Annotated in this window: 81 protein-coding genes, 1 tRNA gene and 2 pseudogenes; 45 read left to right on the top strand and 39 right to left on the bottom strand. The window is 60.6% G+C overall.

Annotation, left to right across the window (positions count from 1 at the left end; all coding sequences use genetic code 11):
• Window positions 1-160 precede the first annotated feature (160 nt).
• The 3 genes from HX805_RS24220 to HX805_RS24210 are packed head-to-tail and all read right to left on the bottom strand — an operon-like array spanning window position 161 to window position 3,784.
• Window positions 161-1,258 (bottom strand): DUF1513 domain-containing protein, encoded by a 1,098-nt coding sequence (locus tag HX805_RS24220; RefSeq protein ID WP_087694475.1) that lies wholly within the window; start codon window positions 1,256-1,258, stop codon window positions 161-163.
• Between the two features lie 2 nt (window positions 1,259-1,260).
• Complete coding sequence (locus tag HX805_RS24215) at window positions 1,261-2,325, bottom strand: imelysin family protein (protein ID WP_102369806.1); 1,065 nt, start codon at window positions 2,323-2,325, stop codon at window positions 1,261-1,263.
• A gap of 31 nt (window positions 2,326-2,356) precedes the next feature.
• Window positions 2,357-3,784, bottom strand: a complete 1,428-nt coding sequence (locus tag HX805_RS24210; protein WP_008435515.1) for a di-heme oxidoredictase family protein — start codon at window positions 3,782-3,784, stop codon at window positions 2,357-2,359.
• A 139-nt stretch (window positions 3,785-3,923) separates the two neighbouring features.
• Between HX805_RS24210 and HX805_RS24205 the strand changes: the two genes are divergently transcribed.
• Window positions 3,924-4,487, top strand: a complete 564-nt coding sequence (locus HX805_RS24205; protein WP_003214103.1) for an NAD(P)H nitroreductase — start codon at window positions 3,924-3,926, stop codon at window positions 4,485-4,487.
• A gap of 149 nt (window positions 4,488-4,636) precedes the next feature.
• Here HX805_RS24205 and HX805_RS32675 read toward each other — a convergent pair whose 3' ends face one another.
• The 8 genes and pseudogenes from HX805_RS32675 to gap form a co-directional block, all read right to left on the bottom strand.
• Window positions 4,637-5,392 carry a methyl-accepting chemotaxis protein gene (locus HX805_RS32675; protein ID WP_371132077.1) on the bottom strand — a complete coding sequence of 252 codons (756 nt, stop codon included), beginning with the start codon at window positions 5,390-5,392 and terminating at the stop codon, window positions 4,637-4,639.
• 102 nt (window positions 5,393-5,494) lie between these two features.
• Window positions 5,495-6,634 (bottom strand): annotated as a pseudogene (locus HX805_RS32670) (HAMP domain-containing protein); the annotation flags it as partial.
• A 264-nt stretch (window positions 6,635-6,898) separates the two neighbouring features.
• A complete protein-coding gene (locus HX805_RS24195; RefSeq protein ID WP_003214107.1) occupies window positions 6,899-7,300 on the bottom strand; it encodes a YbaN family protein in 402 nt (133 codons plus the stop codon).
• Window positions 7,301-7,470: 170 nt separating this feature from the next.
• Window positions 7,471-8,079, bottom strand: a complete 609-nt coding sequence (locus tag HX805_RS24190) for a biliverdin-producing heme oxygenase (RefSeq protein ID WP_003214109.1) — start codon at window positions 8,077-8,079, stop codon at window positions 7,471-7,473.
• A 131-nt stretch (window positions 8,080-8,210) separates the two neighbouring features.
• On the bottom strand, window positions 8,211-10,790 hold the full coding sequence (locus tag HX805_RS24185) for a TonB-dependent receptor (protein ID WP_177009670.1): 2,580 nt from the start codon (window positions 10,788-10,790) through the stop codon (window positions 8,211-8,213).
• 117 nt (window positions 10,791-10,907) lie between these two features.
• Window positions 10,908-11,876 (bottom strand): FecR domain-containing protein, encoded by a 969-nt coding sequence (locus tag HX805_RS24180; protein ID WP_177117345.1) that lies wholly within the window; start codon window positions 11,874-11,876, stop codon window positions 10,908-10,910.
• 61 nt (window positions 11,877-11,937) lie between these two features.
• Window positions 11,938-12,456: an RNA polymerase sigma factor gene (locus HX805_RS24175; protein WP_003214115.1), complete on the bottom strand. Its 519-nt coding sequence runs from the start codon at window positions 12,454-12,456 to the stop codon at window positions 11,938-11,940.
• Between the two features lie 184 nt (window positions 12,457-12,640).
• Window positions 12,641-13,642, bottom strand: a complete 1,002-nt coding sequence (gap, locus tag HX805_RS24170; protein WP_003214117.1) for a type I glyceraldehyde-3-phosphate dehydrogenase — start codon at window positions 13,640-13,642, stop codon at window positions 12,641-12,643.
• Between the two features lie 221 nt (window positions 13,643-13,863).
• On the opposite strand from gap, the gene edd reads away from it, so the two are divergent.
• The 4 genes from edd to HX805_RS24150 all read left to right on the top strand — a co-directional run bounded on the left by edd (window position 13,864) and on the right by HX805_RS24150 (window position 18,988).
• Window positions 13,864-15,690 (top strand): phosphogluconate dehydratase, encoded by a 1,827-nt coding sequence (edd, locus tag HX805_RS24165; RefSeq protein ID WP_003214119.1) that lies wholly within the window; start codon window positions 13,864-13,866, stop codon window positions 15,688-15,690.
• Entirely contained in the window at window positions 15,687-16,643 is a 957-nt protein-coding gene (locus HX805_RS24160) for a glucokinase (RefSeq protein ID WP_003214122.1), read from the top strand. The genes edd and HX805_RS24160 overlap by 4 nt, the downstream gene beginning before the upstream one ends.
• Before the next feature lie 154 nt (window positions 16,644-16,797).
• The gene (locus HX805_RS24155; RefSeq protein ID WP_003214124.1) at window positions 16,798-17,529 is read left to right on the top strand and encodes a response regulator; all 732 of its coding nucleotides are present in this window, start codon (window positions 16,798-16,800) and stop codon (window positions 17,527-17,529) included.
• Window positions 17,519-18,988 (top strand): ATP-binding protein, encoded by a 1,470-nt coding sequence (locus tag HX805_RS24150; protein WP_087694634.1) that lies wholly within the window; start codon window positions 17,519-17,521, stop codon window positions 18,986-18,988. Before HX805_RS24155 ends, HX805_RS24150 begins: the two co-directional genes overlap by 11 nt.
• Before the next feature lie 152 nt (window positions 18,989-19,140).
• Here HX805_RS24150 and HX805_RS24145 read toward each other — a convergent pair whose 3' ends face one another.
• Entirely contained in the window at window positions 19,141-20,070 is a 930-nt protein-coding gene (locus HX805_RS24145) for an AraC family transcriptional regulator (protein WP_177117344.1), read from the bottom strand.
• A gap of 326 nt (window positions 20,071-20,396) precedes the next feature.
• Here HX805_RS24145 and HX805_RS24140 point away from each other — a divergent pair, with 326 nt between their 5' ends.
• Both HX805_RS24140 and HX805_RS24135 read left to right on the top strand, forming a co-directional pair.
• Window positions 20,397-20,738: an antibiotic biosynthesis monooxygenase family protein gene (locus HX805_RS24140; protein WP_003214130.1), complete on the top strand. Its 342-nt coding sequence runs from the start codon at window positions 20,397-20,399 to the stop codon at window positions 20,736-20,738.
• A gap of 43 nt (window positions 20,739-20,781) precedes the next feature.
• Window positions 20,782-21,030 (top strand): hypothetical protein, encoded by a 249-nt coding sequence (locus tag HX805_RS24135; RefSeq protein WP_177117343.1) that lies wholly within the window; start codon window positions 20,782-20,784, stop codon window positions 21,028-21,030.
• A 141-nt stretch (window positions 21,031-21,171) separates the two neighbouring features.
• Here HX805_RS24135 and HX805_RS24130 read toward each other — a convergent pair whose 3' ends face one another.
• Window positions 21,172-21,804 (bottom strand): flavin reductase family protein, encoded by a 633-nt coding sequence (locus tag HX805_RS24130; RefSeq protein WP_177067565.1) that lies wholly within the window; start codon window positions 21,802-21,804, stop codon window positions 21,172-21,174.
• 195 nt (window positions 21,805-21,999) lie between these two features.
• Here HX805_RS24130 and HX805_RS24125 point away from each other — a divergent pair, with 195 nt between their 5' ends.
• Window positions 22,000-22,755 (top strand): hypothetical protein, encoded by a 756-nt coding sequence (locus HX805_RS24125; protein WP_102605691.1) that lies wholly within the window; start codon window positions 22,000-22,002, stop codon window positions 22,753-22,755.
• Window positions 22,756-22,817: 62 nt separating this feature from the next.
• On the opposite strand, the gene HX805_RS24120 is transcribed toward HX805_RS24125, so the two are convergent.
• From HX805_RS24120 to HX805_RS24105, 4 genes are all read right to left on the bottom strand, one after another.
• Entirely contained in the window at window positions 22,818-24,137 is a 1,320-nt protein-coding gene (locus HX805_RS24120) for an MFS transporter (protein ID WP_008435500.1), read from the bottom strand.
• 289 nt (window positions 24,138-24,426) lie between these two features.
• Window positions 24,427-25,752, bottom strand: a complete 1,326-nt coding sequence (locus HX805_RS24115) for a sigma-54 dependent transcriptional regulator (RefSeq protein ID WP_008435499.1) — start codon at window positions 25,750-25,752, stop codon at window positions 24,427-24,429.
• The gene (locus HX805_RS24110; protein WP_008435493.1) at window positions 25,746-27,512 is read right to left on the bottom strand and encodes an ATP-binding protein; all 1,767 of its coding nucleotides are present in this window, start codon (window positions 27,510-27,512) and stop codon (window positions 25,746-25,748) included. The genes HX805_RS24115 and HX805_RS24110 overlap by 7 nt, the downstream gene beginning before the upstream one ends.
• Before the next feature lie 216 nt (window positions 27,513-27,728).
• Window positions 27,729-29,252, bottom strand: coding sequence for a fumarate hydratase (locus HX805_RS24105; protein WP_003214142.1), 1,524 nt, complete (start codon window positions 29,250-29,252; stop codon window positions 27,729-27,731).
• A 216-nt stretch (window positions 29,253-29,468) separates the two neighbouring features.
• Here HX805_RS24105 and HX805_RS24100 point away from each other — a divergent pair, with 216 nt between their 5' ends.
• Window positions 29,469-30,401 (top strand): iron-sulfur-binding ferredoxin reductase, encoded by a 933-nt coding sequence (locus HX805_RS24100; protein WP_102605688.1) that lies wholly within the window; start codon window positions 29,469-29,471, stop codon window positions 30,399-30,401.
• Window positions 30,402-30,431: 30 nt separating this feature from the next.
• Complete coding sequence (locus tag HX805_RS24095; protein ID WP_003214147.1) at window positions 30,432-31,181, top strand: enoyl-CoA hydratase-related protein; 750 nt, start codon at window positions 30,432-30,434, stop codon at window positions 31,179-31,181.
• A 198-nt stretch (window positions 31,182-31,379) separates the two neighbouring features.
• Here the strand turns inward: HX805_RS24095 and pyk are convergent, their stop codons facing one another.
• Window positions 31,380-32,831: a pyruvate kinase gene (gene pyk / locus HX805_RS24090; protein WP_003214149.1), complete on the bottom strand. Its 1,452-nt coding sequence runs from the start codon at window positions 32,829-32,831 to the stop codon at window positions 31,380-31,382.
• Between the two features lie 175 nt (window positions 32,832-33,006).
• Between pyk and HX805_RS24085 the strand changes: the two genes are divergently transcribed.
• Both HX805_RS24085 and HX805_RS24080 read left to right on the top strand, forming a co-directional pair.
• On the top strand, window positions 33,007-33,381 hold the full coding sequence (locus HX805_RS24085; RefSeq protein ID WP_003214151.1) for a tol-pal system YbgF family protein: 375 nt from the start codon (window positions 33,007-33,009) through the stop codon (window positions 33,379-33,381).
• Between the two features lie 226 nt (window positions 33,382-33,607).
• Window positions 33,608-33,967, top strand: a complete 360-nt coding sequence (locus HX805_RS24080) for a PilZ domain-containing protein (protein WP_008432342.1) — start codon at window positions 33,608-33,610, stop codon at window positions 33,965-33,967.
• Window positions 33,968-33,983: 16 nt separating this feature from the next.
• Here the strand turns inward: HX805_RS24080 and HX805_RS24075 are convergent, their stop codons facing one another.
• The 6 genes from HX805_RS24075 to HX805_RS24050 are packed head-to-tail and all read right to left on the bottom strand — an operon-like array spanning window position 33,984 to window position 40,639.
• Window positions 33,984-35,315: a DUF58 domain-containing protein gene (locus HX805_RS24075; protein WP_177045884.1), complete on the bottom strand. Its 1,332-nt coding sequence runs from the start codon at window positions 35,313-35,315 to the stop codon at window positions 33,984-33,986.
• A 7-nt stretch (window positions 35,316-35,322) separates the two neighbouring features.
• Window positions 35,323-36,303 carry a MoxR family ATPase gene (locus tag HX805_RS24070; RefSeq protein ID WP_008432346.1) on the bottom strand — a complete coding sequence of 327 codons (981 nt, stop codon included), beginning with the start codon at window positions 36,301-36,303 and terminating at the stop codon, window positions 35,323-35,325.
• Window positions 36,300-37,457, bottom strand: coding sequence for a DUF4350 domain-containing protein (locus tag HX805_RS24065; protein WP_177081663.1), 1,158 nt, complete (start codon window positions 37,455-37,457; stop codon window positions 36,300-36,302). The genes HX805_RS24070 and HX805_RS24065 overlap by 4 nt, the downstream gene beginning before the upstream one ends.
• Window positions 37,454-38,983, bottom strand: coding sequence for a DUF4129 domain-containing protein (locus tag HX805_RS24060; RefSeq protein WP_177081662.1), 1,530 nt, complete (start codon window positions 38,981-38,983; stop codon window positions 37,454-37,456). The genes HX805_RS24065 and HX805_RS24060 overlap by 4 nt, the downstream gene beginning before the upstream one ends.
• On the bottom strand, window positions 38,970-39,950 hold the full coding sequence (locus HX805_RS24055) for a stage II sporulation protein M (protein WP_003214164.1): 981 nt from the start codon (window positions 39,948-39,950) through the stop codon (window positions 38,970-38,972). Before HX805_RS24055 ends, HX805_RS24060 begins: the two co-directional genes overlap by 14 nt.
• Window positions 39,947-40,639, bottom strand: coding sequence for an RDD family protein (locus HX805_RS24050; protein WP_003214165.1), 693 nt, complete (start codon window positions 40,637-40,639; stop codon window positions 39,947-39,949). The genes HX805_RS24055 and HX805_RS24050 overlap by 4 nt, the downstream gene beginning before the upstream one ends.
• A 189-nt stretch (window positions 40,640-40,828) precedes the next feature.
• On the opposite strand from HX805_RS24050, the gene sbcB reads away from it, so the two are divergent.
• Complete coding sequence (gene sbcB / locus HX805_RS24045) at window positions 40,829-42,256, top strand: exodeoxyribonuclease I (RefSeq protein WP_003214166.1); 1,428 nt, start codon at window positions 40,829-40,831, stop codon at window positions 42,254-42,256.
• A 90-nt stretch (window positions 42,257-42,346) separates the two neighbouring features.
• On the opposite strand, the gene mvaT is transcribed toward sbcB, so the two are convergent.
• A complete protein-coding gene (gene mvaT, locus HX805_RS24040) occupies window positions 42,347-42,721 on the bottom strand; it encodes a histone-like nucleoid-structuring protein MvaT (RefSeq protein WP_003209760.1) in 375 nt (124 codons plus the stop codon).
• 349 nt (window positions 42,722-43,070) lie between these two features.
• On the opposite strand from mvaT, the gene purU reads away from it, so the two are divergent.
• Both purU and HX805_RS24030 read left to right on the top strand, forming a co-directional pair.
• Entirely contained in the window at window positions 43,071-43,919 is an 849-nt protein-coding gene (purU, locus tag HX805_RS24035) for a formyltetrahydrofolate deformylase (protein ID WP_003209762.1), read from the top strand.
• An 84-nt stretch (window positions 43,920-44,003) separates the two neighbouring features.
• Window positions 44,004-44,204, top strand: coding sequence for a hypothetical protein (locus HX805_RS24030; protein WP_102370299.1), 201 nt, complete (start codon window positions 44,004-44,006; stop codon window positions 44,202-44,204).
• A gap of 10 nt (window positions 44,205-44,214) precedes the next feature.
• Here HX805_RS24030 and HX805_RS32665 read toward each other — a convergent pair whose 3' ends face one another.
• Complete coding sequence (locus HX805_RS32665; RefSeq protein WP_371132408.1) at window positions 44,215-44,979, bottom strand: methyl-accepting chemotaxis protein; 765 nt, start codon at window positions 44,977-44,979, stop codon at window positions 44,215-44,217.
• Between the two features lie 93 nt (window positions 44,980-45,072).
• A pseudogene (locus HX805_RS32660) lies at window positions 45,073-46,104 on the bottom strand (cache domain-containing protein); the annotation flags it as partial.
• 196 nt (window positions 46,105-46,300) lie between these two features.
• Here HX805_RS32660 and HX805_RS24020 point away from each other — a divergent pair.
• Window positions 46,301-47,779 (top strand): helicase HerA-like domain-containing protein, encoded by a 1,479-nt coding sequence (locus tag HX805_RS24020; RefSeq protein ID WP_177021879.1) that lies wholly within the window; start codon window positions 46,301-46,303, stop codon window positions 47,777-47,779.
• Between the two features lie 121 nt (window positions 47,780-47,900).
• On the opposite strand, the gene HX805_RS24015 is transcribed toward HX805_RS24020, so the two are convergent.
• Complete coding sequence (locus tag HX805_RS24015; protein ID WP_008432358.1) at window positions 47,901-48,356, bottom strand: DUF721 domain-containing protein; 456 nt, start codon at window positions 48,354-48,356, stop codon at window positions 47,901-47,903.
• 305 nt (window positions 48,357-48,661) lie between these two features.
• Between HX805_RS24015 and secA the strand changes: the two genes are divergently transcribed.
• The 3 genes from secA (at window position 48,662) to HX805_RS24000 (ending at window position 53,723) form a co-directional block, all read left to right on the top strand.
• The gene (gene secA / locus HX805_RS24010) at window positions 48,662-51,397 is read left to right on the top strand and encodes a preprotein translocase subunit SecA (protein WP_003209775.1); all 2,736 of its coding nucleotides are present in this window, start codon (window positions 48,662-48,664) and stop codon (window positions 51,395-51,397) included.
• A gap of 122 nt (window positions 51,398-51,519) precedes the next feature.
• On the top strand, window positions 51,520-52,737 hold the full coding sequence (gene argJ / locus HX805_RS24005) for a bifunctional glutamate N-acetyltransferase/amino-acid acetyltransferase ArgJ (protein ID WP_003209777.1): 1,218 nt from the start codon (window positions 51,520-51,522) through the stop codon (window positions 52,735-52,737).
• A gap of 41 nt (window positions 52,738-52,778) precedes the next feature.
• On the top strand, window positions 52,779-53,723 hold the full coding sequence (locus HX805_RS24000; protein ID WP_003209779.1) for a Nudix family hydrolase: 945 nt from the start codon (window positions 52,779-52,781) through the stop codon (window positions 53,721-53,723).
• A gap of 148 nt (window positions 53,724-53,871) precedes the next feature.
• On the opposite strand, the gene HX805_RS23995 is transcribed toward HX805_RS24000, so the two are convergent.
• From HX805_RS23995 to HX805_RS23985, 3 genes are read right to left on the bottom strand one after another with little or no spacing between them, the layout of a single operon-like run.
• The gene (locus HX805_RS23995) at window positions 53,872-54,450 is read right to left on the bottom strand and encodes a cob(I)yrinic acid a,c-diamide adenosyltransferase (RefSeq protein WP_008432363.1); all 579 of its coding nucleotides are present in this window, start codon (window positions 54,448-54,450) and stop codon (window positions 53,872-53,874) included.
• 2 nt (window positions 54,451-54,452) lie between these two features.
• On the bottom strand, window positions 54,453-56,489 hold the full coding sequence (locus HX805_RS23990) for an ATP-binding protein (protein WP_003209782.1): 2,037 nt from the start codon (window positions 56,487-56,489) through the stop codon (window positions 54,453-54,455).
• Between the two features lie 46 nt (window positions 56,490-56,535).
• The gene (locus HX805_RS23985; protein ID WP_177067572.1) at window positions 56,536-57,453 is read right to left on the bottom strand and encodes a putative 2-dehydropantoate 2-reductase; all 918 of its coding nucleotides are present in this window, start codon (window positions 57,451-57,453) and stop codon (window positions 56,536-56,538) included.
• Window positions 57,454-57,579: 126 nt separating this feature from the next.
• Between HX805_RS23985 and HX805_RS23980 the strand changes: the two genes are divergently transcribed.
• Window positions 57,580-58,065, top strand: coding sequence for a YajQ family cyclic di-GMP-binding protein (locus HX805_RS23980; protein ID WP_017475669.1), 486 nt, complete (start codon window positions 57,580-57,582; stop codon window positions 58,063-58,065).
• Window positions 58,066-58,200: 135 nt separating this feature from the next.
• A complete protein-coding gene (locus HX805_RS23975) occupies window positions 58,201-59,043 on the top strand; it encodes a mechanosensitive ion channel family protein (RefSeq protein WP_177009703.1) in 843 nt (280 codons plus the stop codon).
• Between the two features lie 191 nt (window positions 59,044-59,234).
• Here HX805_RS23975 and HX805_RS23970 read toward each other — a convergent pair whose 3' ends face one another.
• Window positions 59,235-60,506, bottom strand: a complete 1,272-nt coding sequence (locus HX805_RS23970) for an OprD family porin (protein WP_003209790.1) — start codon at window positions 60,504-60,506, stop codon at window positions 59,235-59,237.
• A gap of 883 nt (window positions 60,507-61,389) precedes the next feature.
• Between HX805_RS23970 and HX805_RS23965 the strand changes: the two genes are divergently transcribed.
• Entirely contained in the window at window positions 61,390-61,815 is a 426-nt protein-coding gene (locus HX805_RS23965; protein ID WP_177081661.1) for an HIT domain-containing protein, read from the top strand.
• A gap of 3 nt (window positions 61,816-61,818) precedes the next feature.
• Complete coding sequence (locus tag HX805_RS23960) at window positions 61,819-62,025, top strand: SlyX family protein (RefSeq protein WP_003209796.1); 207 nt, start codon at window positions 61,819-61,821, stop codon at window positions 62,023-62,025.
• An 85-nt stretch (window positions 62,026-62,110) separates the two neighbouring features.
• Here HX805_RS23960 and HX805_RS32525 read toward each other — a convergent pair whose 3' ends face one another.
• Complete coding sequence (locus HX805_RS32525) at window positions 62,111-62,713, bottom strand: cold-shock protein (RefSeq protein ID WP_003209798.1); 603 nt, start codon at window positions 62,711-62,713, stop codon at window positions 62,111-62,113.
• A 428-nt stretch (window positions 62,714-63,141) separates the two neighbouring features.
• Between HX805_RS32525 and HX805_RS23950 the strand changes: the two genes are divergently transcribed.
• The 18 genes from HX805_RS23950 (at window position 63,142) to HX805_RS23865 (ending at window position 77,030) form a co-directional block, all read left to right on the top strand.
• Window positions 63,142-63,615, top strand: coding sequence for a Dps family protein (locus HX805_RS23950; RefSeq protein ID WP_003209800.1), 474 nt, complete (start codon window positions 63,142-63,144; stop codon window positions 63,613-63,615).
• Window positions 63,616-63,824: 209 nt separating this feature from the next.
• A complete protein-coding gene (locus HX805_RS23945; protein WP_043225921.1) occupies window positions 63,825-64,178 on the top strand; it encodes a ribbon-helix-helix domain-containing protein in 354 nt (117 codons plus the stop codon).
• Between the two features lie 218 nt (window positions 64,179-64,396).
• Entirely contained in the window at window positions 64,397-64,618 is a 222-nt protein-coding gene (locus HX805_RS23940; RefSeq protein WP_003209804.1) for an FmdB family zinc ribbon protein, read from the top strand.
• A 108-nt stretch (window positions 64,619-64,726) separates the two neighbouring features.
• A complete protein-coding gene (gene aspS / locus HX805_RS23935; RefSeq protein ID WP_003209808.1) occupies window positions 64,727-66,502 on the top strand; it encodes an aspartate--tRNA ligase in 1,776 nt (591 codons plus the stop codon).
• A 151-nt stretch (window positions 66,503-66,653) separates the two neighbouring features.
• On the top strand, window positions 66,654-67,400 hold the full coding sequence (locus HX805_RS23930; RefSeq protein ID WP_177081660.1) for a YebC/PmpR family DNA-binding transcriptional regulator: 747 nt from the start codon (window positions 66,654-66,656) through the stop codon (window positions 67,398-67,400).
• A gap of 155 nt (window positions 67,401-67,555) precedes the next feature.
• On the top strand, window positions 67,556-68,080 hold the full coding sequence (gene ruvC / locus HX805_RS23925) for a crossover junction endodeoxyribonuclease RuvC (RefSeq protein WP_003209812.1): 525 nt from the start codon (window positions 67,556-67,558) through the stop codon (window positions 68,078-68,080).
• Window positions 68,081-68,195: 115 nt separating this feature from the next.
• Window positions 68,196-68,807, top strand: coding sequence for a Holliday junction branch migration protein RuvA (gene ruvA / locus HX805_RS23920; protein ID WP_003209814.1), 612 nt, complete (start codon window positions 68,196-68,198; stop codon window positions 68,805-68,807).
• Window positions 68,808-69,866 carry a Holliday junction branch migration DNA helicase RuvB gene (gene ruvB / locus HX805_RS23915; protein ID WP_003209815.1) on the top strand — a complete coding sequence of 353 codons (1,059 nt, stop codon included), beginning with the start codon at window positions 68,808-68,810 and terminating at the stop codon, window positions 69,864-69,866.
• Between the two features lie 138 nt (window positions 69,867-70,004).
• Window positions 70,005-70,460 (top strand): tol-pal system-associated acyl-CoA thioesterase, encoded by a 456-nt coding sequence (ybgC, locus tag HX805_RS23910; protein ID WP_008432379.1) that lies wholly within the window; start codon window positions 70,005-70,007, stop codon window positions 70,458-70,460.
• 1 nt (window position 70,461) lies between these two features.
• Window positions 70,462-71,157, top strand: a complete 696-nt coding sequence (gene tolQ / locus HX805_RS23905; protein WP_003209819.1) for a protein TolQ — start codon at window positions 70,462-70,464, stop codon at window positions 71,155-71,157.
• A gap of 23 nt (window positions 71,158-71,180) precedes the next feature.
• Complete coding sequence (gene tolR, locus HX805_RS23900) at window positions 71,181-71,633, top strand: protein TolR (protein ID WP_161635741.1); 453 nt, start codon at window positions 71,181-71,183, stop codon at window positions 71,631-71,633.
• Window positions 71,633-72,706 (top strand): cell envelope integrity protein TolA, encoded by a 1,074-nt coding sequence (gene tolA, locus HX805_RS23895; RefSeq protein WP_003209823.1) that lies wholly within the window; start codon window positions 71,633-71,635, stop codon window positions 72,704-72,706. The genes tolR and tolA overlap by 1 nt, the downstream gene beginning before the upstream one ends.
• Window positions 72,707-72,723: 17 nt before the next feature.
• The gene (tolB, locus tag HX805_RS23890; protein WP_032868196.1) at window positions 72,724-74,004 is read left to right on the top strand and encodes a Tol-Pal system beta propeller repeat protein TolB; all 1,281 of its coding nucleotides are present in this window, start codon (window positions 72,724-72,726) and stop codon (window positions 74,002-74,004) included.
• A gap of 55 nt (window positions 74,005-74,059) precedes the next feature.
• Entirely contained in the window at window positions 74,060-74,560 is a 501-nt protein-coding gene (pal, locus tag HX805_RS23885; protein ID WP_003209827.1) for a peptidoglycan-associated lipoprotein Pal, read from the top strand.
• 6 nt (window positions 74,561-74,566) lie between these two features.
• Complete coding sequence (ybgF, locus tag HX805_RS23880) at window positions 74,567-75,400, top strand: tol-pal system protein YbgF (RefSeq protein ID WP_023659229.1); 834 nt, start codon at window positions 74,567-74,569, stop codon at window positions 75,398-75,400.
• Window positions 75,401-75,564: 164 nt separating this feature from the next.
• Window positions 75,565-76,212: a 7-carboxy-7-deazaguanine synthase QueE gene (queE, locus tag HX805_RS23875; protein WP_087692898.1), complete on the top strand. Its 648-nt coding sequence runs from the start codon at window positions 75,565-75,567 to the stop codon at window positions 76,210-76,212.
• A gap of 1 nt (window position 76,213) precedes the next feature.
• Window positions 76,214-76,891: a 7-cyano-7-deazaguanine synthase QueC gene (queC, locus tag HX805_RS23870; RefSeq protein ID WP_177081659.1), complete on the top strand. Its 678-nt coding sequence runs from the start codon at window positions 76,214-76,216 to the stop codon at window positions 76,889-76,891.
• A gap of 63 nt (window positions 76,892-76,954) precedes the next feature.
• A tRNA-Lys gene (locus tag HX805_RS23865) sits at window positions 76,955-77,030 on the top strand.
• A gap of 118 nt (window positions 77,031-77,148) precedes the next feature.
• On the opposite strand, the gene pstB is transcribed toward HX805_RS23865, so the two are convergent.
• The 5 genes from pstB to lldD all read right to left on the bottom strand — a co-directional run bounded on the left by pstB (window position 77,149) and on the right by lldD (window position 82,187).
• The gene (pstB, locus tag HX805_RS23860) at window positions 77,149-77,928 is read right to left on the bottom strand and encodes a phosphate ABC transporter ATP-binding protein PstB (RefSeq protein WP_003209835.1); all 780 of its coding nucleotides are present in this window, start codon (window positions 77,926-77,928) and stop codon (window positions 77,149-77,151) included.
• Window positions 77,928-78,800, bottom strand: a complete 873-nt coding sequence (gene pstA, locus HX805_RS23855) for a phosphate ABC transporter permease PstA (protein ID WP_003209837.1) — start codon at window positions 78,798-78,800, stop codon at window positions 77,928-77,930. Before pstA ends, pstB begins: the two co-directional genes overlap by 1 nt.
• Complete coding sequence (gene pstC / locus HX805_RS23850) at window positions 78,797-79,792, bottom strand: phosphate ABC transporter permease subunit PstC (RefSeq protein WP_177081673.1); 996 nt, start codon at window positions 79,790-79,792, stop codon at window positions 78,797-78,799. The genes pstA and pstC overlap by 4 nt, the downstream gene beginning before the upstream one ends.
• Before the next feature lie 66 nt (window positions 79,793-79,858).
• On the bottom strand, window positions 79,859-80,875 hold the full coding sequence (gene pstS, locus HX805_RS23845; protein ID WP_003209841.1) for a phosphate ABC transporter substrate-binding protein PstS: 1,017 nt from the start codon (window positions 80,873-80,875) through the stop codon (window positions 79,859-79,861).
• A gap of 169 nt (window positions 80,876-81,044) precedes the next feature.
• On the bottom strand, window positions 81,045-82,187 hold the full coding sequence (gene lldD / locus HX805_RS23840) for an FMN-dependent L-lactate dehydrogenase LldD (protein WP_003209842.1): 1,143 nt from the start codon (window positions 82,185-82,187) through the stop codon (window positions 81,045-81,047).
• A 107-nt stretch (window positions 82,188-82,294) separates the two neighbouring features.
• Here lldD and HX805_RS23835 point away from each other — a divergent pair, with 107 nt between their 5' ends.
• Window positions 82,295-83,200: a LysR family transcriptional regulator gene (locus HX805_RS23835; protein WP_003209844.1), complete on the top strand. Its 906-nt coding sequence runs from the start codon at window positions 82,295-82,297 to the stop codon at window positions 83,198-83,200.
• Here HX805_RS23835 and HX805_RS23830 read toward each other — a convergent pair.
• Window positions 83,197-85,155: a PAS domain-containing sensor histidine kinase gene (locus HX805_RS23830; protein ID WP_087692901.1), complete on the bottom strand. Its 1,959-nt coding sequence runs from the start codon at window positions 85,153-85,155 to the stop codon at window positions 83,197-83,199. The genes HX805_RS23835 and HX805_RS23830 overlap by 4 nt on opposite strands.
• A 359-nt stretch (window positions 85,156-85,514) precedes the next feature.
• Here HX805_RS23830 and HX805_RS23825 point away from each other — a divergent pair, with 359 nt between their 5' ends.
• From HX805_RS23825 to nadA, 3 genes are all read left to right on the top strand, one after another.
• Entirely contained in the window at window positions 85,515-86,801 is a 1,287-nt protein-coding gene (locus HX805_RS23825; protein ID WP_003209847.1) for an OmpP1/FadL family transporter, read from the top strand.
• A gap of 128 nt (window positions 86,802-86,929) precedes the next feature.
• On the top strand, window positions 86,930-88,501 hold the full coding sequence (locus tag HX805_RS23820; protein ID WP_218167419.1) for a lactate dehydrogenase: 1,572 nt from the start codon (window positions 86,930-86,932) through the stop codon (window positions 88,499-88,501).
• Between the two features lie 219 nt (window positions 88,502-88,720).
• A complete protein-coding gene (nadA, locus tag HX805_RS23815) occupies window positions 88,721-89,779 on the top strand; it encodes a quinolinate synthase NadA (RefSeq protein WP_003209852.1) in 1,059 nt (352 codons plus the stop codon).
• Window positions 89,780-89,916: the final 137 nt, after the last annotated feature.

The following is an 89,916-nucleotide window of genomic DNA, read 5'->3' as shown; positions in this document are numbered from 1 at the left end:
GCCGAGCCTAAGCGAGGCACCGAGTGGTGGGGCAGAGACCTTTTGGTTACTTTTGGCTGGGCGGGCATTCCGGGCGTTTGCGAAAAGTGACCCGCTGTAAGAGCGGAACCATAAGTGGCCGTTACCGCAGCAACGGATATGCCCCCAATCAGCCCCCCAATCAAACCAGATGCAGATGGTTATCCCAAAGCCCCGCCGGCAACTCCAGCGGCTTGCCCACCAACGGCACCTGCCGACAATCATAAAACCGGCAACGCCCCTGCCCGGAAGTCACCACAAACCCATCAGCCACCGCACCCACCCCGGCACAATCCGGCAACGGCCCGTCCAGCAGCAACTGCGCGCTGTCCATGTTCCAGATAAAGAATCGATTCCCCCGTGGCGCCGTCAACGCCACCAGCCGCAACTCGCTGTGCACCGCCACACTGGCCGTGTAGTGCCCCATGGCCTGCAATTGCTCATCCGCCACCGGAAACGCCACAAACGCCTGCCCCGGCCGCTTGATCGCCAGCAACTCCGAACGCTCATGGGAAGGCCCCATGAATTGCTGCCCAGCGAGGATCGTCCCGTCGCTGGCAATCCCCATATGCCGCACACTGTTCATCTGCTGGCCCAGGGTCTCCTTGCTCAACAGCGTCCCGTCGCGCTTCATCAGGACCAGGCTCGGCTCCATGGCATTCAGGTTCATCTCCACCCGGCTCTCAGCCTCAGTGCGAATCCCGCCGTTAGCCACCACCAGCGTCTCGCCATCAGGCATCCACGACACCTGGTGCGGCCCGATCCCATGGGTGGAAATCTCCCCGGTGTGCACCAGCCGCTCACCCTCGAACCGGTACACACCCAGCAAACCGCGACCCGGGTCAGACGTGTCGTTCTCTGTGGCATACAACCACTCGCCATCCTTGTGCACCACCGCATGCCCGTAAAAGTGGCGATTGGCCTTGGAGGTGATGGTTTGCAGCAGCGCCCCGTCCCGCAAGTCGATCAGGTAACTCTCGGTGCCCGGCCGGCGGGCGACAAACAGCGCAATCGGCAGCGTCGGGTGGTTGATGATGTCGTGGCAGCGCTGGCCGACCTCGGTGGCAAATACCTGCTTGCCGTCCAGGCGAAAGCCGACGGCGTAGTGCCTGCCATCACTGTCATCCCGCGCCGAGAGCAGCAGCGGGCTTTTGCCCTTCTGCTTGAACAGCGTCCAGCCGCCCAAAGTGATCGCACTGAGCAGCACGCTGCCGAGGGCCAAAGCCTGTCGCCTGAGCATCATCAGTCACCGTCGTTGGCGTTAAAGCCCAGTTGGATGCCCAGCGCCTTGGCCAGCTCGCCTTCGTGCAGGCGGTGGACGACGTTGAGGCTGTCGTAGATATCGTTGAGTTGCTGGCGCCCGGCATCGTCGGCCAGCATTTCATTCAGCGTACGCTGGTTGCTGGCGAAGAGTTTCAGGGAGGCGGCATACGCGGCGTCGATCTTGTCAGCCAGGGGCTTTTGATCGGCAGGCAACAGGCCGCGCAGGCCTTTGTTGTCGACGCCGACCCAGACGGTCTGGGCGGCAGCCAGGCTGGCTTCCAGGCTTTGCAGGGACGACTGGCTGCGCCACGCATCGGCCTGGAACGGTTGCGGGATGCCCTTGGTCTGGCGGCCCATCGGGGTGCCGAGTTTTTTCTTCAGGGTGTCCAGCGCAGTCACTTGAACCCGCAGCAGGTCGGCGATGGCTTCGTGGGAATCGGCGTAGCGCTGGTTAGGAAACTTGGTCATCTGCGCCAGCATGCCGTCGGTGCTGTTCCAGCTCGACAGGATCTCTTCGGCCAGCAGTTTCTGGCGCTCGCCGATGGCTACCAGCAACGGGCAGTAGCGGGCTTTTTGCGTCTCGTCCGCCAGATCGGTCTTGGCGTCGTAGAGGATGTATTCGTAGGCCGACAGGCCCTGCACCACGACGCTGGATTTGGCCAGGGTGGCGGCGTCGATCTGTGGTTGGGCGGTCACCAGTTGCTCGACTTGACGACCCACCAGGTTTTTCTTGTCCGGCCAGAACTGCACCTGCCACGAGCGGTTGCCCTCGGCCAGCGGGCCGATCAGCAGCGGTTGCAACTCGGCCCAGGCCTTTTGCGCGTGCAGGAAGTCGGCGCGGGCGGTCTCCAGGCTTTCCTTGCCCTGGCAGTAGGCCAGAGCGCTGACGGCCAGTTGGCGGTCGGCTTCAACCCAGCGGCTGTAGGTCGGCAGGATCACTTGCTTGGCGATGGCCGCCGAGGTCACCGCTTGCGGGTCCTGGGGCGAGCACGCACCGAGGGCGAGGGCGGCCAGGCTGGTGAACAACAACTTGGGACGGAACATGTCGAGCTCCCTTCTGTAATTAGGACAAAGCTTATAAAGAATTCAGAAATGCCAGCAACGCGGCGCGCTGCTCGGCATTGAACGACAACACATGCTGCTGCGCCGCCTGGGCTTCACCGCCGTGCCACAGCACGGCCTCCATCAGGTTGCGGGCGCGGCCGTCATGCAAGAACTGGGTGTGGCCACTGACGGCTTGCGTCAGGCCAATGCCCCACAACGGCGGCGTGCGCCAGTCGCGGCCACTGGCTTTGAATTCGCTGCGGTTGTCGGCGAGGCCGTCGCCCATGTCGTGCAGCAGCAAGTCGCTGTAGGGGCGAATCACCTGGTTAGCCAATTCAGGTTCGGCGGCGGTGGGCGCCGTGGTGAATTGCGGGGTGTGGCAGCCCTGGCAACCGGCCTGGTAGAACAGGTTTTTCCCGGCCAGCACTTGCGGTGCGTTGACGTCGCGGCGGGCGGGGACGGCCAGGTTGCGGGTGTAGAACAGCACCAGGCGCAGGATGTTGTCGCTGACCTCAGGCTCGCCATCCGGGCCATTGCCGTTGGGCGCCTGTTTGCAGGCCACTTGTGCATCGGTGCAGTCATCGAACGGTCTCAGGGAGGTGGTCAGGCCCATATCACCAGAGAACGCGTGAACATTTTGTTGATTGAGGTTCGGTTGCCCGGCTTTCCAGCCAAATCGACCGAGTACGGTCTTGTGTTGCGCGTCGTCCCAGACCCAATTCGCCCGCCCGACAATGGCTTCCTTGTCGGCGGTTTTCGGGTCGGTGTTGCGCAGGATGTCGGCGTCGGGGATCGCTTCGAGCAGCCCCAGGCCGATCATCGGCGGTGCAACTCGCGCCGAGAAGCGCGTGTCGGGGTGCATCGGCCCATAACCGAGCTGGGTGATTTGCAGGGCCGGCTTGCGCAATTCGACCACGGTGCCGTCCTTGAAGCGGACGTTGACCGGCGTGTAGTCGACCCGCACCTTGCCCTCCGGGGCGACGCCGGGCACGGCCATGTCCTGCAATTGCCCACCGTAGACCGGCTCGGGGACTACACCCAGTTGCTCGATGACCTTCGCATAGGGCGGTGCATCGGGAATCGACAGGCGTACCAGCATCGACACCGCGTTGGGCGCATCGGGCAATGGCGGATGCCCACGGCCATCCTTGATATGGCAGTTCTGGCAGGCATTGGTATTGAACAGCGGGCCCAGCCCGTCGCGGGCAGTGGTGGTGGACGGGGCAATCACCCAGGGGCTGCGAAAGAAACTGTTGCCGACGCTGAAGTCCAGGCGCCGGGTGGGCGACAGGTTGGCCGAGGGCAGGGAGAAGGCGTTCTGGTCGGTCTTCCTCACCGTGGTCGCGCCACCGGCACGCGCTTCACCAGGCTCGGCCTTGGTGAATCGCGGGGCGTCATCGCAGGCACTCAGGCTCAAGGCCATCAACAGTGCAGACAGGCGAAGGGGCGAACGGGACATCAGTCTTCCTGAACGTAGGCTGAAAATAAGGCCGCAAAGTCTAACAGGGCAGGGCGGATTGAATAAGAGCAATTATCGTTTGGTGGTATCCGATTCATTCCCGCTAGAATGACCGCACATTTTTCTCTGGAGGTGGCCAATGCAGGCTCTCGACGCTTTGCTCAACCGTGTTTCCGTGCCGCGACTGCTGGACCCGGCACCGACCCAGGAGCAGCGCGACCTGCTGTTCGCCGCTGCCATGCGCGCGCCCGACCACGGCCAACTGCGCCCTTGGCGCTTCCTGACGGTGGAGGGTGCGGCACGTGAGCGCATGGGCACCCTGCTGGCCGAAGCCGCCCGCCTGCAGGACGCCGACGCGCCCCAGGCCGCGATCGACAAGGCGCAGAACGGCCCGCTGCGGGCGCCGTTGGTGGTGGTGGTGATTGCCCGCCTGCAAGAACATTTCAAAGTGCCAAAATCCGAGCAGCTGCTGGCGGCGGCCTGTGCGGCTCACGGGATTCTGCTGGCGGCGTACGCCCAGGGGATCGGCGCGGTGTGGCGCACCGGTGAGTTGTCGTACTCGGCCCATGTCGCCAAAGGCCTCGGGCTGAAGGCGGATGAGGAAGTGATTGGCTTCCTCTACCTGGGCACCCCACAAAACCCGCCGCGTACGGCCCCGAAAGAAGACCTCGCGCCGTTTGTGGCGGCCTGGACGGGTCAATAAGGCACCGCGACTCTAAATGTGGACGGGCTTGTGTGGGAGCGGGCTTGCTCGCGAATGCGGTGTGTCAGTCAATACATGTACCGACTGATCCACCGCGTTCGCGAGCAAGCCCGCTCCCACATTGGGTGTTCACTGGTTTCAAGCTCGGGTCAAACCCGAAACTGATCCATCAGCTTCATCTGCTGGCTGGCCAGGGCGTTGAGCTGGCTGCTGATGGCCGCCGATTCGGTGGCCTGGCCGGTCAGGGTTTCTGTCACTGTGCGGATTGCCGAGACGTTGCGGTTGACCTCCTCGGCCACCGCACTTTGCTGCTCGGCAGCGCTGGCGATTTGCAGGTTCATGTCGCTGATCACCGTCACTGCATCGCTGATCTTGCCCAGAGCCTGCACCGCCTGATGGATCTGCCCGGCGTTGTTCTGCGCCTGGCTCTGGCTCGAATGCATGGTCGCCACCACTCCACGGGTGCCAGTCTGGATGCGTTCGATCACCAGGCGAATCTCCTCCACTGAATCCTGGGTGCGCTTGGCCAGGTTGCGCACCTCGTCGGCCACCACCGCAAAACCGCGCCCGCTTTCCCCGGCTCGCGCCGCTTCAATCGCAGCGTTCAGGGCCAGCAGGTTGGTCTGTTCGGCGATGCTGCGGATCACTTCCAGTACCGAACCGATCTGCTCGCTGTTCACCGCCAGGGCTTCGACTTCGGTCACGGCCTTGCTCACTTCTTCGGCCAGGGTGGTGATGTCGCGGGTGCTGCGTTCAATGATCTGCATGCCTTCGCGGGCTGACTGGTCGGCGCCGCGGGCCGCGCTGGCGGCGTTGGAGGCGCTGTTGGCCACGTCGTGGGCGGTGGCGCTCATTTCATTCGAGGCGGTGGCCACCTGGTCGATCTCACGGAACTGCACCTGCATGCCTTCGCTGGTCTGGCGCGCGATTGCCGAGGACTGGTCGGCGGTGCCACGGGCTTCGGTGATGCTTTGCTTGATCTGCGCGATGGTCGGCTGCAGCTTGTCGAGGAAGCGGTTGAACCAGTTCACCAGTTCCCCCAGTTCATCTTTTTTACCGTAGGCCAGGCGCTGGGTGAGGTCGCCGTCGCCGCTGGCGATTTCCTTGAGCATGGCGGCCACGCTGTTGATCGGCCGGGTCACGCCGGTGGCGGTCAGCCAGATCAGCAACAGGCCCAGCAGCCCGGCGGCTGCGCCTACCAGCAACGCCTTGACGGTGCCACTGGCCTGGGCCTTGTCGAGCACCGCCTGGAGTTTGAGCGAGTCTGCCAGCAGCACTTGTTTGGGCAGCTTGATTACCACGCCCCAGGATTTGGCGTCGGCAATCGGTTTGACCGGGTACACGGCGCGAATCATGCCGTCTTCCTCGCGGATCTTGCGGGTATCGCTGGCCAGCAGTTGCACGATCTCTTTGCCTTCGGCACCGAGGGTGTCCACCAGGTTTTTGCCGACTTTGGCCGGCTCGCCGCTGTAGCCGGCGATCAAGCCGTTACCGGACAGTATTTCGAGAATTCCGGCGCCGTTGAACAGTTCTTTTTGCGCCGCATCTGTCGCCGCTTGCAGGGCGTTGAGGGCGAGGTCCACACCGACCACGCCGATCACTTTGCCGTCGACCAGCAGGGGCAGGGAAATGGTGGTCATCAACACCGGCTTGCCGGCTACGGTGTCTTCATACGGGTCCAGCAGGCAGGTGTTTTTTGTGTCCCGCGGGCAGGTGTACCAGATGTTGTAGGGCGTGCCGCTGAGGTTGAGGGTGGTCTTGGTCAGGTCATCCTCGACCATCACGGTGTTCAGGCCTTCACCGCCGGCGCGGCTCCAGTAGCTGGAAAAGCGGCCTTTTTCGTTGGACACACGGGCGGCATCATTGACGAATTCACTGTCTTTGCCATCGAGGGCGTTGGGCTCGAACGACAGCCAGATGCCGAGCACCTTGGTGTTGCGGTCGAAGGCGGTTTTCAGGCTGTGGTTGAGTTCTTCACGCAGGGCCCCGGCATCCAACGAGCGCTTGCCGGCCAGAGTGCGCAGGTCCTTGATCTGGTCGGCGAGGGCCGTCACCACCAACAGGCTTTCACCGAAGGTTTTTTGCAGTTGCACCGCTTGCTCGGCGGCCTTGGCCTGCAGCAGGTTCTGCACACTGTCGGTGAGCATTCGCGAGCTTGAATCGCTGATGAGTTCGTCGTTCTGGTTGGTCTGGTACAGGTTCATGCCGACCACCAGGGCGATCACCCCCAGCAGGCACAGACCGGACAACAGCACGATTTTCAAGCGAATGGAGAGGGTGTCGAACATAGAAGTACCCGCGAATGGACTTATTAGTATGCAAGCTCACGCGAGTCCATTCGGCGCTATGCCCGGAACATCGGCTTGGGCCGGCAGTTCATGAGCGGGAGCCGATGAGCGGTAGTCAGGGTGTCAGGTGGGTTGCGGGAGACGTTCCGGTCGCGACCAGATCCACAGGTTGCCCATGCTCATTCCGGCGATGGCCAGGTAAATCGGCCAGCCGTGGTCGAGCATCACCAGCATCAGGCCGGCGCACAGCAGCATGCTCACGGTGGCGCTGACTTTGGCCCGGCGGGCGATGATCCTGCCATTGCGCCAATTGAACAGGATCGGCCCGAACAGCCGGTGGTTTTCCAGCCAGGCACTCAGGCGCGGCGAGCTTTTGGTGGCGGCCCAGGCGGCCAGCAGGATGAATTCGGTGGTGGGCAAGCCCGGTACCACAATCGCAATCAAGCCGATGCCCAGGCTGACGTAGGCCAGCAGGCCGAACAGGACGCGGGCGATTTTGGATGAGGATTGGGTTTTGCCGGTCATGGGTGCGGTTTGCATGGATGGATTTACGAAGGATTCAAAGTGAAACCGGATCAAAATGTGGGAGCGGGCTTGCTCGCGAATGCGGTGGTTCAGTCAATATATCTGGTGACTGAACCACGGCATTCGCGAGCAAGCCCGCTCCCACATTTGATTGCATTCCAATCAGGGAATCAGGCCAGTTCAGGGGCGCTAGCGTACGCCTGTTCCAGCAACACGGTGAAGCGCACGAACGCATCAATCGCGCCTTTCTCCACTTCGGCTTCTTCTTCAGCGGTGAATTCCAGTGCGTCGAGGGTGCGGGTGAAGCGCTTCCAGCCTTCAGCGCGACCACCTGCCGGCTCGCCCAGGTGACGGGCACCGAAGGTTTCGCTCAGGCCCAGGCCCACGGCGCGCTTGATCAGGAACGCGGCGCCCAGCTTGGAACCTTCGGACACGAACAGCCACCCCAGGGCTTCGGCCTTGCTCGGGTTTTTCACCGCGCCGGCCACCGGTGCCGGTACTTCGGTGTCCAGGTCGCCCAGGTCCAGCTTGGCCGCTTCGGCACGGCAGCGTTCGGCGAGGTCAGGGACGATCTTGATCAACTCGGCATCGTTGTACAGCGCCACCAGCTCCGACTGGAACAGGTATTGCGCGACCACGAAGCGGGCGAAGTTGGCCTGGGTTTCAAACGGTGCATGGGCCTTCACCAACGCATCGAGCTTGGTGTGCGGTTCGTTGGTGATCTGGTTCAGGCGCTGGGAGCGCAGGGCTGCACGTTCTGCGGTAGGGGAGGCGGTCATCGGGGAGTCCTTGAGAAGAGAAAGCGTCTGGTTGCCAGGCTGTTATGAACTAGACGAACCAGAAGACGCGTCACAGTAAAAAATCCTCACCCCGGCGCGGATTAAATTGCGTCGGGATGAGGCTCCATGGATCAGATGTCCCAGATCAGGTTGATCGCAAAGTTGCGGCCCGGCTGGGTCAGGCGGTCGAGGTTGGCCGGGCCGGTCACACCGGCTTCGCCGACGCTGTCGTAGCTGCGCACGTCATCCCAGTTCCAGTATTTCTTGTCCGTCAGGTTGTACAGGCCGCCGTTGATGGTCACGTCGTTGGTGACCTTGTAGAAGCCGGTCAGGTCGACGATGCCAAAACCCGGGGTCTTGAACGGGCCGTTGGCGCTGTTGCCGTCAGGGGCGAAGAAGGTGGTGCTGTCGACGCGGTCCTGTTTCTTGACCAGGGTCCAGCTGACCAGAGCACCGTAGTTCTGCTGGTCATAGCCCAGGCCGAACACGCCCTTGAGCGGGTTGACGCTGTTCAACGGTTCGCCGTTGTCGTCATTGCGCCCGTAGGTGTAGGCAATCGAGCCTTGGGTATACAGGCCCTGCGGTGCGCCGAATGCGTCGAGGCTCAAGCGGCCCTTGGCCTCCACGCCCTTGATGGTGGCGTGCTTGATGTTGTTGGCTTCGAACTGCTGGACGGTGCCACCGGCAACCGAGGCATCTTCGTCGATGAAATCACGGTACTTGTTGTAGTACACCGCCACATCAAACGAGCCCGAGTCGAAGTTGCCGCGAATCCCGGTTTCGACGCCCCGGCTGCTTTCCGGCTTGAGGTCCGGGTTGGGTTCGACGGTGTAGCCCTGCTGCAGGTTTTCAAAGCGGCCATACAAGGCCTTGGCCGACGGGGTGCGATAGCCTTCGGCGTATTGGCCGAACCAGGTGTATTGCTCGGTCAGGGCATAAGTGATGCCGAATTTTGGCGTTACACGGTGCCAGTTCTTTTCCGAATCGCTGTGGTCGTAGATGCGTGTCGGGTCAACGGTATTGAGGAATTCCTGGGTCAGCTTGGGTTTGAGCTGGATGTAGTCGTACCGTACGCTGGGCAGGAAGGTCCACTTGTCCCAGGCAATCTGGTCCTGGGCAAACAGCGCGTAGGAGTTGATGGTCGGGTCGGGGAAGTCGCTGGCTTTTTTCACGCTGTCGGCGGCCGACGGGCTTGGTGCACCGATGGCGGTGCAGCCTGCGCCGACCGCCAGGCAGGTCGCGGCGCCCTCACGGGAACCGGTGACTTTCTGCTGCTTGAGGGTGGTGCCGTAGGTCACGACATGGTCGGTTTCGCCGATGCTGAAAGCCTTGTCCAATTGCGCGTCGAATACCCACTGCTTCTCTTCGTACAGGGTCTCGCGGGTGCGCAATACCTTGCGCGATGGCTGGTAGATTTCTGCGGTGGTCTGGTCGGTCTTGGCGATCTGGTAGTTGAGGCTGGTCTTGATGTGATCGGCAATCGGCGAGTCGAGGGCGAACTTGTTTTCGATGCCGAAGCGTTCTCGGGTGATGGTGTCGTTGCCCGTGCGGCCGCGGTAGAAGTTGAAGCCCTGGCCACCGACAAACGGGCCACCCACTGCGTTTTTCAGGTTGGTGTCGCGATCGTCCTTGAACTTCTCGTAGGTCAGGCCCAGGCGGTTCTCTTCGCCGTAGTTCCAGCCCAGTTTGGCCAGCACGTTGGTGGTGCGCGCATCTTCCGGGTTGGCGCCGGTGCGCGCCAGGCCGGTGGCGTTATTGCCGTCGTAGGATTCCATCTCGTGACCGTTGCGCTGGCTCAGGTGCAGCAAGCCGTCGAAGTCCTGCACGCGACCGGCGACGGTGCCGGAGGTCAGCCAGCTCTCGTCGGCGGAGCTGTAGCCGGTCTTCAGGCGTGCGCCGTAGTCCTGGCCGGGCTTGATGATGTCGTTGGGGTCGAGGGTGAAATAGCTCACCGCGCCGCCGATGGCGCTGCTGCCGTACAAGGCCGAGGCCGGGCCGCGCAGGATTTCCACGCGCTTGACGATTTCCGGGTCGACGTAGTTGCGGCGGGTCTTGGCGTAGGGGCCGTTGAAGAAGTTGTCCGGCACCTCGACGCCGTCCACCTGGGTCAGGATGCGGTCGCCGTCGATCCCGCGAATGTTGTAGCCGGCATTGCCGGAGCGGGTGCCGGCACCGCCCACCGAAACACCTGGCTCATAACGCACCAGTTCGCGGATGGTGTTGACGTTCTGGCGGTCCAGTTCTTCGCGGTCGTGCACGGTCACGGTGCTGGGCACGCTGTCCACGGCCTGTTCCTGGCGGGTGGCACTGATGGTCATCTGTTGCAGGGTGATGGCACCGACGGCGACGCGTTTTTCCAGCACGATGTTGTTGTTGCCCAGTTTGCGATAGCCCAGGTTGGTCCCCACCAACAGCCGGTCCAGGGCTTTATCCGCCGGCAATGAGCCGCGCACGCCAGGGGACGACACACCCTGGCCCAGCTCGGCGGGCAGGCCGACTTGCCAGCCGGTCACCGCGGTGAAGGCGTTCAGCGCCGAGACCAGAGATTGCTGCTCGATGCTGAAGCTGTAGTTGCCCTGGCTGCGGCTGGCAGGCTCGGCGGCGGTGGCGGCCATGACGGGCGCACCGGCCAACAGGATTGCGGCCGTCAGTAGCGACAAGCCCTGGCGGCGAACGGGCGAAGAGGACCGGCGGTTGAAACGAGACGACATCGAGAGCGCTCCGGAAGGTACGAATCTTATAGTTGCGCACTGAATCAAATAGGAATCAGTTGCATTGGCTATAACGAGACGTATCGTCGCTGGCTATCGAGTAAAAATAATTCTCATTTAGTTCAGGATCACCAGCGCCGGGTATTCCGAGAGCTTGGCCGAGGTGATGTGGGCCAGGGAGCGCACCACGTCGAGCGGCTGGTCGAGCCGGTAATTGCCGGTGACGGCCACGCTGGCCAGCCTGTCGTTGTTGTTGACGATCCAGCCGGGGTAGTAGCGACGCAATTCGGCCAGCACTTCGCTCATCGGGCAGTTTTCGAAGATCAGCCGGCCGTCGACCCAGGCCAGGTCCTTGGTGGTGTCGAGCTTGGCCGGTTGGCCGAAGCCCTTGGGCCCGATGCGGATACTTTCACCGGCGCTCAGGCGCACCCGCGCGTCGTCAAACGTGTTGCTCAGGTCGACATCACCGCGCTGTACCTGAACCTGGGCTTCACCGTTCAAGTAGCGCACCGCGAAAGAGGTGTCGCGCACGCTGGCGCGCACCGGGCCGGCGTCGATTTCCAGGGGCAGGCCACGGCTGGGCAGCACTTCGAAAAATGCCTCGCCCTGATACAGGCGGGCGATGCGCTGGTGGTCCTTGATGGTGCTGGAGAAGGCTGAGTTGGTGTTGAGCAACACTTTCGAGCCATCGTCCAGCTGCAGGCGCTGGCGTTCGCCCACCACGGTCAGATGGTCGGCCTGCAGGCGCATAGGCAGGTTGCTGAAGCTGAACAGGCCCAGCAGCAACACGGCGGCAGTGGCCAGGGGCTTCCAGTGCGGTTTGATACGGCGCCAGGCGCTGGGTTTGCGTGGCGCATTCAGGGCGACGGCAGCGCTGTGAACGGGCGCTCCGCTCCAGGCAGTCTGGGCCTTGATGAAGGCTTCGGCGTTTAACGGGTCGTTGGCGAGCCAGGCTTTAAATTCCGCCTGCTGCCCGGGTTGCGGGCACTGCAACGCGATCAGCCAGTCGAGGGCTTGGTCCATGGCCGCGTCTTGCAACACCTCATGAGCCAGCTCATGGGGGTGCCGTTGATTCGGTTCCGTCACGGTGTTCCTCGGGTCTTCGCCACGTTTTAATCAATAGTCCTACAGACTGTGCCGCCAAAGCTTAAGGGCGATCCAGTCTTTCGGCCACACCTATGCAGATGGCCATGATCAGTTTCAGTTCCTTCTGCACGGTGCTCAGGGACACGTCGAGCTTGTCGGCGATCTCCTGATAGCTGCAACCGTGCAGGCGGCTGAGGATGAATATCTGCTGCTGGCGGGCGCTCAACTGGCCGAGGCTGACACTCAGGTGCTCGAGCAATTGCTCGGCCTGTGTCGCGTCTTCGGGGGTGCTGACGGGGGAGGCGACGCTTTGCAGGACGTCCAGCGGGACATCTTCCTGCAGGGTGCGGGCCTGAATCCTGCGGGCGCGCAGGTGATCCAGCGCCAGGTTGCGCGCCGTTTGGTAGACAAAGGGTTCGAGGTGGTCGATCGGCCGTTCGCTCAGGGCCCGGGTAACGCGCAGGTAGGTTTCCTGCAACAGGTCCTCGGCGGTGCTGTGGTTATTCACCATCCGCTGCAAGGTGCGCAGCAAAATCACCCGTTGGGTGAGGAAGACTTGGTTGAAACGAGATTGGCTCACAGTGATACCAGACCGATTTGCAGCGAATGATAATGCTTATCATCAACGCAAATGGCAAGTGGCACTTTGGATTACTGTAGGAGCGAGCTTGCTCGCGAAGGGCGTCAACGATATCGCTGGCATCCTGAATAAACGCGGTGGTTTTGCGTTTTTCGCGAGCAAGCTCGCTCCTACAGGCCGAGCATTACTCGGCGTTGCACAGCGCCAGGCAGTTATCCAGCATCCGGTTCGAGAAGCCCCACTCATTATCGTACCAGGCCAGCACTTTCAGCAGTTTGCCGCTGACCTTGGTGTGATTGGCGTCGAAGATCGACGAAAGCGGGTTATGGTTGAAGTCACTGGAAACCAGCGGCAGGGTGTTGTAGCCGAGGATTTTCGAGTGCTGGCTGGCTTCTTTCAGCAGCGCGTTGACCTGCTCGGCGCTGGCTTCTTTTTTCAGTTGCACGGTGAGGTCCACCAGCGACACGTTGATCACCGGTACACGCACGGCCATGCCGGTCAGCTTGCCTGCCAGTTCCGGCAGCACCAGGCCCACGGCTTCGGCAGCGCCGGTCTTGCTCGGGATCATGTTCTGGGTGGCCGAGCGCGCGCGGTACGGGTCGGTGTGGTAGACGTCGGTCAGGTTCTGGTCGTTGGTGTAGGCGTGGATGGTGGTCATCAGGCCGCTTTCGATGCCCAGCTCGCGGTGCAGCACCTGGGCCACGGGCGCCAGGCAGTTGGTGGTGCAGGAAGCGTTGGAGATGATCTGGTGGGATTGACGCAAAATGTCATGGTTTACCCCGTACACCACGGTGGCATCGGCGCCCTTGGCCGGGGCCGAGATGATTACCTTGCGCGCGCCGGCGGTAATATGGGCGGCGGCCTTGTCACGGTCGGTGAACAGACCGGTGCATTCGAACACCACGTCCACCTTGTGCGCAGCCCAAGGCAGGTCGGCCGGGTTGCGAATGGCACTCACGGCAATCCGGTCACCATTCACGGTCAGGCTTTCCTGATCATGAGCGACCTCTGCGTCGAAAGTACCGTGGACGGTGTCGTATTTAAGCAGGTGGGCATTGATCGAGCTGTCGCCGAGATCGTTGATGGCGACGATCTGCAAATCCTGACGGTAGCCTTGGGTATAAAGTGCGCGCAGGACATTACGGCCAATACGGCCAAAACCATTGATAGCGATACGTAGAGTCATTGGAAGGTGCCTGTCGTCGATTTGTTGTAAGAATTACAAGATTATTCGCATAAAAATAGAAAACAAGCCTTTTTAGTGGCAATATTTTGTTCAATCTACAACGAGTGACCTGAATCAACTGGTCCGATTGGTCAAGCAACACCCTGCCAACCTCTTCGCGGCGGGCTTTTGACCAGCATAGACACTCAGGTCGCCACATCCGTTAGCCTGGAGTTCTATACATGCATCCCCGCGTACTTGAGGTCACCGAACGGCTTATCGCCCGCAGCCGTGCAACCCGTGAGGCATACCTTGCGCTCATTCGCGGCGCTGCCAGCGACGGCCCGATGCGCGGCAAGCTGCAATGCGCCAACTTTGCCCACGGCGTGGCCGGGTGTGGCACCGAAGACAAAAACAGCCTGCGCATGATGAACGCCGCCAACGTGGCAATTGTTTCGTCATATAACGACATGCTGTCGGCCCACCAGCCATACGAACATTTCCCCGAGCAAATCAAAAAGGCCCTGCGTGAAGTCGGTTCTGTTGGCCAGTTCGCCGGCGGTACCCCCGCCATGTGCGACGGCGTGACCCAGGGCGAGCCAGGCATGGAGCTCAGCCTGCTGAGCCGCGAAGTGATTGCCATGTCCACGGCGGTAGCGCTGTCCCACAACATGTTCGACGCCGCGCTGATGCTGGGTATCTGCGACAAGATCGTCCCCGGCCTGATGATGGGCGCCCTGCGCTACGGCCACCTGCCGATGATCTTCGTACCAGGCGGCCCGATGCCGTCGGGGATCTCCAACAAACAGAAAGCCGACGTGCGCCAGCGCTACGCCGAAGGCAAGGCCACCCGCGAAGAGCTGCTGGAATCGGAGATGAAGTCCTACCACAGCCCGGGCACCTGCACCTTCTACGGCACCGCCAACACCAACCAGTTGCTGATGGAAGTCATGGGCCTGCACCTGCCGGGCGCCTCGTTCGTCAACCCGTACACGCCGCTGCGTGACGCCCTGACCCGCGAAGCCGCGCACCAGGTCACGCGCCTGACCAAGGCCAACGGCAGCTTCACGCCGATCGGCGAGATCGTCGACGAGAAATCCATCGTCAACTCCATCATCGCCCTCAACGCCACGGGTGGGTCCACCAACCACACCCTGCACATGCCGGCCATCGCCATGTCGGCGGGCATCATCCTGACTTGGGATGACATGGCCGACCTCTCCGAAGTGGTGCCGACCCTGTCCCACGTGTATCCAAACGGCAAGGCCGACATCAACCACTTCCAGGCGGCGGGAGGCATGTCGTTCCTGATCCGCGAACTGCTGGAAGCCGGCCTGCTGCACAACGACGTCAACACCGTGGCCGGTCATGGCCTGAGCCGCTACACCCAGGAACCGTTCCTGGTGGACGGCGAGCTGGTATGGCGTGAAGGCCCGATCGAAAGCCTCGACGAAACCATCCTGCGTCCCGTGGCCCGTGCGTTTTCTCCGGAAGGCGGCCTGCGGGTAATGGAAGGCAACCTCGGCCGGGGTGTGATGAAGGTCTCCGCCGTGGCCCTCGAACATCAAATCGTCGAAGCCCCGGCCGTGGTGTTCCAGGACCAGCAAGACCTGGCCGACGCGTTCAAGGCCGGTGAGTTGGAAAAAGACTTCGTTGCAGTGATGCGTTTCCAGGGCCCGCGCTCCAACGGCATGCCGGAATTGCACAAGATGACCCCGTTCCTCGGCGTGTTGCAGGATCGTGGCTTCAAAGTGGCGTTGGTAACAGACGGGCGCATGTCCGGCGCGTCGGGTAAGATTCCCGCCGCGATTCACGTCAACCCCGAAGCCCAGAGCGGCGGGCCACTGGCACGTGTGCGCGATGGCGATATCATTCGCGTGGATGGCGTCAAAGGCACCTTGGAGCTTAAGGTGGACGCCGAAGAATTTGCTGCGCGCGCGCCTGCCACGGGCCTTCTGGGCAATAACGTGGGGGCCGGTCGCGAGTTGTTTGCGTTCATGCGTTTGGCTGCAAGCTCCGCAGAGCAGGGCGCCAGCGCCTTTACCTCTGCCTTGGAGACACTTAAGTGAAGCTAGCGCTGGTCGGTGATATCGGTGGTACCAACGCCCGTTTTGCGTTGTGGCGGGATCAGGAGCTGCATTCGATCCGCGTCCATGCGACGGCGGATCATGCCAGCCCGGAAGAGGCGATCCAGGTCTATCTGAAGGAAGAAGGCCTGGCCATCGGCTCGATTGGCGCGGTGTGCCTGTCGGTCGCGGGGCCGGTGAGTGGAGATGAATTTAAATTCACCAACAATCACTGGCGCCTGAGCAAGACTGCGTTCTGCAAGACCTTGCAGGTGGACGAGCTGCTGCTGGTGAATGATTTCTCGGCCATGGCCCTGGGCATGACCCGCCTGAAGCCCGACGAATTCCGCGTGGTGTGCGAAGGCACGCCGGAGCCGTTGCGCCCTGCGGTGGTGATTGGCCCGGGCACTGGCCTGGGCGTGGGCACCTTGCTCGACCTCGGCCATGGCCGTTGGGCGGCATTGCCGGGGGAGGGCGGCCATGTCGACCTGCCCGTGAGCAGCCCGCGTGAAGCCCAGCTGTGGCAGCACATCTACAATGAGATCGGCCATGTCAGCGCTGAAACTGCCTTGAGCGGTGGCGGTTTGCCCAGGTTGTACCGGGCGATCTGCGCGGTGGACGGTCACGAGGCGGTTCTGGAAACTCCCGAAGCCATCACTGCCGCTGGCCTGGCGGGCGACCCTATTGCCCTGGAAGTGCTGGACCAGTTCAGTATCTGGCTGGGCCGCGTCGCCGGTAACAATGTGCTGACCACCGGCGGTCGTGGTGGCGTGTACATCGTGGGTGGGGTGATCCCGCGCTTTGCCGATTTCTTTATCAAGAGTGGTTTTGCCAGGAGTTTTGGCGACAAGGGCTGCATGAGCGACTACTTCAAAGGCATTCCGGTGTGGCTGGTGACGGCACCGTATTCAGGGTTGACAGGTGCTGGTGTGGCGCTTGAGCAGGCATTTGCGTAGGCAGTGATGGCCTCTTCGCGAGCAAGCCCGCTCCCACATTCAATCCCATTCCAACTGGATGAATGAGGTGGAATGTGGGAGCGGGCTTGCTCGCGGAGGCGGCCTCAAGGGCAACAAATGACTTAAGCTTGGCCATAACAACAAGGAGGACCCCGTGAGCGTAATCAGTAAATCCATTCTCCTGGTCGACGACGACCAGGAAATCCGCGAGTTGCTGCAAACCTACCTCAGCCGCGCCGGTTTCCAGGTGCGCGGCGTGCCGGATGGCGCGGGGTTCCGCCAGGCGATGAACGAAGCGCCGTGCGACCTGGTGATCCTTGATGTGATGCTGCCGGACGAAGACGGTTTCAGCCTTTGCCGCTGGATCCGCCAGCACCCACGCCAGGCCCAGGTGCCGATCATCATGCTCACCGCCAGTTCCGACGAAGCCGACCGCGTCATCGGCCTGGAGCTGGGTGCCGACGATTACATCGGCAAACCCTTCAGCCCCCGTGAGTTGCAGGCCCGTATCAAGGCCTTGTTGCGGCGCTGCCAGTTTGGCCAGGAGCGCAGCGGCGGCGAGGTGCTGGTGTTTGGCGAGTGGCGCCTGGACATGGTCAGCCACCGGCTGTTCCACGTCGACGGCGAGGAAGTGATTCTTTCCGGCGCCGATTTTGCCCTGCTCAAACTGTTCCTCGATCACCCCCAGCAAATCCTCGACCGCGACACCATCGGCAACGCCACCCGTGGCCGCGACCTGATGCCCCTGGACCGGATTGTCGACATGGCCGTCAGCCGTCTGCGCCAACGCCTGCGCGACACCGAAAAACCACCCCGGCTGATCCGCACCGTGCGCGGCAGTGGCTATCAATTGGCAGCCAGCGTGGTTGCCGGCAATGCCCACTGAGCGCCTGCGTGAACTGCGCCGGCGCATCCCGGTACCGCGTTCGCTGCTGGGGCGGATGTTACTGCTGACCCTGTTGGCGGTGCTGTTTGCCCAGGCGTTGTCCAGCGTGATCTGGGTCTCGCAATTGCGCGCTACCCAGCTTGAAGGCCTGGTAACCGCCGCCCGCAGCCTGGCGCATTCGATGACCGCCAGCGTCAGTTATTTCCGCTCGTTGCCGGTGGCCTTCCGGCCGTTGGTACTGGACCAGTTGCGCAGCATGGGCGGTACCCGGTTTGTGGTGACGCTCAACGATAAGCCCCTGGACATGGCGGTATTGCCGGAAACCCCGCGCAAGCATGCAGTGCTCGGTGCTGTCGAAGAAGTGTTGCGCCAGACCCTGGGCAGCGACGTGCATGTTTCGGTGGAGTTCGTCAGCGCCGAAGACCTGCGCATCTTCAATGCCGGTTTGAAACTCGACGAACTGCCGCGTTCCTGGGCGCATTACGCGCTGACCCTGGAACCGGTGAATCCGCCGGTGTTGGTCACCCAGATCCAGCTGGCCCAGGGCGAATGGCTCTACATTGCCTCCTTGCTGCCCGAACCCTATACCAGCCTCGAAGAACAAGGCCTGCCATACCAGCAGGTGTGGTTTATCGTGCTCACCAGCGGCTTCCTGCTGCTGTTTATCGGCCTGCTGGTGCACTGGCAAAGCCGTCCACTCAAGCGCCTGGCGAGGGCGGCGCGGGACATGTCCCTGGGCGCCGACGTGGAGCCGGTGGCCGAAGGCGGCGGCAGCGAAGTGGTGGAAGTAGGCCGCGCGTTCAATGCCATGCGCGAACGCATCAGCCGTTACCTGACCGAACGCAGCCAGCTGTTCAGCGCCATTTCCCACGACCTGCGCACACCCATCACACGCCTGCGGTTGCGGGTGGAATTGCTGGAAGACGAGAACCTGCAAACCAAGTTCGGCCGCGACCTGGATGAACTGGAGTTGCTGGTCAAAGGCGCGCTGCAGTGTGTGAAAGACACTGACATTCACGAAAACATCGAACCGGTGGACCTCAACCACGTACTCGACTGCCTGGTGGAGCCGTACCTGGCGCCCAACGGCAATGGGCGCGTGACCCAACATGGTCGGGCACTTACGACGTACCCGGGCAAGCCGCTGGCGCTCAAGCGCTGCATCGGCAACCTGATCGACAACGCCCTGAAGTACGGACAGAACGCCCATTTGCATATTGAAGACGATGGCGCGGAATTCATCCTTCACGTCGACGACGAAGGCCCGGGCGTGCCGGAACAGCGCCTGGAGCAGGTCTTCGAACCGCACTTCCGCCTGGCCGGGCAACAACAGGGTTACGGCCTGGGCCTGGGCATCGCCCGCAACATTGCCCACAGCCATGGCGGTGAAGTGAGTTTGCAGAATCTGCGGGAGGGCGGTTTGCGGGTGACCTTGCAACTGCCTCGTGGCCTGGATTGAACGCCACCAATACCGCAGCTGATTGAGTACTTGTGGCGAGGGAGCTTGCTCCCGTTGGGGCGCGAACTGGCCCCAAAAGATGGGACTGCTGCGCAGTCCAACGGGAGCAAGCTCCCTCGCCACATTATTAGTATCCGGTGTTATAACCGTGGTTAGACGCTCTGGCGCAGCCTGGCCAGATCCCGCAACGGCGGCGCACCAAACAGCCGGCTGTATTCGCGGCTGAACTGCGATGGGCTCTCATAGCCCACCCGATACCCCGCCGCCGAGGCTTCCAGGCCCTCGGCGATCATCAACCGCCGAGCCTCCTGCAAGCGCAACTGTTTTTGGTACTGCAACGGACTCATGGCGGTCATCGCCTTGAAGCGGTGGTGCAAGGTCGAGACGCTGAGGTTCACTTCCTTGGCCAGGTCATCAATGCGCAGGGGCTGTTCGTAGTTGCCGTTCAACCAGGTGATCGCCTGGCTCACCCGATGGCTCTGACTGTTGGCGACGGCAATTTCATACAGCCGATAACCCTGTGGACCACGCAACAGGCGATAGAGAATTTCCCGATTGATCAGCGGCGCGAGCATTGCGATGTCTTTCGGTGTGTCGAGCAATCGGGTCAGGCGCAGCACGGCGTCCAGTAGCTGGCTGTCCAGGCGGTCGACATACATCCCTCGGGAGGTCGGGCGCGGGGGCACGCCCATCGGCCCGGCTTCGGCAATCAGTGCGGTGATCTGTGCCGGGTCGATATTCACCCGAATCGACAGGTTGGGGTCTTCAGGCGTGGCATCAAGGATGCGCCCGGCCACCGGCATCGCTACCGAAAACACCAGGTAATTGAGCGGGTCGTAGGCGAAGACTTCATCCGCCAGGCGCACTTCCTTGCTGCCCTGGGCGAGGATGCACAGCGCGGGTTCAACCAGCACCGGCGTGAATTCACGCGGGGAGTTATGGCGGTTGAGATACAGCGACGTGATCGCCGTGCCGTAGGAACCATCCTCCCAGGTATGCCGGCGAACGATGCCGGCGAGTTCTGCGCGCTGCTTTTCCATATCGGCGTCGAGGGGTTTGGAGCGAAGTTCGGGCGACGACATGGGACATCCTCTGGTGCTTTGACGATGGGCACAGCTTAAGGGCGGCTTTGCAAAAAGCGGTATTTCGATTCTGCACAATCCTTGCCTGATCCTGCGAAAAATCGTGAATCAGGCAAGCCGGGGCCTGTCATGCCCCTGAAATACGGCAGTCATGCCGGGAATAAACTTCGCAGGCCGATTGCTATATCTACGTATCTCGCAGGATTGTGCAATAAGCCAGCAGGAATTGACTAACCGCATCCACACCCGCGCCCGTATCTTTGATCCTGTGGCAACACGCCCTCACAGTGCTTGCCGAGCATCACTTCTCAACGGGAGAGTCGAACATGTCCACCCCCATTCCCGCGAGCCATATGGCCTTTATCCGTGCCCGTACCGGGTACAGCACCGAACTGGGTGCACGCTTGAGCAGTTTGATCGAACCGGGCCGCCAGGCTCAGGGTTGCCTGCAATTCTCGTTGCAGCACTCCCTGGCCGACCCGGATGTGTGGTTGGTGTCGGGCTTCTGGAGCAGCGAGCAGGCGATGAGTGCCTACTTCAGCTCGCCGGCGCTGATGGTCTTCACCGAGTTGTTGAATGACATGGTGGTTCGCAGCATGGACTTCCAGACCTTTACCGACGCCTCGGCGGCCAATGCCTATGGCGAGTACCTGCAACTGGCGGGCTAGTGCTTTAGAATGGCCGCCTTTCCCATTGGCCAGGACCTGCAACATGGCACGTAAAGAGTTTGCCCACCACGAAGCCGTTTCCGCCTTGGTGCGTGAAGAAGAGGGTGGCTATAGCGCCGCCATCGCCGTCAAGGCGCTGGATGGCATGGGCGCACCGCGCTTTCACAAGATCCTCGATGGACAGACGTTCAAGACTGCCTCCGACGCCGACGATGCCGCAGCTCTGCAACTGGAGCGCTTGGTCGATGTAGATGAAGACGGTCAGCTCTCTTGGGCAACTTTCGCCAACTAAAAACACCGCTGATCCAAATCTGGGAGCGGGTTTGTGTGGGAGCGGGCTTGCTCGCGAATGCGGTGGATCAGTTGGCATATGCATTGACTGATACGCCCCCTTCGCGAGCAAGCCCGCTCCCACATTTTTATCGCATTCCAATCAGCGTTTCGCGGCGCCTGGGCGGTACATTTTGAACAGCGCTTCCGGCCCCAACTGAAAATAATCCGCCGGGCCACCTCCACGCAGGATCGGCTGGGCGGCAGCCGTGTCGTACACCCCGTCTTTCAGCAGCCATTTGGCGATATGCACCGCGACCACCTCACCAAGCACCAGCCAGCTCGGCACCAGCTCCTTGTCGGCGCGCTGCAGCTGAATGATCTGCGTCACCTTGCACTCGAACGACACCGGGCTTTCGGCCACGCGAGGCACGGCGATCACCTTTGAAGCCACCGGCGTCAGGCCCGACAATTCAAACTCGTTGACCTCGGGTGATACCGGCGCGCAACTCTGGTTCATCTGCTCGGCCAGCGGGCGGGTGGCCAGGTTCCACACGAACTCACCGGTCTGTTCGATGTTGTTCAGGCTGTCTTTGCGCCCGACACTGGAAAACCCAATGATCGGCGGAATGTAGTTGAACGCGTTAAAGAAACTGTAGGGCGCCAGGTTCAAGCGGCCCTGGCTGTCGTGGGACGAAATCCAGCCAATCGGGCGCGGGCCGACAATCGCATTGAACGGGTCATGGGGCAGGCCGTGGCCGTTGGCGGGTTCGTAGAAATGAATATCGTCGGACATGGCCGGGGTTCCTGCTGCGCGGTTCTGGGGAGGGCACCATAGTGCAATCCGGCGCGGCGGATTTCTATCATCCATATGGAATTTTCATACAGCCCCCACCTATTTTTCACAGCTCCCGGGTCAGTCTGCGCGCCAGGTCGACACCCCCTGTAAGTCGACCGATTGAACGACTGAGCCTTTGGAGCCTTCTGCACAATGAACAAACTTCCTCAGATCACCCTGGCGTTCTGGGTCATGAAAATCTGCGCCACGACCCTGGGCGAAACCGCCGGGGACTTGCTGTCGATGACCTTGAATGTCGGTTACGCCATCAGCTCGATGATCCTGATCAGCGTGTTCCTGGTCACTCTGGTGACGCAACTCTGGTCGAAAACCTACAACCCGGTGCTGTACTGGATCGTGATCCTGTCCACCAGCACCGCCGGCACCACCATGTCGGACTTTATGGACCGCACGCTGGGGCTGGGTTATGCCACGGGCTCGATGATTCTGGTGTCGATCCTGGTGGCGATCTTTGCCCTGTGGCGTATCAGCGGCGACTCGCTGAACGTGAACAAGGTGCAGACCTTTCGCGGTGAGCTGTTCTACTGGATGGCGATTCTGTTCTCCAACACCCTGGGCACGGCGCTGGGTGATTTCCTCGCGGATGATTCCGGGCTGGGGTTCGCTGGTGGCGCGTTGCTGATCGGGGCGAGTATCGCGGTGGTGGTGTTGCTTAAATACTTCACGCGGATTTCGTCGGTGCTGCTGTTCTGGGTGGCGTTTGTGTTGACCCGGCCGTTCGGCGCAACCCTGGGTGACTTCCTGACCAAACCCCATGAAAAGGGCGGGCTGGACTTTGGCACCATCGGCTCGTCGGCCGTGTTGGCGGCGGTGCTGGTGGTGATGATTGCCGGGGCGGCGTATGCCCAGCGTCGGTATGGACGCCAGGCGGCTGCCGAGCTGTCTTGAGGGCAATGAAAAAGGGCCGTGTCATTGACTGACATGGCCCTTTTTTTACGCTTGCCGAACCCTTAGTCCGTAGTAATCCGTGAATGTTTGCGGGTGTCCTTCATGGTCACATACACCAACAGCGACACCGCAATACACGCGGTGACGTACCAGTAGTAACCGGTTTCCATACCAATGCTCTTGAACCACAGCGCGATGTATTCAGCGGTGCCGCCGAAAATCGACACGGTCAGCGCATAGGGCAAGCCAACGCCCAGGGCGCGGATTTCGGTGGGGAACAATTCGGCCTTCACCACGGCGTTGATCGAGGTGTAGCCGCTGACGATGATCAGCGCCGCCATGATCAGGAAGAACGCGCCCCACCAGGTCTGGATGGTGTGCAGGGTGGTGAGGATCGGCACGGTGAACAGCGTGCCGAGGACGCCGAAGGCGATCAGGATCGGCCGGCGGCCAACCTTGTCCGACAGCCCGCCGATGATGGGTTGCAGGCACATGAACAGGAACAGCGTGGCCGCCGAAATGGTGGTGGAGTCGGAGATGCTCATGCCGACGGTGTTCACCAGGTATTTCTGCATGTAGGTGGTGTAGGTGTAGAACGCCAGGGTGCCGCCCATGGTCAGGCCGACTACGGTCATCAGTTCTTTGGGGTGGCGCATCAAGGTGCGCATTGCGCTTTCCTTGGCCTTTTCTTTCTTGGTGAACGACTCGGTTTCTTCCATGCCACGACGCAGGTACAGCGCCACTACCGCGCACAGCGCGCCGATGGCGAACGGGATACGCCAGCCCCAGTCGTACAGTTGTTCGGTGGTCAGCAATTGTTGCAGCACGATCAATACCGCCAGGGCGATGAGCTGGCCGGAGATCAGGGTCACGTACTGGAAGCTGGAGTAGAAGCCCCGACGTTCCTTGGTCGCCATTTCGCTGAGGTAAGTGGCGGAGGTGCCGTATTCACCGCCGACCGACAGGCCCTGCAGCAAACGGGCGAATACCAGCAGGATCGGCGCACCGATACCAATGGCTTCATAGCCCGGGCTCAGGGCAATCAGCAGCGAGCCGAAGCACATCAGGTAGACCGACGCCATCAAGGCCTTTTTACGCCCGACCTTGTCGGCGTACAGGCCCATCAGCCAGCCACCGATCGGGCGCATCAGGAAGCCCACGGCGAAGATCGCGGCGGTGTTCAGGAGTTGGGCGGTGGTGTCGCCTTTCGGGAAAAAGGTCTTGGCGAAATACAGGGAGAAAGCCGCGTAGACGTACCAGTCGTACCACTCGACCATGTTGCCGACCGATCCGCTGAAGATCGACTTGATACGGCTGGAGGTGGTGCGTCCTTTTGCCGGCGCAGTCGCCGACCCCAGAGGCAGGGAGTTGGAGTTATCCATTTAAGGATCCTTCATCTAATTGTTTTTGTGGAGCGCGCGGTAGCGCAGCCTGGCTGGGCTATAGCAGGAGCTGTGCCAAGCCGATGAAGGCCCGGTCTAGAAGGGTTTGGAGATTTTTTTGAGCGGAAAATCGCTGATGATTGAAGGGTGATGAGCGGAAATCCGCCGACGAAGATCGCTCCCACGCTCTGCGTGGGAGCGCATCCTGTGACGCTCCGCGTCACGATTTTAAGGGCGGACGCGGAGCGTCCAGAGCTGCATCCCCACGCGGAGCGTGGGAACGACCGGGTTAGAGGAACGTATCCCGCGCCAGGCCATGGCGCTGCATTTTTTCATTGAAGGTGCGCCGTGGCAGTTGCAACTCGGCCAGCACCGCCTTGATATCGCCTTTGTGCCGGGTCAGCGCGGCTTTCAGGCAATGGGCTTCAAATGCTTCCTGCTGCGCCGCCAACGATTGCCCGGCTTCGATGCCTTCCGGCTCCGGTTCACCCAGCCCCAGCACCTGGCGTTCCGCGGCATTGGCCAGCTCCCGCACATTCCCCGGCCAGTCATGGCTGAGCAGGCGCCCCAGCGCGGGTCCGCTCAGCGGCGCGAAGTTGCGGCCCAGGCGCTCGGCGGCGCTTTGTGCAAAGTGCTCGAACAGCAGGGGAATGTCTTCCCGGCGTTCCCGCAGCGGTGGCAGGCGCAGTTGTGCGACGGTCAGGCGATAGGCCAAGTCCTCGCGAAAACGCCCGGCGCGAGCTTCGTCCAGCAGGTCGGGTTTGGTGGCGGCGATGATCCGCAAGTCCACCTTGATGCTTTGATTGGAACCGAGCCGTTCGAGTTTTTGCTCCTGCAACACCCGCAGCAATTTCACCTGCTGGGCCAGCGGCATGCTTTCGATCTCATCGAGAAACAGCGTGCCGCCATTGGCGTATTCCAGCTTGCCGATGCGCTTGCCCTGGGCGCCGGTGAACGCGCCACTTTCATGGCCGAACAGCTCGGCTTCAAACAGCTGCTCGGGAATCGCCGCGCAGTTCAGCGCCACAAACGGCTTCTTCGCCCGGGGGCCGAAATCATGCAGGCAACGGGCGACCAGCTCCTTGCCGCTGCCGGTTTCGCCGCGAATCAACACATTGACCGGCAAGCCGGCCAGGTCCAGGACTTGCCGGCGCAGGTTCTGCAAACCCCGGGACACCCCCAGCAGGCTCGATTCCAGTTGGGCCCGGTGATCGGCCTGCTGATGCAAGCGGCGGTTTTCGAGCACCAGCCCGCGCTTGTCCAGCGCCCGGCGCAGGCTGCTGAGCAGGGCTTCGGGGCTGAAGGGTTTTTCGAGGAAGTCGTAGGCGCCGTCGCGCATGGCCTCGACGGCCATCGGCACATCGCCGTGGCCGGTGAGCAGAATCACCGGCAGGTCGGCGTCACGCCGCTGCACTTCAGCCAGCAACTCCAGGCCGCTGAGGCCGGGCATGCGCACGTCGCTCAGGATCACCCCGGGAAAGTCCCGGGGCAATTGCGCCAGGCATTCTTCGGCGCGGCCGAACAACTGCACCTCAAAGCCCGACAGGCTCAGCCATTGCTCGACGGCCGTGCGAATGCTGGCTTCGTCGTCGACCACAATCACCGCATTCAACATAGGTCTGGCGTCTCCAGTGCGATGGGCAAGGTCAGGGTAAAGATCGCCCCGTCACCTTGATTGCCGGCGCTCAGGCGCCCGCCAAGTTCGTGGACGATAGCGTACGACACGGCGAGCCCCAAGCCGAGCCCGTCGCCCACCGGCTTGGTGGTGAAGAACGGGTCGAACACGCTGTTGAGGTTTTCCTCGGCGATCCCGCCGCCGCTGTCGCTGACGGTCAGGTGCCATAGCTGCTGATCGGCGTGCAGACGGATCTCCAGGCGCTTGCGTGGCTTGTCGGCCATGGCGTCGAGGGCGTTGCGCAGCAGGTTGATCAGCACCTGTTCGAGGCGGATCGCGTCGCCGCGTACCCAGGCCGGGCGGGTCAGGTCCAGTACGGTGCCGATGGCTTCGTCCCGCAGGCGCGCATCGAGCAAGTGCAGGGACTGGTCCACCACCGTCGCCAGGTCGAGGCGTTCGCGCAGGCCGCTGGGGCTCTTGCGGGCGAAGGTCTTGAGGTGGCCGGTGAGCGCAGCCATGCGTGTGAGCATGTCGTCCAGCGGGGTCAGGGCCTGGTAGGCGTCGTCCACCCGGCCATGGTCCAGCAGCAGCCGCAGAGTCGCCAACTGCATGCGCTGGGCGGTCAAAGGCTGGTTGATTTCGTGAGCGAGGGCGGCAGACATCTGCCCCAGCGCTGCCAGTTTGGCGGATTGCACCAGGCCATCCTGGGCAGTACGCAGGGCGCGGGTGCGTTCTTCCACCAGTTGTTCAAGTTCTTCGCGGCTGCGCTGGCGCAAGCGGGCGAGGCGCCAGCGCTGGGTCAGGAACAGCACCAGGAACACCAGCGCCAGCCACGAGCCGGCGGCGGCGAGGCCGGCGTTGCGTTGGTCTTCAAAGGCAAACTGTGGCTTGCGCAACAGGTGCAAGGTCCAGCCTTCGGCCTTCAGCGGCAGGGACTCCCAAATGTAATTGGCCTTGCCATCGGGGCCGTCGACGCGCATCAGGTGGCTGTTTTCGTCAAAGCGTTGCAAGGCTTCAGTGTCCAGTGGCAGCAATTGTTTCTTGTCGTATTGGCGGGTGGCCTTGAGTTCGGCGTGGTCGCTGTCCGACAACGGACGCAGCGCGCGGTAGCGCCAGCCCGGCTGATTGGCGATAAACACAATGCCCCGGGCATCGCTGACCAGCAGCAAGTCATTGCCCTGGGCCCACTCGCGCTCCAGTTCCGGGAACTCCAGCTTGACCACCATGGCACCGAGGAACTGCTCGTTCTCGCCGACCACCGCGCTGGAGAGGAAATACCCCGGAATCCCGGTGGTCACGCCCACTGCATAAAAACGCCCGGTGCCCTGGCTCAAGGTTTGGCTGAAGTAGGGACGAAACGCGTAGTTGTGCCCCACATAACTGCTGGGCAGGTTCCAGTTGCTGGCGGCCACGGCGAGGCCGTTGCGGTCCATCAGTTCCAGGGTCGAGGACTGGGCGGCGCCGTTGATGCGCTCCAGCTTGCGGTTGAGCAAATCCTGGGTGGCGGTGTCCAGCGGGCCCTTCAGGGCGCTGATCATTTCCGAGTCCAGGGCCAGCACGGCGGGCAGGGCGCGGTAACGTTCGATCAGGGTGTGCAGGGAGTTGCCATAAAGCATGAGCTGCTGATTGGCGCGGGCGGCGTCATCCACCAGGGCCAGGCGTTCGGCGTGGCGGGTAGCCAGGGCGGCAGCCAGTACCGCGCCGGCGATGATCAGCAAGGAGTAGAAGGTCAAACGCAGCGGGCGGGGAATCGCAATCATACGAAGATGAACAGTGCAATTAGGGGCGAGCACCATAGCACGAGGCGCATGGCTGTTGTGGCGAGGGAGCTTGCTCCCGCTGGGGCGCGTAGCGGCCCCAAAAAAATGGGAGCGCTGCGCACTGGAGCGGAGCAAGCTCCCTCGCCACAGTGAGAGGTGCATGAAACAAAAAAAGGCGACCGTAGTGGTCGCCTTTTATCCTTGCAGGGGAAATGCTTACTGCACTTCAACCGCCAGGCTTTCACTGATCTTTTTCTGCCAGATGGCAGGACCGGTGATGTGTACCGACTCGCCCTTGCTATCAACGGCAACGGTGACCGGCATGTCTTTCACGTCGAACTCGTAGATCGCTTCCATGCCCAGCTCGGCGAACGCCACGACGCGGGATTTCTTGATGGCCTGGGCCACCAGGTAAGCCGCGCCGCCCACTGCCATCAGGTAAACCGCCTTGTGGTCCTTGATCGCTTCGATAGCGGTCGGGCCGCGCTCGGATTTGCCGATCATGCCCAACAGGCCGGTTTGCTCGAGGATCTGGCGGGTGAACTTGTCCATCCGCGTGGCGGTGGTCGGACCGGCAGGCCCCACCACTTCTTCGCGCACCGGATCAACCGGGCCGACGTAGTAGATGAAGCGACCCTTGAGGTCCACCGGCAGGGTTTCGCCCTTGTTCAGCATCTCGACCATGCGCTTGTGCGCGGCGTCGCGACCGGTGAGCATCTTGCCGTTGAGCAACACGGTTTCGCCCGGCTTCCAGCTCTGCACGTCTTCCGGGGTCAGGGTGTCGAGGTTGACGCGACGGGCCGACGGGCCGGCTTCCCAGACGATTTCCGGGTAGGCGTCCAGCGGTGGCGCTTCGAGCGATGCAGGGCCCGAACCGTCGAGCACGAAGTGCGCGTGACGGGTGGCGGCGCAGTTGGGGATCATGCACACCGGCAGCGAGGCCGCGTGGGTCGGGTAGTCCATGATTTTCACGTCGAGCACGGTGGTCAGGCCACCCAGGCCCTGGGCGCCGATGCCCAGTTGGTTGACCTTCTCGAACAGCTCCAGGCGCATCTCTTCGATACGGTTGGACGGGCCGCGCTTCTTCAGCTCGTGGATGTCGATGGATTCCATCAACACTTCCTTGGCCATTACCGCGGCTTTCTCGGCGGTGCCGCCGATGCCGATGCCAAGCATGCCCGGTGGGCACCAGCCGGCGCCCATGGTCGGAACGGTCTTGAGCACCCAGTCGACGATCGAGTCGGACGGGTTGAGCATGGCCATTTTCGACTTGTTCTCGGAACCACCGCCCTTGGCGGCCACGTCCACTTCCACGGTGTTACCCGGGACGATGGAGTAGTGGATCACGGCAGGGGTGTTGTCCTTGGTGTTTTTACGCGCACCGGCCGGGTCGGCGAGGATCGAAGCCCGCAGGACGTTTTCCGGCAGGTTGTAGGCCTGGCGCACGCCTTGGTTGATCATGTCGTCCAGGCTCATGGTGGCGCCATCCCAGCGCACGTCCATGCCTACACGTACAAATACGGTGACAATCCCGGTGTCCTGGCAGATCGGGCGGTGGCCGGTGGCACACATGCGCGAGTTGATCAGGATCTGAGCCATGGAGTCACGGGCCGCTGGCGATTCTTCGCGCAGGTAGGCCTCGTGCATCGCCTGGATGAAGTCAACGGGATGGTAGTAGGAAATGAATTGCAGGGCGTCGGCAACGCTCTGAATCAGGTCGTCTTGCTTGATCACGGTCATGAGTCGCGCTCCTCTATAAGGGAACATTCAATAAAGGTGGCGTCAGTGTTGCATCGGTCGGCTGAAGCCACCTTTCCAAGGCACGCCAAAGTGGTGCAGGCGCGACGCTAAAAAGGCGCGGCAGTATAACCCGCCACGGTGGCCGATACACCCGACTATGGTCAAACTCTGCGGGGCGTGATTCCCTGTAGACGCCTTTTTGATCCGAGACCCTTGATGCCTGAACTTCACGTCGGTGAACGCCACTGGTCGGTAGCCGCCGGCAGCAACCTGCTGGATGCCCTGAACCAGGCGGGCGTGGCCGTGCCTTATAGTTGCCGCGCCGGCAGCTGCCATGCCTGCCTGGTGCGTTGCCAGGGTGATATCCAGGACAACCAGCCGGATGCCCTGAGCCCGGCGCAGCGCCAGGATGGCTGGCGCCTGGCGTGCCAGTGCCAGGTCGCAGGTGACTTGCAGGTCGAAGCCTTCGACCCGCTGCGTGACGGGTTACCGGCGACGGTGCTGAGCGTCGATTGGTTGACCCCGAGTGTACTGCGCTTGCGGCTGCAACCCGAACGCGGCTTGCGCTACCGGGCGGGGCAGCATCTGGTGTTGTGGGCCGGCAGCGTTGCGCGGCCTTATTCATTGGCCAGCCTGCCCCAGGAAGATCCGTTTCTCGAATTTCACATTGATTGCCGCCTGCCCGGCGAATTCAGCGACGCCGCCCGCCAATTCAAGGCCGGTGACAGCCTGCGCCTGGGCGAATTGCGGGGCGGCGCCTTGCAGTACGACCCCGACTGGCAATCGCGGCCGCTCTGGCTGCTGGCCTCGGGCACCGGACTCGGCCCGCTATGGGGCGTGTTGCGCGAGGCCTTGCGCCAGGATCACCAGGGCGCCATCCGGGTCATTCACCTGGCCCATGACGCGGGCGGTCATTACCTCGCCGGGCCATTGGCCCAGCTGGCTGGTGCGCATCCGAACGTGACCGTTGAGCTATGGACAGCGGCTGAGGTGACGCAGGCGTTGGCGCAACTGCGGCTTGTTTCCCGGCAAACTCTGGCTTTACTCTGCGGGCACCCGGCCAGTGTCGAGGCCTTTTCCAAGCGCCTGTTCCTGGCCGGACTGCCGCGCAATCAACTGCTGGCCGATGTGTTCCTGCCCCGTGGTTGAGCGCTGAATTTCCCAGCCGCGAGATTTGTCATGACCGATGCCATCCTGCAGCAACGCGAACGCGGGTTGCTGATTTTGCAGCTCAATCGCCCGGACAAGAAAAATGCCCTGACCCGCGCCATGTACAGCCAATTGGCCGAGGCGCTGGAGCAGGCGGATGCCGATACCAGCGTGAATGCCGTGCTGATCCAGGGCAGCAGCGAGTGCTTCACCGCCGGTAACGATATTGGCGACTTCCTCGAACAACCGCCGGCGGATCTCGACAGCCCGGTCTTCAATTTCATGCGCAGCTTGCTCAACTGCCGCAAGCCGGTGATTGCGGCAGTGGCGGGCGTGGCGGTGGGAATTGGCACGACGCTGCTGCTGCATTGTGACCTGGTGTATGTCAGCCGGGATGCACGGTTGCGCATGCCGTTCGTCAACCTGGGGCTGTGTCCGGAGTTTGGGTCCAGCTTGATCCTCCCGCGCTTGCTGGGGCATGCCAAGGCGGCGGAGTTGCTGCTGCTGGGTGAAGGGTTTACCGGCGAACAGGCTGCCGCCTGGGGCATTGCCACCGAGGCATTGGGCAGCGGTGAATCGGCCCTGGCCAAGGCGCGGGAAATTGCTGGACGGTTTGAGACCCTGGCGCCGGGCGCGGTACAGGTCAGCAAGCATCTGATGAAAAGCGTTGATCGCGAGCAGTTGCGCAAGGTGATCGAGGAGGAGGGGGCGTTGTTTACCCAGAGGTTGAAGTCGCCGGAGGCGATTGCGGCGTTGTCGGGGTTTATCACTCGGAGATGAATGAGCGTTGACTGGTCGGCCTATTCGCGAGCAAGCCCGCTCCCACATTCGACCGTGTTTCTTGAGGATGTACGCGATCAAATGTGGGAGCGGGCTTGCTCGCGAATAGGCCAGTAAAGCCAACACACAAGCCAATTTGCAATGCAAAAAGCCCCGCCATTCACATGGCAGGGCTTTTGTTTTTCAGCGAGCGGTCACTCAGACCATTGGGTCGCCAACGTGCAGGATCTTCATGCCGTTGGTGCCGCCGATGGTGTGGTAGCTGTCACCCTTGGTCAGGATGACCCAGTCGCCTTTCTCCACGACGCCGCGCTTGAGCAACTCGTCGATCGCGGCCTGGCTGACTTGCTCAGGCGGCAGCGATGCCGGGTCGAACGGTACGGTGTAGACGCCGCGGAACATGGCCGCACGGGCCTGGGTTTCGCGGTGCGGGGAGAACGCGTAGATCGGGATCGAGGAACGGATGCGCGACATGATCAACGGCGTGTAGCCACTTTCGGTCAGGGCGATGATCGCTTTCACACCCGGGAAGTGGTTGGCGGTGTACATGGCCGCCAGGGCGATGCTCTGGTCGCAGCTTTCGAAGACCTTGCCGATACGGTGGCTGGAGGTCTTGCTGGTCGGGTGCTTTTCAGCGCCGACGCAGATGCGTGCCATGGCCTGCACGGCTTCCAGCGGGTACGGGCCAGCCGCACTTTCAGCCGAAAGCATCACGGCGTCGGTGTAGTCGAGCACGGCGTTGGCCACGTCGGACACTTCGGCACGGGTTGGCATCGGGTTCTGGATCATCGACTCCATCATCTGGGTCGCAACGATCACCGCCTTGTTGTGGCGACGTGCGTGCAGGATGATTTTCTTCTGGATACCGATCAGCTCGGCGTCACCAATTTCCACACCCAGGTCGCCACGGGCAACCATCACGGCGTCGGAAGCCTTGATCAGGCCGTCGAGGGTTTCATCGTCGGCTACGGCTTCGGCGCGTTCGATCTTTGCCACCAGCCAGGCAGTGCCGCCGGCTTCGTCGCGCAGTTTACGGGCGTATTCCATGTCGGCGGCGTCGCGCGGGAAGGATACCGCGAGGTAGTCCACTTCCATTTCGGCGGCGAGCTTGATGTCGGCCTTGTCTTTTTCAGTCAGGGCCGGGGCAGTCAGGCCACCGCCGCGACGGTTGATGCCTTTGTGGTCCGACAGCGGGCCGCCGATGATCACGGTGCAATTCAGTTCGGTCGGGGTGGCGGTGTCGACGCGCATTACCACACGGCCGTCGTCCAGCAGCAGTTCGTCGCCCACGCCGCAGTCTTTCACCAGGTCCGGGTAGTCGATACCCACGACTTGCTGGTTGCCTTCGGTCAGGGGATGGCTGGTGGAGAAGGTGAACTGGTCACCGATCTTCAGCTCGATCCGCTTGTTGGCGAATTTGGCGATACGGATTTTCGGGCCTTGCAGGTCACCCAGCAACGCCACGAAGCGGCCATGCTTGGCGGCCAGGTCACGCACCAGCTTGGCGCGAGCCTTGTGCTCGTCCGGGGTGCCGTGGGAGAAGTTCAGACGGGCAACGTCCAGGCCAGCCAGAATCAGCTGTTCGAGGACTTCCGGCGAGTTACTGGCCGGGCCAAGGGTGGCGACGATTTTGGTACGACGGACGGACATGCACGGACTCCTGAGTTCAAGCGCTGGGGAAGGCTACTATGCTCTTTGGTTGTAGTCATTGTTCGTTTGCACTACTTATCGATGATTCGCTTGTTTTCACTCTGCATGAACAGATGAACAACCTTGAAGATTTTCGATGAAGGGTCGATACACTGCACAAGACAGGAGAACCCCCATGCGAATCGTGATCATTGCTGCCCTGGCCGTCAGTGTTGTCGGCTGCACCCGTTGGTCGATGGACCATCATTTGAACAATGCGTACCGCGCCTACGGTGTGGGCGATTGCCAGCGGGTCACCCTTGAGTTGTCCCAGGTCGACCGTGAAAGCCGTTCCCGGCGCTACGTGCAACCGGAAGTCTCGATGTTGCGCGGGCAGTGCCTGGAGCGCGAGAAGCTGTTTGTCGATGCGGCGCAAACCTATCAGTTCATCATCAGCCAGTACCCGGCGAGCGAGTACGCATTCCGTGCCCGTGCCCGTTTGGATACCCTGCAGCAACTGGGGCATTACCCCGGCGCGAGCGTTGCCCAGCCGCGGCCGGCGTCGTTGTGATGATATTTGTCATGCCATAGCTGGCTCGTTGCCAGTCTTGGGCTAATCTTTGAATGTCAGTTTGTATAAGTTTCTATTCAAACGGATGGCGTTCCCGGATTTGGCAGCTGTAAAAGTGGCAACCCGTTTGCGGTTGTCGCACCGATATCCGGGGAGAGCGGGCCTTCAGGCTCGTTTCGAATCACTGGAGCGGCCACATATATGGCCATTGGATGGCGACCTCATCATGTTTACTCACCGACGGATCGAGCGGCATCAGTTACCTTGCTTCCTTCAAGTGTTCAACCGCCTGACGGACAAGCCAATCGGCTATCTGGGCAATGTTTCCGAGCAGGGCCTGATGTTGATCAGCCAGTTACCCATGATGGTCGATGTGGAGTTCGAGCTGCGCTTGAAGATCCCCGGGCCTGAGGGTGAGGTGCAGGCGGTAGACCTCACGGCCACCTGCCTGTGGTGTCATGAGGATATAAACCCCCAGCATTACGATTCCGGGTTCAGCATATCCCAGGCCCCTGCCGAATATGGGGAGGTGATCAGCGCGCTGCTGGATTACTTCAGCTTTGATCCGTTGCAGGCCTCTGCCTAGGTGCTGCATCCGGCGTTCATAGCGCGCCGGCTTTTTTCCAGCCCAGGTAGCGGGTCACCAGGGCGGCACCCAGGTCCGAAGGCAGTGTGTCCAGTACCGACAGCCCGTGGGCGTTCAAGCGGTCGTGGAGTTCGTCCCGGGTATTGAGATAGTTGATCGTGCCGCAATAGGCCAGGGCTTCGGGCAGGGTTTGCACGGGAGCCTGGCGTAACTGGTCAAGGACCTCCTCCCGCAGGCTTGCGACCATTACCCGGTGCTGGCGGCTGATGCGCTTTACGGCGCTGAGTAACTCTTCATCTTCCTCATCCCGCAAATTGGTCACTACGATCACCAGCGAGCGACGTTTCTGCCGGGCCAGCAGTTGGCTGGCGGCCGCCTGGTAATCGGCCGTACGCCGGGACGTGTCCAGGTCATACACCGCATTCAGCAACAGGTTGAGCTGGCCACTGCCCTTGACCGGCGCCAGGTAGCGCGGCTGGTCGCAGGCAAAGGTGCACAGCCCTACGGCATCGCCCTGGCGCAAGGCTACATAACTGAGCAGCAGGCAGGCGTTGAGCGCGTGGTCGAAGTGCGACAGTTCGGCGTCCTGGCTGCGCATACGGCGGCCACAATCGAGCATGAACATGATCTGCTGGTCGCGCTCGTCCTGGTACTCCCTGGCAATGGGCGTGCGTTGCCGGGCGGTGGCTTTCCAGTCGATCTGGCGCAGGCTGTCACCTTCGCGAAACTCACGCAGCTGGTGAAACTCCAGGCCCAGCCCACGCCGTTGCCGCTGGCGTACGCCCAGCTGGTTGAGCCAGTTGTCCACCGCCAGCAACTGCGCACCATACAGGCGTGCGAAGTCCGGGTAGACCCGGGTGGCGTCGCTGACGTCGATCAGGCGCCGGGCCGACCAGAGCCCCAGGGCGCTGGGCAGATGCACTTCACAGCGGGTAAAGCTGAAATGCCCGCGCCTTTGGGGCCTTAGCCGATAACCCAGTTCACTGTGCTCGCCGGGCCGCAGTTCGATGGATTGCGGCAGGTCCTCCACCGCCAGGCCGTCAGGCACATGATCGAATACCTGGACCGCCAACGGCTGGGGATAATCGTGCTCCAGGGTTACCCGCACTTCCCCCCAGCGCCCCAGTGCCAGGCTGCCGGGCATCTGCCGTCGCACGCGCGGGGACGGCCGGCGGCGCAGGCGGCTGGCATCCAGCAGGGCCAGCAGCAACAGGGCCAGCAGCAGGCCCCACGTCACTGAGTGCAGGGCGTCTGGCACCTTGACCTGTAGCGCCACCAGTGCGCCGAGCAGGATACTCAGGCCCAGCAGTACACCGAGCCAGGTCAACAGCAGGCGGGTTGGTCTCATGGGCGTCTCATTGGCGTGGCGCCGGGACCTGGTCCAGCAATTGCCGGAGCACCTGGTCGACTTCCAACCCGTCGATATCCAGCTCCGGGGCAATACGCACCCGATGGCGCAACACTGCCAGGGCGCAGCCCTTGATGTCGTCCGGGGTCACGAACTCGCCCCCGCGCAGCAAGGCCCGCGCCCGTGCACCGCGAACCAGGGCGATGGAGGCCCGGGGCCCGGCGCCGATGGTCAGGCCCGGCCAACTGCGCGTAGTGCGGGCCAGGCGCACGGCGTAGTCGAGCACCTGCTCATCCAGCGCCAACTCGCTGGCAATCTGTTGCAACAGCAGCACGTCTTCGGCTTGCAGCACCGTGCGCAGCGGCTGTACGTCGAGCATGTCGGCTCGGGACGAGCGGGTGACTTCGCGCACCATGTCCAGTTCCTGCTGTGCCTCGGGATAGTCCATGCGCACCTTGAGCATGAAACGGTCCAGTTCGGCTTCGGGCAACGGGTAAGTACCTTCCTGCTCGATGGGGTTCTGGGTGGCCAGTACCATGAACGGCTGGCCGATGGGCAGCGCCTCGCCTTCAAGGGTTACCTGGCGTTCCTGCATGGCTTCCAGCAACGCTGCCTGGGTTTTCGCCGGGGCACGGTTGATCTCGTCAGCCAACAGCAGGTTGGTGAACAACGGTCCCTTGCGCAGCTTGAACTGTTCGGTATGCAGGTCGTATACGGCATGGCCGGTCACGTCGCTGGGCATCAGGTCCGGGGTGAACTGGATGCGCGCGAACTCGCCTCCAAAACAGCGTGCCAGCGCGCGTACCAGCAAGGTCTTGCCCAGGCCGGGAACCCCTTCAAGCAACACATGGCCGCCCGCGATCAACGCCGTGAGCACGTCATCGATCACCGGGTCCTGACCGATAACCGCCTTGCGCAGTTCGACGCGCAAGGCCTGGGCCAGTTGGCTGGCGCGCTGAATCGGGTCAGTGGCGGGAAATTCGCTCATAGGGCATTCCTGAGGGTTTGCAGGCAGGCCACCTGGCGGCTGAAATCGGCGCTGGAGAGCCGTTTCGTCGCAGGTGGGCCAAGGGCCTGGCTGATAACAAGGGAGGGTTGGCGGGTCAGGCGTTCAAGCACCCGCAATTGTTCGGCTGTATCGAGGTGTTCGAACCCGGGATGACGGCGCCGAGCGGTGCGCTGGATGTCGCGCTGCAAGGCTTGCAGCAAGCTGTCTTGCCCGCTGCGGCGCAACATGAAGTCGGCACTGGCGTTCAAGTGTTCCTGCAATTGCCGCCGTGCCTTGGGCGCCGGTTGCCGGATCGGACCCTGGCGCAGGCTGGCGTGCCAGAGGCCCAGGGCGATCAGTGCGGCAAGTGCCACCAGTGCCTGGGGGAAGTAGCGCAACAACAGGCTGAACAGGTCCTCGACATCAGTGTTGAACAGCAGTGTGACCTGGGTGCCCTGGCTCAGGTACCAGAGCAGCCACGCGTTATCGTGCAGGCCGATGCCGGGGTTTTTCCACAGGTCGCTGTCGGTGACCACGGTCACACGCCCTTGCCCGAGGTTGACCTGCATCAGGTGCGTCGACCGGGCGCTGTTGGCCGAGAATTGTGCCAGGTGCCTGGGGTCGGTGAGGTTGAAGTCGGTGTCGAAGCTGAAATAGGCCGGCGCTGTTTCGTTGTCCACATAGAGTTTGGTCAGGTCCGGCGTTTTCTTTTTACGCGCGGGTGCCGGAGCGTCGAATTCTTCACTGAAGGATTGGTGTATCTGCACACGATCCAGCAACAGGTCGCCACTTTCACCGGTGTCCTCATCCCACAGCGCTTCGGCTACCAGCAGCAGATGGCCGCCAGCCCGGGTCCACTGCAGCAATTGATCAACCTGGGGCGGGCTCATGTTGCTGCGCTCGCCCAGCAACAGCAGGCTGTTGCCCTTGGGCGAAAGGCTGGCCAGCCGTTCGAGGCTGTTGGCATGTTCCACCACCAGGCCCTGCTGGTGCAGAAAGTGTTCAGCTGCCAGGTAGGGGTTGGCCAGGGCTTCGGGTGAAGGGCCGCGATCGACCACTTCCTGATAAGGAATCGCCTTGTGCCAGGCATAAAAACCGCCGGCTGCCAGCAAGCCCGCGACCAGCAGCCCGACCCACAGCAACGGCCGGTTCATTGCGCCGCTCCCGAACCGAACAGGGTTCGCCAATCGCTGCATAGCTGTTGTTGCGCCAAGGCAGGCGGCAGGCGATGGCCATAGGCAAGGTTTTGCCAGTAACGGGTCAGCTCACCGCTGAATGCCAGCAGCTGCGGTTGTTGCAGTTGGCGGATACGTTCCAGGACTTCACCTTCCGTGTCGGCACTTTTCAGCGGCAGGTTGAAGTCGTGCAGCAAGCGGCTGAGCAACCCACGGTAGAGCAGGCCGAGGGCTTCCCGGGGCTGTGTTGCCCACAGCTGTTCGGCGGCGTCTGCGATGTCTTCGGGCAAGGTGTCAGCCCCCAGTTCAAGGCCGAACAGCTGCGAAGGCACGGGTTTGGCAGCCTTGGGTTTGCGCGGGCTGCGGCGGCTGACAAAGGCATGCAGCCAGTCGCGGTAGCGCCAGATCACCAGTGCCAGGCCACCTGCCAGCAATCCCCAGAGCAGTACTTCAAGGCCCTTGGCGATGTGCTTGAACGAATCACTGTTGAGGTTTTTCAGCAATGCTTCCAGCCAGGCTGGCAGCTTGGCATCACCTGCCGCTTTGTTTTTGTCGGCTGCTTTATCCTCGCCGAAGCGGTAGCGAGTGAGCGTTTCCGGGTTCTTGAACGGTGGCTGCTCCAACAGCGTCTTGATCGAGTGACTGGCCGATTGTGTAGTCAGCGGCGTTTGGGGAACCGGTTCATCAGCCCATGCCGATGGGATCGGCGGAATCAGCGTCAGCCCGGCCACCAGCAACAGCAGCGACGCCACACCGCTCAGGCGCTGGCGCATTCGGCGGAACACCAGTTCCAGGTCCCAGGCTTCCAGCACCGTGCGGCGGTTCAGGTAAAGGCTGAAGCCACAGGCGACATAGATCGGCTCCCAGAACACCAGGATCAAGGCGTAGAACATGTTGGTCAGGTGCTCCAGCCAACGCCAGTCGTGGCCGGCGGTGAGCACCAGTTGCTGCCAATCCCAGTCGCGTTCGACCTCTTGCGGCAGGAAGAAATAGAACACGGCCATCAACCCGAACCACAGGGCGATTTCCAGGTGCACCCCGATCAGGGTCAGCCAGCGCGCGGCGCCTGCGTTGCGCTGCTGCAACACCCCGAGACGTTGTTGGCGCGCCTGGCCTTGCAGCCCTTCGAGCTGGACCACCGGCATCTCGAAGCTACGGCTGAGGCTGAAGCGCCGCCAGGTCAGGCTGGCCAGCAGTTGGCCCTTGAGCAGCCGCGGCGATTGGCGCAGCGCTTGTTTCAGGCTGGGTGTTTCGCCGAACAGGGCCTTGGACAGGATATACAGTGGCAGGCGGTCGAAGGCGGGTTTCAACCACCAGAACAGCAACAGCGCCGTGGTGGGGTGATTCCACAGCAGCACGCTGAACAGGGCGAAGACCGGCAAGGTCACGATGGCCCAACTGCTCATCAACAGCAGTCGATGTTCCCGGGCCAGCAGGATGCCGAGGTCCATGGCCTCCCAGGAGGTACGCGGGCGGATCACGACGCTGGCATCACTCAGGCGCATGGCGATTCCGTCCGGCAAACAGCAGGTAGGCCGCCATCAGCAACCACAGGGCGGTGCCGACCAGGTACTTGACCCACGGCGCCACGGCATTGGTGGACGACCAGTACGCCTCGATAAACGCGGCGATCAGCAGGAACACCATCACACCACAAATCATTTGCACACTTTTGCGCGCGGCCAGGCGCAGGGATTCGCCTCTGGTGAGGGGCCCCGGTGCAATCAGCGCCCAGCCCAGTTGCAGGCCAGCCGCGCCAGCCAGGGCAATTGCGCTGAGCTCGAAGGCGCCATGGCCGATGACAAATGACCAGAACGTTTGCCCGTAGCCGATTTGCGTCAGGTGCCCGGCAACGGCGCCAATGATCAGGCCATTGAAGAACAGGAAAAATACGCTGCCCAGGCCGAACAGCAGCCCGGCGGCAAAGGTCTGGAAGGCGATACCGATGTTGTGCATCACGTAGTAGCCGAACATCATCCAGTCTTCGCTGGAAGCGCGTTCGGCTGCCCGGCCCAGGCGGCTGGCATCGGGGTTGTACATGGCCTGCATCTCGGCCACCTGCCGAGGGCTGACGATGCTGTAGATCAAGTCCGGAAACAGGTACACCAGCAAGGCAATGCCGAGCAGGCTGCCAAAGAACAGCAGGCCGGCAGCCAGCACAAATGGCCATTGCGCGCGAACCAGCCTGGGGAAATCGGCCAGCAGGAAGCTCAGCACGTTTGCCCCCATCCGGCTGCGATGACGATACAACTGTTGATGGCCGCGCAAGGCAAGCTGCTGCAACGGGTCCACCAGGTAGCTGCTGTAGCCGCGCTCCTGGGCCAGGGCCAGGTGCTGGCACAACTGCCGGTATTGATGAGGGAAGTCGACGAAGTCGGCGCCTTTGGCTTTGCCTTTCTCCAACTGCGTCAATTGCTCGGCAAAGGCTTGCCATTGTGGCTGATGGCGGCTTTCGAAAAGACTCTGTTTCATGCTGGCCCCAACAATCCGCGGGCCACACCGTTGAGTTCTGCCACGGCGCGGGCAGGGGAGACCTGCAGGGGCGTGGCCAGGATAGCGGCCAGTTCGTTGACCCGTTCGGCCGACAGTTCGCCCTGGCGTTCGGCGAAGCTGAGAATCGCCCGTTGTTCGTTCAGCTCAAGGGCGAACGGCAGGCGCAGCGCCGGGGCCTGGGGCACTTGCGGGCGGGAAAGCGGTTGTTCGCGGTAGATCACCAGGGTCCCGGCCGCCAGGTCGCCCAGGCGCTTGAAGTTGGGGTGTTGCAGGCAACTGATGGCGCCGAGGAAATAGCCGAAGGGCAGCATGTCGACAAAACGCAGCAGGTTACGGATCAGCGAGGCGGACCAGCCGATGGGCGTGCCGTCGTCCTGTACCACCCGCAGGCCCATGACCTGCTTGCCGGGCGAGCAGCCCTGGTTGAGCACTTCGAAAAGCACCATGTACCACCAACTGACGAGGAACAGCAGCAGCGAACCCAGGCCAATGCCCAGGTTGCCGAGAAAGGCCAATGCGATAAACAGGATGCCGAGAATCAGGCCGCGCAAACCCAGGTCGAAGGCAAAGGCCAGTGAGCGTACCAGCAGGCCGGCCGGGCGCAGGGGCAGGTCGATACCCTCCGGGGTCTCGATCTGGTAGCGGGTATCCAGTGGCGCAGGTGGCATCGCGGTCCTTGGCAGTGCGGCGCTGGCGCCTGGGCGGCAGCGGCGGGGTTGGAAAGACCGATGCTAGCAGTGTCGACGGTGGAAGCAACCACTCAACGATTTACTGAATATTTGTACAGGGAACACAGCGCTGGCCCCCGATGCCTGCAAGCGCCTAGACTTTGCCGGTCTTCAGCACAGGAATAGCCCGTGACCACCATTTTCTGGTACGACTATGAAACCACCGGCATCAATCCGCGTACCGACCGCCCGCTGCAGGTAGCCGGTATTCGCACCGACCTCGAGCTTAACGAGGTCGGGCCGCCGGTCAATCTCTACTGCCACCCCAGCGACGATATCCTGCCGCATCCGGCAGCGTGCGCGATCACTGGCATCACTCCCGGCGTGCTGGCGGAAAAAGGCCTGGCCGAAGCCGACTTCATGACCCGGGTGCACGCCGAGCTGGCCACCCCGGGCACTTGCGGGGCCGGCTACAACACCTTGCGTTTTGACGATGAGATGACGCGCTACAGCTTGTACCGCAATTTCTTCGATCCCTATGCCCGGGAATGGCAAGGCGGCAACAGCCGCTGGGACCTGATCGACGTGGTGCGCACTGCCTACGCCCTGCGCCCTGACGGGATCGTCTGGCCGGAACAGGACGGGCGCGTCACCCTCAAGCTTGAGCGGTTGACGGCCGCCAACGGCATCGACCACGGCCAGGCCCACGACGCCTTGTCCGATGTGCGCGCCACCATCGCCCTGGCCCGGTTGATCCGCGAGAAGCAACCCAAGCTCTATGACTGGCTGTTTCAACTGCGTAGCAAACAACGGGTCATGGACCAGGTGCGGTTGTTGCAGCCGATGGTGCATATTTCCGGTCGTTTTTCTGCCGAGCGTCATTACCTGGGGGTGGTGCTGCCGCTGGCGTGGCACCCGCGCAATCGCAATGCATTGATCGTCTGCGACCTGGGTCTCGATCCGCAAGGGCTGTTGGACGAGGACGCCGATACCTTGCGCCGGCGCTTATATACTCGCCGCGACGAGCTGGCCGAAGGTGAGTTGCCGGTACCGCTCAAGTTGCTGCACATCAATCGTTGCCCGGTGGTCGCACCGTTGAGCGTGCTTCGGCCGCAAGACCGCGAGCGTTTGCAGCTGGATATGGATGAGTGTGATGCGCGGGCCCTGCGGCTAAGCGACGCACAGGAACTATGGCGCGATAAACTGGCGGCGATTTACGCCGAGGAAGATTTTGCGCCAAGCGCCGATCCCGAGCAGCAGCTATACGATGGTTTTATCGGGGATCGTGATCGACGTTTATGTGAGCAAGTGAGAGTCGCCGAGCCGGCGCAACTAGCGCGCCAGCAATGGCCTTTCGATGATGAACGTTTGCCTGAATTATTATTTCGCTATCGTGCACGCAACTTTCCAGACACCTTGAATAGTGAAGAGCAACAACGCTGGAGAGTTTTCTGTCAGCAACGTTTGTCAGACCCTCAATGGGGCGCGCCAAACACCCTTGAGGGTTTTAAGCAGGCGTGTCTTGAGTTGGCTGTTAGTGCCACACCGTTTCAGCGCCAGGTGCTTGATGAATGGCAGGAGTATGTTGATGCCTTAGCGACTCGAATGAGTCTGTAATCAGCTTCCCGGTAAAATACGGACAATAAAAAACGCCAGCAAGCTGGCGTTTTTTATTGCGTTGCGTATCACGCAGCGTCCTGGCGAGGCTTAGCCCAGCAGGGTAGCCCAGCCTTCAACCACGTCGCCGCCCCACTTGGCTTTCCACTCTTTCAGAGTCTTGTGGTTGCCACCTTTGGTTTCAATCACTTCGCCGTTGTGCGGGTTTTTGTATTGTTTAACCTTGCGTGCACGCTTGGTGCCGGTAGCTTTTACGGCGCCACGTGGAGCCTTAACTTTCGAATCCGGATCCAGCAGCGCGATGATGTCACGCAGGGATTTGGAGTATTCGCCCATCAGGGTGCGCAATTTGCCTTCGAATTCCAGCTCGGTTTGCAGTTTGTCGTCTTGGGACAGGTTCTTCAAACGGGCTTGCAGCTCTTTGATAGCTTCTTCGGTGGCGCGATATTCGTTGATCAGGGACATGGGGACTACCTTATGCAGGGCGCTGGGTGAAAGGGGATAGTGGCTCAATAATAGTCAGACAGTTTGCCCAAGTAAACATTTAAGGCCGCATTTATGTAATTTACTTTGGTTGTTTGTGGCAAAAGCGTGGAATTGAGTTAATTAGTAAGGGGGATGGCCTAAAGATACTCTGGTTAAGTCTTGGCTTACTGCCGGAGTCCACGCGTTTGCACACATAATGGGGAAAAACCTTACGCTATTAAGGGGCAGGGTTGACGCAGCCGATCAGAATAAGCGTTGAGGAATACTGCAGTTTTTCTGCGCAATCGCTAGAATGGCGGCCTTTGCGAAGTTCTGGAGTTTCCCCCTAATGCGCACTTTTCGGCTGGTGATTGCTTGCCCGGACCGGGTTGGCATCGTTGCCAAGGTCAGTAACTTTCTGGCTTCCCACAACGGCTGGATCACCGAAGCGAGCCATCACTCGGACAATCTCAGCGGCTGGTTTTTCATGCGTCACGAAATTCGTGCCGATACGCTGCCCTTTGGTCTAGAGGCATTTCGCGAGGCATTTGCGCCGATCGCTGAAGAGTTCTCGATGACCTGGCGCATCACCGACACGGAACAGAAAAAACGCGTGGTCCTGATGGCCAGTCGTGAGTCCCACTGCCTGGCAGACCTGCTGCACCGCTGGCACAGCGATGAACTGGACTGCGAGATCTCCTGCGTGATCTCCAATCACGACGACCTGCGCAGCATGGTCGAGTGGCATGGCATTCCGTACTACCACGTCCCGGTCAACCCGCAGGACAAGGAGCCGGCCTTCGCCGAGGTCTCGCGCCTGGTCAAGCAGCACGATGCGGACGTCGTGGTACTGGCGCGCTACATGCAGATTTTGCCGCCGGAGTTGTGCAGTGAATACGCTGGCAAGGTGATCAATATTCACCACAGTTTCCTGCCATCGTTTGTGGGTGCCAAGCCGTATCACCAGGCATCCCTGCGTGGCGTTAAGCTGATCGGTGCAACGTGCCACTACGTCACCGAAGAGTTGGACGCCGGTCCCATCATCGAGCAGGACGTGGTGCGTGTCAGCCATAGCGACAGCATCGAAGACATGGTCCGTTTTGGCCGTGACGTCGAGAAGATGGTGCTGGCTCGCGGCCTGCGCTATCACCTGGAAGACCGGGTACTGGTGCACGGCAACAAGACTGTCGTGTTCTGATTGAAGTGTTTTGATTGAAGAATGAAGGGCCTGGGCGTTAAATCGCTACAGGCCCTTTTTTTGAGCGCGGGTGAGGACTGGAGCATGAGCGATCCACTGGACAAGGCGACTTCCAAAGCCCCCGCGACGCTGGGAGAGGGTTGTTTGAGTCGATATGACCCGGATGACCTGAGCAGTGAGGACGGCACCGAGTTTCCAGGCGCCGCCGAGTTGTGGGAACAATTGCAGGACACATCCGAATTGCCTGTAGAAAAGGCGTCAGCGGCTGTGCAAGGCAGCCGCTGACCCGGCGGGATCAAATCCGGAAACTACCCACCAGTTGTTTCAAGCGCGCCGCTTGCTGTTCCAGGTCGGAACAGGCCCGCAAGGTTGATTGCAGGTTTTCCACACCTTCCTGATTGAGGGTGTTGATCTCGGTGATGTCCATGTTGATTGACTCCACCACTGAGGTCTGTTCCTCGGTAGCGGTGGCTACCGACTGGTTCATCCCGTCAATTTCGCCGATACGCTGGGTCACGCTGTTCAGACGCTCGCCCGCCAGGTTGGCGATTTCCACACTGTCCTGGCTGTGCCGCTGGCTTTCGCTCATGGTGCTGACCGAATCCCGGGCGCCGACTTGCAGCTCCTCGATCATCTTCTGCACCTGCTGCGCCGACTCCTGGGTGCGGTGCGCCAGGTTGCGCACTTCATCGGCCACCACCGCAAAGCCGCGTCCGGCTTCCCCGGCCCGTGCGGCTTCAATCGCCGCGTTGAGGGCCAGCAGGTTGGTTTGCTGGGAAATGCTGGTGATCACTTCCAGAATCTGCCCGATGTTCACTGTCTTGCTGTTAAGCGCTTCGATATTGGTGCTGGAGGCGCTGATCATCTGCGACAACTGGTTCATCGCCTTGATATTGCGTTCCACCACTTGCTGACCGTCTTCGGCCAAGTGCCGGGCATCGCTGGCCTGGTTGGAGGCCTGTGCGGCGTTGCGGGCGATTTCCTGGGCGGCGGCCCCCAGCTCGTTGATCGCGGCCGCGACGCTGTTGGTCCGGTTGGCCTGCTCGTCGGAATTGACCATCGAGGAATTGGAGGCGCTGACCACCCGCAGGGCCACTTCATTGACCTGCTCGGTGGCCGAGGAAACTTCGCGAATCGAGGTGTGAATCCGCTCCACGAAACGATTGAAAGCGCTGCCAAGCACGCCGAATTCGTCGTGGTTCTGGATGGTCAGGCGGCGGGTCAGGTCGCCTTCACCGTCGGCGATGTCTTCCATGGCGCGGGTCATGACGTGCAGTGGCTGCAGGAGGATGCGAATCAGCATGCCCAGCAGGGCGATGATGATGACCACGGCGATGATCGTGGCGATGATCGCCGAGGTGCGGAATTCGCTGAGCATGGCGAAGGATTTATCTTTATCCACCGACAGGCCGAGGTACCAGTTCACTGAGGGCAGGCCCTTGATCGGGGTAAAGGTGACGATACGTGTCTTGCCGTTTACCTCGACTTCACTGAAGTCGCTGCTGATTCGGGGGGTGTTGTTCGGATACACGTCGGCCAGGGTTTTCATCACCAGGCTCTTGTCCGGGTGTACCAGCACTTTGCCGTCGGCACTGACCAGGAAGGCATAACCCATGCCGCCGAAGTTCAGGGCACCGATGTTGTCTACCAGGGTTTGCAGGCTCAGGTCGCCGCCCACCACGCCGACACTCTGGCCGGCCTTGGTGCTGGGGGTGGCGATGGAGATGATCAACTGGCCGGTGGCCGCGTCAATATAGGGTTCGGTCAGGGTTGAGCCGTTGCTGCCCTGCGCGCCCTTGTACCAGGGGCGTACCCGTGGGTCGAAGCCGTCGGGCATCTTGGTATCGGGGCGGATGACGAAGCCGCCCTTGCTGTCGCCAAGGTACGTGGCCATGAACGAGGACGTCAGGGCCTTCTGTTCCAGGAGGCTGGCGACGCTGGTTGAATCCGGGTTGATGGCGATGTTCTGTGCGGCGCTTTCTATCAGCACAATGCGCCCGGTAAGCCAGGTCTGGATGTTGCTGGCAGTGACATCGCCCATTTCATGCAGGTAGTTGTTCAGGTCGTCGCGAATCGCATTACGCTGCAAGTAGTCGTTGTAGAGGGTAAACAACGCAAAGGCGGCAATGACGACAAGAGCGGCGGCAAGCAGGATTTTATGGCTGAAACGCAGATTTTTATTCATGGCTTGTGGGGTCCGCTATGGTCTTAATATCCGATGCACGTCCTTCTGGGACGCGCGGAATGGCTGCGTCAAAAAAAGTGTGATATTTCCATCTGCTCCTGCAGGAATTATCCGGCCTGTTTTTCCAAGACTTTTTGGGTCTCTCGCTTTATCTGTATCGACCATTCAGCGCCAAAGATTAACCATGGGTGACAAAATGCCTGACTCCTCGCAACTCATTATTGGTGCAGACCTTCAGGGCCAGCCGATTGCCCAGTCGATGCGCCTGGCCAACCGCCACGGCCTGATCGCAGGCGCCACCGGCACCGGCAAGACCGTGACCTTGCAGCGCCTGGCGGAAGCCTTCAGCGACGCCGGCGTCGCGGTATTTGCCGCCGATATCAAGGGTGACCTGTGTGGCCTGGGCGCTGCGGCCAACCCTCAGGGCAAGGTCGCCGAGCGCATAGCCGGCATGCCTTTCCTTAATTACACGCCCAAGGCGTATCCGGTGACGTTGTGGGATATCCACGGCCAGTCCGGTCATCCGTTGCGCACCACCATGAGTGAAATGGGCCCGCTTTTGCTCGGCAGCCTGTTGGAGCTCACCGACAGCCAGCAATCGGCCCTCTACGCAGCCTTCAAGGTGGCCGATCGTGAAGGCCTGTTACTGCTGGACCTCAAGGACCTCAAGGCGCTGCTGAACCATTTGCGCTATCACCCGGAGTTGCTCGGGGAAGACGCGGCCCTGATGACCACCGGTTCCAGCCAGGCGCTGTTGCGGCGCCTGGCGGTGCTGGAGCAGCAGGGGGCCGAAGCGTTGTTCGGCGAGCCGGCGCTGCAACTCGAAGACATCCTGCAACCGGCCAGTGACGGCCGCGGGCAAATTCATCTATTGGACGCCAGCCGGCTGGTGCATGAGGCGCCGAAGGTCTACGCGACCTTCCTGCTTTGGCTGTTGGCCGAACTGTTCGAGCAACTGCCGGAACGTGGCGATGCCGACAAGCCGCTGCTGGCGCTGTTTTTCGACGAGGCGCATCTGTTGTTTGCCGACACCCCCAAGGCCCTGCAGGATCGCCTGGAGCAAGTGGTGCGGCTGATTCGTTCGAAAGGGGTCGGTGTGTATTTCGTCACCCAGTCTCCGGGAGACCTGCCGGACACGGTACTGGCGCAACTGGGCTTGCGCATCCAGCACGGCCTGCGGGCGTTCACTACCAAAGAGCAGAAATCCCTGCGAGCCGTGGCCGATGGCTTCCGACCCAACCCGGCGTTTGATGCGCTGGCGGTGCTGACCGAATTGGGGACGGGTGAGGCGCTGGTGGGAACCTTGCAGGAAAAGGGGACGCCTGAAGTAGTCCAACGCGTACTGGTAGCACCGCCGCAATCGCGGATCGGGCCACTGAGCGAAGCTGAGCGGGCAGCACTGATTGCCAGTTCGCCATTGCAGGGGCGCTATGACAAGCCGATTGATCGTGAGTCGGCGTACGAAGTGTTGATGGCGCGCAAGGACCTGGGGCCGCAACAGGAGGCGACGCCCGCAGCTGAAGAACCGAGCTTCACCGACAAGGCCGGTGCGTTCCTCGGTACTACGGCAGGCAAGGCACTGAAATCGGCGATGCAACAGGCGGCCAATCAGATGGGCCGGCAGTTGGTGCGCGGGTTACTGGGGTCTTTGTTAGGCGGCAGCAAACGTAAATAACGATGGGATCAAATGTGGGAGCGGGCTTGCTCGCGAAAGCGGTGGATCAGTCAATATATGCAGTGACTGACACGCCACCTTCGCGAGCAAGCCCGCTCCCACACTTGGTTCTACGCCGGTCTCAGGTTTTGGGTTTGGCGTGAGCGGCCAGCCGCTCCAGCGCAGCGCGTAAGTTCGGATCGGTAATCCCGTCTGCCGTGGCCTGAATGGTTTCGGCGGCGATTTCCGACAAATCCATCGTATGCCCCACCGCACCTTGCGGCACGGTCGGCGGTTGCACCTTGAACTGGATGCGCGTCAGGCTGGCGAATTCGTCGAAGGCCATCAATTGGCGCTGCAAACGTTTCTGCTGGTAGCGCAGGCGCGTCGCCCAATGGCCGTCAGTGACGATCAGCAGCAGATTGCCCTCGCGCCACGAGGCCACATGGCAGTGTTCGCGAGCGGCGGGCTGCAGTTGGCTTTCTACCAGGCGTTGCAGATGACCAAGGCGTTGCGCATGGCCGAAGATGGCTTTTAAAGGCTTGGCTTCGCGAAGCAACACGGCGGGAGCTCGGGCCGTAAGAGGGCGAAATGCCATGACTAGACACCTTAAGTAACAGAGAGGCCATGGTAGCAGAAAGCGTCTGCGACACCGCCGCCATTGCATTACCGGCAGTTTATCCATTAAATCAACGAGTAACTTATTGCCCGAATGGGTTGAAGTTCAGCAAAAAGCCCTTATTTTAAACAAGCCCTCCAAGAGCGCCGTGCCAGCATCGTGGAATAACGCCACTTTCCTCACCCACGTTTCCGGGTAGAATGCTCGTTCGCATGCGGCCGTGAGGGCTGCTCGGGCGACTCACGGGGCGCCCTCCATCCCTATGTGTGGAAGAACCTGCCGATATGTTTGCGCCTTTGTTAAAGAAACTTTTTGGAAGCAAGAATGAGCGCGAAGTCAAACGCATGCTCAAGACGGTGCAGCTGGTCAATGCCTTCGAAGAGCAGATGGTTGCCCTTTCGGACGAGCAATTGCGCGCCAAGACCGAAGAGTTCAAGGCCCGCATAGCCAAAGGTGAAACCCTCGACAAGCTGCTTCCCGAAGCCTTTGCGGTCGCCCGCGAAGCCGGTAAGCGTGTCATGGGCATGCGCCACTTCGACGTCCAGTTGATCGGCGGCATGACCTTGCATGAAGGCATGATTGCCGAAATGCGTACCGGTGAAGGCAAGACCCTGGTAGCTACCCTGGGCGTTTACCTCAACGCATTGTCCGGCAAGGGCGTGCACGTTGTGACAGTGAACGACTACCTCGCCCGCCGGGATGCCAACTGGATGCGTCCGCTGTACGAATTCCTCGGCCTGACGGTCGGCGTTGTCACGCCGTTCCAGCCGCCGGAAGAGAAGCGCGCCGCCTACGCTGCCGACATCACCTACGGTACCAACAACGAATTCGGTTTCGACTACCTGCGCGACAACATGGCGTTCAGCATGGAAGAAAAATTCCAGCGCGAACTCAATTTTGCCGTGATCGACGAAGTCGACTCCATCCTGATCGACGAAGCCCGTACCCCGCTGATCATCTCCGGTCAGGCAGAGGACAGCTCGCGCCTGTACACCGAGATCAACAAGCTGATCCCGCGCCTTGAGCAACACATCGAGGAAGTGGAAGGCGTGGTGACCAAAGAAGGTCACTTCACCATCGACGAGAAGACCCGCCAGGTCGAACTCAACGAAGCCGGTCACCAGTTCGTCGAAGACATGCTGACCCAGATCGGCCTGCTGGCCGAAGGCGAGAGCCTGTACTCGGCGCACAACCTGGGTCTGTTGACCCACGTGTATGCCGGCCTGCGCGCCCACAAGCTGTTCCATCGCAACGTTGAATACATCGTGCAGGACGGCCAGGTCGTACTGGTCGACGAACACACCGGTCGTACCATGCCGGGTCGCCGTTTGTCGGAAGGCCTGCACCAGGCGATCGAAGCCAAGGAAGCCCTGAACATCCAGGCTGAAAGCCAGACCCTGGCCTCGACCACCTTCCAGAACTACTTCCGTCTGTACAACAAACTGTCCGGCATGACCGGTACAGCCGACACCGAAGCGTTCGAATTCCACCAGATCTACGGTCTGTCGGTGATGGTTATCCCGCCGAACAAGCCGCTGGCGCGTAAAGACTTCAACGACCTGGTGTTCCTGACCGCCGACGAGAAATACGCTGCAATCGTCGCCGACATCAAGGAATGCATGGCCCAGGGCCGTCCAGTGCTGGTGGGTACTGCCACCATCGAAACTTCCGAGCACATGTCCAGCTTGCTGGCCAAGGAAGGCATCGAGCACAAGGTCCTCAACGCCAAGTTCCACGAAAAAGAAGCCGAGATCATTGCCCAGGCCGGTCGCCCGGGCGCACTGACCATCGCCACCAACATGGCCGGTCGTGGTACCGACATCCTGTTGGGCGGTAACTGGGAAGTGGAAGTTGCGTCCCTGGACAACCCGACCCCTGAGCAGATCGCGCAGATCAAGGCCGACTGGCAGAAGCGCCACCAGCAAGTGCTGGAGTCCGGCGGCTTGCAGGTGATCGCGTCCGAGCGTCACGAATCGCGCCGTATCGACAACCAGTTGCGTGGTCGTGCCGGTCGTCAGGGTGACGCCGGTTCCAGCCGTTTCTACCTGTCCCTGGAAGACAGCCTGATGCGCATCTTCGCCTCGGATCGGGTGAAGAACTTTATGAAAGCCCTGGGCATGCAGTCCGGTGAGGCGATTGAACACCGCATGGTGACCAACGCCATCGAGAAGGCCCAGCGCAAGGTAGAAGGCCGTAACTTCGACATTCGTAAGCAACTGCTCGAGTTCGATGACGTCAACAACGAACAGCGTAAAGTGATTTATCACATGCGTAACAGTTTGTTGGCCGCCACCAACATCGGCGAGACCATTGCCGATTTCCGCCAGGACGTGCTCAACGCCACCGTCAGCGCCCATATCCCGCCACAGTCCCTGCCTGAGCAGTGGGATGTTGCCGGCCTGGAAGCTGCGTTGAAGAGCGACTTCGGTGTCGACTTGCCGGTCCAGCAATGGCTCGACGAAGACGACCACCTGTACGAAGAAACCCTGCGCGAGAAGCTCATGACCGAGCTGCTGGCCGCGTACAACGAGAAAGAAGAGCAGGCGAGTGCCGAAGCACTGCGCACCTTCGAGAAGCAAATCGTACTGCGTGTGCTGGACGACCTGTGGAAAGACCACCTGTCGACCATGGACCACCTGCGTCACGGCATCCACTTGCGTGGCTACGCCCAGAAGAACCCGAAGCAGGAGTACAAGCGCGAGTCGTTCACGCTGTTCTCCGAACTGCTGGATTCGATCAAGCGCGATTCGATTCGTGTGCTGTCCCACGTTCAGGTGCGTCGCGAAGACCCGATCGAGGAAGAAGCCCGCCTGCGTCAGGAAGCCGAGGCACTGGCTGCGCGCATGCAGTTCCAGCACGACGAAGCGCCTGGTCTTGAGGCTCCGGAAGTATTGGGCGAAGAGGTCGATGTGGCCCTGGCCCAGGCCCCGGTGCGCAACGAACAGAAGCTGGGCCGCAACGAACTGTGCTGGTGCGGTTCGGGCAAGAAGTTCAAACACTGCCACGGCGAAATCAACTAAGATTTTCGCCTGACGCTGCAACACCCCCGCGCCGCGACCGGCATCAGCCGTCGCGGCGTTTTGCCATTTCGTTACCGTCGATAGCGACGGGGTACACACCCAATATTTTTAGGAGCGCATTCATGGCTGTTGGTCTTGGTCCTTTGCCCACGTTGCACCCGGTTGCCGGTTTTGAACTCGGTATCGCTTCGGCGGGCATCAAGCGCCCGGGGCGCAAGGATGTGGTGGTGATGCGCTGTGCCGAAGGCTCGACCGTCGCGGGTGTGTTCACCCTGAACGCGTTTTGCGCCGCGCCCGTGATTCTGGCCAAGCAGCGTGTCGAAGGCCCGGTGCGTTACCTGTTGACCAACACCGGCAATGCCAACGCCGGGACCGGCGAGCCTGGCCTGGCCGCCGCTGCCCGCACCTGCGCCAAGCTGGCGGAGCTGACCGGCGTAGACGCCAGCCAGGTGCTGCCGTACTCCACCGGTGTGATCGGTGAGCCGCTGCCGGTAGAGAAAATCGAAGGCGCGTTGCAAGCAGCGCTGGATGACCTGTCGGTGGATAACTGGGCGGCTGCGGCTACCGGGATCATGACCACCGATACTCTGCCAAAAGGCGCCAGCCGTCAGTTTGTGCACGAAGGCGTGACCGTTACCGTCACGGGCATCAGCAAAGGCGCCGGCATGATTCGCCCGAACATGGCGACCATGCTGGGCTATATCGCCACCGACGCCAAAGTCTCCCGTGACGTGCTGCAAAACCTGATGCTCGACGGCGCCAACAAGTCCTTCAACCGCATCACCATCGACGGCGACACCTCGACCAACGATTGCTGCATGTTGATCGCCACCGGCCAGGCTGACCTGCCGGAAATCACCTCGTCCAACGGCGCGTATTTCGCAGCGTTGAAGCAGGCCGTGTTCGAAGTGTGCATGGACGTGGCCCAGGCCATCGTGCGCGACGGCGAAGGCGCCACCAAGTTTGTGACGGTTGAAGTCAACGGCGGCGGTAACCACCAGGAATGCCTGGATGTCGGTTACACCGTGGCTCACTCGCCGCTGATCAAGACCGCACTGTTTGCCTCCGATCCGAACTGGGGCCGTATCCTGGCCGCTGTGGGCCGTGCCGGCGTGCCGAACCTGGACGTGAGCAAGATCGACGTGTTCCTCGGCGAAGTGTGCATCGCCAGCCGTGGCGCCCGGGCCGAGACGTACACCGAAGCCCAGGGGTCGGCGGTGATGCAGCAGGAAGAAATCACCATCCGTATCGAATTGGGTCGCGGTGAGTGCAGCGAAACCATCTGGACCACCGACCTGTCCCACGAGTACGTGAAGATCAACGCGGAATACCGCACCTGATACCAGGCAGGTCTTCAAACCGATTCAGAGGAAATAGTGCGGTGAAACGAGTTCATGTAGCAGCAGCGGTCATCCGGGGTGTCGACGGCAGGATTCTGCTGGCGCGCCGCGCCGATACGCAGCATCAGGGCGGCCTCTGGGAGTTTCCCGGTGGCAAGGTGGAGGCCGATGAGTCGGTCGCTACCGCGCTGTCCCGTGAATTGCAGGAGGAGCTGGGCATCCAGGTCACGGCGGCTCGCCCGTTGATCAAGGTGCAGCATGATTACCCGGACAAACAGGTGTTGCTGGATGTCTGGGAAGTCTCGGCCTTTACCGGCGAGCCCCACGGTGCCGAAGGCCAACCCCTTGAGTGGGTGGCCCAGCGGGACCTGCCGAACTATGAGTTTCCGGCAGCCAATGCGCCGATCGTTGCGGCGGCGCGTTTACCGGCTGACTACTTGATCACTCCGGGCGAGCTGGAGACACCCGTCCTGCTGCGCGGTATTCAAAAAGCCATCGCTGGTGGCATCAAGCTGGTTCAGCTGCGTGCCCCCAACGGTTACGACCCCAAGTACCGTGACCTGGCGGTGGATGCCGTGGGCCTGTGTGCGGGCAAGGCGCAACTGATGCTCAAGGGGCCGTTTGAATGGCTGGGGGATTTTCCCGCGGCCGGCTGGCATATGACCTCGGCGCAACTGCGCAAGTACGCCAGCAAGGGACGTCCTTTGCCGAAGGATCGCTGGTTGGCGGCGTCTTGCCACAATGCTGAGGAATTAGCCTTGGCGGAGTTGATGGACGTGGATTTCGTCACCTTGTCGCCGGTGCAGCCGACCCTGACTCATCCTGATGCCGAGCCGTTGGGCTGGGAGCAGGCGCAGCAGTTGATCAGTGGGTTCAGCAAACCGGTGTTCTTGCTCGGTGGGGTGGGTCCTGCTGAGCGGGAAAAGGCCTGGGAGGCTGGTGCTCAAGGTGTGGCGGGGATTCGGGCGTTCTGGCCTGAGGTTTAGGCATAACCCTGGCGAGTGGCCAAGGGAGCTGTTGTGGCGAGGGAGCTTGCTCCCGTTGGGCTGCGTAGCAGACCCAAAATATTGGGAGCGCTGCGCACTCCAGCGGGAGCAAGCTCCCTCGCCACAGGTTGCAATCGGTCAGTAAGCGTCAGTGCGGCTTTGCCGCCGCCTGCCACAAGATCTCTGCAACGCCCTGGCGCTTGGCAATCACCCTGGCTGCCACAAAGAGCAAGTCCGACAGCCGGTTGATGTACGCCAACCCGACGCCTTCCAGCGGTTCCTCTGCATTCAGGTGCTGACACCGGCGCTCCGCACTGCGAGCCAGGCTTCGGCATACATGGGCCTGGGCAATCAACGCCGAACCACCCGGCAGAATGAAGTTCTCCAGCGGCCCGACCTCTTCATTCCAGCGATCGATCGCCGCCTCAAGGCGGTCGACTTCCGCCGCGTTCAGCGCCTTGTACACCGGCATCGCCAATTCGCCGCCCAGGTCAAACAGACGATGCTGGCAAGGTGTCAGCACCTCGATCACATCCTTCAACGCTGGATGCTGCCCGCTTTGTTCCTCCAATCCCGCCAGCAACAAACCCAACTGGCTGTTCAGCGCATCCACCTCGCCAATCGCCTCCACCCGTGGATGGTCCTTGGGCACGCGGCGGCCGTCGCCCAGGCCGGTTTCGCCCTTGTCGCCGGTACGGGTGTAAATTTTCGACAGGCGAAAGCCCATGGTTAGCGCTCCAGTTGAGTGAGTTCGTTGGGTGGCAATTGGCTGCCCGCCAGGGGCAGGCGCAAGGTGAAGCAGGTACCCTGGCCAAGGGTCGAATGCACTTCCATCTGCCCCTTGTGATTGTTGGTGATGATGAAATACGAAACCGACAACCCAAGCCCGGTGCCCTGGCCGATTTCCTTGGTGGTGAAGAACGGCTCAAACGTGCGTTTGCGCACGTTCTCGCTCATGCCGATGCCGTTGTCTTCCACCTGGATTTCTGCCCACGGCGGGTTGAGCCGGGTGCGCAGGATGATCCGGCCGGGCTCGCTGCCGTCTTCGCGCTGGTGAATCGCCTGGGCGGCGTTTTTCAGCAGGTTGAGCAGTACTTGCTCCAGTTCGTTGGCGGTGCCGGGGACCGGGCCCAGTTGCGGGTCGAACTGGCGGATGATCGCCTGGCCCTTGAAGTCGAAGCCGACGGTGAGGTCGAAGTCGTTGCCGGCAATTTCCACGGCCTGGTCGATCAAGGCCGGCAAGTCGCACGGCGCCATCTGCCGGTTGCTGCGGCGGCTGAAGCTGAGCATATGAGTGACGATTTTCGCCGCCCGGGCGCCAGCCTGCTGGATGCCGTCGAGCAACTGTGGCACTTCGCGGCTTTGCAGGTAGCGGTTGACCGAGTCCAGGTCGATGCCCGCCTGTTCGGCGTGCTCGAGGTTTTTCGGCAGTTCGTTGGACAACCGGCGGCGAATGTTCTGCACGTTATGCAGGATCGCTCCCAGCGGGTTGTTGATTTCGTGCGCCATGCCGGCGGCCAGGCCACCGACCGAGAGCATTTTCTCTGACTGCACCATCATTTCTTCCAGGGACAAGCGCTGGGTGATGTCGTCGATCCGGATCACCACGCCGCGCCCGGCACCGCCCATCAGCGGGTAGAAGGTCAGGGCGTAGTGCTTGGGTTCGTCATCCTTGACCCAGGTAACGCGCTCGATCCGCTCTACGGTGTGTTGCTCGACCGTGGCCTTGATCTGCGGCAGGAACGGCTTGAGCGGCTGGAAGGCGAGGAAGATCGGCTGGTTCAGTGCCTCGTCCAGGCGGGTCCCGGAAAGTGCGCTGGCTTCCTGGTTCCACTGGGTGACGTAGAGTTGTTCGTCGAGGGCGATCAGCGCCGAGGGCATCGAGTCGATGATGCTGTTGAGGTAGTTCTGGAAGCCGGTGAGCTTTTTCTCGATCTTGCTGCGCACCTGGACTTCCAGTTCCAGCTTGCGGTTGGTGTGGCGGGTTTCTTCCGCCAGGCCCTGGGCTTGATCGTAGGCGGCCTGGGAATCGTCTCGCGCGCGCTTGAGTTGCTGCTCACGGGCTTCAATGCGCGAAAGCATGGTGTTGAAAGCTTCGGCGAGGCTGCCGATTTCATCATGATTGCCGCGCCCGGCGCGCAGGGCGTAGTTCTCTTCCCGGGTGACCTGGCGCGACAATTCTTCCAGTTCGTGGATCGGCCGGGTAATCAGGCGCTTGATCTGCCGGGCGATCACCAGCCACAGCAGCACGCTGAAGATCAGGATACCCAGGCTGGCGGTGAAGGTCCCGGTATAGAAAGCCACCGGCAGTTCGCTGCTGGCCACCAGCAGCAAGTGCCCGGACGGTTTGCCGGCACGGGGCAGGGTGATCACCTGGTTGCTGCGAAATTCGGTGGTACGCCAGGTTTCAATGTCCCGGAAATTATCTGGCAGGTGCAGGCGATTGGCATGTTGCAGCTGGGCCAGGCGCGTGCCATCTCCGTCGTATAAGGCCGCGGCCCGCAATGGCGAGTAGCTGGTCAGTTCATCCAGCAGGGTTTGCGCCTTGAGCGGTGAGTCCAGGGACTCGGCGGCGAGCGAGGGGTTGGACACCAGCCGACCGATGGCCTGCAAGGCCTGGGGCGCCATGCTTTCCTGGGAGATCCAGTAAGCGGCGCTGATAAAGGTCAGGTTGGCCACCAGCAAGACGGTGGTCAACAAAACCAGCAGGGCCGCCAGCAGTTTCTGCCCAACCGGTAGATTTTCGAGACGCTGGCGCAGTGGCATCAAGGTTTTCGCTGCAAAGGAACAAGCAGGCAGGGTAGCGCGTGCTTCAGTCGCTGGGCAATCCGCGTGCAGACAGTTGCCGTACCAGGCGCGCCTGGAGTTGTTGCAGGTGCGGCAAGCTCAGTTGGTGGCGGGCGGCCGCCTGGCAGGCATAGCCCAGCAAATAGCTGATTTCGGTGCGTCGGGCACTGGCCACGTCCTGGTACATCGAGGAGTAATTGGCCGCCGTGGCCTGGATTACCCGTTCCACTTCGCTGTGCAAATCTTCTGCGGCAGCGGGTTGGCCGCAGCATTCCAGCAGGTCGGCGAGTTCGGCGCACAGGGTGGCCACTTCGCACTGATGGTCTTGCAGCTCGCCATTGCGACATTGGTAAAGCACGGTCAGCGGGTTGATGGCGCAGTTCAGGGCCAGTTTGCGCCACAGGCGGGTGAGGATGTCGGTGCTCCACTCATGGGGAATGCCGGCGGCTTGCAGGTCATCCAGCCACAGCGGCGGAGTAGGGTGCCGAGCATCCCCCAGCCAGGTGTAGCCATGGCCGGCAAACACTACTCGCCAGTCACTCTCGCGAAACGCGCCTTCGGTGCTGGAGGCGAAGATGCAGCGTGCCTGGGGCAGTTGGGCGGCGACTGCGTCCTGGCTGCCCAGCCCGTTTTGCAACAGGATCAGTTCGGCGTCCGGCACCAGTCGATGTTCCAGCTGTGCGACGGCTTCCTGGGCGTCGTAGGCCTTGCATGCCACCAGCAGGCGATGAATTGGCCCAGGGCTGTCGGAGGTTTCGCCGACGACCGGGTAGGTGTGGGCCACGCCTTGCTCGACCAGGGTCAGGCCATTGGCCGTCTGATAACTCGCCAACCGCCCGGGATCCCGCAGGATCAGGCGAACGGGCAGACCGGCGCGGGCCAGGCGGGCGGCCCACAGTGTTCCGAGGCTGCCGGCGCCGAGGACGTGCCAGGTGGTCGACATCAGTTTTTACTCCGTAAGGCTGCCCGCAGTGAACGAGGCGAAAGAACCGCTATAATGCCCGGGCATTTTAGCCCGGGCGTGCTCCATCTCTACTGAGCCGCGCCCCTTTTTTATTGGAGAAATTACATGCCGTCGTTCGACGTGGTATCCGAACTGGACAAACATGAAGTCACCAACGCCGTCGAGAACGCCGTCAAGGAGCTGGATCGCCGCTATGACTTGAAGGGCAAGGGCAGCTTCGAGTTCAAGGAAAAAGAGCTGACCGTCAACCTGACCGCGGAAGCCGACTTCCAGCTGGAAGCGATGATTGAGATCCTCAAGCTGTCTCTGGTCAAGCGCAAGATCGACGCGCAATGCCTCGAAATCAAGGATGCCTATGCGTCCGGCAAGCTGATGAAGCAGGAAGCCGTGCTCAAGGAAGGCATCGACAAGGAGCTGGCGAAGAAAATCGTCGCTCACGTCAAGGACGCCAAGCTCAAGGTCCAGGCCTCCATCCAGGGCGAGCAGGTACGTATCACCGGTAAGAAGCGTGACGACTTGCAAGAGGCCATTGCTGCCCTGCGCGCCAAGACCTTCGACATGCCGCTGCAGTTCAATAACTTCCGCGACTGATAGCACTTTGGGGAACCTGTGGGCGTTTTTGACGTCCCACGCCCCAGAACCTGCGCCCACCATTGAGCCCTACGGGGCTCAATTGTATTTAGGGCCAACCAATAGGCCGAGCATCCGGTAAACAGGAGAATGTAGATGGACTTGAACGCTGAAGTGGATCACCTGATCAAGAGCTCGGAGTCATGGTTACCGATGATCATGGAATACGGCAGCCGATTTTTGCTGGCGGTGGTCACCCTGGCCATCGGTTGGTGGCTGATCAACGTCTTGACCCACCGAGTGGGGCGTTTGCTGGCACTGCGTAATGCGGACCTGGCGCTGCAACACTTCATTACCAGCCTTGCGAACATTGCGCTCAAAGTCATGCTGGTGGTCAACGTGGCCTCGATGATCGGCGTGGCAACTACGTCGTTCGTTGCCGCGATCGGTGCCGCTACCCTGGCCATCGGCCTGGCCTTGCAAGGCAGCCTGGCGAACTTTGCCGGCGGCGTGCTGATTCTGTTGTTCCGCCCGTTCCGCATTGGTGACTGGATCGAAGCCCAGGGCACTTCCGGTACCGTCGACAGCATCCAGATCTTTCACACCGTGTTGCGCACCGGCGACAACAAGACGGTGATCATCCCGAACGGCAGCCTGTCCAACGGCCTCATCACCAACACCAACCGTCAGCCGACCCGTAAAGTGGTATTTGATGTGGGTGTCGATTACGAAGCCGACCTGCAGAAAGCGCGCGAAGTGCTGTTGGAACTGGCCAAGGACCCACGGGTACTGGCTGATCCTGCGCCGGCAGCCGTGGTTTCGACCCTGGGCGACAGTTCAATCACTGTGTCCCTGCGAGTCTGGACCAAGACCTCGGATTATTGGGATGTGATGTTCATGTTCAATGAACTGGCACGTGATCGTTTGAAAGGCGCGGGAATCGATATTCCGTTTCCCCAGCGGGTTATTCGAGTAATGCAGGAAAGCGCTACGAAGTAATGCTATGACTTGCGGATCAAACTTGTCGGATGTGTCAGGTTTGATGTGTAGGATCAAACTAGATAGTTAGCTTGCTAGTTATGTGGTTGTTGAGATCAAGTTGCAATAAAAAAGCCGCTCACTTGCGAACAAGTGAGCGGCTTTTTAGTTAGGGCCGAAACCCTAAGTCATCGTTGTAATCAAACTGCCAATTACAAGATGTTCAGCGGGTATTGCGCGATCAGACGCAGTTCGTCGATGGACGCCGAACCGTAGTACACACCATCGCTGGAGCGATAAGTGGCTTGACGCACGCGCAGGCTCAGGTCTTTTGCCGGGCCGCTCTGGATCACGTACTTGGCTTCGATGTCACGTTCCCACTCTTTGCCGTTCGAGGTGTCGGCGGTGTTGGCGCCGGTACCTTTGACGTAGCGAGTCATGAAGCTCAGGCCTGGTACGCCGAAAGTCGCCATGTTCAGGTCGTAGCGAGCCTGGAACGACTTCTCGTCTTCAGCGTTGAAGTCGGAACGAGCGATGGAGTTGGCAAGGAAGATCGTGCCGCCGCCGTCTACGCCGTAGCCGTAGTCACCGTCACCGCTGACCTTCTGGTAGGCCAGGGTAAAGGTGTGAGCCTGGATGGTGTACGCGCCTTGCAAGCTGTAGGCACGGTTGTCCAGTTTGGTGGTGCCGTCTTTCTCAGCCCGTTGCAGGCCAGCGCCATCACTTTTGGTGCTGTAGATGTTGAAGTCGACCGCCAGGGACTGCTCATTGCTGAGCGCATGGGTCCAGTTCAGGTTGGCGTAGGTTTTTTTCCAGTAGTCTTCGGTCTTCGCGTAGTAGAGGCTGGCGCTGACTTCTGGAGTCAGGGCGTAGACACCACCGATGAAGTCGGTTTTTGTCAGGCCCAGGCTGTCGCGGTAGGTCTGGGCTTGTGCCACGCTCGAAGTGAAGTGACCGCCTTCAAGTTTCAGGCCTTTGATCTCGTTGCTGGTCAGCGAGATACCCTGTGGCAATTCAGGCAGCAGACGGCTGTCATCGGAAGCGAATACAGGCGCGGTGGTGTACTGGTCGCCGATTTTCAGGACCGTATCGGAGATACGGAACTTAACTGCGCCGCCGCCCTTGGAGTAATCATCCTGAGCGCGACCGTCGGAGCCAGTTGGAAACAGGCCAGTGCCGGAACGACCCTTGCCGCTGTCCAGTTTGACGCCCAACAGACCGATGACGTCGACACCCACACCGATGGTGCCTTGGGTGAAGCCCGACTGGTACAGGCCGTTGAAGCCCAGACCGGTTTCGTCGACGCGGCTCTTGCCGGTGTCATTGTTACGGAAGTCGCGGCTAAAGTTCAGGAGGCGAGTGTTGATGCTGAAAGTGCTGTCTTCAACAAAGCCCTTTGAATCGTCCTGGGAGGACGCCATTGCGAACTGCGAGGTGCCTGCTGAAACAGCCAGGGCGATCATGCTCCACTTCATCACGCGCATCGTGATTTGCTCCTTTGGTTTTAGGAAGAGTACTGCCGTCCCACCTATATTTTTGTCTGGGCGGCTCTTTCTTTTTTGTGTCGGCGCAAAGTTATATCACGCAGACATTATTGACGATACTTGCACATCTATCCTTTCAGCTTCTTTACGGGCCTGTCGTAAATTGCTAGCTCCATGTCGCAAATTCACAGTCCACTTGTAACCGGACTGACAACTTCAATGCTGTTTAAAAACCTTGGAAGCGGGGTGGAAAAGTCACCCCTGAAAGTTTCAACTCATCCCTGTCAGGCATTGAACCGCTGTTATTTTCCGTCGCGAAACACCTGCTTCCCGCCGGTGCCGTTGTCGACGATATGGGTGTGAATGCAACAAGCGTGCACAAACCCGTAACCGAATGTGATTTTTTCGTGAAAAGTGTCAACGGCCTGTAAAAACCGCATAAGCACGGGCTTTTTACGCCGTTTGGTTTGGCCTTGACGCGCCTGCCGTACTCCGGTTTGGTGGCGCATAAAACCTGTACCAGAGCAAAACGTTACCGGTTCACCCCGTTCGGTGGGTAGTTGGCGGATCCCTTTGAAGCACAAATGGGTCATTTTGGTGCAGTGCTTCACTGACTGCGTTTCTGCTCCCGTTCACCCTTGGCCTTTTGAAAGCCGTCTGGCTCAAGGTCTTGAAGCATGTTCTGCGTCCCGACTTTGACCAGAATTGGATACATTGGTCATTTAGCGTAGCTGAAATATTGGCCTGTCTCGAAATGGTGCGCTTTTTTTCGTGGCGTCCTGTTTGGGCGCGTATTCGGCCACGCGCATTCGCCGTGAAGCGACCGGCATTCGCAGGTATGCTGGGCGCCTGAAACCTGACCCGCCGAACGGGAGTGACTGCTGTGTTCGCCTTAGATCCACGCCTTCAACAAGACACCTTGCCTATCGGGGATTTCCCCCTGTGTCGGCTGCTGCTTTCCAATGACTCGAATTACCCCTGGTTCATCCTGGTGCCGCGCATCGACGGTATCAGCGAAGTGTTTCAACTGGATGTCGCCGACCAGCAGCGGGTGTGGCAGGAAAGCACGGCGCTGGCACAGTGGCTGAACGAAGGGTTCGGCGCCGACAAAATGAATATCGGTGCCTTGGGTAATGTGGTCAGCCAGCTGCACGTGCATGTGATCGTACGCAAGCGCGACGACGCGGCCTGGCCTACGCCGGTCTGGGGCAAGCACCCGGCGAGGCCCTACAGTGACGAGCAAGTGGTGGCAATTCGTGCGCGCCTGCGCGAGATCCTGCCGGCCGACTTCACGTTCCTGGAGGCTTGAGCCATGGATCTTCAAGCCCGTGTGACCGACCTGGAAAGCCGCCTGGCCTTTCAGGACGACACCATCGAGACCCTGAATGACATCCTGGTCACCCAGCAGCGTGCCGTGGAACGCCTGCAGTTGCAGATGACTGCGTTGCTCAAGCGCCAGGAAGAAATGGGCGGCCAGTTCGAGTCGTCCGAGGAAGAGGCGCCGCCGCCTCATTATTAATAAGGCAGGGGTTGAACCCCCGGGCATAAAGAAACCGCGATGCAGCCAGGCTGCATCGCGGTTTCTTTTTTTCGGGGTGCTGGAATCAGCGACGCGGCAATGCGGCGATCACATCTTCAGCTTGCAGCCCCTTGTCACGGTTCATGACGGAGAACTCCACGCGCTGGCCTTCCACCAGTACGCGATGGCCTTCGCCGCGAATCGCCCGGAAGTGGACGAAGATATCGTCGCCCGAATCCCGGGAAATAAAGCCGAAGCCCTTGGAGGTGTTGAACCACTTGACGGTCCCGGTATCCCGGTTGGTCATGTCGTAGCTTTGCGACGCAGCGGCCGGGGAGGAGCGGTAAAAACTGATAGCCAGATGAAGAACGATGGCGACCAGTGCGATTGCCAGGCTGAGCAGGACGGCCGGGTGGCCACCCACTTCAGGCATAGGCGCCAGCAGGGTGAGGGTTTGCACGACAACAGCCAGGACCAGCAGGGCGCTGACCAGGTTTTGCAGTTGATGACGCGGGCCTTTGTTCCAGTATGGAATGACTGGAGCCAGTGTCAGGTTAAGAAGACCAAAGAAGGTCAGGTAGAGAGCGTCAGGTTGCTGCAGGTAAGGCAGGGTCTCTGATCGCAGGCTGGGGATAAAGGACAGCAGCAAAGCTGCAGCGCCCGTTAGCAGGTGGACGATTTTCAACATTTTGATTAACTCACGTTAAGACGGATCACAAGGAAGAGCTGACGGGCACGGTTCGCTTCTGAACAATGGGAGGCGTTGGGCACGTGCACGGGTATCAGCCTATGCCGCTTGCCGCGAAAAATATCGGCGGCGACACGCTGCCTATTTAACAGCAAAGCCTGTGCCTACTCAAATCAAGCATTTCAGGCTGTTACAAGGGGCACGGCATTTCTGCGTCAAACACTTGTCCTAGACAGGTGCAGGCTTTTTCGCAGGCGCCGGGTAATTTTTCCGGTAGCTGTTGAAGCCTTGCCTGTCGGGCAAGCCCGCTCTGCAAGGGGCGATTTGCCGCACCTCGAAAGGGTCAGCCAGGCTGCGCACGGCCGGCACTCTTGCTAGAGTGGTCCTGCACCTGATCAATGAATTTTTATCAATTGAAGGGGAAACACATGGCAATCGATATTGGTATCAGTGAAGAAGACCGTAAATCAATCGTTGATGGACTTTCGCGACTGCTTTCCGATACCTATGTACTTTACCTGAAGACCCACAACTTCCATTGGAACGTAACGGGGCCCATGTTTCGTACACTGCACTTGATGTTTGAAGAGCAGTACAACGAACTGGCGCTGGCGGTGGATTCAATCGCAGAGCGTATTCGTGCCCTGGGCTTTCCCGCACCGGGTGCCTACTCGGTGTATGCGCGACTTTCTTCGATCAAGGAAGAAGAAGGTGTGCCGAGCGCTGAAGACATGATCAAGCAACTGGTCGAAGGCCAGGAAGCGGTGACTCGCACAGCCCGGGGTATCTTCCCGTTGTTGGATAAAGTCAGTGATGAACCGACGGCGGACTTGCTGACCCAGCGTATGCAAGTGCATGAAAAGACCGCATGGATGTTGCGTTCCCTGCTCGAAAACAAGTAACACCGGTGGCGGGCGGGCGTCGAGCTGACGCCCCTCGCATGCCTGCTTCCCGGCGATTTCCGTGATTCCGCGAGCTTCCTGATACGCGCGTTGGCTTGTCCTACGGTGATCGGCTCCCTGTCTTCTGGCTGCACTTGTCGTCTTGATGTTTTATAGCTCAACGGCCAACGAGAACATGAGTGGCCGTCAGGCAATGGAGTGTCAAGTGTATGTCACGCGGAGCAGGTAATGGAGTTATGGAAACGTGCGGATTGCACAAGATAAAGGTAGATCCCTTTGCCAAGGGGTTCGATATGAACTTGGCCAGGCCATTGTCCCGATCGGTTCGGCTTAATGGTTTTTCGACGTGTTTGCGGCTCGAAGAGGTGTATTGGAATATCCTCGCGGAGATCGCCAGGATCAATACGTGTTCGGTCAGTGCGCTGCTGTCTTACGTAGACCGGGAAGTGCACTTGCGTTATGGCGGTGTAAAGAACTTCAGCGGTCTGGTCAGGGTGGTTTGCGTGGTGCATGTATTGAAAGGGCGGCTTGTCGCGCCCAGTGTCCAGCCGGACCCTGCATGAACCTTGTGCCGGGCGCCCGTCCCGGGATTGCCCCGGGTCGGGCGCCCGGCAGAAGCCTGCTGCAGTCATCTATATAAAGAGCAGCGCGCCGCTACGGCTGCACAGCCTCGATTTACCAGATATAATCCCGGGCTTTGCTGCGCATGCCGGGACTTTCCCACAGGATAGAGCCAGGGCAGGGCGTGGCGCAGTAATGATCTGATCGCCGAGACATCTCCATGCCCATGTACGACTATCAATGCGCTTCCTGTGGTCATCAGTTGGAAGCCATTCAAAAGATCAGCGCAGCGCCGCTGGTCGATTGCCCTGCCTGCCAGGCACCGGAGCTCAAGAAGATGTTGTCCATGCCGGGCTTTCGCCTGAGTGGCAACGGTTGGTACGAGACCGACTTCAAGACCGGTTCGAAGAAGAATCTGGCCGGCGGCGACAAAGCAGACTGAGTTGAACTCTACGCGCAGGCTCCTGCATTATCCGTCACCTGACTTAGCTGTACGGTGATGAGGCGGGCCTCCACCGAATTTCGAATTACGAGAAGCGAAACCACTATCATGATGCGCAGCCACTATTGCGGCCAACTGAACGAGACCCTGGAAGGTCAGGAAATCACCCTTTGCGGATGGGTTCACCGTCGCCGCGACCACGGCGGGGTGATCTTCCTCGATATCCGTGATCGTGATGGTCTGGCCCAGGTGGTGTTCGATCCGGACCGCGCCGAGAGCTTCGCCGCCGCCGATCGCGTGCGCAGCGAGTACGTCGTGAAGATCACCGGCAAGGTTCGCCTGCGTCCGGCCGGTGCCACCAACGCCAACATGGCGTCGGGCATGATCGAAGTGCTGGGTTACGAACTGGAAGTGCTGAACGAGTCGGAAACTCCGCCGTTCCCGCTGAACGAGTTCTCTGACGTTGGCGAAGAAACCCGCCTGCGTTATCGCTTCCTGGACCTGCGTCGCCCGGAAATGGCCGAGAAGCTGCGCCTGCGTTCGCGCATGACCACCAGCATCCGTCGCTTCCTCGACGAGAACGGCTTCCTCGACGTCGAGACGCCGATCCTGACCCGTGCTACCCCGGAAGGCGCCCGCGACTACCTGGTGCCGAGCCGTACCCACGCCGGTTCCTTCTTCGCCTTGCCGCAATCGCCACAGCTGTTCAAGCAACTGCTGATGGTCGCCGGCTTCGACCGTTACTACCAGATCGCCAAGTGCTTCCGTGACGAAGACCTGCGGGCCGACCGCCAGCCGGAATTCACCCAGATCGACATCGAGACCAGTTTCCTCGATGAAAAAGAGATCATGGGCATCACCGAGCAGATGATCCGCAACCTGTTCAAGGAAGTGCTGAACCTGGAGTTCGGCGAATTCCCGCACATGACCTTCGAAGAAGCCATGCGTCGTTACGGTTCCGACAAGCCAGACCTGCGTAACCCGCTGGAACTGGTTGACGTTGAAGACCAACTGAAAGATGTCGACTTCAAGGTGTTCAGCGGCCCGGCCAACGACCCGAAATGCCGTATCGCCGCACTGCGCGTGCCTGGCGCTGCGAGCATGCCGCGTAAGCAGATCGACGACTACACCAAGTTCGTCGGCATCTACGGTGCCAAGGGCCTGGCGTACATCAAGGTCAACGAGCGCGCCAAGGGCGTCGAAGGCCTGCAGTCGCCAATCGTCAAGAACATCCCTGAAGCCAACCTCAATGTGATCCTGGATCGTGTTGGCGCGGTTGACGGCGACATCGTGTTCTTCGGTGCCGACAAGTCGAAGATCGTCAGCGAAGCGCTGGGTGCACTGCGGATCAAGGTCGGCAACGACCTGAACCTGCTGACCTGCCAGTGGGCGCCGATGTGGGTTGTCGACTTCCCGATGTTCGAAGAAAACGACGACGGCAGCTTCAGCGCACTGCACCACCCGTTCACCGCGCCGAAGTGCACGCCGCAAGAGCTGGAAGCCAACCCGGCTGGCGCTCTGTCCCGTGCCTACGACATGGTGCTCAACGGCACCGAGCTGGGTGGCGGTTCGATCCGTATCCACCGCAAGGAAATGCAGCAATCGGTCTTCCGCCTGCTGGGCATCAACGAAGATGAGCAGCAAGAGAAGTTCGGCTTCCTGCTCGACGCCCTGAAATACGGCGCGCCACCCCATGGCGGCCTGGCCTTCGGCCTGGACCGTCTGGTGATGCTGATGACCGGTGCCCAGTCGATCCGTGAAGTGATTGCCTTCCCGAAAACCCAAAGTGCTGCCGACGTCATGACGCAAGCGCCGGGTGTGGTGGATGCCAAGGCACTGCGCGAGCTGCATATCCGTCTGCGCGAGACACCAAAGGCTGAGTAAGGCCGCAGCGTGAAAGCGCGATAAGGTTTTACATTGTCAGCTAAGGGCGCATCTTCGGATGCGCCTTTGCGTTACAAGGGCTGCACGTTAAAGAGGGAAGTCCCGCCTGGGGCGGGATCGACAGGTTTCTACAGAATTTCGGAGTTGTGTTATGGCTGGCCATTCCAAGTGGGCGAACATCAAGCACCGCAAAGAGCGTCAGGATGCCAAGAAAGGCAAGATCTTCACCAAGTGGATTCGCGAGCTGACCGTTGCCGCGCGCCAGGGTGGCGGTGACCCGGGTTCCAACCCGCGCCTGCGCCTGGCCCTGGACAAAGCCCTCGGCGCCAACATGAGCCGCGACATCATCGACCGCGCCGTGGCCCGTGGTGCCGGTGCGGCCGATACCGACGACATGGTCGAGTTGAGCTACGAAGGCTACGGCCCGGGTGGCGTGGCGGTGATGGTCGAGTGCATGACCGACAACCGCAACCGTACCGCGGCTGCCGTGCGCCATGCGTTCAGCAAATGTGGCGGCAACCTCGGCACTGACGGTTCGGTGGCCTACCTGTTTGAGCGCAAGGGGCAGATTTCCTTCGCGCCTGGCGTGGATGAAGATGCGCTGATTGAGGCGGCAATGGAGGCCGATGCCGACGACGTGGTGACCAACGAAGACGGTTCCATCGACGTGTTCACCTCGTTCGCGGGCTTCTATTCGGTGCGTAACGCCCTGGAAGCGGCTGGTTTCAAAGGCACCGACGCGGAAATCGTGATGCTGCCGACCACCAGCGCCGAGCTGGACCTGGACGGGGCGCAGAAGGTACTCAAGTTGCTCGACATGCTTGAAGACCTGGATGACGTGCAGAACGTCTATTCCAATGCCGATATTCCGGAATCGGTGGCTGAACAGCTAGGCTGAAGGATGATGCAGATCTAATGTGGGAGCGGGCTTGCTCGCGAAGGCGGCGTGTCAGTCAGTCAATACGGTGACTGATACACCGCCTTCGCGAGCAAGCCCGCTCCCACATTTTGATCTTGGCTATATCAAGAATTTTTTATCCAACTGCAGGCGTTATGACTCTAATCCTAGGTATCGACCCCGGTTCGCGAATCACCGGCTTTGGCGTGGTCCAACAGACCCCGCGAGGCTGCGTGTACGTGGCGTCGGGCTGTATCCGTACCGGCGCCGGCGAGTTGGCCGAGCGCTTGCAGATCGTGTATCGCGGCGTGCGTGAAGTGATCCAGACCTATGGGCCGGTGACCATGGGCATCGAAAAAGTGTTCATGGCGAAAAACGCCGACTCCGCCCTGAAGCTCGGCCAGGCCCGCGGTGCGGCCATCGTGGCCGGAGCCGAGGAGGGCATGGAGATCGCTGAATACACCGCGACCCAGGTCAAGCAAGCCGTGGTCGGTACCGGTGCTGCCAATAAAGAGCAGGTGATGATGATGGTCATGCACATGCTCAAACTCACCGCCAAACCGCAAATCGATGCCTCCGACGCCCTGGCCATTGCCATTTGCCATGCCCATACCCGTTCCAGCCTGATGCCCCATGGCTTGGGGACCGCACGCAGTCGTGGCGGCCGGCTGCGTCTCTGATAGCATCAGCGCATTCATTCTGCGTGGGGTGCATGAACGGCCTGTGCTGTCGGCCGGCATGCCCGCGTTATTACCGGCCAGGCCTTGATTTGAGCCGATTCTTAAGGATTCGAACGTGATTGGACGCTTGCGCGGCACCCTGGCTGAGAAACAGCCACCGCACCTGATTCTGGATGTAAACGGGCTGGGTTATGAGCTTGAAGTGCCCATGACCACCCTCTACCGCTTACCGTCGGTCGGTGAACCGCTGACCCTGCACACTCACCTGGTGGTGCGCGAAGACGCGCAATTGCTCTATGGGTTCGTTGGCAAGCGTGACCGGGATTTTTTCCGTGAGCTGATCCGCCTCAACGGCGTGGGGCCGAAGCTGGCGCTGGCGCTGATGTCGAGCCTGGAAGTGGATGAATTGGTGCGCTGTGTGTCGGCCCAGGACACGTCCGCGCTGACCAAGGTACCGGGCGTTGGCAAGAAAACCGCCGAGCGCCTGCTGGTGGAGCTCAAAGACCGCTTCAAGGCCTGGGAGGTTGTGCCGAGCATGTTTGCCCTGGTGCCCAACCAGCCTGATGCGCCGGGTGTGCCGGTGGCCAGCGCTGAAAGCGATGCGGTCAGCGCGCTGATCTCCCTGGGCTACAAGCCGCAAGAGGCGAGCAAGGCCGTGTCAGCCATCAAGGACAAGAACCTGAGCAGCGAAGACATGATCCGCCGCGCCCTGAAGGGAATGATTTAAGTGATTGAAGCTGATCGTCTGATCGCGGCCACCGGGCCTCGTGATCGTGAAGAAATCCAGGACCGGGCGATTCGCCCCCTGAGCCTTGCCGAATACATCGGCCAGCCCACCGTGCGCGAGCAGATGGAGCTGTTCATCCAGGCCGCGCGCGGGCGCAGCGAGTCCCTGGACCACACGTTGATCTTCGGCCCGCCCGGGCTCGGCAAGACCACCCTGGCCAACATCATCGCCCAGGAAATGGGCGTGTCGATCAAGTCCACCTCCGGCCCCGTGCTGGAGCGCCCGGGCGACCTGGCGGCGCTGCTGACCAACCTGGAGCCCCACGACGTACTGTTTATCGACGAGATCCACCGGCTTTCGCCCATCGTCGAGGAAGTACTGTACCCGGCCATGGAAGACTTCCAGCTGGACATCATGATCGGTGAAGGCCCGGCGGCGCGCTCGATCAAGCTCGACCTGCCACCGTTCACGCTGGTGGGTGCGACCACTCGTGCGGGCATGCTGACCAACCCGCTGCGAGACCGTTTCGGGATTGTTCAACGTCTAGAGTTCTATAGCACGGCGGATCTGGCCACCATCGTCAGCCGTTCGGCGAGCATCCTCGGCTTGCCCCTGGACCCGGAAGGCGCCTTTGAAATCGCCCGCCGCGCCCGTGGTACCCCGCGGATTGCCAACCGTCTGCTGCGCCGGGTGCGCGACTTTGCCGAAGTGCGGGCCAAGGGGCATATCACCAAGCCCGTGGCAGACCTGGCGCTGAACCTGCTGGATGTGGATGAGCATGGCTTTGATCACCAGGACCGGCGCCTGCTGTTGACCATGATCGAGAAGTTCGACGGCGGCCCGGTGGGCGTGGACAGCCTCGCCGCCGCCATCAGCGAAGAGCGGCATACGATTGAGGATGTACTGGAGCCGTATCTGATTCAGCAGGGCTACATCATGCGCACGCCAAGGGGGCGTGTGGTCACCCGGCATGCGTATCTGCACTTTGGGTTAAACATTCCGTCACGATTGGGCGAGATGCCCGTAGTAGACGAATTCCTCGATGCAGTAGACGATTAAAAACGCTTGGCGATTCGATTTATTCGGAGTTTGTGCTGTCCTAGTGGCTGGCGTCGTCATTCTTTCGTTAGAAATGTGCCACAGAATGAAAAACAGTTGCCTGGCCGGATTGGCAACCTGAGGAGTAAGCACTAGAGTATGCGCGCGCAAAACGGGGATCAGTCGTTCGCACATCGCTGTCGCGTTTATTACGAGGACACCGATGCTGGCGGCATCGTTTATTACGTCAATTACCTAAAGTTCATGGAGCGGGCTCGAACCGAGCGGCTACGGGAGCTGGGCTTTGCCCAATCCCAGCTGGCAGGGGAGGACCTGTTGTTTGTCGTGCATTCCAGCGAGGCGCGTTACCACGCGCCGGCGCGACTGGACGACGAGCTGCTGGTCAGCGCAGAAATAACCGAATTGAACCGTGCCAGCCTGCGCTTTAAACAGCAGGTCAGGCGGGCTACGGATGCAACGCTGCTCTGTGAGGGGCAGTTCCTGGTGGCCTGTGTTCGCACCAATAGTTTGAAACCCCGGGCCATTCCCGAAACTCTACGCGCGGCCTTTGCCGGCGTGAGCGGCGCGGGTAAACATTCAGAGCAGGAGATTTAGCGTGGAACCTACCGTCGTCGACCATTCCTCCATGTGGAGCCTGGTCAGCAATGCCAGTGTCGTGGTTCAACTGGTGATGCTGGTCCTGGTAGCCGCATCGGTTACCTCTTGGGTCATGATTTTTCAGCGCAGCAACCTGCTGCGTGCTGGTCGACGTGCCCTGGAGAGCTTCGAAGAGCGCTTCTGGTCGGGTATCGACCTGTCCAAGCTGTACCGCCAGGCGGGCAGCAACCCGGACCCGGATTCGGGCGTCGAGCAGATCTTCCGCGCCGGCTTCAAGGAATTCTCCCGTCTGCGTCAGCAGCCAGGCGTTGACCCGGAAGCGGTCATGGAAGGCGTGGCCCGTGCCATGCGCGTCGCCATCTCCCGCGAAGAAGAAAAGCTTGAGCAAAGCCTGCCGTTCCTCGCCACCGTAGGTTCCGTCAGCCCGTATATCGGCCTGTTCGGTACCGTATGGGGGATCATGAACTCCTTCCGCGGCCTGGCCCAGGCCCAGCAAGCGACCCTGGCCACCGTGGCCCCGGGTATCGCCGAAGCGCTGATCGCCACCGCCATCGGCCTGTTCGCAGCTATTCCCGCAGTAATCGCCTACAACCGTTTTGCCGCTCGTGGCGAAACCTTGATCAGCCGTTACTACACCTTCGCCGATGAATTCCAGGCGATCCTGCACCGTAAAGTGCACACCAGCGAAGAATAAGCAGGTAATTCCCAATGGCTTTAATCGCTCGAGCTCGCAAAAAGCGCAAGCCGGTCGCCGAGATGAACGTGGTGCCTTACATCGACGTGATGCTGGTGCTGCTGGTTATCTTCATGGTGACCGCGCCGATGCTCAATCAGGGCGTGAAGGTTGATCTGCCCAAGGTTTCCAGCGAAGCCTTGCCGCAGGACAACAACACCCAGGTCCTGACCATTTCGATCAAGGCTGACAAGACCTATTACTGGAACCTTGGCAGCGAAGTTGACACTCAGAAACAGCAGGACAAGGCCATGACCTTGCCGCAGATGACTGATGCCGTGACCAAGATCATTCGCGCCGGCAACGAAGGTGGCAAGCACACCCAGGTGTTCATTCGCGGCGACAAGGTCGTCGACTACGGCTCCGTCATGGGCGCCATGGGCGGGCTGCAGAAGGCCGGGGTCGGTAATGTTGGCTTGATTACCGAGGCGCCCTGATGCACCAACAGCGAGAGCCGTCCGCCTCGGAAAGCTACTTCTGGCCTAGCGTCTGGGCAATTGCCCTGCACGTCCTGGTGTTTGGCATGCTGTTCGTCAGCTTTGCCATGACCCCGGACCTGCCGCCAGCCAAGCCGATCGTGCAGGCGACCCTGTATCAGCTGAAATCGAAAAGCCAGGCCACCACCCAGACCAATCAGAAGATTGCGGGTGAGGCCCAGAAGTCGGCTGCGCGCCAGACTGAAGTCGAGCAGATGGAACAGAAGAAGGTCGAGCAGGAAGCGGTGAAGGCTGCTGCGGAACAAAAGAAAGAAGAGGCGGCTCAAAAGGCCGAGGAATCGAAAAAGGCTGACGAGGCGAAGAAAGCTGCAGAGGCGCAAAAGGCTGATGAAGCCAAGAAAGCCGATAAAGCTGCCGAAGCCAAGAAGGCTGAAGAGAAACAATTGGCTGATATAGCCAAGAAGAAATCTGAAGAAGAAGCCAAGAAGGCTGCCGAAGAAGAGGCCAAGAAAAAGGCCGCTGAAGACGCGAAGAAAAAGATAGTCGAAGACGCGAAGAAGAAAGCCGCGGACGACGCCAAGAAGAAAGCTGAAGCTGACGAGGCGAAGAAGAAGATCGCCGACGATGCGAAGAAGAAAGCTGCTGCCGATGCCTCCAAGAAAAAGGCCCAGGAAGCAGCGCGTAAATCGACCGAAGACAAAAAGGCCCAGGCCTTGGCCGATTTGCTTTCCGACACGCCGCAGCGCCAGCAAGCCTTGGCCGATGAACGTGGTGATGAAGTCGCGGGCAGTTTCGACGACCTGATTCGTTCACGGGCAGCGGAAGGGTGGACCCGTCCTCCTTCGGCACGTAAAGGCATGACAGTAGTGCTGCAGATCGGCATGTTGCCGGACGGTACGGTGACTTCGGTCAGCGTGGCCAAGTCCAGTGGCGACGGTTCGTTCGACAGTTCGGCGGTAGCAGCGGTCAAGAACATTGGCCGGTTGACCGAGATGCAGGGAATGAAACCAAGCGACTTCGCTCCCTACCGTTCATTCAAGATGACATTCACACCTGAGGATCTAGCCTTGTGAGAAACCTTCTTCGAGGAATGCTTGTCGTTATTTGCTGCATGGCAGGGATAGCGGCGGCGGATGAAAAGAACATCCTGGTCACCAGCGGTAGCGATCGGGCCACCCCGATCGCCGTTGTGCCGTTTGGCTGGCAGGGCGGCAGCGTGCTGCCGGACGACATGTCGCAGATCATCAGCGATGACCTGCGCAACTCCGGCTACTACGCACCGATCGACAAAGGCAACATGATCAGCCAGCCGACCCAGGCCAGCGAAGTCATCTTCCGTGACTGGAAAGCGCTGAACGCCCAGTACCTGATGGTGGGCAGCATCACGCCCGCCGGCGGTCGCCTGCAGATCCAGTACACCCTGTTCAACGTCGCGACCGAGCAGCAAGTGCTGACCGGCAGCGTGTCGGGCACCACGGATCAGCTGCGGGACATGGCGCACTACATCTCCGACCAGTCGTTTGAAAAACTGACCGGGATCAAGGGTGCCTTCTCCACGCGCTTGCTCTATGTAACGGCCGAGCGTTTTTCGGTAGACAACACTCGTTACACTTTGCAGCGTTCCGACTATGACGGCGCGCGTGCAGTGACGTTGCTGCAATCCCGTGAGCCGATCCTGTCGCCGCGTTTCGCGCCAGATGGCAAGCGTATCGCCTACGTGTCCTTTGAACAGAAGCGTCCACGGATCTTCGTCCAGCACATCGATACCGGTCGCCGTGAGCAGATCACCAACTTCGAAGGCCTGAATGGCGCGCCAGCCTGGTCGCCGGACGGTTCACGCCTGGCATTCGTATTGTCCAAGGATGGCAACCCGGACATCTACGTGATGAACATGGCTTCGCGCCAACTGAGCCGTGTTACCAGCGGCCCGGGCATCAACACCGAACCGTTCTGGGGCAAGGATGGCTCGACCATCTACTTCACCTCCGACCGTGGCGGCAAGCCGCAAGTCTACAAAACCAGCGTCAACGGCGGCGGCGCCGAACGAGTGACCTTTATTGGTAACTACAACGCTGCACCGAAGCTTTCGGCTGATGAAAAGACGTTGGTGATGATTCACCGTCAGGATGGTTTCACTAATTTCCGGGTTGCGGCCCAGGATTTGCAGCGTGGAACCGTAAAAATCCTTACAGATACCAACCTTGATGAGTCAGCTACTGTTGCGCCCAACGGCACCATGGTAATCTACGCCACCCGCCAGCAGGGCCGGGGAGTCTTGATGCTCGTGTCCATTAATGGACGCGTAAGGCTCCCGCTTCCTACCGCTCAAGGCGAAGTCAGAGAACCGTCCTGGTCCCCTTACCTGAACTGACGCGGCGCTACAAAAAGAAGTACTTAACACACTGGGGTTCATTAGGAGTTTCACGATGGAAATGCTGAAGTTTGGTAAGTTTGCTGCTCTGGCTCTGGCTCTGTCCGTAGCCGTTGGTTGCTCGTCTAAAGGCGGCGACAATGCCGGTGAAGGCGCAGCTGTTGATCCAAACGCTGGTTACGGCGCTAACACTGGTGCAGTTGACGGCTCCCTGAGCGAAGAAGCTGCTCTGCGCGCTATCACCACTTTCTACTTCGAATACGACAGTTCGGACCTGAAACCAGAAGCCATGCGCGCTCTGGACGTTCACGCGAAGGACCTGAAAGCTAACGGCGCTCGCGTTGTTCTGGAAGGTAACACCGACGAACGTGGTACTCGTGAGTACAACATGGCACTGGGCGAGCGTCGTGCGAAAGCCGTTCAGCGCTACCTGGTTCTGCAAGGTGTTGCTCCAGGCCAACTGGAACTGGTTTCCTACGGTAAAGAGCGTCCAGTTGCTACTGGCCACGACGAGCAGTCCTGGGCTCAAAACCGTCGCGTCGAACTGCGTAAGTAATTCGTCATGCGAACGTGCCGTCGTGCTCTAACTGTATTGGCTCTCAGCCTGGCACCGCTTGCGGTGTGGGCTGCGGTTCCTGTGGAAGATAGCAACTCTGGCTATAACAATAGCGGGAGCAGTTATCCGCCAGCGGGTTATGGCACGAACGGCGCCTATGCCGGGGGCGCGGCAACTGCCGCGCCTTCGGCACAGGGCGAACTGTTCAACCAGCTGCAACGCATGCAGGATCAATTGTCGCAGCAACAAGGCACGATTGAGGTTCTGCAGAATCAAGTGAACCAGCTGAAGCAAGAAGGCCTGGAGCGTTACCAGGATCTTGATCGACGCATTGGAGCCGGCGTTACACCAGCCGCCACTCCTGATAATTCTTCTGCCGGTGGCGCCGCAAGCGCCGCCGGTGGTGCAGCAGCAGGGGCCGCGGCTGCGAGCCAAGCCCCTGCCGCCAGCAGCGAACCGGGTGATCCGGCGAAGGAAAAGCTGTATTACGATGCAGCCTTCGACCTGATCAAAGCCAAGGATTTCGATAAGGCCAGCCAGGCTTTTACCGCATTCCTGCGCAAATACCCGAACAGCCAGTACGCGGGCAACGCCCAGTACTGGTTGGGTGAGGTGAACCTGGCCAAGGGTGATCTGCAGGGCGCAGGCCAGGCATTTGCCAAGGTCAGCCAGCTGTACCCCAAGCACGCCAAGGTGCCGGATTCGCTGTACAAACTGGCTGACGTAGAACGCCGCCTGGGTCATACCGACAAGGTCAAAGGCATTCTGCAGCAGGTGGTGGCCCAGTATCCGGGTACCTCTGCGGCCCAGTTGGCTCAGCGGGATCTGCAACGCATGTAAGCGTCGCAACCCGTTCAGAAGAAACCCGCGCCCTGCGCGGGTTTTTTCGTTAGAATCCACGCCCTTTTATGAAACACGCTTCCTGGGGTTTACGCGTTGGCGCAATTCCTTGAAGTGCCTGACGGAGGCGGACAGCCTGTTTAGCTGTTACGCCCGTGGCGACTATGCAAGACACATTACGTATCACCGAAGTTTTTTACTCCTTGCAGGGTGAAACGCGCACTGCCGGGCTGCCCACTGTATTTGTGCGCCTCACCGGTTGCCCGCTGCGTTGCCAGTACTGCGACAGCGCCTACGCCTTCAGCGGCGGCACCGTGCGCACCCTTGAAGACATCCTTGAGCAGGTGGCCGGTTACCGGCCGCGTTATGTCTGCGTCACGGGTGGCGAGCCACTGGCACAGCCCAATGCCATTCCCTTGCTCAGGCAGTTGTGCGATGCCGGCTACGAGGTGTCCCTGGAAACCAGCGGCGCCCTCGATATCTCTGCAGTCGACCCTCGGGTCAGCCGAGTCGTCGACCTCAAGACCCCAGGCTCCAAGGAAGTGCACCGCAACCGCTACGAGAACATTGAGCTGCTGACGGCCAACGACCAGGTCAAGTTCGTCATCTGTTCCCGTGAAGACTACGACTGGGCGACCTCCAAGCTGATCCAGTATGGCCTGGACCGCCGCGCCGGCGAAGTGCTGTTTTCCCCCAGCCATCATGACCTGAATGCTCGCGACCTGGCCGACTGGGTCGTTGCAGACAACCTTCCGGTGCGTCTGCAACTGCAGCTGCACAAGTACCTGTGGAACGACGAGCCGGGGCGCTGAGATGACTGATCAAAAACGTGCGGTGATCCTGCTGTCCGGCGGCCTCGACTCCGCGACCGTGGTCGCCATGGCTCGTGCAGAAGGCTACAGCTGCTACACCATGAGCTTCGACTACGGCCAGCGTCACCGTGCCGAACTGAACGCTGCCGCCCGTGTCGCCCGAGACCTGGGCGCGGTTGAGCACAAGGTGATCGGCCTGAATCTCGACGGCATGGGTGGCTCGGCGCTGACCGACAGCTCCATCGACGTGCCGCAAGGCCCCAGCGAAGGCATTCCGGTGACCTACGTGCCGGCACGCAACACGGTCTTCCTGTCCCTGGCCCTCGGCTGGGCCGAGGTGCTCAATGCCCGCGACATCTTCATCGGCGTCAACGCCCTGGACTACGCCGGATACCCGGACTGCCGCCCCGAGTACATCGAGTCGTTCGAGCGCATGGCCAACCTGGCGACCAAGGCCGGTGTAGAAGGGCAGGGCTTTCGCATCCTGGCGCCACTGCAGAACCGTAGCAAGGCCGATATCGTGAAGGCAGGCGTAGGACTTGGCGTCGATTACTCGCTGACTGTTTCCTGCTATCAGGCAGACACTGATGGTCGCGCTTGTGGGAAATGCGACAGCTGCAGACTGCGTGCAGAGGGCTTCCAAGCGGCCGGAATGACTGACCCAACGCGTTATTTCTGATTTATTTTAAATAAGGTGTTGAATAATCCTTAGAAATCAGTATTATACGCGCCACCACACAGCGGGTCGTTAGCTCAGTTGGTAGAGCAGTTGGCTTTTAACCAATTGGTCGTAGGTTCGAATCCCACACGACCCACCATTTTTGGCGGTTTAGAAAATCCGGAAGGCCCACGCAAGTGAGGATTTCCGGGTTTTTTTTTGCCCAGTAAAAAGCCGATCACTCTCGCGACAGAGAGTGATCGGCTTTTTTGTTAAAGCTAGCCAAACCGCCCGGTGATGTAGTCCTCGGTCTGTTTCATCTTCGGCTTGGTGAAGATCTCATCCGTATTGCCATGCTCAATCAGTTCGCCCATGAACATGAACGCCGTGCTGTCCGACACCCGGGCGGCCTGCTGCATGTTGTGGGTCACGATGATCACCGTGTATTGCTCTTTTAGCTCGGTGATCAACTGCTCGATGCGCCCGGTGGAAATCGGGTCGAGCGCCGAGGTCGGTTCATCCAGCAGCAATACCTGTGGGCGCAGCGCAATGGTGCGGGCGATGCACAGGCGTTGCTGTTGTCCGCCGGAAAGACTCTGGGCGCTTTGTTTGAGTTTGTCCTTCACCTCATCCCACAGCGCGCCGCCGCGCAAGGCTTGCTCGACTCGATCATCCATTTCCCGGCGCGACAGCTTTTCGTGGTGACGCACGGCATAGGCGATGTTGTCGTAGATCGACATCGGGAACGGTACCGGCTTCTGGAAGACCATTCCGACGTGGCTGCGCAGGCGGTTCATCGAATAGCCGGGGGCGAGGATGTTTTCGCCATTGAGCAGCACTTCACCGCGGGCTTCCTGCTTCGGGTACATCGAGTAGATACGGTTGAACACCCGCAGCAAGGTCGACTTGCCGCAGCCCGATGGGCCGATGATCGCGGTGATGCGTTTTTCCGGAATGTCGATGTCGATGGATTTCAGCGAACGTTGGTTGTTGTAGAAAAACTCCAACCCACGGACACGGATTTTGGTTTTTTCAGGATCAAGGCGGGTCGATTGCATCAGTGGGACCTATTGCGCAAAAGAATCAGGCGAGACAGCAAGCTCAGCACCAGCACGAACATCGTCAGTACCAAGGCGCCTGCCCATGCGAGGGAGTGCCAGTCATCGAAGGGGCTCATGGCGTACTGGAAAATAACCACCGGCACGCTGGCAATCGGCTTGAGCAGGTTGCTGCTCCAGAACTGGTTGCCGAAGGCGGTGAACAGCAGCGGCGCGGTTTCCCCGGTAATCCGCGCCAGCGCCAGCAGGATGCCGGTCACCACGCCGGCCTTGGCCGCTCTCAACACGATTTGCAACGTCAGTTTCCACTGGGGTACGCCCAGGGCCAGGGCCGCCTCGCGCATGGTGGAAGGTTGCAGTTGGAGCATCTCGTCGGTCGTGCGCACCACCACCGGAATCACCAGCAAGGCCAGCGCCAGGGCACCGGCAATGGCGGAGAAACCTACCTGGTGATTGGTCAGCAGGTTCAGCGGCAGGATCACCCCGGTGTAGATGAACAGGCCCAGCACGATCGACGGCGCGGACAGCAGGATGTCGTTGATGAAACGCACCGTGGTACCCAGGCGCGAGTGCCGTGCGAATTCCGCCAGCCAGATACCGGCCATCAGTCCGATGGGCGTGCCAATCAGCAGCGCTATCCCGGACATCAGGGCGCTGCCATAAAACGCGTTGGCCAGGCCGCCGTCTGTTCCGGGTGGCGGCGTCATCTCGGTAAACAGGCGCAGGTTGAGCGCCTGAAAGCCGTTGATGATGGTGGTCAGCAGAATCCACGCCAGCCACAGCAGGCCAAAGACTGTCGCGCCACAACTGAGCAGCATGGCCACCCGGTTCTTCAAGGCACGCTTGCGGTACAGGCGTTCGTTGCTGCTCATAGGCCCTCCTTGCGGGACAGGCGCATGAGCATCAGCCGCGCCAGTGCCAGCACCACGAATGTCACGATAAACAGCAGGAAGCCCAGGGCGATCAGCGCCGAACGATGCAGGTCGGTGTACGCCTCGCTGAACTCGTTGGCGATGACGGACGCGATGGAACTGCTGGGCATCAGCAACGAGGCGGAGAACTGTTGCGCGTTGCCCAGCACGAAGGTCACGGCCATGGTTTCACCCAGGGCGCGACCGAGGCCGAGAAAGATCCCGCCGACCACTGCCGAACGGGTGTAGGGCAGGACGATGTCCCACACCACTTCCCAGGTAGTACTGCCCAGTGCGTAGGCCGACTCCTTCAATTGAGTCGGCACACTGCGGAAAACCTCATGCATCACCGACGTGATGAACGGCGTGATCATGATCGCCAGCACGATGCCGGCGGTCAGCATCCCGATGCCCAGCGGTGGCCCCTGGAACAGCGATCCAATAAACGGAAGCGCACCCAGGTAATCGTTGATCCAGGGTGACAAGTGTTCAGCCATAAAGGGCCCGAAAACAAACAGGCCCCACATGCCATAGATAATCGAGGGAATGCCCGCGAGCAATTCAACGGCGGAGGCGACCGGCATTCTGAGCCAGGGCGGCGCCACTTCGGTGAGGAAAATCGCGATGCCGAAACTCACCGGCACCGCAATCATCAACGCCAGCAACGAGGTGACCAAGGTGCCGTAGATCGGTACCAGGGCGCCAAAGTGGTTGTTGACCGCATCCCACTCGGTGCTGGTGATGAAACCGAAACCGAAGGTCTTGAAGGCCAGGCCACCGCCCCACAGGGTGGAGGCGGCGATGCTTGCCAAGAGCAGCAGCACCAGCATCGCGGCCCCGAACATCGAGCGTTTGAACCACAGATCGTGGCGCTGATCGCGAGCGGCGCGGCTATCACCCGACACGTCGCTTGCGTGAGTAGTCATAACCAGGGGTTGCACGGTGTCGTTCATATCAGAAGTGCTCACCCGCCTCCATCAAGCATGCACATGCTTGAGGAAGGGGGCTATAGAGGCGGATCAGTGGGCGAAGTCAGACTTCCAGTAACCTTCGATCCGGGTCACGAGGGAATCGGGCAACGCTACGTAGTCCAATGCCGCAGCCTGCTGCTGACCTTTCTCCAACGACCATTTGAAGAAGTTGAAAGCGGCCTGGCTTTGCTCGGCGTTTTTTGCCTGCTTGTACATGATGATCCAGGTGGTCGCCGTGATCGGCCACGCGTTCTCGCCCGGTGCGTTGGTCATGATCAGGTTGAAGTCATGGGCGTTGGCCCAATCGGCAGTATCAGCTGCTGCCTGGAAGGCCTTGGCGTTGGGCTCGACGAATTTGCCGGACGCGTTCTTCAGTGAGGCGTAGGTCATCTTGTTTTGCAGGGCGTAGGCGTATTCAACAAAGCCGATGGAGTTCTTGATCTGCTTCACGTAGGCCGAAACACCTTCGTTACCCTTGCCGCCCACACCGACCGGCCACGGCACGGTGGTGCCGAAACCGATTTTGGTTTTCCAGCCATCACTGACCTTGGAGAGGTAGTTGGTGAAGTTGTACGAGGTGCCCGAGCCGTCCGAGCGGTGGACCACGGTGATATTCGCGCCCGGCAGTTTCAAGCCGGGGTTGAGGGCGGCAATCGCCGGGTCGTTCCAGGCCTTGATGTCACCGAGGAAGATCTTCGCCAGCACATCACCATCGAGTTTCAGCTGGCCAGCTGCAACGCCCTCGACGTTCATCACCGGCACGATGCCGCCAATCACGCTTGGGAATTGGCCGAGGCCGCCGGCCTTCAGTTCATCCGCCGACAGCGGCGCGTCGGACGCACCGAAGTCCACGGTAGCCGCCTTGATCTGGGCGATACCACCACCGGAGCCGATGGACTGGTAGTTGATCCGGTCACTGGAGCTTTTGCTGTATTCCTGGGACCACTTGGACAGCACCGGGTAGACGAAACTGGAGCCTGCGCCCGTGACGTCAGTGGCGTGAGCGACACCACTCAGGCACAGGGCAGTGAACAACACTGACAGACTCTTTTTGGTCAGCAACATCACGACGACACCTCAAAGGAAGGGGGCAGGTGGAGGGCTCCACCTGCCTGGGACGTGACGATTTAATTCCTGAAATGTGTCTGTTTAATGACGGTTTGGCTTTATGAAGAAACATTTAGAAATATCTGTGGGCGACCCCGGAAGGGATGTTCCGAGGTCGCTGCACTGATCAACCCTGGCTGCGCACCAGGATCGACTCATCGATCTGGGCGATCGACGTGACTCCGGTTAACGTCATGGCCACGCGCATTTCCTTGGCGAAGATATCCAGCAGGTTCTCCACGCCACGCTGCCCGTCGGCGGCCAGTGCGTAAGCCTGTGCACGGCCCAGCAGAACGCCCTTGGCGCCCAGCGCGAGCATGCGCACCACGTCCAGCCCCGAGCGTACGCCGGAGTCCACCAGCACCGTCAGATCGCTGCCCACGGCTTGTACGATAGGCGCCAGTGCCTTGGCTGTGGACAGCACGCCATCCAGCTGGCGCCCGCCGTGGTTGGAGACGACGATGCCGTCGGCACCAAAGCTCACCGCGTCCTTGGCATCCTGTGGGTCGAGGATGCCTTTGATGATCATCGGGCCTTTCCAGAATTCGCGGATCCACTCCAGGTCTTTCCAACTGATGGAAGGGTCGAAGTTGTTGGCCAGCCAGCCGATGTAGTCCTTCAGTTGGGTGGGCTTGCCCAGGTACTTGGAGATGTTGCCCAGGTCGTGGGGGCGACCCAGCAGGCCCACATCGAAGGCCCAGGCCGGTTTGGTCATGGCCTGCAGGATTTGGCGTTGCGGCCCGTAGGCACCGGACATACCCGAATGGGCGTCGCGATAACGCGCGCCGGGGGTGGGCATGTCGACCGTGAACACGAGGTTTTTCACCCCGGCGGCCTGGGCGCGCTCCAGGGCGTTTTTCATGAAGCCGCGGTCTTTCAGCACATACAGCTGAAACCAGATCGATTGCGGGCTCTGGGACGCCACTTCCTCGATCGGGCACACGGAAACGGTCGACAGGCAAAACGGAATGCCCTTGTTCGCTGCCGCCTTCGCCGCCTGGACTTCACCACGCCGGGCAAACATGCCGGTCAGGCCCACCGGGCTGAGGACCACCGGCATCGCCAATGGCTGGTCGAACAACGTGGTTTCAAGGCTCAGGCTTTCGACGTTGCGCAGGATGCGCTGGCGCAGGCTGATATCCGACAGGTCGGAGCTGTTGGCCCTGAGGGTGTGTTCGGCGTAGGCGCCGCCGTCGATGTAGTCGAACAGGAAACGCGGCAGTTTGCGGCGGGCGGCTTCGCGGTAATCCGATGCAGACGAAATGATCATGAACAGTGATGCCCCGAGTGAAGAAAACGGTGGGGTGAGGATAGACAAAGGCCTTTCATGGTAAAAACAACTTTTCCAACTTGAATCAAGTCGCAAACGGAATACTCATGAACCTTCGTACGTTGCTGGCCTTTGTCGAAGTAGTTCGCCAGGGCAGCTTCTCACAAGCAGCCGAGGTGGTTTCGCTCACCCAGTCTACCGTCAGCAAGGCGGTCAAGACTCTGGAAGATGAATTGGGCACGCCGCTGTTCAATCGCATCGGCCACAAGAGCGAGCTCACGGCCGCCGGCGAAATTGCCTACCGCCGAGCGCTGGTGTTGCTGGCGGAGCGCAGTGACCTGGTGGCCGAGATCAACGACTTGCTGGGGCTCAAGCGCGGTGTATTGCGCATCGGCTTGCCGCCGGTGGGCAGTGGGGTGCTGTTTGCGGCGATGTTTGCCTTGTATCGACAGCGTTATCCGGAAATCGAGATCGAGCTGATCGAGCATGGCAGCAAGAAGTTGGGCGAATGCCTGGAGGCCGGGGAGGTGGACCTGGCCGCGTTGCTGGTACCGGTGGCGGGAGAATTTGAATATCAGGATGTGCGCGTCGAGCCACTGATGGTGGTGATGCCGATCGACCATCCTTTGGCCGGGCGTAAAAGCGTCGATTTTTCCGACCTGGCTGACTCGCCCTTTATTCTGTTCGAGGCCGGGTTTGCGCTTAACCGGATCATTCTCACAGCCTGCGAGCGCAGAGGCGTAGTCCCGCGTATCACCGCCCGCAGTGCCCAGATCGACTTTATCGTCGACCTGGTTGCCGCAGGCCTGGGTGTCGCGTTTCTACCGAGCATGCTGGCTTACAAACACCTGCACGCCGGCATCGCCCTGATCCAGCTGGACGAGCCCCAGACTGATTGGCACATCGCCCTGGCTTGGCGGCGACAGGCGCACTTGCCACCGGCGGCGCGGGCCTGGCTGGATCTGGCCCTGGAGATGGGGAATGTTCCGGACACGACCCGGCCTGCGGTCTAGCCTTGTGCGACCAGGGGCAGGCGGCTCTTGACGACTTTTTGCAGCAGCAGGGCCAGCACCTCGGTGGAATACGGCTTTTGCAGCAAGACAAAACGGCTGGCTTCTTCCTGGGCGATACGCGCGTATTCGTCGTTGTAGCCGGTGGTGAGCACCACCGGCAGCCATGGGTACAAGGCTTCGATTGCGTCCAGCAACTCCAGGCCACTCATGCCGGGCATGGAGATATCGGAGAACACCACCTGGAAGCTTTCCGGGTTGGGGGCCAGGGCTTCCAGCGCGCTGTTCGCATCCGGCACCCACAGCACGTGAAAGCCCATCTGTTCCAGGGTTTGCGAGGTGTACAGGCCCACATCGGCGTTGTCCTCGACCATCAGCACGCACAAGCCTGAGATGATGGGCGAAGCGCTGGTGTCTTGAGGTACCGGCATGGCACTTGGCTCGACCTTGGGCAGGTACAGCGTAAATTGGCTACCCCTGCCGCACTCGCTCTGTACCAGGATTTCCCCGCCTGATTGCTTGGCGAAGCCGTACACCTGGGACAAGCCCAGGCCGGTGCCCTGGCCGATACCCTTGGTGGTGTAGAAGGGCTCAAAGATCGCGTCGAGTTTTTCCGGCGGGATACCCGAGCCGGTGTCCGCCAGTTCGATGGTCACGTAATCGGCGACACGTACCGGGTGAGCGCGAACCGAGGGTAGCCAGCTTGCCGTCGAAACGGTGATGGTCAAATGCCCGTTGCCGGCCATGGCATCCCTGGCGTTCACCACCATGTTGACCAGCGCGGTATCGAACTGGCTTTCGTCGGCGTTGATAAAGCAGGCGTCGTCAGGCACCTGGATGCTTACCTTGACCCGTGAACCGGTCAGGCTGTCCATCATCTCGCCCACCCGCTTTACACTTTCGCCGACGTTGAACACCTCGGGTCGCAAAGCCTGGCGGCGGGCGAATGTGAGCAACTGGGCCGTGAGGCGGGCCGCGCGGTCGACCGTGCTGGCGATGGCTTCCACGTATTTCACGCGGCGTGCTTCGCTCAGGGCAGGTGGCTTGAGCAAGTCGGCACAGGACTTGATCACCGTCAGCAGGTTATTGAAATCATGTGCGACACCGCCAGTGAGTTGGCCGATGGCTTCCAGTTTCTGTGACTGACGCAGGGCGTCTTCCGACAGTCGCAGGGCTTCCTTGGCTTCTTCCTCAGCCTGGATATCACGGCCCACGGCGTGGATGTAGTCGCTGTCGGGCACGGCCGTCCAGGCGATCATGCGGTAGCTGCCGTCCTGGTGGCGGTAACGGTTCTTGAAATTGGGGAAGTTCTTGCCATCGCCCAAACGGCTGACCGCCGAGGATGAGACGGCCAGGTCGTCGGGGTGAACCAGGGCCAGCAACTGGCTGCCCACCAGGTCGTTTTCGGCGTGGCCGAGCATGCGTGTCCAGGCCGGGTTCACGGCGGAGATCACACCGTCGAGTTGTGCCACCAGCATCAGGTCCGGCGACAGGCGCCAGATACGGTCGCGATCGCGAGTGCGTTCGACCACCCGCTGTTCCAGGGACTCGTTGAGTTTGCGCAGGGACTCTTCGGCTTCGCGCAGGGGCGTGATGTCCCGGGATACGCAGAGGATTTTCTCCGGCAGGCCGTCACTGCCCATGATCGGGCTGACGTTCACGTGCCACCATTTAAGGTTGCCGGCCAGGGTGTGGGCAGCGCCGACAAAGCTGGCATTGCGACCGGCCTTGGCGGCCTCAACGGCAGCCTTGGCATCGAGATTGCCCTGGTCGTGCCAGAAGTCGGGCCAGGGGCAGCCGCGGATCGCATTGAAGTCGCTGACTTCCATGATCTGCTTGCCGCCTTCGCTCATGAAGGTCAGGCGGGCGTCGAGGTCCAGCACCTTGATGCAATCGTTGATGCTGGCAAGCACGCGTTCGGTGAAGGCTTCGCTGTGGTTGAGGCCCGCGGCGGACAAATCACTCTCGCCAGATTCAGGTGGGCTGTTTGTCTCAGGACCCGTCCCGATAGTGCTATTCATTTGAGTGCTGCCACGCGTGTTAAATGGTCGTCATCATGTCATTGTGACACTTATATCACCAGCGCCTTCACGCTTATTCGATGGCAGGCAATCCGGCATGCTCCAAGCGTGACGGCGAGATTAAAACCCGTCAGTCATATTCAGGTTCCGGGGTCTGAATAAGTGCTGGAAAAACCGTCGAAGTCTTTGAAAGAAATAGGATTGTCGGACAATTTTGCGCATGAAAAACTCTTCATAATTTGCCCGCTCGAAGATTGGTAGCTTCCTCTCGCTGCCCAATAATTCGAGTTCTAATAATGAATAAAAAACTCTTCAAGAGCGCTTTGGCGCTGTCGATTTCCCTTGCCTCCACTTCCTTGTTTGCCGGTGGTTTCGCCCTCAACGAACAAAGCATCAGTTCAATGGGGACCGGTTACGCCGGGCGTTCCTCCTCCGCGGATGACGCCAGCACGGTGTTCGGCAACCCGGCGGGCATGTCTCGCCTCAAGCAGAATGAAGTGAGCATCGGGGCGACCTACCTGGATGCCAAGTCGAACATCAAGGACGCCAGTTCCAGCCAAGGTGGCGTGGACAACCCCGGCACCAACAAAGGCGATATGGTCCCCGGCATCGCCGTACCGATGGGCTACCTGGTGACGCCGATTGATGAACACTGGGCGTTTGGCCTGGGAATCTACGCGCCGTTCGGCCTCGTGACCGACTATGAACACAGCTTCCAGGGCAATGGCTTTGGCAACAAAAGCAAGGTTCAAGTCATCACCGTGCAGCCAACCGTCAGCTATGCCTTCAACGACAAGGTTTCGGTGGGCTTCGGTCCGACCTTCAACCGTATCAGTGGCGAACTGGACTCCAAGGTCCCGGCATTTGGCCTCGGCACGGAAAACGTGAAGGTCAAGGGCGACGACACCGCCACCGGTTTCAACGCCGGTATCCTGGTGCAGCCGATTGAAAGCACGCGCATTGGTGTGACCTACCACTCGCAGGTTGTGTATCACCTGTCGGGCAAAACCAACGCCTCGGGGGTGCTCACCGACCTGGTGGATGGCGGCCCGCAGCGGTATGACGCCAAGCTGGATGTCACCACGCCGTCGTCCGTGGACTTCTCGGTCACCCATAAACTCAACGATGACTGGACCCTGTACGTCGGCAGCACCTACACCCGCTGGAGCCAGTTGAAGAAGATTACGATCAACAACAGTGGCGTCTCTGACCTCGCCACCGAACTGGCCGGCCTGAACTCCATCACCGAAGAACAGCACTGGCATGACACCTGGTCTCACGCCATCGGCCTGTCGTACCAGTTGAACAAGCAACTGGTACTGCGTACCGGCTTTTCGGTGGACCAGACGCCCACCAACAACACCGACCGGTCCGTACGTATTCCTACGGGCGATCGCACGGTGTTCAGCTTGGGCGCCGGCTGGACGCCAGTGGATAACCTGACCTTCGACGTCGCTTATTCCTACCTGAAAGAAGAGCCGATCAAGGTCCGCGACAATAATCCGCAACTGGCGCTGACCTACGACGCCAAGTATGAAAACAGCGCCAACGGTTTCGGCGGTTCGGTGACTTACCGCTTCTGATGCACCGGAAGAGGGCAAAGAGTCAGTTTTCTGACATGGCTCTTTGCTAGCAATTGTATCGGTCGCGCTACCAAACCTTCCCTGTCTTGGTTAAATTGGCTGCAATCCAGCTCAAGACAGGGATCGTCATGACTACGCTTTCGCCGATCAGCTCCGCCATCGCCCTTACCAATCGACCCGCCGTTACCCCGCCAGCTACGCAGGCGCCAGAAACGGACGCCGCTGCCGTGCGACCTTCCTCGGTGGTCAGCCTTGGCAATGTCACGGTGGACGTTCAAGCCGAGACGTATTCCCGCAACGGCCAATTGCCCGGCCATGGGCCGATCAATGCCTGGGAAAGTGACAGCGACGATGCGGTCACCAAAGCGATCAGCACGAATTTCCCTGCACTGCCCAGAGGCACAGGCTTCAGCGGCCTGGGCGCCACCCTGATTGAGCAATTTGCGAAGAGCGGTACCGACATTTCCCAGTCGGCGCTGAGCACCAGCTCTTCCAGGACCCAAAGCCCCGCCGAACTCAAGGTTCAACAGGCGCTGCTGCACAGCAGGGCCGACAACCTGGTCAGCCTGACCGTCAAGACGGCCAGCGGCAAGACCGTCACCTTCAGCCTGGCCAGCCAGTTGGGAGGCTTGGCCGCGCAGGCGAAGGTGGACGGTGGCGCCCTCAGCGCCGCCGAACTCAAGGAAGTCGCCAAGTTGGGCGAAGCCTTCCAGGACGCGATCGACGGCCTGGCCGCCCAGCCGCCGAAACTCGAGCTGAGCAAGCTGACGCAGTTTGATTCCAGCGTATTGGCTTCGGTGGACCTCAGCGGCAAATTGAAAGTGAGCAATACTGACGACCTCACGCTTGCATTCCATGCGGACAGCCAGGGCCGCACCACGCGCATGAGTAGCCCGGAGGGGGAAGTGAATCTCTCGGTCGACCTGAAGAACGCCGGCATCCTCGGCAACGCCAAGCAACAGGCAATCGCGCTGAAAAGCTACCTGGCCCAGTTCGACAAGGCCCAGGCGCGGGGCAAAGCCGATGCTGACCTGATGGCGATGTTCAAGGATGCGTTTACCGCTATGAACAGCAACTACCCGCAGGGCGCCAAAGCGCCTGCGCCGCTGACCCGCAGCGCGGCAGATCAAGGCCTGCTGACGGGCCTGGCGGATTTCAAGGCCTCCATCAGCCAGGCGGCCAGCTCCCCCAACCCGGCGCGCCCTGGGGAAACCGATACGTTTGCCTATGGGATTTCCCAGAAAACGCGCATCGGCGGCAATGACCTCTCCAATCGCACGATCGATCAGGTCCAGCGATCAAGCCTCAAGGCCAGTTTCCATCAGGGCCTGGATGGCGGGAAGCCGCCGGCTTTCGATACCAGGCGCGAGTCGCAGAACTACCTCTATGTGCAGGTCGACGACAAGGCCAGCAGTGCGGCGAACATCACCTACAAGGATGGCTTCCTGACCAACGCTTCCGTGGACCAAAGCGCCAGCCAGAACACCCGCACCCAGCGATACGAGATGGCTCGACTGGTTAAAGACAGCGTGGTACCGAACGAGGCCACCAGCCATCGCGACTACCTGGTACTGCTGGAATATGCGGCGCGGGAAGGCAAGAGTGCCAAGGGCGCCGATGAAACCATCCTGAAGGATGCCCTGGCGAACATGCATCAGTGGGCGTTGCTGCAAGACGATCCGTCCGCTTTGCCCGGTTAAACCGGTCGTTGTAAAAAAGGGAAACCCCTGGCCGGGTTTCCCTTTTTCATGCCTGGCCGAATCCCAGATTAGGCTTTTGAAACCATTCGATATTCTGTAGCCTTGCGCAGCTTCACCGTGCTTGATGAACACAATCACTTCGTCCGGCGGCGCCCGAAAGGCTCCAGAGCCGGTGGTACACTCGACTTTCGCGCAACTGCGCCTGCAGGTCTTGCGAACATGACGCAAATTTCCGAACGCCTTCTGGTCCAAGCCCACCTCGACGCCAAGCAGCCCAAGGTGCTGAGCGCCGAAGAAGAGGCGGGCTACCGCGCCGCCATCGCCGCCGAGCTCAAGGCTCAGGACGCGGTGCTGGTGGCACACTTCTACTGCGACCCGGTGATTCAGGCCCTGGCCGAAGAAACCGGTGGCTGTGTCTCCGACTCCCTGGAAATGGCCCGCTTCGGCGCGGCGCACCCGGCCAAGACCGTATTGGTGGCGGGCGTGCGATTCATGGGGGAGACGGCCAAGATCCTCACGCCTGAAAAACGCATCCTGATGCCGACACTGGAAGCCACGTGCTCTCTGGACCTTGGCTGCCCGGTGGATGAGTTCTCGGCATTCTGTGATCAGCACCCTGAGCGCACGGTGGTGGTATATGCCAACACGTCGGCGGCGGTGAAAGCCCGTGCTGATTGGGTGGTGACTTCCAGTTGTGCGCTGGAGATTGTCGAAAGCCTGATGGATAACGGCGAGACGATTATCTGGGGGCCGGACAAGCACCTGGGCACCTATATCCAGCGTCAGACGGGTGCAGACATGTTGCTGTGGGATGGTGCGTGCATCGTTCACGAGGAGTTCAAGTCCAAGCAGTTGGAGGACATGAAGGCGTTGTACCCGGACGCGGCGATTCTGGTGCACCCGGAGTCGCCGACGTCGGTGATCGAGTTGGCGGATGCGGTGGGGTCTACCAGCCAGTTGATTGCGGCGGCGCAGCGGTTGCCGAACAAGACGTTTATCGTGGCTACTGATCGGGGCATCTTCTACAAGATGCAGCAGTTGTGTCCGGACAAGGTGTTTGTCGAGGCGCCGACGGCGGGGAATGGGGCGGCGTGTCGCAGTTGTGCGCATTGCCCGTGGATGGCGATGAATACCCTGGAGCGCACGCTGCAGTGCTTGCGTGAGGGGAGTAATGAGATTTTTGTTGAGCCTTCGGTGATTCCGCAGGCGGTTAGACCGCTGAAGCGGATGTTGGATTTTACTCAGGCGGCTCGGTTGAGGTTGGCGGGGAATGCTTGATTTGCGGTGGGTTGGTTTGTGTACATATCCATTGCTGCGGTAACGGCCACCTATGGTTCCGCTCTTACAGCGGGTCACTTTTGGCAAACGCCCCAAAAGTAACCAAAAGGTCTTTGCCCCACCACTCGGTGCCTCGC

It is taken from the genome of Pseudomonas sp. G5001 (assembly GCF_013385475.1).
Classification (GTDB): Bacteria; Pseudomonadota; Gammaproteobacteria; order Pseudomonadales; family Pseudomonadaceae; genus Aquipseudomonas.
This window is presented reverse-complemented; position numbering and strand designations above follow the sequence as displayed.

What these genes read in the sequence shown, in the direction of transcription:
- HX805_RS24220 (WP_087694475.1), bottom strand. Translation starts at nt 1,258, where the DNA reads ATGCTCAGGCGACAGGCTTTGGCCCTCGGCAGCGTGCTGCTCAGTGCG.
- HX805_RS24215 (WP_102369806.1), bottom strand. Translation starts at nt 2,325, where the DNA reads ATGTTCCGTCCCAAGTTGTTGTTCACCAGCCTGGCCGCCCTCGCCCTC.
- HX805_RS24210 (WP_008435515.1), bottom strand. Translation starts at nt 3,784, where the DNA reads ATGTCCCGTTCGCCCCTTCGCCTGTCTGCACTGTTGATGGCCTTGAGC.
- HX805_RS24205 (WP_003214103.1), top strand. Translation starts at nt 3,924, where the DNA reads ATGCAGGCTCTCGACGCTTTGCTCAACCGTGTTTCCGTGCCGCGACTG.
- HX805_RS32675 (WP_371132077.1), bottom strand. Translation starts at nt 5,392, where the DNA reads ATGCAGGTGCAGTTCCGTGAGATCGACCAGGTGGCCACCGCCTCGAAT.
- HX805_RS24195 (WP_003214107.1), bottom strand. Translation starts at nt 7,300, where the DNA reads ATGACCGGCAAAACCCAATCCTCATCCAAAATCGCCCGCGTCCTGTTC.
- HX805_RS24190 (WP_003214109.1), bottom strand. Translation starts at nt 8,079, where the DNA reads ATGACCGCCTCCCCTACCGCAGAACGTGCAGCCCTGCGCTCCCAGCGC.
- HX805_RS24185 (WP_177009670.1), bottom strand. Translation starts at nt 10,790, where the DNA reads ATGTCGTCTCGTTTCAACCGCCGGTCCTCTTCGCCCGTTCGCCGCCAG.
- gap (WP_003214117.1), bottom strand. Translation starts at nt 13,642, where the DNA reads ATGACTCTACGTATCGCTATCAATGGTTTTGGCCGTATTGGCCGTAAT.
- edd (WP_003214119.1), top strand. Translation starts at nt 13,864, where the DNA reads ATGCATCCCCGCGTACTTGAGGTCACCGAACGGCTTATCGCCCGCAGC.
- HX805_RS24150 (WP_087694634.1), top strand. Translation starts at nt 17,519, where the DNA reads ATGCCCACTGAGCGCCTGCGTGAACTGCGCCGGCGCATCCCGGTACCG.
- HX805_RS24145 (WP_177117344.1), bottom strand. Translation starts at nt 20,070, where the DNA reads ATGTCGTCGCCCGAACTTCGCTCCAAACCCCTCGACGCCGATATGGAA.
- HX805_RS24140 (WP_003214130.1), top strand. Translation starts at nt 20,397, where the DNA reads ATGTCCACCCCCATTCCCGCGAGCCATATGGCCTTTATCCGTGCCCGT.
- HX805_RS24135 (WP_177117343.1), top strand. Translation starts at nt 20,782, where the DNA reads ATGGCACGTAAAGAGTTTGCCCACCACGAAGCCGTTTCCGCCTTGGTG.
- HX805_RS24130 (WP_177067565.1), bottom strand. Translation starts at nt 21,804, where the DNA reads ATGTCCGACGATATTCATTTCTACGAACCCGCCAACGGCCACGGCCTG.
- HX805_RS24125 (WP_102605691.1), top strand. Translation starts at nt 22,000, where the DNA reads ATGAACAAACTTCCTCAGATCACCCTGGCGTTCTGGGTCATGAAAATC.
- HX805_RS24120 (WP_008435500.1), bottom strand. Translation starts at nt 24,137, where the DNA reads ATGGATAACTCCAACTCCCTGCCTCTGGGGTCGGCGACTGCGCCGGCA.
- HX805_RS24115 (WP_008435499.1), bottom strand. Translation starts at nt 25,752, where the DNA reads ATGTTGAATGCGGTGATTGTGGTCGACGACGAAGCCAGCATTCGCACG.
- HX805_RS24110 (WP_008435493.1), bottom strand. Translation starts at nt 27,512, where the DNA reads ATGATTGCGATTCCCCGCCCGCTGCGTTTGACCTTCTACTCCTTGCTG.
- HX805_RS24105 (WP_003214142.1), bottom strand. Translation starts at nt 29,252, where the DNA reads ATGACCGTGATCAAGCAAGACGACCTGATTCAGAGCGTTGCCGACGCC.
- HX805_RS24100 (WP_102605688.1), top strand. Translation starts at nt 29,469, where the DNA reads ATGCCTGAACTTCACGTCGGTGAACGCCACTGGTCGGTAGCCGCCGGC.
- HX805_RS24095 (WP_003214147.1), top strand. Translation starts at nt 30,432, where the DNA reads ATGACCGATGCCATCCTGCAGCAACGCGAACGCGGGTTGCTGATTTTG.
- pyk (WP_003214149.1), bottom strand. Translation starts at nt 32,831, where the DNA reads ATGTCCGTCCGTCGTACCAAAATCGTCGCCACCCTTGGCCCGGCCAGT.
- HX805_RS24085 (WP_003214151.1), top strand. Translation starts at nt 33,007, where the DNA reads ATGCGAATCGTGATCATTGCTGCCCTGGCCGTCAGTGTTGTCGGCTGC.
- HX805_RS24080 (WP_008432342.1), top strand. Translation starts at nt 33,608, where the DNA reads ATGTTTACTCACCGACGGATCGAGCGGCATCAGTTACCTTGCTTCCTT.
- HX805_RS24075 (WP_177045884.1), bottom strand. Translation starts at nt 35,315, where the DNA reads ATGAGACCAACCCGCCTGCTGTTGACCTGGCTCGGTGTACTGCTGGGC.
- HX805_RS24070 (WP_008432346.1), bottom strand. Translation starts at nt 36,303, where the DNA reads ATGAGCGAATTTCCCGCCACTGACCCGATTCAGCGCGCCAGCCAACTG.
- HX805_RS24065 (WP_177081663.1), bottom strand. Translation starts at nt 37,457, where the DNA reads ATGAACCGGCCGTTGCTGTGGGTCGGGCTGCTGGTCGCGGGCTTGCTG.
- HX805_RS24060 (WP_177081662.1), bottom strand. Translation starts at nt 38,983, where the DNA reads ATGCGCCTGAGTGATGCCAGCGTCGTGATCCGCCCGCGTACCTCCTGG.
- HX805_RS24055 (WP_003214164.1), bottom strand. Translation starts at nt 39,950, where the DNA reads ATGAAACAGAGTCTTTTCGAAAGCCGCCATCAGCCACAATGGCAAGCC.
- HX805_RS24050 (WP_003214165.1), bottom strand. Translation starts at nt 40,639, where the DNA reads ATGCCACCTGCGCCACTGGATACCCGCTACCAGATCGAGACCCCGGAG.
- mvaT (WP_003209760.1), bottom strand. Translation starts at nt 42,721, where the DNA reads ATGTCCCTGATCAACGAATATCGCGCCACCGAAGAAGCTATCAAAGAG.
- purU (WP_003209762.1), top strand. Translation starts at nt 43,071, where the DNA reads ATGCGCACTTTTCGGCTGGTGATTGCTTGCCCGGACCGGGTTGGCATC.
- HX805_RS24030 (WP_102370299.1), top strand. Translation starts at nt 44,004, where the DNA reads ATGAGCGATCCACTGGACAAGGCGACTTCCAAAGCCCCCGCGACGCTG.
- HX805_RS32665 (WP_371132408.1), bottom strand. Translation starts at nt 44,979, where the DNA reads ATGGTCAATTCCGACGAGCAGGCCAACCGGACCAACAGCGTCGCGGCC.
- HX805_RS24020 (WP_177021879.1), top strand. Translation starts at nt 46,301, where the DNA reads ATGCCTGACTCCTCGCAACTCATTATTGGTGCAGACCTTCAGGGCCAG.
- HX805_RS24015 (WP_008432358.1), bottom strand. Translation starts at nt 48,356, where the DNA reads ATGGCATTTCGCCCTCTTACGGCCCGAGCTCCCGCCGTGTTGCTTCGC.
- secA (WP_003209775.1), top strand. Translation starts at nt 48,662, where the DNA reads ATGTTTGCGCCTTTGTTAAAGAAACTTTTTGGAAGCAAGAATGAGCGC.
- argJ (WP_003209777.1), top strand. Translation starts at nt 51,520, where the DNA reads ATGGCTGTTGGTCTTGGTCCTTTGCCCACGTTGCACCCGGTTGCCGGT.
- HX805_RS23995 (WP_008432363.1), bottom strand. Translation starts at nt 54,450, where the DNA reads ATGGGCTTTCGCCTGTCGAAAATTTACACCCGTACCGGCGACAAGGGC.
- HX805_RS23990 (WP_003209782.1), bottom strand. Translation starts at nt 56,489, where the DNA reads ATGCCACTGCGCCAGCGTCTCGAAAATCTACCGGTTGGGCAGAAACTG.
- HX805_RS23985 (WP_177067572.1), bottom strand. Translation starts at nt 57,453, where the DNA reads ATGTCGACCACCTGGCACGTCCTCGGCGCCGGCAGCCTCGGAACACTG.
- HX805_RS23980 (WP_017475669.1), top strand. Translation starts at nt 57,580, where the DNA reads ATGCCGTCGTTCGACGTGGTATCCGAACTGGACAAACATGAAGTCACC.
- HX805_RS23975 (WP_177009703.1), top strand. Translation starts at nt 58,201, where the DNA reads ATGGACTTGAACGCTGAAGTGGATCACCTGATCAAGAGCTCGGAGTCA.
- HX805_RS23970 (WP_003209790.1), bottom strand. Translation starts at nt 60,506, where the DNA reads ATGCGCGTGATGAAGTGGAGCATGATCGCCCTGGCTGTTTCAGCAGGC.
- HX805_RS23960 (WP_003209796.1), top strand. Translation starts at nt 61,819, where the DNA reads ATGGATCTTCAAGCCCGTGTGACCGACCTGGAAAGCCGCCTGGCCTTT.
- HX805_RS32525 (WP_003209798.1), bottom strand. Translation starts at nt 62,713, where the DNA reads ATGTTGAAAATCGTCCACCTGCTAACGGGCGCTGCAGCTTTGCTGCTG.
- HX805_RS23950 (WP_003209800.1), top strand. Translation starts at nt 63,142, where the DNA reads ATGGCAATCGATATTGGTATCAGTGAAGAAGACCGTAAATCAATCGTT.
- HX805_RS23945 (WP_043225921.1), top strand. Translation starts at nt 63,825, where the DNA reads ATGTCACGCGGAGCAGGTAATGGAGTTATGGAAACGTGCGGATTGCAC.
- HX805_RS23940 (WP_003209804.1), top strand. Translation starts at nt 64,397, where the DNA reads ATGCCCATGTACGACTATCAATGCGCTTCCTGTGGTCATCAGTTGGAA.
- aspS (WP_003209808.1), top strand. Translation starts at nt 64,727, where the DNA reads ATGATGCGCAGCCACTATTGCGGCCAACTGAACGAGACCCTGGAAGGT.
- HX805_RS23930 (WP_177081660.1), top strand. Translation starts at nt 66,654, where the DNA reads ATGGCTGGCCATTCCAAGTGGGCGAACATCAAGCACCGCAAAGAGCGT.
- ruvC (WP_003209812.1), top strand. Translation starts at nt 67,556, where the DNA reads ATGACTCTAATCCTAGGTATCGACCCCGGTTCGCGAATCACCGGCTTT.
- ybgC (WP_008432379.1), top strand. Translation starts at nt 70,005, where the DNA reads ATGCGCGCGCAAAACGGGGATCAGTCGTTCGCACATCGCTGTCGCGTT.
- tolA (WP_003209823.1), top strand. Translation starts at nt 71,633, where the DNA reads ATGCACCAACAGCGAGAGCCGTCCGCCTCGGAAAGCTACTTCTGGCCT.
- tolB (WP_032868196.1), top strand. Translation starts at nt 72,724, where the DNA reads ATGCTTGTCGTTATTTGCTGCATGGCAGGGATAGCGGCGGCGGATGAA.
- pal (WP_003209827.1), top strand. Translation starts at nt 74,060, where the DNA reads ATGGAAATGCTGAAGTTTGGTAAGTTTGCTGCTCTGGCTCTGGCTCTG.
- ybgF (WP_023659229.1), top strand. Translation starts at nt 74,567, where the DNA reads ATGCGAACGTGCCGTCGTGCTCTAACTGTATTGGCTCTCAGCCTGGCA.
- queE (WP_087692898.1), top strand. Translation starts at nt 75,565, where the DNA reads ATGCAAGACACATTACGTATCACCGAAGTTTTTTACTCCTTGCAGGGT.
- queC (WP_177081659.1), top strand. Translation starts at nt 76,214, where the DNA reads ATGACTGATCAAAAACGTGCGGTGATCCTGCTGTCCGGCGGCCTCGAC.
- pstB (WP_003209835.1), bottom strand. Translation starts at nt 77,928, where the DNA reads ATGCAATCGACCCGCCTTGATCCTGAAAAAACCAAAATCCGTGTCCGT.
- pstA (WP_003209837.1), bottom strand. Translation starts at nt 78,800, where the DNA reads ATGAGCAGCAACGAACGCCTGTACCGCAAGCGTGCCTTGAAGAACCGG.
- pstC (WP_177081673.1), bottom strand. Translation starts at nt 79,792, where the DNA reads ATGAACGACACCGTGCAACCCCTGGTTATGACTACTCACGCAAGCGAC.
- pstS (WP_003209841.1), bottom strand. Translation starts at nt 80,875, where the DNA reads ATGTTGCTGACCAAAAAGAGTCTGTCAGTGTTGTTCACTGCCCTGTGC.
- lldD (WP_003209842.1), bottom strand. Translation starts at nt 82,187, where the DNA reads ATGATCATTTCGTCTGCATCGGATTACCGCGAAGCCGCCCGCCGCAAA.
- HX805_RS23835 (WP_003209844.1), top strand. Translation starts at nt 82,295, where the DNA reads ATGAACCTTCGTACGTTGCTGGCCTTTGTCGAAGTAGTTCGCCAGGGC.
- HX805_RS23825 (WP_003209847.1), top strand. Translation starts at nt 85,515, where the DNA reads ATGAATAAAAAACTCTTCAAGAGCGCTTTGGCGCTGTCGATTTCCCTT.
- HX805_RS23820 (WP_218167419.1), top strand. Translation starts at nt 86,930, where the DNA reads ATGACTACGCTTTCGCCGATCAGCTCCGCCATCGCCCTTACCAATCGA.
- nadA (WP_003209852.1), top strand. Translation starts at nt 88,721, where the DNA reads ATGACGCAAATTTCCGAACGCCTTCTGGTCCAAGCCCACCTCGACGCC.